The following is a 108,935-nucleotide window of genomic DNA, read 5'->3' as shown; positions in this document are numbered from 1 at the left end:
CCCGGGCCTCCCCCCGGCATCCCGCCCTCCCCCGCCCACCCCGCCGCCGCGCACGCGGTGGGGGGGCACCGAGTGTCAAACGGGCCGGCCCCCCCCCCGGGGGGGGGGGGGGGGGCCCCCGGACCTGCTGTTTTCGGACTACTCGCCGCCGGGGCGGGCGGTGACGATCCGGTGGATCAGGCGCGCCGCCGTGCGGGCCGTGCGGTTGTCGACGTCGAGGGACGGGTTCAGTTCCGCGACGTCGACGAGGGCAAGTTTGCCACTGCGCGAGACCTTTTCGGCGACCCGCTGGATCGTCTCCACCGGCACGCCGTAGGCGGCGGGGGCGCTGACCCCCGGTGCCACGGCGGCGGGCATTACGTCGAGATCGATGGTCAGGTAGAGCAGGTCGACCTCGGCGAGGAAGCCCTCGACGAAGGCCTCCACCCCCGCCGCGTTCGTCACCCCGCAGTCGTCGTCGAGCAGGTAGCGCACGCCGAGCGAATCCGCGGTGTCGAACAGCACACTGGTGTTGCTGGGCTGGCTGATTCCGATTACCGCATAACGGAATTCGGCGCCGCGGGCGCGTTCGGACTCGGCGATCTGGCGGAACGGAGTGCCCGAGCTGGGGACCGGGTCCGGCCGCAGATCGAAATGCGCGTCCAGGTTCAGCACGCCCAGCCGGGCGCCGTCCCGCGCGGCCCGCGAATGGGCAAGGCCGAGATAGCTTCCGAAGGCGATCTCGTGCCCGCCACCGAGCACGACCGGGAAGTGCCCACGGTCGAGCAACTCGCTCACCGCGCGCCCGAGACGCTCCTGCCCGGCCTCGAGCGCCTCGTCCACGACGGCCACATCCCCGGCGTCGTACGCGCTGAGCGGCGCCGCGAGCGCCATGGGCGCCAACGCCTTTCGCAGCGCACCGGGGCCCTCCGCGGCGCCCCGGCGGCCCTTGTTGCGCCGCACGCCCTCGTCGCTGCGGAACCCGAGGAACGCGCAGGCGCCGGGCTCGGCGTCCGCGGTCAGCGGCCGCACCACGTGATGCCAGCGCAGGTGCTGCGGCCCGGGCCCGTCGTCCCGGCCCGTCCACGATTCGGGTGTGGAGTCCACGAGTTCGGTCGTCGACATGTTTTCCTCACTTGTCGTAGCTGGTGGAGGGCCGGGACGCGATCAGCTCGCCCAGTCGGCCCGGTAGGCCGGGCGGCCGTCCCGCCACACCTGGCTCACCAGCGGCACACCGGGGCGGTAGGCGAGATGGATGTGCGAGGGCGCGTCGAGCACGATCGCATCGGCCCGGGAGCCGACCGCGAGACGGCCGATATCGTTGCGCCGCAACGCCGCCGCGCCGCCGGCCGTGGCCGCCCACACCGCCTCGTCCGGGCTCATGTGCATGTCCCGCACCGCGACCGCGATGCACCACGGGATGCTCGTGGTGTAGCTGGTGCCCGGGTTGCAGTCCGCGGCCAGCGCCACGGTCACGCCCGCATCGATCATGCGGCGCGCCTCGGGATACCTGTTGCGCGTGCTGAAGTCGGCGCCCGGCAGCACCGTGGCGACGGTCATGCCACCGGCCAGCGCCTCGATATCGGCGTCGGTGGTGTAGGTGACGTGGTCGACCGAGGCCGCGCCCAGCTCGACCGCCAGGCGCACACCATCCCCGTAGGTGAGCTGGTTGCCGTGCACCCGGGGCGTCAGCCCCGCCGCCATGCCCGCCTCGAGCACGGCCTTGGACTGGTCGCGATCGAAGGCGCCCTCCTCGCAGAACACATCGATCCACTTCGCCGACGACGCGCACTCCGGGATCATCCGCGAGAGCACCAGATCCACGTAATCGTCGGTGCGCCCGGCGAATTCGGGCGGCGTCACGTGTGCGGCCAGCAGCGTGGTCTCGGCGGTGAACCGCCCGGCGACGGCCAGGCTGCGGGACTCGTGGTCCACGGTCTGGCCGTATCCGGACTTGCACTCGATCGTGGTGGTGCCCGATCGCAATGCCTCGGCCACGAGCCTGCCCATGTTGGCGGCCAGGTCGTCGTCCGTCGCGCCGCGGGTGGCGGCGATGGTGGTGCGGATGCCGCCGGCCGAATACGGCCGGCCGGTCATCCGGGCCTCGAAGTCGGCGGCGCGGTCGCCGCCGAACACCAGGTGGGCGTGGCTGTCGACGAAGCCGGGCAGCACGGACCGGCCCGCGACGTCGACCCGCCGGTGCGCGGCGCCCTCGGGCACCCGGGACGACGGCCCGGCCCACGCGACCTTCCCCTCACGAAGGACGAGTGCGGCATCGCGCAACAGCCCGAGCGGGCCCTCGCCCACGGTCGGGTCGTTGGTGACCAGCGTGCCGATGCCGTCGATCAGGACCGAGCCGTCATCGGCCGGCGAGCTCACTTCACTTCTCCCACATGGGGATCCGCACGCCACGCTCGCGCGCGACGTCGGCGGCGTGCTGGTAGCCGGCGTCGACGTGCCGGACGACGCCCATGCCGGGGTCGTTGGTCAGCACGCGCTCGAGCTTCTGCGCGGCCAGCTCGGTGCCGTCGGCGATGCACACCTGGCCGGCGTGGATGGAGCGGCCCATGCCGACGCCGCCGCCGTGGTGGATCGACACCCACGACGCGCCCGAGGAGGTGTTGACCAGGGCGTTGAGCAGCGGCCAGTCGGCGATGGCATCCGAGCCGTCCGCCATCGCCTCGGTCTCGCGGTACGGCGAGGCGACCGAGCCCGAGTCCAGGTGGTCGCGGCCGATGGCCACGGGCGCGGAAAGCTCACCGCTGGCGACCATTTCGTTGAACTTCAGCCCGGCGCGGTGACGCTCGCCGTAGCCGAGCCAGCAGATGCGCGCGGGCAGGCCCTCGAAGGCGACCCTCTCCCCGGCCATCTTGATCCAGCGCGCGAGGTGCTCGTTCTCGGGGAACAGCTCGAGGATGGCGCGGTCGGTGGCCTCGATGTCCTTCGGGTCACCCGAGAGCGCGGCCCAGCGGAACGGGCCCAAACCCTCCTCGAACAGCGGGCGAATGTAGGCCGGGACGAAGCCGGGGAACTCGAAAGCCCTTGTGTAGCCGGCCTTGCGGGCCTCGTCGCGGATGGAGTTGCCGTAGTCGAAGACCTCGGCGCCCTTGTCCATGAACCCGACCATGGCCTCCACGTGCTTGGCCATCGAGAGGCGGGACTGCTCGGTGAAGTGGGCCGGATCCTTGTCCGCGGCCGCCTTCATGTCGGCGAACGCGATGCCCAGCGGCAGGTAGGACAGCGGGTCGTGCGCCGAGGTCTGGTCGGTGACGATGTCGATCGGGGCGTCCATCTCCAGCAGTGCCGGGAAGATCTCCGCGGCATTGCCCTCGACGCCGATCGACAACGGGCGCTTGGCATCTCGCGCCTCGACCGCAAGCTGCAGGGCGTGGTCGAGGTTGTCGGCCTTGACGTCGAGGTACTTGTGCGCGATGCGGCGGTCGATGCGGGTGACGTCGCAGTCGACACAAATCGCGACGCCGTCGTTCATGGTGACCGCGAGCGGCTGCGCGCCGCCCATGCCGCCCAGGCCCGCGGTCAGGGTGATGGTGCCGGCGAGGGTGCCGTTGAAGCGCTTGCGGGCCACCGCGCCGAAGGTCTCGTAGGTGCCCTGCAGGATGCCCTGGGTGCCGATGTAGATCCAGGAACCGGCCGTCATCTGGCCGTACATCATCAGGCCCTCGGCCTCGAGCTTGCGGAACTGCTCCCAGTTCGCCCAGTCGCCGACGAGGTTGGAGTTGGCCAGCAGCACGCGCGGCGCCCATTCGCTGGTCCGGAACACGCCGACCGGCTTGCCGGACTGCACCAGCAGGGTCTCGTCGTTCGCGAGGGTCTTGAGGGTGTCGACGATGGCGTCGAACGCGGCCCAGCTGCGGGCGGCGCGGCCGGTGCCGCCGTAGACGACCAGGTTGTCGGGGTGCTCGGCGACCTCGGGATCGAGATTGTTCATCAGCATCCGCAGCGCACCCTCCTGCTGCCACCCGAGGGTGTTCAGCTCGGTGCCGCGCGGGGCGCTGACCGGGCGGGCCTCATGGCCGGGGGAAGTGATGTCCATCTTGTTCTCCTCGTGATCGGACGGTGGGGGAGCACTGCTGCGTCATCCGGAAAGCGGCGCGAGCGGGTTGCCGTCCGCGTCCGGTCCCGCAGCTGTTGTGCGTGGGCTCACATTCTGTAAGTATGAGTTGTATAGTCCTGTATATACAAGTTGCTGTCAAGCTGTGCCCCCCGCACCACCCGGAAGCGGGGCTGATCGTCCGGCCTCATCCGGACGCGACGACCGGCCGAGGGCAGCTCGAGACCGACGGAAGGCCCGCGATGAACACCGTCCCGACCCAGACCGATCCGACGCCGAACTCCACCATGATCGACGACGCGCTCGCCGGAGTCTTCCGACGGTGGGAGGAGCAGTTGCTCGCCGACGCCGACTCCCGCACTCGTGACCACCTCGCCGAGTTCGCCTCGGGGCTGCCCTCGGGATACAAGCAGGATATCGGCCCGGAGCGGGCGCGGATCGATCTCGACATCCTCTCCGGACTCGCCGACGAGGCCATCGATGTGCGCCTGGAACCGGTGGCGGAAGCGGGCGCGGATGCCGCCGGGACCCCGGCCCGGCGCGGCGGAGCGGAGGCGCCGGCGCCCGGCCTGTCCGCGCGCGGCACCCACCGGCTCTCGCTCTATGTCGGCGGGCGCCCGGCCTCGCTCGGGGATCTCATGCCGCTGCTGCAGAGCCTCGGCGTCGAGGTCCTCGACGAGCGGCCGTACGCGCTCGTGTCCCCGACGGGGATGCCGTGCTGGATCTACGCGTTCACCGTCCGGTATCCGATCGCGCCCGTCGACGGCTTCGACGAGTTCGCCGCCCGCTTCGGCGCGGCGGTCGCGGCGCTGTGGCGCGGCGCCGCCGAGTCCGACCGGCTCAACGAGTTGATCGGGCGGGCTGGACTGCGCTGGCGGGCGGTCACCGTGCTGCGCGGCTATGCCGAGTACCTGCGCCAGGCCGGATTTCCTTACAGCAGTGCGTATGTCGCCGATGCGCTGTGCCGCTACCCCGAGATCGCCGCGGGCCTGGTCGAATGCTTCACCGCGCGTTTCGATCCCGCGGCGCCGGAGTCCGACGGGGGCGCCGCGGCCGCAGCGCGAGTGTCGGAGCTGATCGAGCGGGTGGTCGGGCTCGACGAGGACCGGATCTTCCGCGCGCTGCTGGGAGTCGTCCGGAACACCTTGCGCACCAACCACTTCGCGGCGACCGAGCGGGCGGCGCTGGCGATCAAGCTCGACCCGCGCGCCATCGGTGAGCTCCCCGAGCCCCGGCCGCGCCACGAAATCTTCGTCTACTCACCGAGTGTCGCGGGCGTGCACATGCGCTTCGGGGCGGTGGCGCGGGGCGGGCTGCGCTGGTCGGACCGCCGCGAGGACTTCCGCACCGAGGTGCTGGGTCTGGTGAAGGCCCAGGCGGTCAAGAACGCGGTCATCGTGCCGGTCGGCGCGAAGGGCGGTTTCGTGCTGCGCCGGCCCCCGGCCCCGACGGGCGACGCCGACCGCGATCGGGCGGCGCTGTGGGAGGCGGGCGTCGCGGGTTACCGCACGTTCATTCGCAGCCTGCTCGACCTGACGGACAACATCGAGCGCGGCACCGGGTCGGTGCTCCCCGCGCCCGGCGTCCGCTACGACGCCGACGACACCTATCTGGTAGTGGCCGCGGACAAGGGCACGGCGACCTTCTCCGATATCGCGAACGGCGTTGCGGCAGAATACGATTTCTGGCTCGGCGACGCGTTCGCCTCGGGCGGCTCGGTGGGTTACGACCACAAGGCGATCGGCATCACCGCGCGCGGAGCGTGGGTCAGCGTGCGGCGTCGGTTCGCCGAACTCGGCGTCGACTGCCAGCGCGAGGACATCACCGTCGCCGGGATCGGCGACATGAGCGGCGACGTCTTCGGCAACGGGATGTTGTGCAGCAAGCACATTCGCCTGGTGGCAGCCTTCGACCACCGGCACGTGTTCCTCGATCCCGAGCCCGACGCCCGGTCCTACGCCGAGCGCGAGCGGTTGTTCGCGCTCCCGCGCTCCTCGTGGGCCGACTACGACCGATCCGCGATCAGCGCCGGCGGCGGCGTGTGGGACCGCACCGCCAAGAGCGTGCCGATCGGTGATGCGGTCCGCCGCGCCCTCGGCTTGCCCGGCACCGTCACCGAACTCACTCCGCCGGAACTGATCCGGGCGATCCTGCGCGCGCCGGTCGACCTGCTGTGGAATGGCGGCATCGGAACCTACGTCAAGGCCGCCGCGCAATCGCATGCCGACGCCGGCGACAAGGCCAACGACGGTGTGCGCGTGGACGCGGGCGAGGTCCGGGCCCGAGTGATCGGCGAGGGCGGCAACCTCGGCCTGACCCAGCAGGCGCGGATCGAATTCGCCCGTGCCGGTGGGCGAGTCGGCACCGACGCCCTGGACAACTCGGCCGGGGTGGACTGCTCCGACCACGAGGTCAACATCAAGATCCTGCTCGACGACCTGGTCGGCGCGGGCGCCCTGGACGGCCCGGGGCGCACCCGGCTGCTGGCCGAGATGACCGACGATGTGGCCGCACTCGTGCTGGCGGACAACGGATCCCAGACCGACGCGGTCGGCGCGGCCCTGGCCGACGGTCCCGCGATGCTCGTCGCGCACGGGCGCCAGATCGCGGCGCTCGAGGGGGCCGGCGCCCTGGATCGCGCGCTCGAGGTGCTGCCCGGCGCGAAGGAGATCGCCACCCGGCGCCGCGCGGGCGAGGGACTCTCGGCTCCCGAGCTGGCCACCCTCATGGCGCACGTCAAACTGGAGCTGCAGCGTGTGCTGCTGGCCGGAGACCTCGTCGACAACGATGTGTTCCTGCCGACCCTGCGCGCCTACTTCCCCCCGGCGCTGCGCGACGCGCACGCCGACGCCATCCATCGGCACCCGCTGCGCCGCGAGATCGTGGCCACGGCCCTGACCAACCGCGTCGTCGACGGCGGCGGCATCAGCCATGTGTTCCGGCTGGGGGAGGAGGTGGGCGCGACCCCGGACGACGCGGTCCGGGCGTTCGCCGTCGTCACCGAGGTGTTCGGGCTGCCCGCGCTGTGGTCGCGGATCGCCGCGGCCCCGGTACCCAGCGCGGTCGCCGACGAACTGATCATCCTGACCCGCCGGCTGCTCGACCGGGCCTCGCGCTGGATGCTGCACCGGCGCCCGCAGCCGCTGGCGGTCGGGGCCGAGATCGCGCGCTTCCGGGACCGGATCGCGGGGGCCTCGGCGCGGCTGGACGAATGGCTCGTCGGCGCCGACCGGACCAACCTCAGCGAGCGCACTCGCGCGGTGGCGCAGCGCGGCGCGCCGGAGGAGCTGGTGCGCGAGGTCGAACTGGTCCTGGACCGATTCGCCCTGCTCGACGTCATCGAGATCGCGGACCTGGCCGAATGCGAGACGACGGTGGCCGGTGAGCTGTACTTCCGCCTGTGCGAGCGGCTCGGGCTGGTCCGGCTGCTGAACGCGGTCTCGGCGCTGGGCAAGGAGACCCGGTGGGACGCGCTGGCGCGGCTGTCGCTGCGTGACGAGCTGTACGACAGCGTGCGTGCGCTGACACTGGACGTGCTGGCGCATGCGGTCGCCGGCGAGGACACCGACCGGATGATCGCGGAATGGGAGCGGCGCAACGAGTCTCGGCTGGCGCGGGCGCGCGGTACCTTGGCGGAGATCTCCAAGTCCGGCCGCGACGACCTGGCCGCCCTGTCGGTGGCCTCGCGCCAGCTGCGGCGGCTGGCCGGATGAACCGATCGGTAGACTTCATGGGCCGACTCGGCGAACGTCGCGGCGGACACTCTCGAGGACAGGGGCAGCCGATGGCGGTGACGGACATGGATGCGGAACTCGCCGTGTTGTTCGCCGACACGGGGGACGAGTCCGTGCCGGCCTACGAGCGGGTGAAACAGCTTGTGGCCGAGCAGATTCGCGCGAGCCGCTGGTCCGAGGGCGACCGGTTGCCGTCCGAGAGCCAGTTCGTCAACGCGCTGGGCCTGTCCCGGATGACGATCAACCGCGCACTGCGCGAGCTGACCAGCGACGGGCTGATCGTGCGGATGATGGGCGTGGGCACCTTCGTCGCCCGGACGAAGGCGGCCTCGCCGCTGTTCGAGGTGAAGAACATCGCCGATGAGATCCAGCAGCGCGGGCACCGGCATCGCACCGAGGTGATCACCGTGCGCGAGGAGCAGGCGGACGAGGAGCACGCGTTCCTGCCCGAGACCTTCGGCGCCACCGTGTTCCACTCGGTGCTGGTGCACTTCGAGGACGACACGCCTATCCAGGTGGAGGACCGCTTCGTGAACCCCGCCGAGGCGCCCGACTACCTCGCGCAGGACTTCACGAAGCTCACCCCGAACGACTACCTGAGCCGCGTCGCACCCCTCACCCGGGGCGAGCACGTGGTCGAGGCGGTGCTGGCCGGCGCGCAGGAGTGCCGCCTGCTGCGCATCGACCGCGGCGAACCGTGCCTGCTCATCCGGCGCCGGACATGGTCCGAACGCGGACTGGTGAGCACCGCGCGGCTCATCCATCCGGGCTCGCGCAGCCGCCTCGAGGGCGCGTTCACTCGCTGAGTGCGACCAGCTCCGGATGGAACGTGGCCACCATCCGCCGCAGCCCCTCGCGCCAGTCGACCGTGGTGCCGCCGATGAGTTCGCGCATCCGCGTCGAGTCGGTCGGATTGCCGCGCAGGGCCTCGGCGCTGTCCTCGAAGACCGGTTCCTTGCCGATCAGCGAGCCGAGGTAGCCGCACCACTCCTGCAGGCTGACGATCTCCCCACCGCACCAGTTGACCGTCGTCGCCGGTGTCGAGGCCGCGGCCAGCAGCCTCGGGATCGAGGCGACGATGTCGTCCTCGTGGATCGGGTTGTAGCGGGCCGGTCCGCCGGCCGGGACCGGGATCGGGATGCCGGCCAGGATCATCTCCATGTGGTAAAACGGCCACCCGCCGTTGTTGCCGTACGGGACATTGAGCCGGGCGATGATGGTGGGCAGGCCCAGGGTGCGCGCCATCGTGCGGGCGACGACCTCGCCGGCGATCTTGGAGATGGAATAGGTCGGGAACAGGGGCTTGTGGTTGTCGCCGAGGGCGGCGTGCTCGGTGCGGGGTTCGTCGCCCGGCGGGTCGTACACGGCCGCCGACGAACAGTGCAGAAACGCCTTCGCGGTGCGGCAGTGGGCCATCAGCAGGCCGACGGACTCCGCGTTCGCGCCCAGATCCTTGTCCCAGTTCCCGCTCTTGGCCACGGCCAGGTTCAGTACGTAGTCGAAATCGGACGGAAGTGCGGTGAAGTCTCCGGCGGCGAGGTCGACGGTCTCGCATCGCACACCGGCACCCTCGAGTGCCGTACGGGCCGCGGGGTTGCTGAATCGGGCGATGCCCCAGACTTCGTTGTCGGCCGCGAGCGCGCGGGCTATGGGAGCAGCGACCTGCCCGGTCGGACCGGTGATCAAGATCTTGGAGCCATGCATGCGCCGATGGTAGGCGAATGCCGGTCGGCCCCAACCATATTTGCGCATCCTGTGCCGGTGGCCGAGACACCGGGCCTAGGGCCGACCCGGGTCCGTGCCCGCGAACAGTGCCTGGACATCGCGGGCGAACGCCGCGGTGTCCGTCAGATCGAAAGCAACCCGCTGCAGCAGGAATCCATGCAGCAGGCCCATCACCACCCGCGCGCCGTGCTCCGGCTCGACAGCGGGGGCAACCGTGCCCGCCGTGCGATGCTGGAGTCCGGCGAGATCGACGCGCTCGTCTCGGTCGACGTCCCCCGGGCCCTGCGCGACGGCTCGACGACGATCGCCCGGCTCTTCCCGGACTACGAGCGCGTCGAGCGCGACTACTACCGGCGCACGGGGATCTTCCCGCCGATGCACATTGTCGCGGTCCGCCGGGAACTGGTGGAGCACACCGAGATGCTGAGATCGGTGTACCGCGCGTTCGTCGAGGCCAAGGAACTCGTCCAGGAGGCGTATCGCCACGACGCCGGCAAGCAGCACATGAGCCTGCTCACCCCGTGGTCCAGCAGTCACTTCGACGAGAACGAGGCGCTGCTCGGCCACGACTGGTGGCCCTACGGGCTGCGGGCGAATCGCGCGGCGCTCGACACGTTCCTGCGCTACCACTACGAACAGGGCCTGTCCGGGCACCTGCTCACCAGCGAGGACATCGTCGTCCCCGCATTCCTGGACACCTGAGCGCGCCGTTCTCGGCACTCGGGTGTCCACGTCCGGTGCAGATCTACGCGCCCGGCTCCGGGTGGTTCGTCGGGGTGTGGATGATGTCGAAGTAGACGGACTTGTCGCCGGCGTTGGGGTACACGCGGTAGGTGAACTGCTTGTCGGTGAGCGTGACGATGTCGACCACGCGGCGGGATTGTTCCTGTCCCGCAGCATTTTTCGCGACGATCGTGCGAGTCTTGCCGTCGGGGGAGACCGTCCAGTCGCCGTGCATCTTGGGCGAGTTGTCGAGATTGAACATCGTGAAGGTTCCGTTGGGCTCGAAGTAGGCGAAGCCGACGTAGTTCTTGACGTTGCTGTCGGTCAGTGCGACGGACCCGCCGTGCGCGTCCTGCGCAGAGGTGGTCTCCCACGGGGTGGAGGCCAGCGCCGCCGACGGCGAACCCGGCGCTACCGCAACCGACGTCGCGGCGGCAGCGGAACTCGGGGCGGCGGTGGAGGTGCTGTTGCTGCTGCAGGCGGCGAGTGCGCCGACCGCGGCGAGGGCGACGAGCGCGGCGAGGGCGACGAGCGCGGAGACGAGTTTCTTCATGGGATTCTTCCTTTCGATCAGGACGCGGCGGGGACGCCGGCCACGCGCCGTTCGCCGTTGTTGCGCTCCTGCCAGCGGCGGTAGACCTCGACCGCATCGTCGCGGGACTCGTGGCGCATGGGCAGGCGGCGCTCGTCCCACGGCTTGGCGAACTCGCCGTAGAAGGTGTCGAACTCGAAGTACTTCCGGTCGTCGACGTAGTGCGGCTCGTACGCGTCACGGGTGGTCAGGAATACGACCTCGTCGGGCGAGCAGTAGTAGAGCGCGCCCAGGCACATCGGGCAGGGCAGGGCCAGGATGTAGATGGTGGCGCCGGTCAGATGCTCGGTCCCCAGCTTGGTGCAGGCCTCGCGGATGGCGAGGATCTCCGCGTGCGCGGTCGGATCGCTGGTCTGGGCGACCCGGTTCGGGCTCTCGGCGAGAATCTCGCCGTCCTTGACGATGACGGTGGCGAAAGGTCGCCCGCCCTCCTCGACGTTCCGGCACGCGATATCGATGGTGTGCGGTGCGAAATCCATTGTGATCCTTATGATTCGATGGTTCGGTCAGAAGGGCTTGGTGGGCAGGTACTTGCCGTCCAGGGTGATCACGGCGCGCTCACCGCCCTCGGGGTCGGCCACCTTGCGCACGTCGAGCTTGAAATTGATGGCGCTGATGATGCCGTCGCCGAACTGCTCGTGCACCAGGGCCTTGAGCGTGGTGCCGTAGACCTGCAGCATCTCGTAGAAGCGGTAAATGGTTGGGTCGGTGGGGATTCCGCCGGGAATCGAGCCGCGGGTCGGGATGGTCTGCAACAGGCTCGCGGCGTCGTCGCCGAGACCGAGCAGCTCGGCCACGGCCACGGCCGCCGATTCCGGCAGCGGATGCTGGCCGAGCACCGCGGCGGTGACGAACGCCGTCGAATAGCCTGCGGCGTCGGCGATCTGCTCCCAGGTCAGGTCCTTGGCGATCTTGGCCTCGACGGCGGTCACGGCCAGGGCCTGCCGCGCCGCGGGATCGAACTGTGCGTGCACCATGGTGTGCATTCCTTTCGTTGCACCGCCGTACCGTTCGGCGGCATCCGATGGGGGAGAGGGGATTTCAGTCGCCGGAGGAATCGACGGACGCGATCGAGCCGGAGCCGATGTCGAACACCCAGCCCTCGAGGGCGACGCGATCGTCGGCCAGGGCGCGGGCGACGGCGGGGTGTGTGGTCAGATTGGCAAGCTGCGCACGGACATTCGCCCGTACCATCGCGGCCACGGCGTCGGGGCCGGTGGAGCGGACCACCGCGGCATCGGCGTGGCGCAGCCATCCCGCCACCGTCGGCGTCGCGGTCAGGTCCTGGCGTTCGGCGAGCGCGGTCATCGCACCGCAGCTCGAATGCCCGCACACGACGATGCGGCGCACCCCCAGCACCTCGACCGCGTATTCGACACTGGCGGTGACGCCGTCGCAGTCGGCGCGATAGGCGGGAACGAGGTTGCCCGCGGTGCGGATGACGAACAGCTCGCCCGGTTCGCTACTGGTGATCAGCTCGGGCACCACCCGCGCGTCGGAGCAGCCGACGAACAGCGTGTGCGGGGCATGGGTGCTAGCCAGGCGAGTGAACAGTCCCGCCTTGGCGGGGAACACGGTGTCGCGGAAGGTGGTGACTCCGGTGGCGAGGTCGAGCATGGAACGCTCCCGTCGGTGTGTGCCGGCCTGACGGCCCTGACCCATCTAGAGTGGCCCACCTGGTGCTATAGCGTCCAATACTTGTATTCCATCGTAGCGATAGATGACATCAATACTCAGGCGTCGGGCGCGCTTTCGTAGACGATCGCCGCGAACGCGCGGGCCGCGGCCGAGTGGTACGCCGAACTCCGCCGCAACAGGCTCACGGTCCGGCTGGGCAGGCGCGGGGTCACCGGCACCGGACGCAGGTCGGCGTGGACGTGCGTGATCGCGTCGGGCAGCACGGTGGCCAGGGAACCGCGCCGGACGAACTCGAGCAGCGCGGCGATCGAGTTCGCCTCGACCGCGATCTGCGGGTCGACCCCACACTCGGCGAAATAGCGGTCGATGTGCGTCCGCGTCGCGAAGTCGGCGCTGAGCAGGCCCAGCGGCTCGCGGGCGAGGCGGTCGGCCGGCAGCGGACCGGCGGTCGCGGCGAGCGGATGGTCCGGGCCGACGACCAGGCTGAGCGTTTCGACGAACAGCGCGGTGGCCTCGATGCCCGCGGCGTGCGTGCCGGTGAACGCGATGCCCAGGTCGAGGCGGTTGGCGCTGAGCTCCGCCTCGATCCGATCCTGGGTCGTCTCCCGGACGGTGACCGTGATGCCCGGATACTCGGAGCGGAACCGGTGCACCAGCGGCCCGATGAAATAGGCGGTGAACGTCGGGGTCATGGCCACCCGCAGGTGCCCGCGGGTCAGGTCCTGCACATCGTGCACCGCGCGCTCACCGGCGTCCAGATCCCGCAGCGCCAGGCGCGCGTGCTGCGCGTACACCTCGCCCGCGTCGGTCAGCCGGACCATGCGGCCCGACCGGTCCAGCAGCGCCACCCCGAGCGCGCGCTCGAGCTGTTTGATCTGTTGCGAGAGCGTCGGCTGCGAAATATGCAGCGATTCGGCCGCCCGGGTGAAGTTGCGGTGGTCGGCCACGGCGAGCAGATATCGGATGTGGCGCAGTTCCATCGGACAACCATATGCTCGAGCGCCCGCGTCACCTCGGTGTCGTTGCCGTCGGCGGGCCGGTGGGTGCGGGCGTGCTGTTCGCGGCCGGGTCGGCGCCTGTGACGGCGTCGGGGCCGTAGAAGACCGGCAGCATTCCCTTCACAAGGACCAGCACCGACCTCTCGCCCGAGGGGACCGTCGCCAGATTCGTGCCGACCGTGATCGTGAGGCCCGAGTCCGGGTCGTGGCCCATGAACGTCATGAATCCCGGGAGCAGACCGTCGTGGCCGAACATGTGCGCGCCGAAGCGCACAATGCCGAGGCCGTACCCCCTCAGCTCGGGGTTTGCCGGATCGGTCGGCATGATGCTGTTCATTCGGATCCGCTGCCATTTCGGGTCGAGCAGATTGCCGGAAACGAGTGCCTTCACATAGGTCGTCATGTCGCCGACCGTCGAGATCGCCGCGCCGGCGGTCCAGGTCCAGGACGGGCTCGAGGTCGTATGATTCTCCGGTTTCAAGGCTCCGGCGAGGGCTTGCGCCTCCTGATCGGGCGGCAGCGCGAAGGTATCGGTCGTGGAGGTCATGGTGCCGAAGGCATAGCCCTGCGGATGCGGATTCGGCATCGAGGAGTCCGATGCCGCGGGGAAGGAGGTGTGCGACAGCCCGAGCGGAGTGAAGATGCGCCGCTGGAAGTTCTCGGCCACCGGCATATTCGTGACCTTCTCGATGACCAGACCGAGCAATATGGTGTTGGTATTGCAGTATTCGAATTTCGCACCGGGCTGGAAATTCACGGGGTGCGCGAACGTGATGGCCAGCAGCTGCTGGGGCGTCCAGACCTTCTGCGGATCGTTGTCGATAGCGGCGCTGAACTGCGGATCGAACGAGTAGCTGTAGAGCCCGCTGCGCATCTCCGCCAGTTGCGCGAGGGTGATCCGGTCACCGTTCGGCACGCCCGGCTCGTACTTGGCGATCGGATCGTCGAGGGAGAGCTTGCCCTCCTGCGCGAGTTGCATGATGACCGTGACCGTCATCGTCTTGGTATTGCTGCCGATCCGGAAATGGTCGTCTACCGAGAGCGCGGCGTTCTCGCCGATCGTCCCGGTGCCGAATGTCGCGGTCCAATTCCCCTGCTTCGGCGATTGGACCTCGACGACCGCGCCGGGAATGACGTTGTCCTTCATCAACTTTGTGATGATCGGGCGCAACGTCGCGGCGTACGCGGGTTCGTTCGGCCCGCCCGATCCGTGCGACGAACCGCACCCCGCCGCGAACCCCAGCCCCACGGCCAGCACGGCCGCCCCGATTTTCCGCCTGTATTTCATGGCAACCATCCGGATGTACTGACACATCGCTATCTGGGCGTTTGCCAGAATACCGCCGCACCGACCCGGTTACGCGACGGTCAAAGGTCCCGAATCATCGGCAAACGTTGGTGGCACGCCGATTTGGCACGTCGGGCCGCTCCACCGCGGCGGCGACATTTGCTGCGTCAGATCTCAAGGGTGTCAATTTAATTGACGCCGACCTTTCAAATGTCAACTGGGGGCGCGAAACCGCTGCATTGCACATGCGGCGAACGCGAGATGTCCGGGTTGGAGCGGTGCTGCTACCTGACATCCGGTAGGGGCGATGCAACCGGCCGGACGCTGGTTGCGCACTGCGTTGCGGGTGTGCGATGATCTTCGCGATCGTGATCCGGCAGTAGGAGGTGAGACCCATGTACGCAGCATTCGTATTGGGGGCTCCCCTCCCGTCACGGTCACACGACTGAGGTAGTCGCACTGGGAGCGCCCGAAACGCACATCGCGAAAGGCGACTCCCATGAACACAACACCTTCTTCGATTCCCGCCACTTCTGACGGCGCTGTCGCGCCGCGGTACGGGAATTGGCCGATGGCCGACCAACAGGTCGATGCCACGAAACAAGCGGACAACTCGGATAAGCGAGCCCTGGTGCTCGGCGGGGCCGGAGCGGCCGGCAATGCCTGGGCGCTCGGTCTCATCGCGGGCCTGGCCGAGGCCGGGGTCGATCTCACCGAGGCCGACCTCGTCATCGGGACCTCGGGCGGATCGACGGCGGCCGTGCAGATCACCAGCGGGACACGTCCCGCCGAACTGTATGCCGCCATCCTCGAGGCAGGGCCCCAGCCGCGGGCCCCGTACGCCGGATCGGACCGGGGCGGACGCGCTCCGGCATTCTCGGGGCAGACCTACATGGAATGGTCGGGCGGTATCATCGCCGCCGCGACCGACGCGTCCGACATGCGCCGCCGGATGGGTGCCGCAGCGCTGGAGATGGACACTTCCGACGGCTCCGGCCAGACGCGTTGGCGTGACATCGTCGCGTCCCGCCTCCCCGCCCGGGACTGGCCGCAGCGGCAGGACGTCCGCATCGCGGCCGTCGACGCGCACACCGGGGAACCGGTCGCGTTCGACCGCCACAGCGGTGTCGATCTGGTCGACGCGGTGGCCGCCAGCACGAGCAACGGCTTCGGTCCCTTCCCGCCCTATCGCATCGGCGAGCGCCGATACCTCAACGGCGGCTACCGACGCAGCGAAAACGCCGACCTGGCAGCCGGATACGGGCGGATCCTGGTGATGTCACCGTTCAGCGGCAAGTCGCGGACGCCGCGGGAGTGGGGCATGGACCTCGCCACCCAGGTCGACGAGCTGCGCGCCGCGGGCAGCAGGGTCGAGACCGTCTTTCCCGACAGCGGTGCGGGAAAGGTGTTCGACGCCAACGCATTGGATCCCTCGACGCGCCTGCAGGCCGCGCGCGGAGGATACGACCAGGGACGAGCCCTCGCGGTGACACTCGCCCAATTCTGGCGTTAGCGTCCGGGCGCTACGCAGCCCTGCGCCTGCTCGATCAGTAGCAGGCGCAGGGCTGCGGGCGTGCTCACGAACACTTCCACCATCGACGACAGGTGTGCGATCAGCTCCGTCACCGGGAGGACGAGCTTGCCGGATTCGGGCGGTGAGGCCGCAAGCTCGTCAGCCCGGCGGAGTCTGCAACCCGGGGACGGCGCAGGACGACGGAGGCGGGGACCGATCGTGCGGAACGACGGGCCCGTTCGCCGCGGACGGGCATGATGGTCCTTGCCTCCCGCGACGGGTTTCCCTCGACGGAGGCACGGAATCGGCCGCGCGGGTCAGGGCCGATTGTTCACCGGAGGCAGTCCGGGGCGGCAGGTGTGCCGGTCCCGGGAGGGAGCAACTCGATGTCGATCGCTATCACCGAAGACCATGTGGCGCTTGCCGATACGGCCGCCCAACTGTTGCGTAGGCGCGATGCGCGCGGGGCGGGGCGGGCGTTGCTGGAGGCGGAGGCCGAGACGCCACCGCCGTTCTGGGACGAGATCGCCGGGCTGGGCTGGCTGGGACTGCATCTCCCGGAGGAGTTCGGCGGGTCGGGGTACACGCTCGAGGAACTCGTGCTCGTCGTGGCGGAGTGGGGGAGTGCGGTCGCCCCGGGGCCGTTCGTGCCGACGGTGATCGCGAGCGCGTTCATCGCCGTTGCGGGCGAACAGGTTACGCGGGAGAAGCTGCTGCCGGGCCTGGCCGACGGCTCGACCGCGGCGGCCGTGGCCACGACGCCGGGGCTGAGCCTCGACGGCGACAGGGTGAGCGGTTCGGTCGTGGTGCTCGGGGGCGGGCTGGCCCGGCTGCTGGTGCTGACCGCCGGAGACGATGTTGCCATCGTCGAACCCGGTGACGGCGTGCGGATCACGATGCCGAAGAACCTCGATCCGACCCGCCGGGCCGCCCGCATCGCGCTCGACGCCGTGCCGGCGATCGTGGTGCCGGGCGCGGCGCGCACGCTGCTGGATCTGCAGCGGGTGATCCTGTCGGCCGAGGCTGCCGGTGTCGCCGCCGAGGCCACGCGGCTGGCCGCCGAATATGCCGGGAGCCGTATCCAATTCGGTCGTCCGATCGGCATGTACCAGGCGGTGAAGCATCATTGTGCCAACATGGCCGTGGTCACCGAGATGGCCGCTTCGGCGGTGTGGGACGCCGCACGGGCGGCGGGCACGGGCGGCGATCAGCTGTCCTACGCCGCGGCCGTGGCCGCCTCGATCGCCGGTCCCGCGGCGGACTTCTGTGCCAATCACATGACCCAGGTGCACGGCGGCATCGCCATCACCTGGGAGCACGACGCGCACCTGTTCATGCGGCGCGCGACGGCGCTGCGGCATCTCCTCGCGCCGGACCGCGCGGCCGCGGATCTGGTCGACCTGACCCGCCAGGGGATTTCGCGCGCCAAGGCGATCGAGTTGCCGCCCGAGGCCGCGGCCGTCCGTGCGGAGGTGCGGGAATTCGCCCGTGAGACAGCCGATCTCCCCGCCGCCGAACAGCGCACCAGGCTGATCGAGTCCGGATACGTGATGCCGCACTGGCCCGAGCCCTTCGGCCGCGGCGCGGGGGCAATCGAGCAGTTGGTGATCGAGCAGGAGTTCGAGGCGGCCGGGGTGGCGCGCCCGTCCTACGGCATCACCGCGTGGAATGTGCTCACCATCATCCAGCACGGCAACCCGGACCAGCTCGAGCGCTGGGTGCGGCCCGCGCTCGACCAGGAGGTCGTGTGGTGCCAGCTGTTCAGCGAGCCCGAGGCGGGGTCGGACGCCGCGGGCATCAAGACCCGCGCGACGCGCGTCGACGGCGGCTGGTTGGTGAACGGCCAGAAGGTATGGACCTCCGGTGCCCACGTGGCCGGGATGGGCTTCGCCACCGTGCGCACCGATCCCGATGTGCCCAAGCACCAGGGCATCACGATGATGGCGATCGATATGCACGCCAAGGGAGTCGAGGTGCGCCCGCTCCGAATGACCACGGGGAATTCGGAATTCAACGAGGTGTTCCTCACCGACGTCTTCGTGCCCGACGAGGACGTCGTGGGCCCGGTCGACGGCGGCTGGGCGGTCGCGCGCGCCACGCTCGGCAACGAGAGCGTGAGCATCGGCAGCGGCGGCGCCGGGGTGCTGACTTTTCCGGGCGCCGCGCTGGTTCCGCTGTTCGACGCGGCCCCCGAACGTCTCGCCGGCGGCGCGCCGCGCATCGGTCGCTACATCGCCGATCAGCAGGCAGTCGAACTCCTCAATCTGCGGGCGGCCGGGCGCGCCGTCGCGGGCGCCGGGCCCGGTCCCGAGGGCGCGATGGCCAAGCTCATCGTGTCGGAGCTGGGCCACGAATCGGCCGTCGTCGTCGGCGAACTCCTCGGCGAGGACGCATTGTTCATGGACGGATTTGCGGCCACGGGCAATCTGATGGTGCTGATGCATCGCGGCATGTCGATCGCCGGGGGCACCTCGGAGATCAAACGCAATCAGATCGGCGAGCGCATCCTCGGCCTGCCCCGGGACCCGCTGCTGCGATAGTGGGACGGCAGTCGCGCTGGTCGGCGGTCCGGGCCTGGGTTGGGAACGGTTATGCGCCAACGGCTCTCAGCGCCCGGCGAGCGCGGAGTGTGCGGCGGTCAAGCGATCTGCGTCACCGCGCTGTGTGTGATCGCCGGACACCTGATCGGCCCATTCGAGTAATCGGTTCGTGTGGGGGTCGGTGGCAGGGGTCCGGACGGAGGGGCTTCCCAAGGCGACCTCCCCGGTGGTTCCGTCGATGGCGATGAGGGTGCCTGCGGGGAACGCGCCCAACGGAGTACGGATCGAGGCGGCGTCGACGGTGAGATCGGCGACCCCCACTACCGCGGGTTTTCCGAGCGCTCGCGCGACAACGGCGGCGTGGCAGGTCGGCCCGCCGTGGGCGGTGAGAACTCCGGCGGCGGCGGCGAGACCGTGCATGTCGAGCGGTGAGGTATCCGGCCGCACCAGGATGACCGGACCGGACGCGGCCATGCGGACCGCCGAATCGGAGGTGGTCGCGATGGCGCCGACCGCGACGCCGGGGCAGGCGCCCTGCCCTCGCGCGAGCAGGTCGTGCGGGCCATCGAGCGCCATGCGCGGTGTGCGGGCCCGCTCGAGGTGCTGTGATGTGATGCGCAACAGCGCTTCTCGGGGCTCGATCATGCCCTCGTCGGCGAGGTCGACGGCGACACGGACCGCGGCGGAGGGGGCCATTTTGCCGCGGTGAACCTGCAGGATCCAGAGCTCGCCGGCCTCGAAAGTGAACTCGACGCAGCACGAGTCGCGATAGTGCGCTTCGATCCGGGCCAGGGCCGCGACCAGGCCGTCCCACACGACCGGCTCCCGAGCGGCCAGATCGTGCAGCGGCAGCGTGCGCGATCTACCGGACACGACATCGTCGCCCTGACCGCCGAACAGTATGTCGCCGAAGGGGATCGGTTCGCCGGTGTTGGGGTTGCGGCTGAAGGCGACCCCGGTGCCGCTGTGGTCGTCGCGATGCCCGTAGACCATCGCCTGGACGGTCACGGCCGTCCCGAGGTCGGGCGGGATATCGTGAATTGCGCGAAACGTGCGCGCACGCGGTGTATCCCAGGACGAGCAGATCGCGGTGATCGCGAGCTCCAACTGCTGGAAAGGGGCATTCAGAACTTGCGGCCCGGCCTGCCGTGAGATGAGGTCCTCGGTAGCTCGGATCGCGCGGTGAATGTCCTCCGGCTCATCGAGATTATCGACTTCGCCGGGATCGACCACAGCAGCCGAGAAACTCGACAGGAAACGCATCCGAGTGGCCAGGGCGAATTGCGGGTTGCCCGTCTCGGCCGCCAATCCCCGTGCGGTCGAGGGGGTGAGCCCGAGGTTGAGAACCGTGTCCATCATGCCGGGCATCGACACCGCTGCCCCGGAGCGAACGGACACCGTCAGCGGCTTCTCGGCGCCGCCGAAGCTGCGGTGTGTCACGGCCTCGAGGTCGCCGAGGGCGGAAAGCAGCTGGGGGACAAAGCCGTCGGGAAGTCGACCGTCACGCAGGAAGGCGCGGCAGACCTCGGTACCGATGACGAACCCGGCGGGCACGGGAAGACCGAGGCGGCACAGCTCGATGAGCCCGGATGCCTTGGCGCCCAGTACTTCCGGCGCCGGCTCGGTCACCGCCGACAGCGGCTGAATGTATCGCATCGTCAGAATCTCGGGATGCCGAGCGTGACCAGGAGATCTTCGTGCAACTGGAACCAGACCGTGTGATACGACGAGGTGCTGGTTGCCACGTACTCCAACTCGCCGGCCCGGGCCCGCGCGAGCGCGTCGGCGAGGCGCAGGCCGTATCGCTGGAATCTCGGCAGGGCCTCCGACAGCTGCGTGCAGATGGGCTGAACGCGAGCATCCAGGTTCGCGATCCGATCGAGAATCCGGGCGTCGTAACCCGGATCGGTGTGGTCGTTCGGGGCCATGACCCCGTGGGCGGATCGCATCTGCCACGCCGTGCACAGGTCGAGCATCTCCGGGTTGAGCGTCAGGAAACGCTGGTACGCCTGGGTAATTGCCGCCCCGGCGCCCGCCATCTCCAGCTCAGCCGCGATCTGCGCCGAATCCAGCACCCGCCCGGCGTCGGTGAGGCCCCACCCGCCGAAATCGCCGCGCGTATACGTGACATACCCGCTCGCGGCCAGGTCGATCAGATCGGACTCGACCACAGCCTCGGGCATCCCGGCCGCCGCCGCCATTCGAGCCGTATCGACGTATCCGATGCAGCGAAGGGTATGCAGCACAAGCGAACCGGTGCCGACCGGGCTTGGCGAAGGCACTTCATCCATTCGTCAATCTTAGGTTGACGTAATCGTCGACGTCAACTATTGGTTGACGACAGTGGCGGGGCTGACCCGCTTCGTGGACGACAGGAGAGTGCAATGACGGCTACCGGGAATACGTCGCATCATGGCAGCGGGGCACAACGGAAACGGGTGATCGTGGTGGGCGCCGGTATCGCCGGGCTGGCCGCCGCGCTGCGGATGCATCAGGCGGGCTGGGACGTCGTCGTCATCGAGCGCGCTCCGGCCCGGCGCAGCGGAGGCTACCTGGTCAACCTGCACGGCCCCGGCTACGACGCAGCCGAACGGCTCGGGCTGCTGCCCGCGCTGGCCCCGAAGGACATCGGATTCTTCACCTCGATCCTGGTCCACGCCGACGGCCGCGAGAAGTTCGCGATCCCCGCCGCCGTCGCGCAGGCGGCGGTCGGGAACCGGGCGCTGAGTCTGTTCCGGGGTGACCTGGAATCGGCGCTGTACGACGCGGTCGCCGACATTGCCGATATCCATTTCGGTACCACCGTGCAGGCGGTCACCCGCAACGACGGTGATGTCGGCGTCACCCTCAGCGACGGCGCCCACCTTCAGGCCGAGTTGCTCATCGGCGCCGACGGCGTGCACTCGCGAATCCGTGAACTTGTCTTCGGTCCCGAGGCGGACCATCTGGTGGACCTCGGACACATGGTGGGAGCCTTTCCGCTCGGGAAGGCGCCCGAGCACGTTCCGGAAGGGGCCGGCACCACCTTCCTCGGTCCCCGGCGCACGGCGGCGGTGATGAATCTGGGTGCGGATCGGTCCTCGGCGTTCTTCACCTATCGCTGCGTCGATCCCGGCGCCGAACTGACTCTCGGCGCCGCGCCCGCGCTCGCCCGGGCGTTCGGCGATCTCGGGGGAGGCGTCGCCGACGCCTTGGACCAACTTGCGGCCGACCCCGCCGCGGCGTATTTCGACACCGTCGGCCAGATCGTCATGGACCGCTGGAGCCGCGGCCGCGTGGTCCTGCTCGGCGACGCGGCGTGGTGCGTCACGGTATTCGCCGGCTACGGCGCCGCGCTCGCCCTCGACGGCGCGGACAGGCTCGGCGCCGCCCTCGCGGAAGAGTGTGATATTCCCGCGGCCCTGGAGGTCTGGGAGGCATCGCTGCGCCCGGAGGTTCGCAAGCGACAGGCCTTGGCCCGCAAGGGAATCAGCCGCTTCGCCCCGCCGTCGCGCATGCACGTCGTGGCCGGTGAACTCATGCTCCGCGCCATCCAGCTGCCCGGCATTCGCCACCTCGTGCACCGCGCCATCCAGCGCGCGAACAACTAGGCGCCGCAACGGATCCCGCTGCTCAGGAACAACGGTGAGGGCGGTCCTCGGAACCGCCCTCACCGTTTCGAGACCGAAACTAGCTCGGCGACTTGGTCAGATCGCCGTTCTCGTTCTCGGTGATATCCACGCCCTGGCCCTTGGAGCTGGTCTCGGTCTGGCCGATCAGGGTGTTCAGCCCGGTGATCCCGGAATCATCACCACCCTTGAGCTTGTCGAAGGCCGATTGCACGGTGTCGCCGAGTTTGCCCAGCGGAGCCGAGATCGTCTTGCACAGTGTGGGATTCGCCTTCGCGTCGGCCAGCGCGAGGCGAACCTCACGCTTGATGAACAACGCGGCCAGGCCGCCCTTCACGAATGCCGTGATCCGGCCCTTCGCTCCCTTCTTGAAGGTGCCGGCCTGCATCGGCTTGTACAGCCACCGATGGAAGGTGCCGAACGCCAGACCCGTGTGCGCGACGAACTTCGTCTTCGCGAACGAGGTGGTGTTCGTGGTCGGGCAGCTGGTGTCCTCCGCCTGCGCATCGGCGGCGGTCCCGGTCGGATCCGCCGGAATCGACTGATCCGCACCGCTGCTCGCGGTCGTCGACGAGCTCTTACAGCCGCCGACCAGCACTATTACCGGAATCATCAACAGAACCAGTATCCGCATAAGACGAGTCACGCCACACTCCAACTTTCGAGCCGATCAATTTCGGCCGTAGCGTACCCTGGCAACCGATCGGCAATCCACCTGTGCCGCAAAGATTTGCGCTCACCGCTCTCGGAAACCGGCGCTAGCGCTGCGGAACTCGCCGAGTCGCGCGCAGGATCGCGCCCCAGAACGGGAACCCTATGCGAATGCGGGGCCGCGCAGCGTTTGCTCGGGTGGCCGGCCGTAGTGGAGTTCGTAGACGACGGGGAAGAGGCGCGGCAGGAATCCCCACGCGCTGGCCACCGCCTCGATGGTGGTTTCCTCCGGGCGGTAGAACTCGAGATCGGCATGCGCCCCGGCCAATCGCACCCGGACGACGTCCGCGATCGGGGGCATCTCACGGTGCCGGATCCAGCACTCCTCCAACGCACGCACACTCAACCCGGCCTCGGCCGCCAGCCGGGTGACGGTCAGCGGCTCGCCGGGGTAGGCCTCGAGAAAATCCATGCACCGGCGGATCACGTGCGGGCCCCAGCTCGGCACCGCGGCATCCAGCGCCTCCCGGTCCGGATGGTCCAGCGACAAGAGCAGTTGTGCGAGTAGTTTCTGCTCGAGAGCAGGCCGTCCGATCGGAGTAACCTCGGGACCATCGCCGGCGACCCGCCGCACGGTCGACAGCCACACCCGATCCGGTACCTGGGGCGCCTCGGCCGGGCGGACGGGATGCCGGACCGGGTGGCCCAGCAGCGCCTCGAGCATGTCGGTCAATGCTCGTTGACCGACATCGACGGCTACCACCTGCCCGCGTTCCGGTGTGTCCACGTAGGCGTCCACCGACGGCCCGACGACGACCGCGTGACCGGGCGTCACCTCCACCTCGTGCAGGCGATCGACCACCCGCATCAGGTTGTGGATGGGGATTTCGACCAGATATCCGTGCTCGTCCGGCGTGTGCACGTGCATCCCGGTCACCGAGGATGTCAGCTCCACCCGAACGGGCCCCCGCGTGACCCGCCGCGTCCGTAAAATCGCTTGTTGTTTCATCAAGCACTCCGCAGCATGAGTTTCTTCGCGAAAAGAATTCTCCGTAAATAGGATAACTTGAAATTCGCTACAGCGCGCCCCCTCTCCGCGAATTCACGGATGGTCCACGGCCCGAGAATGATCTCAGTGTGCTCTCAGCGTCGGGCTGGCAAGCTCCGCTACGATCCACTCCGACACCTCGATCGAGAAGGGAAGTCTCCAGCATGGACTCGGCGCGCATCCGCACCGACTACAAGCTCCCCCAGGTCACCGTCCTGTTCTGGGTTTTGAAAATAGCCGCGACGACGCTCGGTGAGACAGGCGGCGACCTGCTGGCGCAAACCCTGCACCTCGGCTACGCCACCGCCTCGCTCCTGTTCCTGGCGATCTTCGCGGTCAGCCTGTTCGCTCAGCTCGGGGTTCGCCGCTTCCACCCCGCGCTCTACTGGACCGTCATCGCCGCCACCAGCACCGCCGGTACCACCATTTCCGACTTCCTCAACCGCGGGCCCGGCTCGGGCACCTCCACCGCCGGCGGACTGGGGTACGGGACCGGCGCCGCCATCCTCGTCACCGGACTGGCCGTCGTGTTCGTGATCTGGAAACTCAGCGGCCAGACCTACGACGTCACCAACATCACCAACCGTCGCGCCGAAATCCTCTATTGGACAGCCATTCTGCTGTCCAATACGCTCGGCACCTCCCTCGGCGACTATCTGTCCGACAGCTCCGGTCTCGGTTATGGGGGCAGCGCCGCGCTCATCGGCGCGGCTATGGCGGTCCTGCTGGCCGCCCATTACCTGACCCGCGTGTCCGGCGTGCTGTTGTTCTGGCTGGCATTCATTCTCACCCGCCCGCTCGGCGCCACGGTTGGCGATCTGCTGTCCAAACCCCACCACTCCGGCGGCCTTGCGCTCGGCACCTGGGGTACCTCCGCGGCCCTGCTCGCCCTCCTGGTCGCCGGAATCACCTACGGCCACAACAGGGTCCGCAACAAGGCGGCTGTCCCGGAAAAGACCGCCGTGAAACTGGGCAGCGCCGGATAGCCGGTCCTGCCGCCGCGATCGGGCTACCGGCCGACGCCCGGGCCGGTCTGAATCGAGGGCGCGTCGGTCGTGCGCCGGACAAGCAGGACTACCGCGAGGGCGAGGAACCAGACCATTCCGATATAGCGTCCCGCCGGGATGAAAATGGTGGCGGCCTCGAAAAGCAGTGACAACATCGACAGCAGTGACGCCGCGGCGATGACGAATCCGAACCAGCACAACCAACGCGGCAGCGCCCGGGTCTTCAGGCCGACACCCGCGACCGCTCCGACCAGCAGACCGAGCGTCGCGACATGCGGCGCGGCTCCGGTGACGAAGGTGATATCCGATATTGCCCGGAACACACGCAGATCGCCACCGGTACTGGGCCGGTTCGACACCCACTGCACAGAGGAGGAGACCAGTAGCAATGCCGCCGATACCGTGCCACCGGCGCGAATCACACCGGCATATCCGCCCTCGGGTGCGAGCCGTCGCGCGTAATCGGTTGCGTACGGGACGAATACCAGCAGCGCCAGTGCGCTCAATGCCTGGAAGAAGGCGCCGTAGGCAATGGCGCCGCGGGTGGTCTCCGCCAGGTACCGCGATACGGTCTCATCGGGCGAATAGGGTGTGAAAATCGGCGCATTGCCGTTCAGTCGGCCGGGTAGAACCAAGGAGACGACGAAGAACACCACATAGCAGATGGCGGCCATCGCGCCGATGCGCTGACGTCGTGGGTCGAGCGCGAACTCGGCACCGGACATGAGAATTCCTTATCGTCGAAGGGGATTGCGCTGTGCGGCTCGGAATGGTTCAGTCACAGGACGTTTCGATAACACGGGGCAACCGCACGGCGCACTCAGTGTGGCCGAATTCCGATCACCACCACATCCGCCGACGCGCGAACGCGGGACTACGTCGCAATGCGTATTCCCAGTCCAGGCAAGTCTCGATTGGGCCCGAGGTTACGGCTCCGGGCCCAGCTACCCACCTCTCGCGAAGGAGGCGAACTCGGGTCGTTACCGCTCCCGGACGGTGTAGTCAGGTGGGTGACCCGCTGTGCCGACTCCCACGGACCTGCTCCAGGGCAACGCGGCTCGCGTCCACGCTCTCGAACAGGCGGATTCCCTTGCCGAACAGCACGGGGTCTCGATGCCGTCGCTCCGGTCATGCTGGTCAGCACGAGAACCTCGAGTGCGGCAAGGCCGAGGGGCGCAAGGGGACCATGCTCGAAGCGCCGCCATATCGGAAAACGAGCTGGTCGAGCGGGTAAGCTGGATCTTTCGGCTGGGAACGGTCGAACGGTAGCGCGCCGCGGTTCGGGACGGCGTCGTGGTCAGTTCTCGGCCGCTCCCGGCGCGGCGGGGAGGGCGCTGTTGATGAGTATCGCGGCGATGGCGGCGGCGGTCGGGAGGGTCTCGATGCCGAGTGCTCGGGTGCGGGCCGAGGCGCCGTCGAGAAGCAGGGCCAGTTGTTCGCCGAGCTGCTGGGGGTCGGTGGCGCCGGCCTGGCGGGCAGTTTCGGTGAAGCGGGTGGCGACGGAGGTCTTGTAGTCGTGTGCGCGGCGGCGGGCCGGGTGGTGGGGGTCGGTGATCTCAACGGCGGCCGCGATGAAGGGGCACAGCGGTGTCACCTCCTGCGGTGGTACCGACTGTGGCTTGTCGAAGGCCGCGAGCAGCTTCTGCCGGGGGGTGAGATCGGTGCGGTCGAATACTTCGGGCATGGTGTCGGGATCGTGCCGGCGCAGGTATTCGGCTACGAGCTCGTCTTTGCCGCTGAAGTGCTGGTATGCGGTGCGCTTCGACACCTGGGCCACCGCGCAGAGCTGTTCCATGCCGGTATTGCTGATGCCCTGCTCACCGAACAGCTGCCGTGACGCCTCGAGGATCCGTTCGCGCGCGCCCCTGCCGCGACGTTGACCCCGGGGGCCCTTCTCCAACTCGGTCACGGTGTCATGCTACCGCGCGGGTAACGGTAGGTGTACTTAGCTTGCGCGTCGTCCTGTCGGCTGTTAGCTTAAGTACACCGAATCGTTCACATAACGCGATTCGTGCAGGTGGGAGCCGATTAAGTGACGCCTTCGGGTGGCCCGCCGGCGGACATTTCCGGCAATGCGAAAGAGGGAGTGATCATGGGAAAGCTCGATGGCAAGGTCGCGGTAATCACGGGCGGATCCAGCGGTATGGCGCTGGCGAGCGCCGAACTGTTTGTCCAGGAGGGCGCGTACGTCTACATCACCGGTCGGCGGAAAGCGGCGCTGGACGAGGCCGTCGAGCTTATCGGGCGCAATGTGACCGGTGTGCAGGGTGATGCTTCCGACCTGGCCGACTTGGACCGGCTGTTCGAGACGGTCGAACGGGAGCACGGCGCTATCGACGTGCTGTTCGCGAGTGCCGGGACGGCCGAGGCGGCCAAGCTCGGCGACATTACCGAAGCACAATTCGACAATACTTTCGGGCTGAACACCCGCGGCACGTTATTCACCGTGCAGAAAGCGCTGCGCTTGTTCAACGACGGTGGGTCGATCTTCATGACCGGGTCGATCGCCTCGGTCAAGGGTTGGCCGGATTACAGCGTCTACGCGGCGAGCAAGGCCGCGCTGCACGCATTGGCCCGCGTGTGGTTGTACGAGCTGAGGGAGCGGCGGATCCGGGTCAATGTGCTGAGCCCGGGCCAGATCGCGACGCCGATTCAGGAGCAGTTGTTCGACGCGGAGACCAAGGCGCAGTTCGAAGCCTTGATCCCGCGGGGGAAGATGGGCCGGCCCGAGGAGATCGCCACGGTCGCACTGTTCCTCGCCTCGAACGACTCGTCCTTCGTCAACGGTATGGAACTGGCCGTCGATGGCGGCACCTCCGCGATCTGATCTCACGAACGGATGCCGTCGGTCGGCTTTGATCCTGAATCCAGCTGTACACCAGTATATTTCACCTTGACCGGTGGCCTTCGATCGAGAGGGGCCCACCGGAAAACCGTGTTCTTTCCTCGTCACCGGCGGCTCGGAGGTTTCCTACCGGCCAGCCGTGTGGTCCGGGCTGAAAGATGGCGATCGACGCGATGAGAATGCCCTGCGCATCGGCCTGCTTCGGGTTGGTGATCGATCCGGACGGGCTGTGTACCGACCGGACGAGGTTCGGGTGCGGACCTATGCTCGCGAGAGAGTCCGAGGACGAGGCGGAGGTGGATTCATGGTGGGTGGTCGGCGGGTGGTGTTCGTGATGTTCGACGGCATGAAGATGCTGGATGTGACCGGGCCAGCGGAGGTCTTCGCGGAGGCGAATCTGCTCGGTGGTGCCTACAGCCTGGCCTATGTGTCCGTTTCGGCCGGTCCGGTGGTCGCGTCGAACGGGATGGAGCTCGCCGCCGGTCCGATCGCCGACTGTGGGGAGGCCGACAGCGTGGTGATCGCCGGCGGCGACTGTCTAGTCGGCCGTCCCGTTCCCGCCGGACTGATCGCCGCGATCGAGCAGCTGCGGCCCCGCACCCGTCGCATGGTGTCGATCTGTACCGGGTCGTTCGCGCTGGCCGCGGCGGGCGTGCTGTCGGGTCGCCGGGCGACCACGCACTGGCGGCACGCGGAGCTGCTGGCGCGCAGCTACCCGGATGTCCGGGTGCAGCCCGATGCGCTGTTCGTCGAGGACGACGGCGTGTTCACCTCGGCCGGCGTCACCGCTGGGATGGATCTCGCGCTCGCGCTGGTCGAACGCGATCACGGCGTCGACCTCGCGCGGGAGGTCGCGCGCGGTCTGGTCATGTTCATGCAGCGGCCCGGCGGGCAGTCCCAGTTCTCCGCGCCGCTGCGGGTGCGGCCGCCGCGGACCCCGGCGCTGCGGACCGTGGTCGATCTGATCGCCGCGCAGCCGGCGCTCGACCACAGCGTCGACGCGCTGGCCGACCGGGTGGGCGTCGGGCCCCGGCACCTGGCGCGACTGTTCGCCGGGGAGCTGGACACCACCCCGGCGAGGTATGTCGAGCAGGTGCGCCTCGACCATGCCAAGGTGCTGCTCGATGCCGGGCACACCGTGGCCGCGGCCGCCCGCTCGGCAGGATTCGGTAGCTCGGAGACGATGCGCCGAATCTTCGTGGCGCGCTTCGGAATTTCACCCAGCCAGTACCGGGCGCGGTTCGGCACGGCCGCCGGCGGGCGTCGCCGCGACGCCGACTGACAGTCCGGATCTGTGGGGTACCGGTCGCTCCGCGCGGTGTCCACCGCCGAATACGTCGGACTGGTGCGCGCTTACGCCGACAAGACCCGCCGATTCGAGCTCGACGGCGCGGAGGCGGCACGGAGTTTCCTGCTGCGCCACGGCCGTTCGGAGCGCGAGGCCCGCGATGTCTGGCTGGCCATCGCGCTGCACACCACACCCGAAGTGCCGCACCACCTTCCGCCCGAGGTGGCCGCGGTAACGCAGCGCGCCGAAGTCCTGGCGGCCCATCCGCGACCGGACTTCAAGAACAAGATTCTGCGGGCCTTCAACGAAGGAATGGCCGACCGCCCCGACACGACCTTCGGCACCATGAACGACGACGTGCTGGCGCACTTCGATCCGGCCTTCGTCCGCCGGGACTTCGTCGACATCATCCGCCACAGCGCCTGGCCGGAGTAGCGAGGGGCAGACAGGCGGGGCGCTACCAGTGTGCCGACCGGGGCGAACATGATGGCGGCATCGAGCGGTTCGGGCGGGAGATCGGTGGCGCCCCCGGCGCTGGCCGCACCGAGCGGGTGCGGGGTTCGAAGCGGTTACGCGTCGCGGCGCTGTTTCCTTTCGGCGGCGACGAGCTCGTCGATGCACACCACGGTGGCCAGGGCCAGCGGAACGTCGGGGTGGTAGACCTCCACGCCGTACGTGTCGCGGATCCGGAACCATTTGCGTGAGGTCTGCGCGACCACGCCGCCGGGGCCCTCGAGGGTGTAGTTCTTCTCGATGAGGTCGCCGCGCGCGGTCCAGTGTTCGCCGGAGGCGAGTGTGATGGCGAAGCTGTGCCGTACGGGGCTGAACAGCTTCTTGCGTACGGTGGCCGCATGCGAGCCACCGATCCGGACGGTCATGGTATCGCGAAGGGCCAGAGCCTTTTTGCGGGCGACGGCGTAGACCTCGCCGCCCGGCCCCTTCAGCTCGAAGGTCCGGCGCAACGCCAGCACCCGGCCGTCGATGAGGAAGGCCCGGTTCCCGGATTCGTCGGTCACCCAGTAGTCCTGGCCCAGGCTCAGTACGCGCTGCCGCATCACATATCGCACAGCCTCAGTCTGCCCGAAGCTCGAAACAGGTGGATTATCAATACCGTTCGGCACCATGGCGGTCCGGTGGGGGGTGGCTTTCGAACAGCAACTCATCCACCTCCGAGCACAATCTCCACCAGTTCGACACGAACCGGTCGTAAGCATTGGTGTCCGCGGGCTGTGCGGTGGGTGGCGGTAACGTGGCAGGACGATGTAATCGGTGAGAGAACTTGTTGGGGTCAATTCTTATGGCAACGTCGGCGACGCCGTATCACCATGGTGATCTGCCCAATGCGCTGGTGCGGGCGGCTGTGGAGCTGCTCGAGGAGGGCGGCGCGGCGGAGTTGTCGCTGCGTGGGGCGGCCCGGCGCGCCGGGGTGTCCACCGCGGCGCCCTACCGGCATTTCGCGGATCGCGATGCGTTGCTGTCCGCCGTCGCTGCGGTGGGGTACCGCGATTTGGCGCAGCAGCTGGCCGCGGTGCACCCCCAGCCGGTGACGCCCGCGGGGCTCGCCGATGTCGCGATCGAATACGTGCGGTTCGCGCTGCGGCGGCCCGGCATGTTCCGGGTGATGTTCACCGAGTCCTGCGACACGAGCAGCACGGAGCGGGTCGCGGCGGTGGAGGCGATCCACAAGTATCTGGAATCCCTGGTGCGGGAGGCCTTTCCGGCCGCGGACCCGGAGCCGACCGCGACGGCGATGTGGGCGCTGGTGCACGGGCTGGCCTTCCTGCACCTGGATGGAAAGCTCGACGCCTCCTCCGACAAGGTCGTCGCCGATCAGGTGCGCGCGGCGATTTCGGCTATCCTCGCCGTCTCGAGGTCCGGCGGGCGCTGAGGCCGCGCCGGACGGGTGGCGCCGTGTGGTGCGGACCACGCGGTGATCGGGTTCACCGAACGCGATCGACATCGGAATGTCAGCGGCCCTGATTCGGAGTAATGTTAGCGCTGTGTACATACTGTCGGTCGACGAGGAGATGACATGTTCGCGGTGACGCTCGACGGCTTCAGAGGACCCGAGGTCATGAAGTGGGAGAAGGTCGACGACCTGCCGGCGCCCGGTCCCGGGGAAGTGGCGGTGGACGTGGTCGCGGCCGGTGTCAATCGCGCCGACATCGCACAGCGGTGGGGCGTCTACCCGCCGCCGCCGGGCGCCAGTGAAATCCTGGGGCTCGAGGTTTCCGGCGTGATCGCCGAGGTCGGCGCAGGCGTGCAGGAGTGGCAGCCCGGCGACGCGGTCTGCGCGCTGCTGCCCGGCGGCGGCTACGCCGAGCGGGTGAATGTGCCGGTCACCCGCGTGCTGCCGGTGCCTGACGGGGTGAGCCTGACCGCCGCCGCGGCACTGCCCGAGGCCGCCGCGACGGTCTGGTCGAATGTGGTGATGGCCGGTGGGCTGCGCGCGGGGCAGACGCTGCTGGTGCACGGGGGCGGCAGCGGCATCGGCACGCACGCCATCCAGGTGGGCCGCGCGCTCAACGCACGCGTCGCGGTGACCGCCGGATCGCAGTTCAAGCTCGATCGCTGCCGCGACCTCGGGGCGGACACGCTGGTCAACTATCGAGAGCAGGATTTCGTATCGGTCGTGACCGCGGAATACGGTGGCGCAGACGTGATTCTGGACATCATGGGCGCCGGATACCTCGGCCGCAATGTGGATGCGCTGGCCGAGGGCGGCAACCTGACGATCATCGGAATGCAGGACGGCGCCCTCGCGGAGGTGAATCTCGGTGTGCTGCTGGGCAAGCGCGGCTCGATTCACGCGACGAACCTGCGCCGCCGCCCGGAGCAGGGGCCCGGTTCCAAGGCCGAGATCGTCGCCGCACTGCGCCGGGAACTGTGGCCGCTGATCGCCGCCGGTGCCGTGCGTCCCGTCGTTTCCGCGCAGGTGCCGATCACCGACGTCGCCGAGGCGCACCTGTTGCTCGATTCGGCCGAGACGGTCGGCAAAGTGCTGCTCACTGTTCGTGAACCGTGAGCAGCGGTGAGTGGGGGCAGTAGTCGGCCGTGCCATCCGCACCAGGTCACCTCCACACTGCAACTGGGCCGAGCCATGATCCGGACGCAACCGCGGGGGCGGGGCGCCGAATCCTGTCGACCGCCGAGATCAACCAACTCGCGACCGCGCATCAGGAGCGGTGACGCGGGATTACAGAAGGGCGGCAACCTTCTTCGCGGTCTCCTTGGCCGATCCGGGGTTCTGCCCGGTGACGAGGTTGCCGTCGACGACCGCGTAGGAGACGAACGGCAGCAGCGCCTTCTCGTAGCGCGCGCCGCGGTTCTTCACCTCGGCTTCGGCGTTGTAGGGCACGAGCTTGGACACGCCGGCAAGTACTTCCTCCTGCCAGGCGAACCCGGTGAGCTTGCGGTCGGCGACCAGGTAGGAGCCGTCGGACAGCGTCGTGTTCAGCAGGCCGCAGTACCCGTGGCAGACCGAGGCGACGATGCCGCCGCGCTCGAAGATCTCCCGTGTGATGCGCTGCAGGCCGGCGCTGTCCGGGAAGTCGTACATCACCGCGTGGCCGCCGGTGAAATAGATCGCGTCGTAGTCCGCCGAGTCGATGTCATCGGGACTGGCCGTCTTCTCGAGCAGGTCCATGCGTGCCGGGTCGGCCCGCCACTCCTTGGCGGTCTTGTCGTAGTTGGGGAACTTCAGCGATCTCGGCTCGAGCGGCGATGGACCGCCCGCGGGGCTGACGAGGGTCTGCTCGAATCCGTGGTCCTGGAACACCTTCCAGGTGTGGGTGAGCTCGGACAACCACAGGCCGGTGGGATGCGACGGGTCGTCGTAATGGCCGACGTTGGTGACGACGTTCAGGATTCGCTTGGTCATGTCTGAAACTCCTTACTGTGTGGGATGATTCGCGGGTCGTGGGTGCGGCTCAATGGGCGCCCACTCGGCGCAGCGTCTCGAGCGCGACGGTGAGGATCCGGGACCACCGGTCGTGGCCGAGCCGCGCTCCGGGGTGAAGCCCTGCAGTCGCTGCTGCGCGATGGTCTGGGGCTCGGTGTATTTCAGTAGCCAGTATTGCGCGCATAGTAGCGCGCGGTGATCGCGATGTCGGTGATCTCGAGGAAGGCGGCGCGGCGCGCCACCGTTACGGCGACGCGGCCGGCATTGCTTGGGTGATCAGATCCGCGACCGCCTGCGGAGCCTCCCACGGTGGGGTGTGCCCGACGCCGCGCGTCGAGTTCGCCGAAGGCCAGTGCGATCGGTCGTGTCAGCCGGGCCAGCCGGTCGGGGAGGGTGCGGACGGCGAGGTAGGTGTCGATGGCGCGGGTGCCGGCGGCGAAGTTGCGGCGCCCGCGGGTGCGCAGGTCGGCGACGAACTGGTCCGGCACCGGGGTGCCCGGGGCGAAGGCGCTGCGTTGTGCGGCCCGCTGGCGTTCCCCGGAAGCCAAGGTCCACAACAGATCTCCGAGGCCGGGCTGGGTGAGGGCGCGCTCGATCGGCCCGCGGGCGGTCGCGCGGCTCGCCAGGGACCAGGGCGGGCAGAGCATGACCAACGCCGTGACGAGGTCGGGGCGGCGCTCGGCGAGGGCGGTCGCGACCAGCGCGCCGCGCGAGTGGCCCACCACGATCGCGGGGGAGTCGATCGTGCGCAGGGTGTCGGCGGCGTCGTCCTCGATGGTCCCCGCGGATTCCAGGTGCACCGCGACGATATCGGCGCGGTCCTCGAGCAGCGGCACGACTCGATCCCATACCCGGTACGAGCTCGCCAGGCCGTGGATCAGGACCACCTTCGGTGCGCCGGGCGTTCCAGTCACCATTGCGCCGGCGCTCATGCGATCACCTGCCGGGTGCGGCGATGGAGGGTATGGCGCGTGGGATCGAATCGCAGTGTGCGACGGCGGAAGTCGAACGTCGAGCCGGGCCAGATGTTGGTGTTGCGGCCGTTCTCGTTCAGGTACCAGCTGGTGCACCCACCGGCGGTCCACACGGTCCCCGCGCCGAGCCGTTCGACGTCTGCGATGAACGCCTGCTGGGCCGCGGAGGTCGGTTCGACGGCTGCCAGATCGTGGTCGCGGGCGTAGCCGATCGCGCCGGCGATGTAGTTGGCCTGCGATTCGAACATGTGGATGACCGAGGTGTGGCCGAGGCCGATGTTCGGGCCGTGGATGAGGTAGATGTTCGGGAATCCGAATACCGACGTGCCGAGGTACGCGGTCGGGTTGCCGTCCCAGACCTCGGCCATGGTGCGGCCGTCGGGCCCGTAGGTCCGGTCGGTCAGCGGCAGGCGCGAGGTCTGGAATCCGGTGCCGAAGATGATCGCATCCACGTGATGCGCGGCGCCGGCGTTGTCGACCAGGCCGGTCTCGGTGATCGAACGGATCCCGTCGGTGTTCACCGTGACGTTCGGCTGGTCGAGTGTGCGCAGATACTCGTCGGAGATCAGGACGCGCTTGCAGCCCAATCGGAAGTCGGGCAACAGCTTTGCCCGCAGCTGCGGGTGCTGGACGTGTGTCTCGAGGTGGCGCCGGGCGCCGCGTTCGGGAAATGCCATCAGCGCGGGATGGCGGAACGCGACGACCTGCCATTCGCGGCGCAGGTACACCCGCAGGCGCTCCAGTCGCTGCAGTGCCGGGACGCTGCGGTAGACCGCGCGGGTCCGCGCGGTGATCGTGCGGTCGTGACGGGGGACCACCCAGGCCGGGGTGCGCTGGAAGACGGTCACGTGCGCCACATCGGGCTGAATGGCGGGAACGAACTGGACGGCCGAGGGACCGGTACCGATGACCGCGACGCGTTTCCCGGTCAGGTCGTAGTCGTGGTTCCAGCGCGCGGAGTGGAAGCTCACGCCCTCGAATCGGTCGATGCCGGGGATCGCGGGGATCACTGGATCCGCGAGCGCGCCGGTCGCCAGCACGACGTGGGTGGCGGTCCGGGAGCCGAGGGTGGTGTCGATGCGCCACAGGTGTGCGGCCGGATCCCATTCCAGGCGCTCGACCGCGCATTCGAGGGTGAGGTGTGGCCGTAACCCCTGCGAATCGGCAACCTTTCTCAGGTAGTCCAACAGCTCCGGCTGCTTGGCAAAGGTGTTGAGCCAGTTAGGGTTCGGCGCGAAGGAGAACGAGTACAGATTGCTCTGCACATCGACCGCGGCGCCGGGGTAGTCGTTGTCGCGCCACACCCCGCCGACTTCGTCGGCGCGTTCGAGGATCACGAAGTCGGAGAATCCGGCCCGGCGCAACCGCACCGCGGTGGCGATGCCGCCGAAACCGCTGCCGATGATCGCGATGTGGTTGTGCTGGGTCGTCCCGGCCGCAACCTCATGCGGCGCTGTCGTACTCGTGGTCATGGTTCCTTCGAACGCCAGCCATCGGGAGTATCGGCGCAGTGCGCGGCTCTTGGCGCGTTGGTCGGCGATGAGGGCGAGTGCGGGCCGGATGCCGAGGGCGGGTTCCTTCCCGACCGCCATCCGGCGCATCTGGTAACGCACCTGTGCCATCTGGGCCAGCGAGGCGAGGGGTTTGTCCGACCAGGTCACCGGCCGCAAAGTGCCTGCGGCGCCGAGCCCTTCGCGCCACCGGTTGGGCAGATCGGGGGTGACCGCAAGGGCGGTGCCCATGCCGACGACCGCGACATTCTCGGCGAGCACGGCCTCGGCGGTCTCGCTGCGGGTGATGCCGCCGGTCAGCATGAGCGGGATCGGGCTGGTCCTGGCCAGGTCCGCGGCCAGCTCCAGGAAGTAGGCCTCGCGCGCGGCGGTGCGTCCGTCGGTGGGCCGGCCGGACATGGCGGGACTCTCATAGCTGCCGCCCGACACTTCGACGAGATCCACGCCCAGAGCGGCGAGCATGCCGATGACCTTGTGCGCGTCGTCGGCGTCGAAGCCGCCGCGCTGGAAGTCGGCGGAGTTCAGCTTCACCGCGACGGCGAATTCCGGGGACACCGCCGCACGCGTGGCCCGCACGATCTTCAGCAGGATCCGCGCGCGGTTCTCGAGGGATCCGCCCCATTCGTCGGTGCGGTTGTTCACCAGCGGGGACAGGAACTGAGACAGCAGATAGCCGTGTGCCGCATGGATTTCCACGCCGTCGAAGCCGGCGAGTTCGGCTCGCGCGGCGGTGGTGGCGAAGCGCGTGATGGTGTCGCGGATCTGTTCGCCGGTCATCGCGGCGGGCCGGCCGAATCGCTTGGAGTGGCGGCCCAGGTCGACGGCGATGTCGGAGGGACCCCACACGACTCCGGGCATATTCGCCTGCATCTGGCGTCCGGGGTGACTGATCTGCATCCACATCGCCGCCCCGGCGGCCTTTCCGGCCCGCGTCCAGGCCTCGAACTGTTCGAGCGGGGACTCGGAGTTCAGCACGATGCCACCGGGCCCGGTGAGTGCCTCGGCGTGCACCATCACATTGCCGGTGATCAGCAGTCCCGCACCGCCGGCGCCCCACCGCCGGTACAGCGCGATCAGCCGCTCGTCGGGCAGCTGGGCCTGGCCGGCCATCCCCTCCTCCATGGCGGCCTTCGCGATGCGATTGCGCAGTACCTGCCCGGACCGCAGTTCGACCGGTGAAAACAACGTGTCTCGTGTTGAGGCGCTGGGCACGGAAGCCTCCCTTCGCTCGTAATGTTATTGGTGTACACATTGTGTGTGCAGCGCTAACATTAATGGCGGATGTAAGCGGCGTCAACACCGACCTGTCGCTGCGTGCGGCCGCGCGCCGGGCGGGGGTATCCCCCGCGGCGCCCTATCGCCACTTCGCCGACCGGGATGCGCTGCTATCGGCGGTCGCGACGGGCGGATACCGGGAACTTGCGCAGCGGCTGGTCGCCGCGCACCCCGCCCCGGCCACGCTCGAGGGGTTGGCGGCGGTGGCCAACGCCTATGTCGGATTTCGCCCTGGCTCGACCGGGGTTGTTCCGGGTGATGTTCGCCGAGCCCTGTGGCCCCGGCGCTCCTGAGCGGGCCGCGACCGCGGTGTGGGCACTGGGGTGAGGGTTGGGCATCCAAGGCGTCGCTGGGGCGTCGGCGATCACATGTTGACGCCGATCACATTTCTGCTAATGTGTGCGCCGTTGACTTGCGATGGCGGTCGGCCGACCGACCACGACGCGGCGAAGAAGATCCGGACAAGGGGTGCGCGGTGAACAAGAACACGGTGAAAGACGGCGGGGCCAAACTCATGAACCTCGCCCACCGGCTGGTCCTCACGGTGAGCGGAAACCGATTGCTGGCCAACCCGTTCGGCATGCCGGTGGTCGAACTGCACACCACCGGACGCAAGTCGGGGCAGCCGCGATCCTGCTATCTGACCTCTCCGGTTCACGACGCGGATCGGGTCGTGCTGGTCGCGTCGAAGGGCGGCGACGACCGCCATCCCGACTGGTACCGCAACGTTCAGGCGCATCCCGACGTCGAACTGGTGATCGCCGGCCGCCGGCGACAGGCGCACGCCCGCACCGCGAGTCCGCAGGAGCGTGCGCAGCTGTGGCCGCAGATCACCAAGGCCTACCAGGGCTACGCGAACTATCAAACGCGAACCACCCGCGAGATCCCGGTGGTGATCTGCGACCTGAATCCCCAGCGGTGAGCGCGCAGCCGTATCCGGAGAGTAAGCGAGCAACGAGCGTAATGCGCGTACCCCAGACTAGGGAGAACACAGTGACCGATAGCGAAGCGCCGTCGAAGCACCGGCGCACGATTGTGATCACCGGCGCCAGCGACGGTATCGGGGCGGTGGCCGCGCGGGCGCTGGCCGCGCCCGACGTCGACCTTGCGATTGTCGGCCGGTCGGCGCGCAAACTCGATGCCGTCGCCGCGGCCACGGGCGCCACCGCCTTCACCGCCGACTTCGCCGAGCTCGATACGGTGCGGGAGCTGGCCTCACGGATCGGTGAGCGGTTCGGCGCCATCGATGTGCTGCTCAACAACGCCGGCGGCCTGTTCGATCCGCGACTGCGGACCGTGGACGGGCACGAGCCCAACTTCCAGATCAATCATCTCGCGCCGTTTCTGCTCACCAATCTGCTGCACGATCGGCTCGAGGCCGGCAGCGGCGTGCTGGTGCTGAACACCGCGAGCGTCGGCAATCTGTTCGGCCGGGTCGACATCTCCGACCTGGACTACCGGCGGCGACGCGTGTCCGGCGGGCGCGCCTATGGGACCAGCAAGTTGATGAACATCATGTTCACCCGGGCCATTGCGCGGCGCTGGGCGGTGGACGGAATCGTTTCCGCGGCAGTGCATCCCGGACCCGTGGCCTCGGGTTTCGGCCGGGACTCGCGGGCGATCGGACTGCTCTACCGGACCCCGCTGCGCCACATCGGGGCCATTACTCCCCAGCGCGGCGCGGAGCCGCTGATCGAGCTGGCCGGACGCGGCGCCGACCCCGAGATCAACGGCGTCTACTTCCACCGACACCGGGCGCGTGGTCCCGAGTCGCCGCAGGCGCACGATCAGCGCCTCATTGATGAACTGTGGGCCGCATCGGCCGAACTCGTCGGCCTCGAATGAGGGTGCGGCAGCTGTCCGCCGTGGCGCAGCGCGAGCCGCTCCGTTGATCTAGGGCCGAGCTGCTGTGCCGGCTGGTCCCGGAAGCCGGGCAGTGGGGCGGGCGCGAGCAAGAGGGCCCGGGCAGTGCGGTGGGCGCGAGCAGCGGAGCACGGGCAGTGCGGCGGGCGCGAGCAGCGGAGCCCGGCAGCGCGGCGGGCGCGAGTAGCAGGGCCCTAGCTATGGCGCGGGTGCGACAATGGGATCGAACGTCCGGCGTGCGAGGAGTCGCGGGCATGGGATGGTTCGACGCACCCGAATACTGGTTGGGCCGGCAGGTACTCGAGCGGGGTACCGCGGCCGTCTACGTGCTTGCCTTCGTGGCGGCCGCCAGGCAGTTCCGGGCGCTGATCGGCTCGGAGGGGATGCTGCCGGTGCCGCGATTCGTGGCTCGGCGCTCGTTCGGGCAGGTTCCGAGCATTTTTCAGCTGCACTATTCGGACCGGTTCTTCGCCGTCGTGGCCTGGTGCGGGGCGGCGCTGGCGGCGGCAGTGTGCGGCGGCCTCGCCGATCTGCTGCCGTTGGGGGCGGCGATGGCGATCTGGTTGGCGCTGTGGGTGCTGTATTTGTCGATCGTCAATGTCGGACAGGTGTGGTACTCGTTCGGGTGGGAGTCCTTGCTGCTCGAGACCGGCTTTCTGGCGATCTTCCTGGGCAACGATCGGGTGGCGCCGCCGGTGCTGGTGCTGTGGCTGGCGCGGTGGCTGCTGTTCCGGGTCGAGTTCGGCGCCGGACTCATCAAGCTGCGCGGCGATCCCTGCTGGCGCGATCTGACCTGCTTGTACTACCACCACGAAACCCAGCCGATGCCGGGGCCGCTGAGCTGGTTCTTCCATCACCTGCCCAAACCGTTGCATCGCGTCGAGGTGGCGGCGAATCACGTTGCGCAGCTGGTCGTTCCGTTCGGATTGTTCGCACCGCAGCCGGTCGCCGAGGTCGCCGGCGCGATCGTCGTCGCGACCCAGCTGTGGTTGGTGCTGTCGGGTAATTTCGCCTGGCTGAATTGGCTGACCATCGTGCTGGCCGCCAGCGCGATCACCGACTCCGGCGCGGGCACGGTGCTGCCGATCCCGCACGCGCCGGCGCTACCGGCGGCACCGCCGTGGTTCGTGGTCCTGGTTATCGCATTCACCGCGCTGGTGGCGGTGCTGAGCTATTGGCCGGCGCGCAATCTGCTGTCCCACCGGCAGCGCATGAACATGTCGTTCAATCCGTATCGCCTGGTCAATACCTACGGGGCCTTCGGCCGCATCGGACGCACCCGCTTCGAGCTCGTCATCGAGGGCGCCGACGGGCCGCCCATCACGGACGAGACGGTCTGGAAGGAATACGGGTTCAAGGGCAAGCCCGGCGATCCGCGCCGGTTGCCCAGACAGTGGGCGCCGTACCATCTGCGCCTGGATTGGCTCCTGTGGTTCGCGGCTCTCTCGCCGGACTATGCGCGGCCGTGGTTGGGGCCCTTGCTGATTCGGCTGTTGCGGAACGATCGGGCGACGTTGCGATTGCTGCGCCGCAATCCGTTCCCCGATTCCCAGCCGGGCTGTCTACGAGTACAGCTCTACCTCTACCGCTTCACTACTCCGGGCGAACTGGTGCGCGAGCGAGCGTGGTGGCACCGCACCCTCGTGGGGGAGTATCTTCCGCCCATCACACTCGAGAATCTTCGGTCCGCGTCGTGACCGCTGCGCCGGGACGAGGGCTCCGGCGCACCCGACGTGGGTACACCGGAGCGGGTCGTTGACGGCCCGCTGGCCGAGGTCGAGGCGGCCGAGCGCGAGTCCGCCATCTCGCATGCGATCGCGACGGTGTTGCGTGGGTTCGCCCGCGGCAGGGATATCAGGGCTATGTGGGTCTAGCGCTGCCCTTTCAGCTGCTCGGCGAGTCGAGTGAGGTAGGCGCGCGCCTCGTCGGCGGTCGTGTCCGGGATGGAGAACACCACCTCGGCCACCCCGATGTCGCGCCAGTGCCGCAGGGCGTCGGGGTCGGGTTCGGCGGCGAGCACGCTGACGTGCGGGCTGCCGGTGCGTCCGGCGTCGGTCCACATCTTCTGGAGCAGTTGGACTCCGGAGTCGATCTGCTGCTCGATTGGTGTGGTGATCCAGCCGTCGGCCGAGCGCACGATCCAGGCGAAGGTCTTCTCCGAGCCGCCCGCGCCGACCAGGATCGGCGGGCGCGGGCGCTGCACCGGCTTTGGCCACGCCCAGCTCGCGGCGAATCGGACGTACTCGCCCTCGTAGGCGGCCTCGTCCTGGGTCCACAGTGCACCCATGGCCTCGAGGTACTCGCGCTTTCGTTCTCCCGGTGACATACACCTTCGCCCCGGTCGCCCCCAATGCCAGGGCGATTCCCTTCCCCGCACCGCGACTCGCGCCGGTAACCACCACGACCCGATCCGAACTCAGACCCACCGCACACTCCGTTCGTCATCCGCCGACCCGCATCGGCTGTGACCCACGTCTGATTGGACTGTGTCGGCCGGGGGATCATGCTCGGCATCCCGATCACCCAATTCGCTACCGCTTTCGAACGTGCCAGGGCCATAGGTACTTTCGTGGGGGCGGTCGTCGGGCAACCGAATGGGTGTTCTCGTACAGTCCAATGGCACGGGCGGTGGCTCATGGTGGGGTGATGGCGAGGTAGGCCGTGCTCCACAGCTGGGCGGCGTCGGATTCGGTCGCGTCGGTGGTTGCCGCGCCGAAGGCCACCGGTAGGTAGGCGCCGCCGCGGTAGGCCCAGCTCCACAGTTCGGAATTCCGCATGGGTGCTACGGCATCGATGGTGTGCCACAGGGCTTTTCGTGCGGTGGTCAGCTGATCGCGGACGGTGGCGGGCAGGTCGGTGCGGGCGAGCTGGCGGTTCAGGCCCGCGGCGAAGGCGGCCTGCACCCAGGACCAGGCGACGGTCCCATGGTAGTCGTGTGCGGTGATCCCCTGCCGCACAGCGAGATCGGCGAACGCCGGGTTCGCCACGAGCAGGCCCGCGCCGGTCGTCAGACCCAGCGGAAACGGCGCGGCCAGGATCGCGACATCGCGCGCGAGCACCTCGGGGGTGGGGGAGCCGAACAGCAGGTCGAAGACTTCGTCCGAATGGACGACCGGTATTGCCCCGCCGCCGGCGTCCAGGGCGATGGCGTTGAAGGAGAAGGGATTCGAGCCGAGTGCCCGGAGCGCGTCATCGGGCCGGACCCCGATCTCGGCGGCATAGTCCTGGATGGCACGAGCGGCGTCGGCGTTGCCGACCGTCACCGAGAACAACCGGGCGGCCACGGCGCGCCAGATCGTCGCGTCGGCGGCGGCCGGGGCCAAGGCCGCTCGGTCCGCGGCCCCGAGTGCGGGATCGAGCAGCCCGCTCGCGGTCAAGCGTGCGGCGGCCTCGAGCGCGGCCGGTACGAGCACGCAGTTCACGTCGTACGGGTACCGCCCGCCCGCGAGACCGTCGGCACTGTCGCGCCACTGTCCCGCCGCCTGTCCAGGCGGTAGCCCGATCAGATTGGCATACCGCGGATCCCGCGCGAACGCGTTCGCCGTGGCCACGACGCGTCGCAGGTTCGAGACCAGCTCGCTCGCGCGACGGGGATCGGCTCGGAAGTAGTCGCGGGCATGCGTCGAACCGGCACGGTCGTCGAGCAGGTAGGCGGCGATCACCGGCGCCAGCAGATAGGTCTCGTCGATCATCGTGTAGTCGTAGATCGGTGCGGCGCTGGATGTTCCGTCCTGGCGCCGGTGCTCGAGGACGGCATATTCCGCTATCGACTCCTCGTGGGCGACCCGGCCGTCCGGGCTCAGCCGGGTCAGGACCGAATCCAGTCCGGCGTCCACCGCGGCAGGTGCGAGCGCGGGCATGAGCAGCATCAGCGAGATGAGCGTGTCCCGTCCGAAGTAGGTGTCGAAATGCCATGAGCCGGCGAGGAATTTCTCCCGGTAGCTCAGGTAGGCGAGCGTGTTCTCCGCCGGGCCGAGACGGCGCTGTGTGCCGTTGAGCAGATCGTTCCCCGACAAGGGCGTCAGCGGTGTGTCACCGGTCGAGGAGGTGATTCGCAGGCCGATGCGCCCGTCGGCGCCCGCCGCGAGGGCCGTGCCGTCCGGTCGCACGCTGCCGTCGGTCACGGTGATGGTGAGGCGGTAGCCGGGCGCACCGTCGAGACGGTCCCGCGCCCAGCTGAGCGTGCGGCCCGAAACAGTAGGCGCGACAAGGACTTCTGGCGGAACAGTGCTGTTCTGATCGAAATCGCGCAGGACCCGGACGCTGGACAGGATCGCCTGCCGCGGTACCAGCTCCGGCGTCGCGATCGTGGCATCGAACGCGATGCCGTACTGCGGCCGCCCGCGAGAATCGTTCTCCCGGTGGGGCTGCGGAGTATCGGTGACGGTCCAGGCGGCCGGGGCGGACAGCGGCGCGAACCACACTCCGACGCCGCTGTCGCCGGCCGGGAAGGCCACCACCAGCCGCGGTTCGCGGCCCGAGCGCAGCACCAGATGCGCCGCAACCGGCCCCTGCTGCACAAAGTCGTTGGTGTTCAACCCCTCGGCAACCGCGAACCGCAGCCCCACGGTCCCTGATTCCCGTGCGCATCCCGCCGTGATCGCCAGCACCAATGCGATCCCCGCGGCCAGCACACCCGTGCGGAGGTTCGTCATGGTCCCATCCTGGCCGGACGGCACCTCGTTTCCCGGACATCTCCGGCCGCGCGTCGCCGGCCGCGCTCCTATCCTCTGGCCTCTGGCCCGGACCGCCCGGCATCCGGGCGCACCCGGCGTCCTGCAGTGCCGTCGCGGCCGGGCGCACTGGCGAGCCGGTCGCGGCAGGGGGGCCCGGGCGGCCTGGCGGGTAGCGCCGGTCGGCCGGTGGCCGGTTACTGTGCCGACCGCACGGCGGTCGCGAGCTGATAGGCGGTGATCCGCAGCGCGCCGCGGCCTAATACCGCTGCGCATACCAGGTCGGCGGCTCGCCGAACATGCTCTTGAAGTCGCGGATGAAGTGGGCTTGGTCGGCGTAGCCGAGATCCGCCGCCAGCGCGGCCCAGTCGATCGCCCCGCCGGTGGCCATGCGGTCGGTCACCTCGTGCAGGCGGTAGCGGCGGATCACCCACTTGGGCCCGATGCCGACGTACTCCGCGAACAGCCGTTGCAGCCCCCGCATGCTCAGCCCCAGCTCGCCGGAGAGGTGTTCGACTCTGGTCACGGCCGTGTCCTCGGCGATCAGCTCGACCGCGGCCACCGCCTGGCGCACCCGGGGGTCGTCGTCCGGCAGGTGTTCGAGCAGGAACGCATCCACGGTCGGCACGTCGAGCGTCGTGGGCAGGTCCGGGCCGAACACCTCGGTCGCCGGGACGACGCGGTCGGTGATCGTCGAGACGGAGGCACCGAGGAACGGGCGGAAGCCGCCCGGCCGGAACGTGACGCCGAAGACGTGGTCGCGGCCCTCGAGGACCTTGATCTGGTAACCGCTGCTCACGCCGTTGACGTCCGCGCGGCCGCCGCCGAACGACAGGTGCACGTTCGGGTACGGCACGATCTTCTGGCGGTAGGGCTCGGCGTAGTCCCAGCGAGCCTCCCAGTACTGCTCCACCCATGGCGCGAGCACCGGCGACGGGCGGTGGAACGCGTGGCGCTGATACCTGGTCCACGCACCCCCCAGCTCACGAACGTCCCGTCCCACCCAGCAGAGTGTATGTCGCCTTTGTTCAATACCCCTCCGGTCCGCGCCGCCTAGCGTCACTGCCATGTCACACCTGTCCAACGCGGCCGAGGCCATGGCCGCGGTCGCCCGCAACATCACCGACGACCAACTCGCCAACAAGACTCCGTGCACGGAGTACGACGTGCGGGCACTGGTCAACCACCTCCTGTTCTGGGGCCCGTCGCTCGCCGGCGCCGGCCGCAAGGAATCCGTTCCGCAGCCCGCGGGCTCCGAGTCCGATGTGGACCTGGCGGCCGGTGACTGGCGCGGCCGCCTGCTCGCCCTGCTGGACGACATCACGTCGTCGTGGGCGCCGCCGAGCGCATGGGAGGGCGAGACGACCATGGGCACGCCCCAAATGCTGCCCGCGCCCGTCATGGCCGACATGATCATCGGCGAACTGGCCGTGCACGGCTGGGACCTGGCGGTCGCGACGGGGCAGCGGCTGGAACTGCCCGCCGACCTGCTGGAGTATCTGCACGACACGGTGTTCGCCGGCGCTGAACAGGGGCGGCAAATGGGCATGTACGGACCGGAGGTCGCGGTGCCGGCCGATGCACCCACCTTGGCCCGTGTCCTCGGTCTGACCGGCCGTGATCCCGCCTGGGCGTAGTCTCCGACGTGGACGGACGAGTACTGGATCCGGCACGGCGTGAAAGGCATGACGCGATGAGCACGAACGAACCCCAGCGGCCCGACTCGGCCGCCGTGAGCGCGGGAACGCCCAGCGGCGGCGAAGACATTGAGCGAATTGAGGTTTCGCGACTCGTCCCGGCGTCCGCCGAGGCCATCTTCGCGGTGCTGACCGACCCGCAGGGCCACGTGGACATCGACGCGTCGGGCATGCTCATGGATGCCGAGGGGAAGCCGGTCGAGCAGGTCGGTGATCGCTTCGTGGTTCATATGGATCGGGAGGCCCTCGGTGATTTTCCGCTGGGCAAGTACGACGTCGAGGTCGTCATCACCAAGCTGGTGCCCGGCCGGGAGATCGCGTGGACGGTCGAGGGGCAGATCCGCCCGCCCGTCCGGCACATCTACGGCTATCGGCTCGAGCCGGCCGCGGACGGTACCCGTGTCACCTCCTACTACGACTGGTCCGAGCTCGACGAGACCTGGAAGGAGCGGCTCACCTTCCCGGTCGTCCCCGAGTCCGCGCTCAAGGCGACCCTCGGCATCCTCGAGCGCACCGTCCGCCGCCGCGCCACAGCCTGAGCGGGCCTGCGAGAATCCGGCTGCGGGAGAAGGGGTTTCCGAGCCAGCGGACGTCGTTGTCGTGCGGTGACATCGACGACGCTCACCGATGCGTGTCGGCGTGCACATGCGACCGCAGACCCTGCGGGCCGAACAGGATGAGCAGCTCGACCGCGCCGCCGTCGGCGCTGCCCAGCCAGTGCGGCACGGAGGTGTCGAATTCCGCGGCCTCGCCGGGCGGCAGGGTCATATCGCGCTCGCCGACCACTAGCCGCAGGCGGCCGTTGAGCACGTAGAGCCATTCGGAGCCGTCGTGGGTCTGCGGCGTCGGCTCCGGCGGTTCGGGCCGGGCGGGAATGATCATCTTGAACGCGTGCACCCCGCCCGGCCGCCGGGACAGCGGCACGAAGATCATCCCGAACCGCTGTATCGGTTTCAGATGGATCCGGGGATCGCCGGTGCGGGGCGCCCCGACGAGTTCGTCCAACGGCACGTCGTAGGTGCGAGCGAGCGGCAGCAGCAACTCGAGGGTGGCCCGGCGCTGCCCGCTTTCCAACCGGGACAGTGTGCTTTCGGAGACGCCGGTCGTCGTCGCGAGGTCGGCGAGGGTGATGCGGCGCGCTCGTCGTAACGCTCGCAGCCGCGGGCCCACCGCGTCGAGTATGTCGTCCGTTTCGGGATCCATGGGCCCATCTTGCCGGAACCGCAAGTCTGCGTGCCATGTCGTGCTGCATCGAATGAAACTGGGTCGTGCCCACCCGCCGCAAGCCCCGACGGCCCCGCATCCCCGAAGCACGTTCCCCCGGAAGGAGTCTCGATGACCACCGCCGATGCCGTTACGTGCGGCCGCAATGCCGTCGGACCACTCCGACGTCCTCGGCGAACCGACCGACGGCCCGCTGACTTCCTCCAGGACAGGACCACATGATCACCCCAACCCGCCCACCCGGCCTGCTCCGCCGCACGCGCGCGGCCGCCGTCGTCGCACTGGCGATTCTGCTCGCGATCGGGACCGGAGCCTGTGCCACGACCACACCCATCCCCGCCTACGCCGTCGCCACCCACGGGGATCCCAAGTTCGAGAACACTTTTCAGCACCGATTCACCGACGTCGACGGCGTCCGCATGCACTATGTGACCGGCGGCCACGGCACCCCGGTGGTGCTGATCCACGGCTGGCCCCAGGCCTGGTACGGCTGGTGGCCGATCATGCCCGCCCTGGCCGAGCATCACACCGTCTACGCCGTCGATCTCCCCGGACTGGGTGACAGCACCGGAACACCGACCGGCTACGACAAGGCCGCCCTCGCGCGGTACGTGCACACGCTGATCGCCGACCGGCTCGGCGTGCGGAACGCCCGGGTCGTCGGGCACGACTGGGGCGCCGCCGTCGCGTTCGAGTACGCCGACCAATTCCCGTCCGACACGGCACGCCTGGGCTACCTGGACCTGCCGCTCCCCGGACCCGCGATCGATGCACGCACCTATCGCACCTTGAGCTGGCACATCGCCTTCCAGTCCCAGCCGCGGATTCCGGAAACGATAGCCGGTGACCACGTCCGGCAGTACCTGGCGATGTTCTACCCCCAGGTTTCCTTCGGCGGCACCGCATTCGGCGGCACCTCGGACCGGTCCCCGTTCACCGACGCCGAGATCGACGAATTCGCCCGCACCTACAGCCGGCCCGCGGCGCTGTCGGGCGGCTTCGAGCTCTACCGCGCCATCGACAAGGACGTCCACGACACCGTGGCGGACCCACCGACCTCCGTCCCGACTCTGCTCATGACCGCCCAGGGCCAACTCGACGCAATCCGGGCCACCGTCTCCGCGCGCCTGACCAATATCGTTCGAGCCGTGGATGTTCCGCACGCCGGGCACTGGCTCGTCGAGGAAAACCCTCGGTTCGTCAGCGCGGAGCTCGAGCATTTTCTCGACTGACGATCGACGACAAAGCTGCCTGGCTGGATCGGTTCGCCGTGGACGCCATCGTCGAAGACCCGGTCGGCCCTTCGGCTTTCGATCCGGAGGGCGCGGGGCACCGCGGCCGGCAAGATAGTGGCCCTGCGCGCCTTCTGGAAGACCGGGCGGACCATGCGCACCATGAGACCCGCCTGACCTCAGGCGGTTTTCTCGGCGCGCAGCCAGTCCTCGAAGGTCATCATCTCGGGATGGAGCGCGTGCAGGCGCGCGAGGTTCCGGTCGAGGGTGAGGATGTCGCGTGCCTGGAAGAACCGGAACATTGCCGCGTAGTCGTGGCCGATGCCCGGCATCATCGTCCGCAACGTGTCCGGGGGCATCGCGTGGTATCGGCACGGTGTCCCCGTCACCCGCTCGACCGTGGCGGCTATCTCGTCGCCGGTCAGGCTCTCGGCGGTGACGGCGAGATCGCGGGCGCCCCAACTCTGCCAGTTCCGGAAGATGAAGTCGGCGAACCAGGCGATGTCGTCCAGGCCGATCAGCGGATATCTGCCCGTTCCCAGTGGAAGGGAGAACATCAGCCCGGAGCGTCCGTCGGGGAGCGGGCCGCGCCGGGGCGCGAGCCGTTCTCGCAGGTTCTCGAAGTAGGGCGAGGTCGTCAGGATCGACACGTGCGTGCTGTACCAGCCGTCGTCGGCCTCGCGCATCGTCTCGTCGGATCGGAGCATGTTGATGTGCGCCGCGACCGCGGCCTTCGCGTCGAAGTGCGGTACCGGGATGCATCCGCTGGTGAGGGTCACGGCGCTGTCGAGACTGGACCAGACGAATCGTTCGACCCGTGCCGATCGGGCGGCCTCCAGTGCGGTGATCCCCTTGCGGTACTCACCGAGAACGCTTGCGCCGGACCAGAAGTCGGTATTGCAGAACACCTGTTCGGAATCGGCGACGGCCGCGCCGATACTCTCGGGATTGTCCAGATCGCCCTGGCGAACGCGAACCCGGCCACCGCCGCGCGCCAGCAGCTCGGCGGCCTTGTCCGAGTGGGGATTCCGGGTGAGTACCGTGACGGTGGCGTCGGCCGACCGGAGCAGGCGGTGGACGACTCTGCTGCCCATCGCGCCCGTGCCACCGATGACGAGCGTCTCAACCATGCGAACTCCCTTGCGAATACTGGTGGGTAAGAACGTGTTCGGTGACCTGCCGATGCGTGGCGATCCACACGTCGGCGCGCGCCGCCTCGATGCGCTCGAGGATCCGGTCGAACATGCCGGACAGCAGCGGCCTGGCGCCGACGTGCGCGTGCACGGTCAGGTTGAATACCCCCGGGCCCGGTGCGTCGAGCACCTGCCCGAGCAGGTCGAGATGACTGTCCAGATACTCCCGAGGCCCGGCGGCGCCGCGGATATCGGACAGTTCGCTGTGCATGATCGTGACGAGCGGACCCGCCGGGGTCGCCAGCACCCGGGGCAGCTCGTAGTCGTTGTAATCACCCGACCACCGGTAACCGGCCTCGGTCAGCAGTTCGGGGGTGCGCGCCGTGCCCGAGGCCCGGGGACTCATCCACCCGATCGGCCGCACGCCGGTGAGATCCTCGAGGAGCGCGGTGCATCGGCGGATGTTCTCGCGTTCCGCGCCGGGGTCCAGCAGCGCCGGAATGACATCCTGCGCGTAGGAGTGCGCCGCGATCTCGTGCCCGGCATCGTGTACAGCGCGCACCGCCTGCGGAAATCGTTCGGCGACAAGGCCGTTGATGCCGAAGGTGGCGAGCAGACCGTGAGATCGCAGGATATCGAGCAACCGCCACACCCCGGTGGTGGCGCCGTATTCGGACCAGGAGACGCTGTGCGTATCGGGCACTCCCGGCAGCGGCCACGCCCGGGCCATCGGGGCATAGACCGGCCAGTGGCCCGGTGACCACAGCTCCACGGCCACAGTGATCATGACCGCGGCCTTCTTACCGCCCGGCCACCGCATCGGCGCATCGGGCATCTCGAACGCATCCTCGTTCACGCGTTGCCGCCGGCCGCCACGTCGTTCCGGGCCCGGACGAAAGCGTCGACACAGTAGGCGATCTCCGCATCCGTGTGCGCGGCCGACAACTGGACCCTGATGCGCGCCGCACCCCGCGCCACGACCGGGTGGGCGAAGGCGACCGCGTGGACGCCGTGCGCGGACAGGGCCGCGGACATCCGATCGGCGAGGGCGGAATCGCCGAACATGACCGGGACGATCGGATGATCGCCGGGCAACAGCTCGAAACCGGCCTCGATCATCGAGCGGCGGAACGACTCCGTATTCTCCCGGAGCCGATGCTGGTCGGCCGCACCGGTTTTCACCAATTCGATCGCGGCGAGTGACCCGGCCGCAACGACCGGTGGCACAGCATTGGAGAAGACGTACGGTCGGGAGCGGCGGCGGAGCAATTCGACGATTTCCGACCTGCCGGCGACAAATCCGCCGGACGCACCGCCCAGGGCCTTCCCGAGCGTGCCGGTGACGATATCGACTCGATCCTGCACTCCGGCCGCCTCGGCGGTGCCGGCCCCCGTGACGCCCAGGACTCCCACCCCGTGCGAGTCGTCGACCATCACCATCGCGTCGTGACGCTCGGCGAGATCGCAGATCGCGGCCAGGGGTGCCCGGGAGCCGTCCATGGAGAACACCCCGTCGGTGACGATGAGGCGGCGGCGGTATCCGGCGGCCCGTCGCAGCTGCGCCTCGAGGTCATCGATATCCCTTGTGCGATACCGAAACCGGGCCGCCTGGCAGAGACGGATGCCGTCGATGATGGAGGCGTGATTGAGCGCATCGCTGATCACCGCGTCCCGCTTGTCGAGCAGTGCCTGGAAAATCCCGCCGTTGGCGTCGAAACACGAACCCTGCAGCAAGGCCGCCTCGGTGCGCAGCAGACCGGAGATCGCGCGCTCGAGTTCGATGTGCAGCGGCTGGGTCCCGCAGACGAAACGCACACTGGCCATACCGAATCCGTGGGTGTCCAGCGCCGACTTCGCCGCCGCGAGCACCCGTGGGTGGTTGGCCAGCCCGAGATAGTCGTTGGCGCAGAAGTTCAGCAGCTCGTGCCCGGCCACCGAAATCCGTGTCGACTGCGGCGTTTCGATCGGCCGCTCGGGGGCGACATCCCGCAGCACGGTGCGGAGTTGGTCGCGGATCGTGAACACTTCGGTGGACTCCTTCACTCGATCCCGTCGTCGCCGGCGCGGCGATGTTTTTCAGCCTGTGACCGATCCGCGCGGGCGTCCAATGCCCAGGCCGGAATCGGACATGCCCGGTAGGCATCGTCCGACGGTGCGGCTACCGTGGAGCGATGACCGATGCCGTGCCGCCGCTGGATCTGGACCTGCGGGTGGTCCGCTATTTCCTGGCCGTCGCGGACCATGCGAATTTCGGCCGGGCCGCGGCCGCTGTGCACGTGGGACAGCCGTCGCTCAGTCGTCAGATCCGCGGCCTGGAACGGCAATTGGGGGTGCGGCTGTTCCATCGGACACCCCAGGGCGCCCGTCTGAGCGAAGCGGGGGAGGCCTTCGCGCCCAAGGCCAGGATATTGCTGCGCGCCGCTGCGGAGGCCGCCGCCGCGGCGCGGAAAACCGCCGGTCCCGGCGGCATTTCGATCGGATACACCGCAGGCTTGACGGTCACCGGGGCGACCCGGGAACTACGCCGCCGGCATCGGGACGCCACCGTGCGGACGATGTATCTGGGGTGGCGTCGCCCCGCCGAGGCGCTACTGGACCACCAGGTGGATGCGGTCGTCGCCCGCCTGCCATTTCCAGCCGATGGGCTGCGCGTCACCCGGCTCTACGAGGAAGAGCGCGTCGTCATCGTCCCCCGCAATCATCGCCTGGCCGGGCGGCCATTCGCCCACCTCGCGGACATTGCCGACGAACCCCTGCAGTGGGTTCCGGGTCTCGATCCCGATTGCAATGCCTTCTGGCGCCTGGAACCGAGGCCCGACGGCCGTCCCGCACCCACCGGCCCCGTCATGAACACGCTGGACGACACCTGGGAGTTCGTGGCCTCCGGCGACACACTCGCGGTCGCCACGCGCAGCCACGTCAACGCCACCCGAACGGACCTGGCGCTGATCCCGCTGCGCGGTGTCGCGCCGAGCCGGGTCGTCCTGGCAACGCGGGCCGAGGATTCCGCCCTCGTCGCAGACTTCCGGCGGTGTGCCAGAGCACATCTCACGGCCTGAGCGGCCCGTGACGATTACCTCCGGCGGCGTCGCACGGGCCGGGGAGTTGTGCACCGTCGGTCTCCGGGGATCGGGGCGGTGCTGCGGTCCAGCCTGCGATATCAGCTGTACCCCGTCATGCCGCCCGCGATCGAGGTACAGCGAGCCGACCGCGGCGAGGTCCCGGGCCGAGAGCGCGAAGGCGTGGTTCGGGTGGTTTTACCCAGCCCGCTGCTGCCGGGGCGGGCTCAGTATCGACGGTTCACCAGGACGGGGAGAGTCTGCCGTAGCGGGGCGACGGTCTCCGGGTCGATGTCGGTGATGAGCAGGTCCGGGTCGGGGCCGAGAGCGGCGAGTACCTTGCCGTCGGGGGCGACGACGCAGCTGTGGCCCACTCCCAGTGGGGCCGTGCTGTTTTCGCCGACGCGGTCGGCCGGGCGCGCCTGGCCGCAGGCGGCGATGTAGCTGGTGGCGTCCAGGGCGCGGGCGCGGGTGAGCAGCTGCCACTGCTCGACCTTGCCGGGGCCGTCGCCCCACGATGCCGCGACGACCACGCAGGTGGCGCCCGCGGCGGCCATGGTCTGGAACAGGCCGGGGAAGCGCAGGTCGTAGCAAGTGGCGAAACCTATTGTGGTGCCGGCGATCTCGGCCGTCAGCGGCTTCTCGCCGGGGGCCACGGTCGCGGACTCGGCGTATCCGAATGCGTCGTAGAGGTGAATCTTGTCGTAGTGCGCGGTGATCTCGCCCGCGACCAGTAGGGTGTTGTGGACGCGACCGTCGTCGCACGGGGTGAACATCCCGGCGACCACGGTGATTCCGGCCCGTTCGGCGATTTCACGAACGCCCTGGGCCCATGGTCCGTCCAGCGGCTGGGCGATCGGGTGCAGCGGCGCGCCGAAGGGGTGCATCGCTGCCTCGGGGAACGCGACGAGTCGCGCGCCGGCCGCCGCGGCGCGGGCGGTCAGGGTGTCGATGATCGCGAGGTTCTCGCCGAGGTCTGTGGTGCTGTTCACCTGAGCCAACGCGATTCTGATGGGCATGATCGGATTCCTCCTGGTGTATACATTGTGTATGCAGAACGGGGCCATATCGGGTCGGGACCGCGCCTACCGGTACGTCAGGGAGCAGGTGCTCACCTCGCTGCCGGCGACCGGCGTGTTCCTCAACGAGCAGGAGCTGGCGACCCGGATCGGGGTGTCGCGCACCCCGGTGCGGGAGGCGCTGTTGATGTTGCAGGCCGAGGGGCTGGTCGAGATGGTCCCCAAGCGCGGCGCCCACGTGCCGGCACTGAGCGGGCGCCAGATCGCCGAGCTCATGGACCTGCGCGGCGTCCTGGAGAAGCACGCGGCCTCGCGCACGGTGGCCGCCGGCGCCGTGCCGCTGGCCGCGATGCGGGAGGCGCTGGCCGAGCAGGAGCGGCTCGCCGATGCCACCGATCCGGAGCGGGCGCGCGAATTCATCGACTGGGACAGCCGATTTCATCAGATCCTGATCGACGCGGCCGGCAGCGAGCTGCTCTCGCACACCTATTCGGGCCTGCGGGCGCGCCAGCTGCGGGTGGGCCTGGCGGCGCTGTTCGCGACCACCGATAGGCAGCGGCACGTGTGCGGGGAGCATCTGGCCATCGTCGAGGCGCTCGAACGCGGCGACGAGGCGCAGGCACATCGCAAGATCGACGAGCATCTCGAGATCACACTAGGGATTCTGTTGCGGGCGTGAGTGTTTCGTCGGCCGGGTCGGGGTCGCGGCCGAGCGCCAGCCCCAGCAGAGTGAGCGCGGTGACGACGGCGATGTAGAGCGCCAGCGGGATCCAGCTGCCGAACCGGCTCAGCAGGGTGGTGAACAGCAGCGGCGCCAGGGCTCCGCCGAAGACGCCGGCGATGGTGTAGGCCAGCGAGCAGCCCGTCGAACGCAGGTGCACGGGAAACTGATCGGTGATGAAGGCCGCCTGCGGGCCGTACATGAACGAGTGGAATCCCAGCCCGATCGCTACGCCGGCGATCAGCCACAGCCCGCCGCCGCCGTCGACGAGCGGAAAGAACACCACGGTCCACACCAGTCCGCCGGCCGCGGCGACGGCATAGACCAGGCGGCGATTGATCCGGTCGGAGACCGCCCCGGCCAGCGGGATCGTCGCGAGCTGCAGCGCCGATCCGATCAGGATGGCCACGAGCACCGCGCCGCGCGCGACGTGCAACCGCTGCGTGCAATAGGTGATGGTGAAGACCGTGAACAGCGAATAGACCACATCGGGCGCCAACCGGGACAGGATCGCCGCCAGCAGGCGGCGGGGCTGAGTGCGCAGCACCTCGGTGATCGGCGCGGCGGCGCGCTCGCCCAACTCCTGCATCGCCTGGAACACCGGGGTGTCCTCGAGCCGCAGCCGGATCCACAACCCGAACCCGACCAGGATCGCCGAGGCCAGGAAGGCCAGACGCCAACCCCAGCTGTCGAATTGGGATTTGCTCAGGGCTGCGGTGAGCAGCGAGAGGACGCCGTTGGCGAGCAGATTGCCTGCGGGCGGCCCGATCTGGGCGGCCGAGGCCCAAAACCCACGATGGCGCGGATCGCCGTATTCGCTCGACAGCAGCACCGCCCCACCCCATTCGCCGCCGACCGCGACGCCCTGCGCGAATCGCAGCAGGACCAGCACGATTCCCGCCGTGATGCCCAGTGTGGCGTAGCCGGGAACCAGGCCGATGGCGCACGTGGTGACGCCGATCAGCAGCAGTGTGATCACCAGTAGCTGCTTGCGGCCCAGCGTGTCGCCCAGGCGGCCGAAGACGAACCCACCGACCGGTCGCGCCAGATAGCCGACCGCATAGGTGGAGAAGGCCAGCAGCGTGCCGGTGAGCGGATCCTCGCTCGGGAAGAACACCTGCGGAAACACCAGCGCCGAGGCGGCGGAGTAGATCGCGAAGTCGTACCACTCGAGCGCGGTGCCCGTCAGGCTGGCCGCGAACGCGCGCGCGAGTGCGCTGGGCCCGGGCGCAGCGGGTATCCGGTCCGCCGCCGGGGGTGAATCTGCCGTCATGACGCTCCTTACGGATGTGCACCGCGCCGGGTGTGCCCCGGGTCGCGGCCGTTGTACGCGGAATATACTTGCTGTATACAAGACATATGCGCAAGCCCCGAGTCAAAACTCGCTGCTCGAGGGCTCGCGCCGCACCCCGGAAGGAGCACCGCCCGAATGTCCCAGCTCGCCTTCGCCCTGCCCGACGGCACCACCGACCACGTCACGGTCACCTCGCTCTACAACGCGGGATACGCCGGCCGCCGGCAGGATGAGGTCGCCGCGCACATCGCGGAACTGGCCGAACTAGGCGTCCCGGCGCCGCAGACCACCCCGACGCTCTATCCGATCGCCCCCTACCTGGCGCAGCAGACCGGCGAGGTGTTTGTGCAGCACGGCCGCACCTCCGGCGAGGCCGAATGGGCGCTGGTCGTCACCGAGCGCGACACCCTGCTCACCGTCGCCTGCGACCACACCGACCGCGCCCTGGAGGCCCACGGCGTGGCCTGGAGCAAGAACGCCGCGCCCGACGTGCTCGGAGCCCGCGCCTGGCGCCTGTCGGACGTGGTCGACCGCCTCGACGAGCTCACCCTGCGCGCCTGGGTCGGCCACGGGGGCACGGAGGAGCTGATCCAGACCGGCACCCTCGCCGACCTGCTCTCGCCCACGCACTGGCTGTCGTTTCTGGCCGACCGCGGCGCGAACACCCCTGGCACGGTGCTGATTTCGGGCACCATCTCGATGCTGCCCGGTGTCGACCAGTTCGGTGACTCCTGGCGCGTCGAATTGGCCGATCCCATCACCTCCGACGTACTCACCTGCGGCTACCGGACCGTGCCGATGCCGCCTCCGGTCGAGTAGAACTCGTTGGTGCACTGCGGGTCTCACGTTCAGCCGGCGGAGCCATTCGCATTGCGCCCCGGCGCCGCAGCGTTGAACAGGGTGGCTGCCGCGTCCGCTGCCGATTCGATCAGACGGGCTCATCGTAGAAATCGATCCGGCCCGCCCCGCGCCACCGCCGGGATCGTCCCGACGACGCCCGTCGCGAGGCGTCTCGGTGATGTCGGGTATACGTCGACGCAGATCCGCCGATCGATGCGGGCCATCCAGCAGCGCCAGCACCGCAACCCCACCCTAGCCGGCGAAAGCACCCCGCACGTTGTGACGGCGGCACGTGGTCAGCCGGTTCGTACCACTCTGCTGTCGCCGCGGAATTCGGCGATGGCGCCGTCCGGGCCGGTGACCGTCACGTCGTAGATTCCGTTGCGGCCGTGGCGATTGCGCATCTGTGCGACGGCGGTGAGGGTGTCGCCGGCGCGGGTGGGGCGCAGGAATCGGATGTCGGCGTGGGCGGCGACCGCGGTCTGCCCGAAGCTGTTGCAGGCCAGGGCGAAGGTGGTGTCCGCGAGTAGGAATACGTAGCCGCCGTGGGTGATTGCGTAGCCGTTGACCATGTGGTCCGTGACGGTCATGGTGGTGGCGGCGTAGCCCGGGCGCATTTCGGTGATCTCGATCCCCAGTGCCCGGGATGCGTTGTCGGCGGCGAACATTCGCCGGGCGTGCTCGCAGGCCGGATCGTCCACCGTCGTCATCGTGCCCTCCGGGCCGCGTTCGCCCGCGTGCCCCTGCAGGGCATCATCGGGTGGTCTCCAGTTCCTGCAGATACATGGTGGCTCCGCCGGTGGCGAAGTTGCGGACATCCTTGCCGGTGGCCCGCATCTCCGGCGAGGCGAGCGCCCGCTGCAGGTCTTCCTCGGTGTCGAAGACGATGTGGGCGACGGCGTAGTACTCGGTGCTCGAGCCGTCCAGGGATCGGCAGCGGCCGTAGGTCGCCGCGGCGACCGCGGGCACCTTCGCCAGCAGGGGGAGATGGATCGAGCGGTAGTGCTCGTCGAATGCGGCGGGATCGTCGGGGTGTCCGTAGCAGGCCGAAATCTGGTATGTCACTGGGCATCTCCTTCGTGCTTGGCGACGAGGGTGAGGACGTCATAGGTGGCCACGGGCTGGTCGTGCTGGTTGGTGACGGTGGCGTCCCAGCGCACCTCGCCGTAGTTCGCGCCCGCGCGCGGGGTGATCTGCTTGGCGGTCAGGGTGACCGTGAGCGCGTCCTCGGCCTTGACGGGAGTCAGGAAGCGCAGGTTGTCGACGCCGAAGTTGGCCAGCACGGGACCGGGCGCGGGGTCGACGAACAGTCCCGCGGCCAGGGAGACGACGAGGTAGCCGTGTGCGACGATGCCGCCGAAGAGCGGATTGGCCGCCGCGGCAACGGGATCGGTGTGCGCGTAGAAGGTGTCGCCGGTGAATTCGGCGAAGTGTTCGATATCGGCCAGGGTGACCGGGCGGGGCCCGTTGACGATGGTGTCGCCCAGGCGCAGTTCGGCCAGGTTCTTGCGGAACGGATGCACCTGGCCCGACACCCGCTCGGCGCCGGTGACCCAGCGGCGGCCGACCGCGGTGAGCACGGCGGGGGTGCCCTGGATCGCGGTGCGCTGCATGTGATGCAGCACGCCCCGGATGCCGCCGAGTTCCTCCCCGCCCCCGGCGCGGCCCGGTCCGCCGTGCACGAGCACCGGCAGCGGCGAGCCGTGCCCGGTGGACTCCTTGGCATCCTCGGTGTCCAGTACCAGGATTCGGCCGTGGTAGGGCGCGAGCCCGAGGACGATCTCGCGGGCCAGGCCGGTGTCGGCGGTGACGATCGATGCGACGAGGCTGCCCTTGCCGCGGGCGGCCAGCTCGATGACGTCGGCGGTGTCGCAGTAGCCGATGATCGTGCTGACGGGGCCGAAGGCCTCGACCTCGTGGGGTTCGATCGCGTCGTGGTCGGTGCAGCGCAACAGGATCGGCGAGATGAACGCGCCGGTGTTCTGGTCGGCGCCGGTGACCGCCACGGCGTCCGGGTCGCCGAAGACGATCTGCGAGGTCTTGGCCAGGGCGCGCACGGACTTGCGGACCTCCTCGCGTTGGTCGAGGCTCGCCAGCGCGCCCATCGTCACGCCGTCGGCGTCGGGTGCGCCGACGACCACCTTGGCGAGCCGCTCGGAGGCGGCCGCGATGACGGCGTCGACGAGCGCCTCGGGGACCAGGGCGCGGCGGATGGCGGTGCACTTCTGACCGGCCTTGACGGTCATCTCGGTCACGAGTTGCTTGACGAACAAGGCGAATTCGGGGCTCTCGGGGGTCACGTCGGCGCCCAGAATCGAGGCGTTGAGCGAGTCGGCCTCGGCGTTGAAGGACACCCCGTTGTGCAGTACCGCGGGGTGGGCGCGCAGCAGGGCGGCGGTGTCGGCGGAGCCGGTGAACGCGACCGAGTCCTGGCCGCCCAGGTGGTCCAGCAGGTCCCCGGTGCCGCCGCACACCAGCTGCAGCGAGCCCTCGGGCAGCAGGCCGGATTCGATGATCCGCCGCACGACGAGCTCGGTGAGATACGCGGTCTGGCTGGCGGGCTTGACGATCGAGGGCACCCCGGCGATGAACGCCGGGGCCAGCTTCTCCAGGAATCCCCACACCGGGAAGTTGAACGCGTTGATCTGCACCGCGACTCCGCGCCGCGAGGTGTAGATGTGCTGTCCGGCAAAGGTTCCCCGCTTGCCCAGCTGCTCGGCCGGGCCGTCCAGGTAGACGGTGTCGTTGGGCAGCTCGCGGCGCGCCTTGCTCGCGTAGCTGAGCAGGGTGCCGATGCCGCCGTCGATGTCGACGGCCGAATCGCGCGACGTCGCGCCGGTCGCGGTGGACAGCGCGTAGAACTCGTCCTTGTGCTCCAGCAGCCGCAGGGCCAGGGCCTTGAGCACCGCGGCCCGCTCGTGGAAGGTCAGCGCGGCCAGCGCCGGACCGCCGACGGCGCGCGCGTGCTCGACCATGCCCGCGACATCCAGGCCGGTGGCGGAGATGCGGGCCACGACGCTGCCGTCCACGGCGCTGTGCAGCGGCGTGCCCTCGTCGGGCGCGGTGTACCAGCGGCCGGCCGCATAGCTGTGCAGCAATGGGGTCATCACATCTCCGATCAACTGAACATTCGGTCGGTAATTACGATCGGTGAGGAGGCCGTCCCCTGTCAAGGGTAGCGGGAATCAGCAGGCGCCGGTCGCGGGGCGCCGCAGGCCGTGGAACACCATCGTCACGATGGTGTCGGCGATTTCGTCCGCGGAGTTGTCGCCGCGGGGGCGATACCACTCGACCAGGGAATTGATCATGCCCCAGACGAGCCGGCTGACCAGGGCGGGATCGAGGTCCTGCGCCAGATCGCCCTCCGCGGCGGCGGCCTCGACCAGGCCCGCGACGAACGCGTCGAACTCCCTGCGGCGGGCCAGCGCCCGCTTCTCGACCGCGGTATTGCCCCGCACTCGCAGCAGCAGCGTGACGTAGGGCAGTTCGGCGACCAGGATTTCCACGCTGCGCCGCACCACGTACTCCAGCCGGTCGATGGAGCGGCCGGTGACCGCGCGCTCCTCGACCGTGGCCGCGAACAGGCCGTTCAGCGCTCGCGACAGCGCCAGCTCCAGCAGCTCCGCCTTGCCCGAAACATGGTGGTAGATCGCGGATTTGGCGATGCCCAGGCGCCCGGCGAGCGTCTCCATGCTGGTGGCGTCGTAGCCCTTGTCGTTGAACACCTTCACGGCCACCGACAGCAGGGAGTCCAGGTCGTATCCGGGCCGGCCGGGACGTCCAGTGCGGTTGACCGCGCGCGCCGTTGTCATGGGTCCATCTTGACCCATCGGCGTGCGATCGATGTGCATTGGGCTTGATACCGACCGAATGTTCGGTTAATAATTCGAAGAGTACGCGGAGCGGGCGATCGGCCCGGACCCATCGTTAGGAGGACCGCGGTGACGTCGAATACCGGCACCATCGGGCTGCACATCGACAGTGGACTGGCCAGGATCACCCTCGCCCGCGCCGAGGCATCGAACGCCCTGGATGTCCCGGCCAAGCAGGCGCTGCTGGCGGCCCTGCGGGACGTGGCCGCGGACGAGGGCGTACGGGCCGTGCTGCTCAGCGCGGCGGGCCGGAACTTCTGCGTCGGCCAGGACCTGGCCGAGCACGTCGAGGGGCTGCGGGCGGACCCCGCGACGGCCATGCGCACCGTGGGCGAGCACTACAACCCGGTGATCGCGGCGCTGAGCGCGCTCACCGTCCCGGTCGTGGTGGCCATTCGCGGCGCCTGTGTAGGTGCGGGACTCGGCCTGGCGCTGGCGGGGGATATCCGGGTCGCCGGCGCCGGAGCGAAGTTCGCCACCGCCTTCACCGGGATCGGCCTGGCCAGCGATTCCGGGCTCAGCCACGCGCTGGTCCAGGCGCTGGGCGTCAGCCGCGCCACCGGGCTGATGCTGCTCGGCGACCGGTTCACCGCCGCGGAGGCGGCGGCGTGGGGTCTGGTCCACCGCGTGGTCGACGACACCGAGGTCGAGACCGCCGCCGAGCAGCTCGCGAGCACCCTGGCCACCGGCCCCACCGCGGCATACCGGCAGGTGAAGCGGCTGGTGCGGGCCGCCGCGCCGGGCCTCGACGAGGCGCTGGAACGCGAACGCCTGGCGCAGGAGGCGCTGGGGGCCACCCGCGATCACGTCGCGGCAGTCGAGGCGTTCCTGTCCAAGACGCGACCGGTCTTCGAAGGCCGGTGAGCAGGATGTCGGCAGTCCCCGCCTGCTCCGAGACCGACCTGGAACACGAGTTCGACGCCACGATCGCCCGCGAGCAGCGCATCGAACCGCGCGACTGGATGCCCGAGGGCTACCGCGCGACGCTGATCCGCCAGATCGCTCAGCACGCCCACTCGGAGATCATCGGCATGCAGCCGGAGGGCAACTGGCTCACCCGCGCGCCGTCGTTGCGGCGCAAGGCCATTCTGATGGCCAAGGTGCAGGACGAGGCCGGGCACGGTCTGTACCTGTATTCGGCGGCGGAGACCCTCGGCGCGGATCGGGCGGAGCTGACCCGGCGGCTGATCGAGGGCACGCAGAAGTACTCCTCGATCTTCAACTACCCGACCCTGAGCTACGCCGATGTCGGCGTGATCGGCTGGCTCGTCGACGGCGCCGCGATCTGCAATCAGGTTCCGTTGTGCCGCAGCAGTTTCGGACCGTACGCGCGGGCCATGATCCGGATCTGCAAGGAGGAGTCGTTCCATCAGCGCCAGGGCTACGAGCTGCTGATGACGATGATGCGCGGCACCGACGAGCAGCGGGCGATGGTGCAGGAGTCGGTGGACCGCTGGTGGTGGCCGTCGCTGATGATGTTCGGCCCACCCGATGCCGACTCGCCCAACACCGCGCGATCCATGGCCTGGCGCGTCAAGCGCAACACCAATGACGAACTGCGCCAGCGATTCGTCGACATGACCGTCCCGCAGGCGCAGGCGCTGGGCGTCACACTGCCCGACCCGGACCTGGCCTGGAACGCCGAACGCGAGGCCTACGACTTCGGTGCGCCGGACTGGGCCGAATTCGGGGCCGTGCTGAAGGGCAACGGTCCCTGCAACGTGGAACGAATCACCAACCGCCGCACCGCCCATGAGGAGGGCGCCTGGGTGCGGGAGGCTGCCGTGGCCTTCGCGGCGCGGGAGCGAAAGGAACCCACACAATGACCGAGCACCCCGTCGAGGCGCGGTGGCCGCTGTACGAGGTGTTCGTGCGCGGCAAGCGCGGCCTGAACCACGTGCACGTGGGTTCGCTGCACGCCACGGACGACGAGATGGCGCTGCGGCACGCCCGCGACGTCTACACCCGCCGCAACGAGGGCGTGAGCATCTGGGTGGTGCCGTCGAATTCGATCGTGGCCACCAGCCCGTCGGAGAAGGATCCGTACTTCGCGCCCAGCGGCGACAAGGTCTACCGGCACCCGACCTTCTACGACATTCCCGACCACGTCCCCCACATGTGAAGGGCGCCAGCATGATCGACCACGACAACGCCTACGGCGGCCTCGTCGACGCTGACGAGCACGGCCGCTGGGCGTTCGGGACCGACTTCGAGGACCCCCTGGCCGGTGTGGACACCACCGTCCCCGCCGATGCCGACCCGGCGGCCCTGGCACGGTACTGCCTGATGCTCGGCGACGACGCCCTGATCGCGGCGCAGCGATTCGCCCAGTGGGCCGCGCGCGCACCGGAATTGGAGCAGGAGGTGGCCCTGCTGAACATCGGGCTCGACCTGCTCGGTCAGGCCCGCCTGCTGCTGGCCCGCGCGGCCGCCGCCGACCCCGGATGCGTCCCGGCACTTCCCGCGTCCTCGCCCGTGCCCGCCGAGGACGCGCTGGCCTTCTTCCGTGACGAGCGCGAATTCCGGTGCGTGCGGGTGGTGGAGATCGGCAACGGCGATTTTGCCCGCACCATCGTCCGGTCGCTGATCTTCTCGACATGGCGGCTGGCCGTCCTGGAGCGCCTGCGTGATTCGCGCGATCCGGTGCTCGCCGCGGTCGCGGACAAGGGCGCGAAGGAGCTCACGTATCACCGTGACCACGCGGCCCGATGGACGGTGACCCTCGGTTGCGGGACAACCGAATCGCGGCGACGCATGCGCGAGGCGCTCGAATTCGTCTGGCCCTACGTGTCCGAGTTGTTCGTCCCGGCCGCCGCCGAGCGGACCCTCGCCGCGGCCGGCATCGCGGTCGATCCGAGCGCGGTCCGCACCGAATTCGACGATGTCCTGCGGCAGGTCCTGCACGCGGCCGAACTCGATGCCCCCGAAGGCGCGGCCGCCGGGACCCTGGCCGGCCGGGCGGGCCGGGACGGGGTGCACACCGAGGCGCTGGGCCTGCTGCTGGCCGAGATGCAATGTGTGGCACGGGCGCATCCCGAGGGGAGGTGGTGAGCATGGCCGCCGCGGCCAGGGCCCGCGAGCTGGTCGAGTCGGTCCTCGATCCGGAGATGCCGATGCTGACCCTCGCCGATCTGGGGATCGTGCGCGGCGTCGAGATCGCTGGCGGGGGAGCGGTTCTCGTGACGATCACGCCCACGTATTCGGGCTGCCCGGCGATCGCCGCGATGCGTGCGGACATCGCCGCGGCGCTGCGCCGCAACGGTTTCGGCGACGTCCGCGTCGACACGGCGCTGTCTCCGGCCTGGAGCAGCGACTGGATCACCGCCGACGGGCGGCGCAAACTCCGCGAGTACGGCTACTCCGCGCCGGGACCCGCGCCGCGCCGCGGTTCGGGCCCCGTGCCGCTGACCCTGACCTCCCTGCCGCGAGAGCTGGTCTGCCCGCAGTGCGGCGCCCGGGACACCCACCTGGTCTCCGAATTCGGGTCCACCCTGTGCAAGGCCCACTATCGCTGCCGGGCCTGCGGGGAGCCCTTCGATCACATCAAGGAAATCTGAGATGACCGCACCAGCCCGCATCACGCCGTCCCCGGGCCCGGCCCGCGACCGGCGGTTCCACTCGTTGTGCGTTGCCGATGTGGAACGGCTGTGCGACGACGCGGTGGCGGTCACCTTCGACATTCCCCCGAAACTGGCCCGGGAGTTCAGCTTTCGCGCAGGGCAGTCGCTGACCCTGCGCCGCACCGTGGACGGCGTCGAACACCGCCGCTCGTATTCGATCTGCGCGCCGGTCGGTGCGGCGCCGCGGGTCGGGGTCCGGGAGGTGCCGGGCGGATTGTTCTCGACCTGGCTGGTGCGCGAGGTCGCGGCCGGCGACCGCATCGATGTGCAGCCGCCCGGTGGCGCCTTCGCCGCCGATCCCGCCGCGGGCGGGCGCCACCTGCTGATCGCCGCCGGATCGGGCATCACCCCCATGCTATCGATCGCAAGCTCGATGCTGGAGAATCCGGACACCGAAGTCACTCTCCTGTACGGCAATCGGCGCGTGCGCTCGGTCATGTTCGCCGAGGAGATCGCCGACCTCAAGGATCGTCACCACGCCCGGTTCGAGGTCGTGCACGTGCTGTCGCGCGAGCCGCGGGATGTCGAATTGTTCAGCGGCCGACTGGATGCCGACCGGCTGCGCGCCATCGTGAACGCCGTCGTGCCGATCGCCGATATCGACCACGTGTGGCTGTGCGGGCCGCACGGGATGGTCACCGACGCCCGGGATGTGCTGGCCGAGTTCGAGATCGGCCGCGATCGCGTGCACAGCGAACTGTTCTACGTCGAGGACGCGCCGCCCCCGCAGCACGAACACCGCGAGACCGGCGCCGCGGGCCCCGTCAGCACGGTGACGCTCGTGCTGGACGGCCGCAGCACCACCGGGCAGCTGCCCCGCGACGCTACCATCCTGGACGCGGCCGAGCGGATCCGCTCCGATCTGCCCTTCGCCTGCAAGGGCGGGGTCTGCGGCACCTGCCGCGCCCGGGTCACCGCGGGCGAGGTGGACCTGCGCCGTAACTACGCCCTCGAGGACGACGAGGTGGCGGCCGGATTCGTCCTGACCTGCCAGACCTATCCCGTCGGCGAGTCGATCACCGTCGACTTCGATGCCTGACCCCGGAGCCATATCATGACCAGCACCCTTGCTTCCTCGTCCGAATCGGGCATCGAATTCGCCTCTCGCGACCGCATTTCGACGCTGCAGCTCGAACGATTGCGATGGTCGCTGCGCCACGCCTACGACAATGTCCCGCACTATCGCGCGGCGTTCGACGCCGCAGGCGTGCATCCCACCGACCTGAGGGACCTGCCGGATCTGGCGAAGTTCCCCTTCACCACCAAGGCCGACCTGCGCGCGAACTATCCGTTCGGCATGTTCGCCGTTCCCCGCCACCAGGTTTCGCGCGTCCACGCCTCCTCGGGCACGACCGGGCAGCCGACCGTGGTCGGCTACACCGCGAACGACCTGAGCAACTGGGCGGACCTGATCGCCCGCAGCCTGCGCGCGGGCGGCGTACGGCCGTCGGACACCGTGCACATCGCCTACGGCTACGGCCTGTTCACCGGCGGCCTGGGCGCCCACTACGGGGCGGAACGACTGGGCTGCACCGTGATTCCGATGTCCGGCGGCATGACCGAACGCCAGGTTCGGCTCATCGAGGACTTCCGGCCCGACGCCATCATGGTGACACCGTCCTACATGCTCACCATCCTCGACGCGATGACCGCGCAGGGCATCGACCCGCGCGCCACCTCGCTGCGCGTCGGGGTGTTCGGGGCCGAGCCGTGGACCGAGCAGATGCGCACCGAGCTCGAAAACCGGCTGAATATCGACGCCGTGGACATCTACGGCCTGTCCGAGGTCATCGGTCCCGGAGTGGCGATGGAATGCGCGGAAACCAAAGACGGCCTGCACGTCTGGGAGGACCACTTCTATCCCGAGATCATCGATCCGGCCACCGGCGAGGTGCTGCCCGACGGCGCGGACGGCGAGCTGGTCTTCACCTCGCTGACCAAGGAGGCGATGCCGGTGATCCGTTATCGCACCAGGGATCTGACCGGACTGCTGCCCGGCACCGCGCGCACCATGCGCCGGATGAAGAAGATCACCGGCCGTAGCGACGACATGATCATCCTGCGCGGGGTCAACCTCTTTCCCACCCAGATCGAGGAGATCATCCTGACCGTCCCCGCCCTGGCCCCGCAGTTCGAATGCGTCCTACACCGCCGCGAGCGCATGGACGCGCTGACGGTCAGAGTCGAGGCGGCCCAGGGCGCCCACCCGGACCAACGCGCCGCCGCCGCAACCGATCTGGCCCGGCAGATCAAGGCCCGCATCGGCGTCACTGTCGAGATCGACCTGGTCGAACCCGGTGCGCTGGAAAGGTCGACGGGAAAGGCGCGCCGCCTGATCGACCACCGCGGCGCCTGAAGAGCCCGCTCGCCCATTCGCTCAATGCCGGGAGCTGTGGGACACCCATAATTCTTCCCGCCAATCGAATACATTTCCGGAGCCCGCGTCCGGGCCTTCCGGCGCGCCGTTCGAATGGTGCGACGCCGTGCGCTCGGTCGGTCTTTCGTGTGCTCCGGCAACCGCCCGGTTCGCTCGATGCGGGCGGTATTACTTGTGCGTATTTGCTATTGATCTCCGGCGCGAATCACGGGCAGCGGGATATTCGAGGCGGAGGGAGTCCGCCGTCGTTGCCGGTGACACGGTGTCTCGGACGAGCCCGGCGAATGTGGTCGCCGCACTGTTCACACCCACGCCGGGCCGGGCCCGTTGTCCTCCTCGTAGATCAGCCAGGTCTTCGTCGACCGCACGCCCTCCAGTGTGTGCAGCGTGTCGAGCACCAGGTCTCGCAGGATGTGGTTGTTCGGGGCGCGCACCAGCACCAGAACGTCGAAATCGCCGCCCAGCAGCGAGAAATGCTCGACGAAGGGCAGCGTGCGCAGCCGCGCCGAGATGCGCTTCCAGGCGCCCTGATCGATCGACAGCCCGACGTAGGCCGACGCGCCCAGCCCCGCCCGCTCGTGCGCGATCCGGATGGTGAAGCCGCCCAGGATCCCCTCGTGCTGTAGCCGGTCCAGCCTCGTATAGGCGTGTGCCCGCGATATATGCACGCGCTCGGCCAGCTCTCGAACCGAAATCCGACCGTCGCTCACCAACTCGTGGATGATGCGCCGATCGATGACGTCGAGGTCATGACCGGCTTCCGGTTCGTGTGCCATGTGACCGTCCAGGGGGTACCGATGTGACCATTCGTGGTCATTATGTTCAGACGAGAGTGATTGTATGGCAAATCGTCTGCTCCTTCAATCAATCGCTTGGCACATCGCCGCCGCAGTCGCGAACATCTATACAAATTGATGTGGAGGTAGAGGTGACGGTCGTCGATCCGCCGAATATCCGGCGATATGAGCGGTTGCTGCCCGGCGAGCGTCCGGTGCGATTTCTGGAACCGGACGGCAAGCCAAGCGAGAGTTGCGATGGCGCGGACCGATATTCGCTGCCGGACAGTGACCGGCTCGTCGACATGTATCGCGGGATGGTGCTGGGCAGAAGGTTCGATCGGCAGGCGACCGCGCTGACCAAGCAGGGCCGGTTGGCGGTGTATCCGTCCTCCCGCGGTCAGGAGGCGTGTCAGATCGCGGCGGCGCAATGCCTGCGGTCGTCGGACTGGTTGTTCCCGACGTATCGCGATGCCGTCGCGCTCACCGCTCGTGGTGTCGATCCGGTGGAGGTGCTGACGTTGCTGGCCGGCGACTGGCACTGCGGATACGATCCGGTCGCCACCCGGTGTGCGCCGCAGTGCACGCCGCTGGCCACCCAGCTGCTGCACGCGGCGGGCCTGGCTTACGGGGAGGCGCGGCAGGGCCGGGACACCGTCGCGCTGGCGCTGTGTGGTGACGGCGCCACCAGCGAGGGCGATTTCCACGAGGCGCTGAATTTCGCGGCGGTCTTCGGCGCTCCGGTGGTGTTTCTGGTGCAGAACAACGGTTTTGCCATCAGCGTTCCGCTCGCCCGGCAGTCGGTCGCGCCGTCGCTGGCGCACAAGGGGATCGGATACGGCATCGCCGGCGAGCAGGTCGACGGCAATGATCCGATTGCGATGCTGGCGGTGCTGGACGAGGCGGTCCGGTACGCGCGCGCGGGCCGCGGGCCGTATCTGATCGAGGCCCACACCTATCGGATCGACGCGCACACCAACGCCGATGACGCGTCGCGGTACCGCGCCGAGGACGAGGTGCGGGAGTGGCTGGCCCGGGATCCGTTGTCGAGGTTGGAAACCTACCTGCGCGATCTCGGTGCGATCGATGACGACTTCGTCAGCGCGGTGGCCGCCACGGCGGAGGAAGAGGCCGCCACGTTGCGGCGGCGGATGAACGTGGACCGGCCCGCCGACCCCGACGAGCTGTTCCGGCACGTATTCGCCGAACCGACTCCACAACTGCGCGAGCAGCTCACCCAGATGCGGGCCGAACAGGCCGCGCAAACCCCGGAGGACTGACCGATGCCCCAGATCAGCATGGCTCAGGCGCTGAACGCCGCGCTGCGGGATGCGCTGGCCGCCGACGACCGCGTGGTCGTCTTCGGCGAGGACGTCGGCGCCCTGGGCGGCGTCTTCCGCGTCACGGACGGACTGACCCGGGAATTCGGCGAGAATCGGTGCTACGACACACCGTTGGCCGAGTCCGGCATCGTCGGATTCGCCCTGGGCATGGCGATGTCCGGGTTCCGGCCGGTGGTGGAGATGCAGTTCGACGCCTTCGCCTATCCGGCGTTCGAACAGGTCGTCTCGCACGTCGCCAAGATCCGCAACCGGACCCGCGGGACGTTGTCTGCGCCGATGGTGATCCGCGTCCCGTTCGCTGGCGGCATCGGAGGCGTTGAGCACCACTGTGATTCGAGCGAGGGCTACTACGCCCACACTCCAGGACTGAAGGTGGTGACTCCGGCCACCGTCGGCGACGCCTACACCCTGCTGCGGCACGCGATCGACGATCCGGACCCGGTGATCTTCCTGGAGCCCAAGCGCCTGTACTTCTCCCGAGCGGAGGTCGACCTGTCGACGGGACGGCCTCTCGGCGAGGCCGCGGTGCGGCGCACCGGTAGTGACGTGACGGTCGTCGCCTACGGCCCCTCGGTCGCGGTCGCGCTGGAGGCGGCCGAGGCCGCCGCGGGGGAGGGGCATGAGGTCGAGGTGATCGACCTGCGGTCGATCGTGCCGTTCGACGACGCGACGGTCGCGGCGTCGGTGCGAAAGACGGGCCGCTGCCTGGTGGTTCAGGAGGCGCAGGGTTTCGCGGGGGTCGGGGCCGAGATCGCCGCCCGCGTGCAGGAGCGCTGCTTCCATTCGCTACACGCGCCGGTGTTGCGGGTCAGCGGCTTCGACGTTCCCTACCCGGCGCCGAAGCTGGAACATCTGCATCTGCCCGATGTCGACCGCATCCTGGACGCGATCGATCGCCTGCAGTGGCGGGGCGACATCGATACCCGGTGGGCGGTGAGCGCATGAGCGGCCGCATATTCCGGCTTCCCGACCTCGGCGAGGGACTCCAGGAGGCCGAGATCCTGGAGTGGAAGGTGAAAGTCGGCGACATCGTCGCGGTCGATCAGGCGATCGTCGAGGTCGAGACCGCCAAGGCCGCGGTGGAGGTGCCCTCCCCGATCGGTGGTGTCGTCGTCGAATTGCACGGAGCGCCAGGGGAAATCCGGCAGGTGGGCACGCCGCTGATCACCGTCGAGGACACGACCGCGGGCCTGGACGGAGGGGACGACGTGACGCACGAACGGCATCGCGTCGAGGAGCAGGCCGGGTCGGGAAACGTGCTCATCGGATATGGGACCGGCCACAGTCCTCGACGCCGCCGGCGCGTGACACCGGCCGTAGCGGGGGGTGGATCCGGCGCACCGTCCGCTTCGTCGCCCACATCGCTGCCCGCACCGACACCGACCCGGATCGCATCGAATGACACTGCGCCACGGGTTGTTTCACCCATCGTGCGCAATCTGGCCAGGTGCAACGGGATCGAGATCGCCCGCCTGCACGGTTCCGGCCCGGGCGGGGTGATCACTCGCGCCGACATCGATGCGGCCATCTCACAACGAGATACCGTGCCGCCGCGACCGAGCGACGACCACCGCGAGGACGCCCGGATTCCGTTGCGGGGGCTGCGCAAGACGGTCGCCGACAAACTCACGGCCAGCCGCCGCGAAATCCCGGACGCCACCACCTGGGTGGACGTGGACGCCACCGAATTCTTCACCGCCCGCCGCGCGATCAACGCGGCGCTTCCCGCCGACGAGCAGGTGAGCGTGTTCGCGCTCCTCGCGCGGCTGGCCCTGGCCGCCCTCGCGCAATTCCCCGAGCTGAACGCGACCGTGGACCTCGGGCGCGAAGAGATCGTCCGCTTCGGGCACGTCCACCTGGGCATCGCGGCGCAAACCCCCAGGGGCCTGGTGGTGCCGGTGATCGAGTACGCCGACCGCCTCTCCACGGCCGAACTCGCGCGGCAGCTCGCCGAGACGACCACGCTGGCGCGCGAGGGCAAACTACCTCCCGCCCGGCTGAGCGGAAGTACGTTCACCCTCAACAACTACGGCGTCTTCGGGGTGGACGGGTCGACACCGATCATCAACTACCCCGAGGCCGCGATCCTGGGCGTTGGACGTTTCATCGACAAACCCTGGGTCGTGGACGGGCAGCTCACGATCCGCACGGTCGGCCAGGTGTCGCTCAGTTTCGATCACCGGGTGTGCGACGGCGGCAGTGCCGGCGGATTCCTGCGCCTGTTCGCGGACTATCTCGAGCACCCGATCGCTGCGCTGGGGAGGCTGTGATGCCGGGCTCGCACAGCGACGTGCTGATTCTGGGCGGCGGACCCGGCGGGTACGCGTGCGCGCTGCGCGCGGCGCAACTGGGTCTGTCGGTCACGATCGTGGAGGCCGAGAAGCTCGGCGGCACCTGCCTGCACCGGGGCTGCGTGCCGGCCAAGGCGATCCTGCACACCGCGGAGATAGTCGAAAATGTCCGCGCCGGTGCGGCATTCGGTGTTCTCTCACAGTTCTCCGGCGTCGATGTCGCCGCATTGCACGAGTACAAGAACTCCGTGATCGACCGCCTGTACACGGGGCTGACCGGCCTGGTCGGCGGCCACGGCATCGAGGTCGTCTCCGGACACGGACGTCTGGTCGACGCGCACACTATCGAAGTCGCCGGTACTCATCTGACAGGCACAGCGGTGGTGCTGGCAACCGGATCCCGCGCGCGATCGATCCCGGGAATTCCCTTGGGGTCCAGAGTCATTACCAGCGACGAAGCATTGAACCTCGACTTCGTACCCGGCACGGCCGTTGTCCTCGGCGGCGGCGTCATCGGCATCGAATTCGCCAGCGCCTGGGCCTCGATGGGCGCTCAGGTAACTGTGGTCGAGGCACTCCCACGCATCCTGGCCACGGAAGACCCCTGGTGCTCCGAACAACTCACGCGGGCTTTCCGCCGCCGCGGGATCACCATACTGACCGCCGCCGAACTCGCCGAGGCCAAACCCGCCGATACCGGTGTGACGGTGGACCTCGCCGACGGCCGGAGCATCGCCGCCGATCTGCTGCTGGTGGCCGTCGGCCGCGCCCCGCGCACCGACGGAATCGGACTGGAAGACAACGGCATCGAGCTCGATCGCGGCTTCGTCGTCACCGATCCGCACCAGCGGACATCGGTCGACGGCGTATACGCGGTCGGGGATATCGTGCCCGGACCGCAGCTGGCGCACCGGGGTTTTCAGCACGGCATCGTCACCGCCGAAACAATCGCGGGCCTGACTCCCACCCCCACGGCCGATCACCTCGTCCCCCGGGTGACATATTCGCATCCGGAGGTCGCTTCGGTGGGCCTGACCGAGGCCGCCGCACACGAACGGTACGGTGCCGCAACAACAGTCACCTACGACCTGGCCGGCAACGCCAAGAGTCAGATCCTGAGGACCACCGGCGGAATCAAGGTGGTCCGCGCCGGCGGCCCGGATCAGGACGGTCCGGTCGTGGGGGTACACATGGTCGGCGACCGCGTCGGCGAACTCATCGGCGAGGCCCAGCTCACCGTCGGCTGGGAAGCGCTGGCATCCGACGTCGCTCCGTTCTTGCACGCCCACCCCAGCCAGCACGAGGCGTTGGGCGAGGCAATGCTCGCGCTGGCCGGCACACCGCTGCACACCCATTGATGACTCCCGGTCCGGTGGGGACCGGTCCACACACATCGAAAGGTTCCAAGATGGATCTCCACAACGCCCTGCGATGGGACGGCGAACTCACGCTCACCCGGCACGACGCGGAAACCGGCGCGTTCTTCATCATCCGGCTCGACTCGACCCGCCTGGGACCCGCGACGGGCGGCACCCGGGCCGTGCAGTACGCGGACCTGGCCGACGCCTTCGCCGACGTCGGCAGGCTCGCCGGTGCGATGACGCTCAAGATGGCGGTCAGCGGCCTGCCGATGGGCGGCGGGAAATCGGTGATCGCGCTGCCCGCACCGCGCCGGGATCTCGACGAAGCTACCTGGCAGCGGATCCTGCGCCTGCACGCGGAGAACATCCAGAAGTTGGACGGCAACTACTGGACCGGCCCCGATATGAACACCAACTCCGCCGATATGGACATCCTCAGCGACACAACGAAATTCGCTTTCGGCCGCTCCGTCGAACGCGGTGGCGCCGGCTCCAGCGCCGACAACACCGCGCTGGGCGTCTTCGAGGCGATGAAGGCCACGGCCCGGCACGCAGGGCTGGGCGAGCTGTCCGGGCGCGCGGTGCTCGTGCAGGGCATCGGGGCCGTGGGATCCGGCGTCGCCGCCCACGCCCGGCAGGCGGGTGCGCACGTACTCGTCGCCGACACCGATCCGGATCGCCTCGACAGGGCCCGGGCCCAGGGATACACGATCGTCGAGACCGACGCGGTCCTGTCGACCGCCTCGGACATCTTCGCGCCCTGTGCGATGGGCGGAATCATCGACGCCCGGGTCGCACGGCAACTGAACACCCGGGCCGTGGCAGGCGCCGCCAACAACATCCTCGCCGACGACGAGGCCGGCGCGGTCCTGCAGCAACGCGGAATCCTCTACGCACCCGACTTCGTGGCCAACGCCGGCGGCGCCTTCCATCTGATCGGACACGAGGTACTCGGCTGGAGCTCGGACGCGGTCACCGAACACACCCGCGGCATCGGCGACACCCTGGGCGAGGTCTTCGCGATCAGCCGGACGGAAAACATCACCCCCGACGCAGCCGCCAAACTGCTGGCCCACCGCAGCCTCGAAGCCGTTCCCGCCATGAGCAGCTGAGATTCGGGCACCCGACCAGCCCGTAACCTCGGCCCCCTTCGACAGCCATTTTCGGGTCCGCCTCGAGACCGAGGCCGACGAAGAACGCCGTCACCGTGGCCGACCCTACCCGCGCGGAGTGTGCACCCGACCCATCCCTACGGCACGTACAGATACCACTCCGCGAAGGAACCCTGAATCGGCCAGCTGTCGGCCATGACCTTGGCGACGCCGCTGCCTACCCACAGATCCGTGGTGACGGTGTGACCAGGCCTTGTATCGGAGTGGACATACACGTCCGTGGAACGCAGCCCCTGCGAACCGAGCCAGCCGAGCGCCACGTGATTTCCACAGGGGCCGTGCAGATATCCGGTCGGCGTCACGTGTGCGAGCACGTGGCCGGGCGCGTGGGGTGCGGCCTCCAGCCCGACACTGATCGCTCCGCCACAGAAATTCGCGTCACCGAAGGTGAACAGCGTGGTGCCGAACGGCGTCACCTGCGGCAGCGGAGCGGCCTGCGCCGGTTCCGTGCTACATACTGCCGCGGCGATTCCCGCCGCTGTCGCAACCATCGCTGCCATGCGCCGCGCCGTCATCAGTCGATATCCTTCCCGCGTAACGACATTCGTTGCCGTACGACTATGCCGGAGAGTATCGGATGCGGTCCACTCCGGGGAATCCGGCTTCCCATCGGGGGATGGACACCGCGGTCGGTTCTGCGTCCCCGCCACTGGCAACAGCGCGACTGTCGAACTCTCGGCAGAAGAGGGAACATCAGAACTATCCCGGTGACCGGGATTACAGCTACAGTGCTCTCCCATGAAGCGATATAGACCTCTCTATACAGGGGCCGCGTCGGCGCTGCTGTTGGTCTCAGGACTGCTGGCGGGATGCTCCTCCAGCCATTCCGACGCGTCCAACGGCGGCTGTGCGATCACGCCGAACGGCACGCACGTCAGCGTGGCCGCGCCGCCTGCCTCGGGCGATATCGCGAATAATCCCGAGATCGGCACCGGGTACCGCACCGACATGACCTCGGTGCGCACCCACAGCTACGGGGTGTCGACCGCCAATCCGCTGTCCACCCAGGCGGCCTGCCGGGTGCTCGCGTCCGGTGGGACCGCCGCCGATGCGCTGGTCGCCGCGCAGATGGTGCTCGGGCTGGTCGAACCGCAGGCCACGGGCATCGGCGGCGGCGCGTTCATGCTGTACTACAACGCCGCGAACAAGACCGTCGACGCGTACGACGGGCGCGAGACTGCACCGGCCTCGGCAACCGAGAACTACCTGCGCTGGGTCAGCGACACCGATCAAACCACCCCGCACCCGAGCACCCGCGCCAGCGGCCGCTCCATCGGCGTGCCCGGCGTGCTGCGCCTGCTCGAGGCTGCGCACAATGATCACGGCAAGCAGCCATGGCATGACCTGTTCACCCCGGCGATCGACATGGCCGACCACGGATTCGCGATCAGTCCCCGCATGGGTGCCGAAATCGCCGCAACGGCAAAAGATCTCGCGGGCGACGACAATGCCAAGGCCTATTTTCTGCATCCCGACGGCTCACCCAAGCCCATCGGCACCACGATCACCGACCCGGCGTTCGGCAAGGCCCTGAGCACCATCGCGGCCGGCGGCGCGAACGCCTTCTACACCGGCCCCCTCGCCCACGACATCGTCGACGCCGCGGGCACCGCCTCCAATGGGCGCACCCCCAGCCAGATCACCCTCGCGGACCTGGCCGCCTACCAGGCCAAGAAGCGCACCGCGGTCTGCACCGACTATCGCACCCACACCATCTGCGGCATGCCCGGGCCGTCCTCGGGCGGCATCACCGTAGCCTCGGCCCTCGGCATCCTGGAGAACTTCGACCTGTCGCAGCTGGGGCCCGACCGTCTCGATCGCAACGGCGGCGTGCCCAAAGCCCAAGCGGTGCACCTGATCTCCGAGGCCGAACGGCTCGCCTACGCGGACCGCGACAAGTACATCGCCGACCCGGACTTCGTCCCGCTGCCCGGCGGCACCCCCGACACCCTGCTGAACAAGCCCTACCTGAAACAGCGTGCGGCCCTGATCAATCCGGCACACACTATGGGCACCGCCCAGCCCGGTAACTTCGCCGCGGTGCCCGTCGCCGCCGGACCCCAGCAGCCCGAGCACGGCACCAGCCACATCTCCGTCGTCGACAAGTACGGCAACGCCGCCACCATGACCACGACCGTCGAATCGTCGTTCGGCTCGTTCCACATGGTCGACGGATTCATCCTGAACAACCAGCTCACCGACTTCAGCGCCACCCCGACCGCGCCCGACGGCACCCCGGTCGCCAACCGGGTCCAGGCCGGCAAACGTCCGCGCAGCTCGATGAGCCCGACCCTGGTCTTCGACCACAACCCCGACGGCACCCGCGGCCCGCTCGCCTACGTCACCGGCTCTCCGGGCGGTGGGATGATCCCCGAGTTCGTCGTCAAAACCCTTGTCGCGCTGCTGGACTGGAACCTGGACCCGCAGCAGGCGGTCTCACTGGCCGACTTCGGCGCCCAGAACACGCCGGTCACCGGCATCGGAGGCGAGGACCCGGACATCGACACCGCCGACAACGGTGATCACAACGCCCTCGTCCAGCAGCTGCGCGCGATGGGACACCAGGTCTCGGTCGTGCAGCAGTCCAGCGGGCTCAGCGCACTGAAACGCGAACCCGGCGGCTGGATCGGCGGTGCGGACCCGCGCCGCGAAGGTGTAGTCATGGGCGACACCTACTGACACGATTTCCCTGCTCACCGCGACCGGGTGGGCAGGGAATTCCCGTCCACACCCTGGTCGAGCCGACCCCAGAATCACCAGGGGAGTGGCGGCGGCGAGGCCGTCGCCGATCTCCACCGGGATCACCGCGGTCATCGTGGCCAGCGGCGACGTCGATTCCCTTCGTAGGTCGTCGTCCGCGTCGACGTGAGGTTCGCGACCCTATACGCCTGTGAAATCGCTCACGGCGGTACCCATTCGGGGGATCCGGGCGGTTCGGACCACTGCATGTGTCGACTTCACGACGTGAGGCTGCCGTTTACATGTTCGGTGCTGAGTGTTGTGGCGAGTTCGGTGAATTCGTCGATCAGCGGGCTGGTTCGCTCCGCGGCCCGGGCGAGACTCACCTGGTTGGGTGCGATGTCGGGCACCTCGAGGTAGGTGATGTCCGGGCGGGTGTAGAAGGTCGCCACCGACAGTGGCAAGAAGATGATGCCGCGACCGGCGGCGACGTGTTCGAGTTTTTCCTCGACGCTGCGGAAGGCCGGGATCGGGGGACGTGTGGCGCGCAGCTCGGTGGCGATGTCGCGCCACTCAGGGGCGAGGTCGGGATCCTGTAGCAGGTGTTCGTCGGCGAGGTCGGCGACGAACACCGAATGTTTTTCCGCGAGAGGGTGGTTGGTGGCCAGCACCACGACCCGCGGTTCGGTGTACAGGTGCTGCAGGTGCAGGCCGTGCGGGTCGACGGGGAGGCGGACGAAGCTGACATCGACCCGGCCGTCGCGCACGACTGCTGTCTGGTCGTCCCAGGTGGTGCGCACCAACTCGAGGGTGAGTTCCGGGTACCGCTCGGCCAGGGCACGCACCGGGGCGGTCACGATCAGGCCGGGCATGAAACCGACGGTGAACGCATCGGTGCCGTGCGCCGCGCGAATCACCCGTCGGCGCAACGCTTGTGCGCCGGCGAGCAGTGGGCGGGCATCGGCCAGTAGCTGTTCGCCGGCGGGTGTGAGTGCCGTCGAGCGCCGGTTGCGCATGAACAGTTGCGCGCCGAGTTCGTCTTCCAACGCTCGGATCTGCCGCGACAGCACTGGCTGCGCGATATACAGCCGCTGCGCGGCCCGGCCGTAATGCAGTTCTTCGGCCACGGCGACGAAGTAACGCAGCTTGCGGAGATCGACATCGGACATGATGCCTTCAGGGTATTACAGCGGCGGCGATAGGTCTTGGACGGCAACGGTCACCGGAACCGAAAGTGGAAGGGCAGATTCCCGAACAAGGAGGAAAGAGCCGATGGGATTGTCCGGACAACACGTCGCCGTACTGGGTGGCACTTCAGGTATCGGGTTGGCCGTCGCCACGGCCGCGGCGAAGCGGGGGGCAACCGTCACCGTCGTGTCCAGCCGGCGCAGCAACGTCGATCAGGCGCTAGCCACCCTGCCCGCTGGTACCACCGGCCTCGTCGCCGACCTCGCCGACAGCAACCGAGTACGCGAACTGTTCGATGAGATCGCCGTCCTCGACCATGTGATCTACACCGCCGGTGACGCGCTGCTGCTGTCCCCGCTGGCTGAGCTGAACCCTGCGGATGCGCGAAAGTTCTTCGAACTCCGCTACTTCGGTGCGCTCACCGCGGTCCAGGCCGCCGCGCCCCGGTTGCGGTCGGGCGGCTCCATCACCCTGACCACTGGCACTGCGGGTCCGCGCCCCATGCCGGGATCCGCGATCGCCTCCAGTGTCTGCGGCGCCATCGAGGCGCTGACACGGGCCCTGGCCATCGAGCTCGCACCGATCAGGGTCAACGCGGTCATGCCCGGCGTCGTCCGCTCACCCCTGTGGGATTCCCTTCCCGCCGAGGCACGCCAGCAGCTCTACGACGGCACCGCCGCCACCACCCCGCTGCACCGCGTCGGCGAGGTCGACGACATCGCTGAGGCGTACCTGTTCCTGCTCACCCAGGCCCACGCCACCGGCAGTGTGCTGACCCTCGACGGCGGCGCAATACTCACCTGAACAACAGGCATCTCGTCGGGACGTGGCCGCCCATCGCCTGGAGCAGGGCCACCGGCCCGGGACCCCGTTCCCGTCCGAATAGGCAGCGCCCCAGTGTCTTCCAGGGGCGGTGCCCGTCCAACGAGACTTGTTGTGCCGGAAGTCGGTCGGCTGGGGAGGCCCTCAGGCGCATTAGGGGCGCTTTTGGCGGGATCGTTATCGGTTATTTCGTAGCTATTGCTTGGGCCGTGGCGCCGGAGCAGTGTGGGGAGCATCGGTGGCGCCACCGAGGCGCTGCCCCGAGCACAGAGGGAGTGGATCGTGTACGCACGTTCTACGACAATTCAAGCGAAGCCCTCCGCGATAGACGCCGGGATCGCGCATATGCGCGACAAGGTGATGCCGGCCCTGGAGGACATGTCCGGCTGTATCGGGATGTCGTTGCTGGTCGACCGGGCGTCCGGTCGCTGCATCGCGACGACATCGTGGGAGTCCGAAGAGGCGATGCGCAAGAGCGCCGATCAGGTGCACTCGCTCCGTGACCGCGCCGTCCAGCTGTTCGGTGCCGATTCGGCGCGGGTCGAGCAGTGGGAGGTCGGGGCCATGCACCGCGACCATCGCATACGCGAGGGTGCATGTGCCCAGGTCACTTGGGCCAAGGCCGACGATCTGGGCCGGTTCGACGCAGCGGTCGAGACCTACAAGTCCATGGCGGCGTCGCAGCTGGAACAGATGCCGGGGTTCTGCAGCACGAGCCTGCTGATCGACCGGGCAACCGGACGCGGCGTCGCATGCGAGACGTTCGACAGCTCCGACGCGATCGAACGCAACCGCGAACAACTCGAGGCCCTACGCCGCGAAGATACCCGCCAAACTGGTGTCAACGTGCTCGAAGTCGGCGATTTCGAGATCGCGCTCGCCCATCTGCGCGTCCCCGAACTGGTCTGAGGGGCGGATGGCGCCGCGACCAACGGCTTGTTCAGAGAAGGGTCGGCCGCCAGAGTCCTCGGGTCTTGTCTGGCGGCCACGAGGAGGATGACACGGAGTGCGCAGGTCGTTGCTTCTCTGGGGGAGCCACCATCAGGAGCGTCCGATTGCAGGGAGTTATTGCAGCTCAGCGGCTTTCGTTCCGGCGATAGCAGATCACGACAGGTGTTGTTGCTGGCCGGGGTCGTTCGGGTGCGGTTCGAGTGGGGTGACTTTCACTGTCATCCACTCTCGAAGCGGGAGCGTTGCCAGTACCTTCTCGTCCAGCTCGGTGCGGTCGGCGGCGCGCCAGATGCCGATGCTGCGCAGCTCACCGACTGGCCGCCACAGCCGTGCGAGGTGGCCGGTTGCGGCCAGCTCTCGTGCGCGAACGGCCTCGGCCGCACGCCGACGATCAACCTCGGCTGAGGCGGTGCGGGCGGGCACGGTGGTGATGATCTCGACCAGAAACTCTTGCATGGCTCATCTCCATTCACGGGCGGGTGCGTTCATCATGTCCCCTCGACCGGCACCTACACCACGACCAGCTACCTCCGCTGTGTTAGGTGCAGCCTCCGACCGACGTACCATCGGCGGGTGGAATTACGTCAGCTCAGGTATTTCGTCGCGGTCGCAGAGGAGCTGAACTTCGGCCGGGCCGCCGCACAGCTGCTGATCGCGGGTCCGTCGCTGTCGCAGCAGATCAAAGCGCTCGAGCGTGATCTGGGGGTGCGGCTGTTCGACCGCAACCGCCGATCGGTGACGCTCACACCGGCCGCCGCGGCCCTGCTGCCCGAGGTGCACGCCCTGCTTACCCGCGCGCAGGACTTGCAGCTGAATGCACGGCGGTTGGCCGGAGCCGAGAAGGTCCGATTGGGATATGTCAGCTGGCTGCCACCGGATCTGACCGCGCGCACCACCGCGGTGGCACAGATACATCTCGACGCCTGGGTGGCGCCCTCGCACACCCAGGCAGCGCGGGTCGCCGACGGCAGCCTCGACCTCGCCGTGTGCTGGGTGCGGTCCCAAGACCTGGCGGGGTGGGGTCTAGCTGCGCGGCTGATCGGTGCTGATCGGTTGCACGCGGTCGCGTCCGGGCACCGGAGCGACGCGGTGCCCGCAGCGGAAGCCATTGTGCTGCTCGACGATGACACCACATCCTGGTTGTCCTGGAACGTCTACGCCGAGCAGTTGGCTCGTGACACCGGCGGACGGACGGTGCGGATCAGCGACGGTGGCATCACCGGACCCGCGTTCTTCGATCACGTCCGGCGCAGCGCGCGGCCCATTGTGCGATCCCCGAAAGATATGGCCGCACCCATTCCGGCGGATCTGGTCCGACGCGAGATCGTCTCACCGGCGGTGTATTGGACGTGGTCGCTGGTTCGCCGCGCGAACGAGGATCGGGCCGCCGTGCTGGCGGTGGTCGAGGCGCTGTGTGACGGCGTCGGGGATCTCGGTATTCATGGGCCCGATGCTTGGTTGCCCGGCGACGACCCGCACCGCCGACCCCCAGACTGAGAGGCTGCGTCTATCACAGGGAAGGAAGCTGGTCGTGGCGGCCGCATCGCTCACGGGCACATCATGAGTGCATCACCAAGCGGTGTGTCCGAAAGAAAGGTTCGCGATGAACTCCCACGACCAGAAGGTCGCTGTTGTTACTGGTGCGTCGCAGGGCATTGGCGAAGGTCTCGTCGATGCCTACCGCAAGCTAGGCTACGCAGTCGTTGCGACATCCCGGTCGATCACCACCTCCGATGAGCCCGATCTGCTCACCGTCCGTGGGGATATCGCCGAAGCCGACACCGCAGGCCGCGTCATCGACGCCGCGCTGAAGCGGTTCGGCCGGGTCGACACCCTCGTCAATAACGCGGGCGTCTTCGTCGCCAAAGCGTTCACCGACTACACCCCCGCCGACTACACCGACGTGACGGGCGTGAATCTGGCCGGGTTCTTCCACATCACCCAACAGGCGATCGAATCCATGCTGCCCCGCGGCGGTGGTCACATCGTGAATGTCACCACCAGCCTGGTCGACAACGCCAACGCCAATGTCCCATCGGTATTGGCATCACTCACCAAGGGCGGCCTGCAATCGGCCACCAAATCCCTGGCCATCGAGTACGCCACCAGAGGTATCCGCGTCAACGCCGTCTCGCCCGGCACGATCAACACCCCCATGCACGACGAGTCGACGCACGAATTCCTCGCCGCCCTGCATCCGATGGGCCGTATGGGCGAGATCCGAGACATCACCGACGCCGTCGTCTACCTGGAGAACGCCCCGTTCGTCACCGGCGAAATCCTGCACGTCGACGGCGGTATGAGCGCCGGACACTAACCCGATCCCGCTTATCCGCCAATCGAATTCAGGAGACCAGCCATGCCCATCGCACCGGAAACCGACTCGATTCTGCGGACCGTTCTCGATGAATGGAAATCCGCCGTTGACGATCACGACTCGAGTCGAGTGGCGGCGACCTTCACCGAGGACGCCATCTTCCAGGGCCTACACCCCTACACCGTCGGCCGCGCCGGCATCGCCGCCTACTACCAATCTCAACCCGAAGGCCTGAAAGCCGACTACCGAATCCTGGAATCGCGCCGCCAAGCCGACAACCTCATCTACGCCTACCTCGCCGTCGTCTTTTCCTTCGCCGACCGCCCAGCCCTCGACGTCAACCTCGGCATCACCCTCGGCCACCTCGACACCGGCTGGTACATCACCACATACCAGGTATCGCGCCTGAATTGACCGGACGGCAAGGCGCGTCGTCAACAGCGTCAGCGCCACCGCAAAGCCTCCACGGTGATCACCAGCAACCGGGAACCCTCGGAGATCCTGACCATGATGGCCGACCCGCTCCTGGCCCAATCGGCGATGGACCGGCTGCAATCAGCGGCCTACGAGCTCGAATTGACCAACGGCCCGATCATCAGCCACGATCAGCACACGGCCCGCGATCGGACACACCCCGGCAGCCCTTGGTTCGACATTCCATGTATCGCAACAGGAATCATCGACCAAGGGCTGCCCGCAAGATCATCCGGGGTTGACGCTGCAACCGGCCAGGATAAATCTCGAGCTCGGATTGACAGTCCCGATTCGGCCACCATTCCCGCTCCATCGACCTCTCGTGGTCACGTGCCGTCGACGCCCTGGACGCCCTGCTGCGCAACTGCCCGGCGGGCGGCACCCGCTGTTCTTCGAGACTGCTGATTTGCCGGGGGTGGTTTTCAGGACCAGGTGATCTCGCCGTGGCGGGAGACGAATCGTCCGGTGCCGGCCCCGGGGCCCTCGGTGGCGAGTGCCACGATGGCGTCGGTGCCTTCGGTGAGGGTTTGGGTTCCGGTGTGACCGTTTATGTCGGTGGCGGTGTAGCCGGGGTCGGCGGCGTTGATGCGGATGCCGTCGAGTCCTTTGGCGTACTGGGTGGTCAGCATCGTCAGTGCTGCTTTCGAGCAGGCGTACAGCGGCGCGATGACCTGTGACTCGGAACGGTGGGGGTCGTGGGTGATGGCGAGGGAGCCCATGCCGCTGCTGACATTGATGATGACGGGATCGTCGGAGCGGCGCAGCAGTGGCAGGAATGCGGTGGTGGTACGGATCACACCGAGGAGGTTGACGTCGAGGACGGCGAGGGCGTCCCCAGCGGTGAGATGGCTGGGATCTCCGAAGGGACCTTGCACACCGGCGTTGTTGATCAGGACGTCGATTCTGCCCTCGTGCTCGGCAATGTTCGCTGCCGCAGCGGCTACCGAGATGCCGTCGGTCACGTCGATGGGGACATAGCGTGCGCCGAGTGTCGCGGCTGCGGATTCGCCCTGTTCGCGGTTGCGCGCTCCCAGGAGAACGGTGTGGCCGCAGGCGATCAGGCGGCGGGCGGTCTCGCCGCCGATGCCTCTATTGGCTCCGGTGATAAGGGTGATGGTCATGGGTTCGATGGTTGCCTCGCCCGGGGGAGTCGGGCCAGGGACGCTTCGACGGTAGGAAGACCAATACCACCCTCGCGGCCCAGCACCTGATCGGAGATGCAGGAGAATGAACAACATGTCGACGACACCCCCCAGCGCTGGACTGGGCGCGACCATTCGCGCGTGGCGGGATCGGCTGCCCCCGTCGGCAGCCGGGTTGCCGGTCGTCCGCGGGCGCCGGGCGACCGGACTGCGGCGGGAAGAACTCGCTGACTTGGCCGGAGTTTCGGTCGATTACATTGTGCGCCTGGAGCAGGGGCGGGCGACGACACCCTCGGCGTCGGTGGTGGCGTCTTTGGCGCGTTCTCTGCAATTGTCCACGATCGAGCGGGACCATCTGTTCCGCCTGGCACGGCTCGTGCCGCCGGCGGACGAGATGATTTCCGACCATGTTCCGCCTGGCGTGCAGCGGGTGCTTGTCCGTCTCGGGGACGTGCCGGTGGCGGTGTTCGCGGCTGACTGGCAAATGGTGTGGTGGAACCGTGGGTGGGCCGCTCTGCTGGGCGACCCCTCCGAGATTCCGCCGCCCTTGCGCAATTTTGCCCGCGACCGGTTCCCAGTGAACGACGATCACACCTATCTGGCGCTGTGGCCGGTGACCGAAACCGACCCGGACACCACCGACCTCGCTCTCGTTTCCGATCTGCGCCGCGCCACCGCCCGATTCCCTCAGGACCGCCGCCTTGCCGCGCTGATCGCAGATCTGAATGCGGGCAACGCCAGGTTCGCAGAACAATGGGCGACAGGAGAGGTGGCTGCCAATCGCGAGGTTCGCAAGACCGTCCGGCATCCGTCGGTGGGTCCGGTCACGGTGGACTGTGACGTGCTGACCGACGGCGATTCCGAGCTCAAGATCGTGATCATGACCGCCGTACCCGGCAGTGACGACGAGACCAATCTCCAGCTCACCACCGTCCTCGGAACGCACCCGCCGAGACAGGGTGAATTCCCCCGGTGAGTCCGGAGCTCGTTTCGAGCCGCGGCCCCGTGTGATCACCGAGTGCCGTCGGTGTGCAGATAGACGATGGGTCCGGCATCGAATCCCCGCCGCGGATCCAGGATCGCGGCCATCGCTTTGGCGGTGTAGACGGGTTCGAGGTGTAGTCCGGCGTTCTCGCGGGCTGATATCTGTGCGGCTCGGCCGGAGTCGGTCGCATGGCCGTAGCCGGGACCGAGCTGGTCACGCACCAGCAACAGCCGATCTGCGGTCAGTGTCACGTTCGGTAGATGCGCGCCGCGGGCCCGCAGCAGCCGTTCGGTACGCCCTGCCGTACGCAGCAGGCCGTGCAGGTTGAGCCGGAGCTTGTCGTTGACCACGACGCCCACCACCCGGGTGCGCAGTCCGGCGAGGGTGAGCCCCAGCGCCAGCCCGGCGGCCGTGCCGCCGGAGCCGACGGCGGTGACGACATGTGTCGGTTCGGGCATGACACCGGCTGCTACCTGGGCCGCGAGTTCCAGCCCGACCTCGACGTAGCCGAGCAGGCCCAGCGGCGACGACCCACCGGCAGGCAGCAGATACGGCGGGATCGACCCGGTGCGGTGCCGGGCCAGCAGCCACGGCACGGTGAGTGCGGTGCGCGCCACGGTGTGCGTGAAGTACACGGTGGCGCCGGAGTTCCGGATGCGCTCGAGCTGGGCGCGCACATGCTCGTCCACCGGTTGGTCGACCAGGGCCAGCACGGTGGCGAGCCCCTGCTCGCGCGCGTAGAGCGCGGTGGCCAGCCCCCAGTTGGTACCCAGCCCGCCGACCGTGAGGATGGTGCGCCGGCCTCGGCGGACGACGTCGGGCAGTAACCACTCCAGTTTGCGGACCTTGTTGCCACCCCAGCCACCGTCACCGAAGGAGCCCTCGTCCGCGAGCCAGATCTCGGTCTCGGTGCCGGGAAAACGGTGGCAGCGGGCGCAGAGGGGTCGGTGCCGCGCCCAGCGACAGGTGCGGCACGGTATCGCGGAGCTCGGGGAAACGGTCGTACAGCAGAGGCATGCTCAATCCCCCAGTACACGCGCGACGTAGGCGTTGGTGAAGCGGCGGCCCGGATCCAGCCGGTCCCGGACCGCGGCGAACCGATCCCAGTCAGGGTACTCCGGGGCCAGGTCGGCGGCGGAGCGGAAGTGCCGTTTGCCCCAGTGCGGCCGCCCGCCGACCCCGCGCAGGATCTGTTCCACGGCACGGAAATACGGCTCCCAAGCCATCCGCTCGAACTCGGGGGATGCTGGCACTCAGGCCGTCGAGCTCGACCAGTCAATATTTACACAGTGACCCCGTGGCGGAATCCGCGCCGACGGCTATGAAGTTCGCCGATGTAGCCAGCTAGCTCCAGTTTGCAGCGAGGGTGAGGCAGAACGGGTGGCCGCTCGGATCGAGCAGCACCCGCCAGCTCTCACCGGGCTGAAACTCCGGCACCGTAGCGCCCAGTTCGACCAGTTGCTCACTGGCCATCTCGAGGTCTTCGACCGCCAAATCCAGATGGAACTGCTTGGTGCCATTCTCGTTCGGCCAGGCCGGCGCCTGATAGTCCGGGATCGTGCCGAACCCGAGTGCGTGATCCGGACCGGTGAGCATGGCGTACTCGTCCTGCGCGTGTGCGATCTTCCAACCGAGCGCCGCCGCCCAGAACTCCGCGTCTCGCCGCGCGTCGGCACTGTCCAGAGTGAGCATCTTCAACGTGGCAACCGCCATGGTGTTTCCTCTCCGCAACAAAATTACTGTCCGCCAGCCTGCAACACCGACACCGCACGCGATTGCAAAAACGCGACATCGGCCCGCGCCCGAGATCGGCGACGGCCGCAAGCGGTTCGCCGATGCAGCCGGGTTTCGGCTTGGGCTCCGCTCATTGTCCAGCTGGGGGAGTGGGTTTCGTTTGTACGAATCAGGTGTTCGAAGCAGCCCTGAGCCCGACCCGCCCGGCCTCGCCTCGCGCCGTGACCACAGATTCTCGCTGATCGGCGGGGTCTACCCGCGCGTTGGGTATCGGCCGTCGGCGGCCGCGGTAAGTCGGCGAGCCAGGGCGCGGACGCCGTCGTTGAGGATGTCGGGGTGCTCGATGACGAACGGGCGGTTCAGGCCGGCGAGAAGGGGCGGAATCCAGTCGAGTTGTACGGCCCGGATTCGGACGCGGACCCACGGGCCGGTGTCAGCGTGCGACGGGTCGATCTCGTGCACGGTCGCGATCGCGGCGGGCAGCAGCGGGCGGATCTCGGTGAGCGTTCCCTGAACTCGGACCGACACATCGTGCCGATAGGGTGCCGTGGCAAGTGCGGACAGCAGATGTGCGGCCGGCTCGAATCCGGCGGGCGGAGTGAATGTTCCGGGCCGTGTGGTCACCGCGGTGATGCGGTCGAGCCGGAACTGGCGTAGTTCGTGACTGGTGCTGTCCTGTCCCGTCAGGTACCAGCGGCCGGAGTGCTCGACGAGCCCGTACGGGTGCACGATGCGCTCACTGGGCCGCCCGTTGCGGTCGGTGTAATCGATTGCGACCGGTCGGTGTTCGCGGGTCGCTTCGGCGAGCAGGAGCAGGACGGAGCTCTCGACAGCGACGTCCGGGCGGGCGTCGGCGGTGAATTCGGCGGTGTTGATCAGTGCGTCCAGGCGGGCGGTCAGACGTGCGGGCAGGACGCGGCGGAGTTTGGCCGTCGCGCTGTCGGCCGCGAAGGTGGCAGTTGTCGACCGGCTGGTGAGGAGTCCGAGCAATACGGCCACCGCTTCGTCGTCGGTCAGCATCAGCGGTGGCATGCGGTATCCGGGGGCGAGCCGGTAGCCGCCGTAGCGGCCCCGCACCGATCGGATCGGGATATCCAGGTCGGTGAGGTGGGTGACGTATCGCCTGACGGTGCGTTCATCGACGCCGAGCCGCCGGGCGAGTTCGCCGACGGTATGGGTGCCGCCGGCCTGCAACAGCTCGAGCAGGGCCAGCACTCGGGCAGTGGGGCGCGTCATCTCGGAAATTCTCGCATCTATACCGGGCGGAAACTGTCCGGTATCGACTCTACCGTGGTCTGCGATGGCGGAACCTCCGCCTCATCCGAGAAGTAGGAGCACGCTATGAAACTCGTCTCGATCCGTCTGATCACCGACGACATTCAACGGCTGGCCGGTTTCTATCAGCACGTGACCGGCATCGAAGCAACCTGGGCTACACCGGATTTCGCCGAAATCGTCACACCTGCCGGCACCCTCGCGATCGGCAGCACCCGCACCGTGGCGCTGTTCGCGGAAGGCAGCGCACGCCCGGCCGACAACCACACCGCGATCATCGAATTCCTGGTCCCCGACGTCGACGCCGATTACCGGCGGTTGCGGGATACGGTCACCGATTTCGTCAACGAGCCCACGACGATGCCGTGGGGGAACCGGTCGTTGCTGTTCCGCGATCCGGACGGCAACCTGATCAACCTCTTCACCCCGGTCACCGCGCAAGCCGTCGCAAAATTCGCCGTTTGACGCCACCGCCCACCCGGCACGGTCAGTCGATAGTTACACAGTGACCGATACCCTGGGAATCCGTTCCCGTGTTCACAGTGCCCCCCGCCGGGGCGCTATTGGGGTGGGGCCTGTGCGGGTCAGCGATTTCGCCGGGAACGCTGATTGACGGTTGATGCGACTATCAGAAGCTGATTGATGCCCGTTTGTCTGCATCCGTCGCCCCTGTTGGTGGCTGCCTGTCGTTCGGCGGGCACCCGATGTCTCAGAAGCCCTGGCTGGAATCTGCTGCGAAGGCTGTGAACGGCCGAAAACCGCTCGATAGGCGGCATTTCAGTGCGTCCGGCAGACGTGGCGGAAACGCTGTCGGCCAGCGGACGGACGCGATGGCTGTGGACAGTCCGCCGGCCGTCCTGTGGAGTTTCGTTCTACGCGGAGACCGGCGGGATGCTGCTGTGTTCTTTGTCCAGTAGGGCGCTGATGTGGCGGTGCAGGCCGCGGACGCTTTCGGCGCTGGCTTCGGCGACGATGGCGCGCTGGGCGGGGGTGAAGGGGGAGTCGGGGCTGTAGAGGGTGCGGCGGGTGAAGGTGGTGGTGCCGTCGTCCTCGGTGAGCAGGTACTGCAGGCCAGCGCCGAGGTCGCGGTCGACGATGAGGGAGGACTTGGCGTACTCCTGGTCGACGACGCGCCAGTAGAGGTGCTGTTCGCTGCCGTCCTCGAGGCGGCCGTGTTCGTAGATCACATCGCCGACGCGGTAGGGGCGTTCGGTGACGCCGCCGACGTCGTGGCTGGCGACGTGCCATTCGGGCCAGAAGCGGGCCTGGGTGACGAGATCGAAGACGAAGCCGGCGGGGGCGTTGAAGGTGACGGTGTTGTTGTCGCCCACGGTCCAGTCGTTGAACTCGGTTGTCATGTCGGAACCTCCTCGGAAGGGAATTGTGCTCTCAAAACGAGAGTACATACGTTATGAGTGTACAGGCAAGATGTATGGTTGGCCGATGGGAGAAGCCACAGGTGACCAGCAACGGCCGGGATACCGGGTGTCGGTCAACGAGGTACTCGAGCGGGCGGGCGAGGTGCGGGAGGCATTCGACACCATCGCCAACACCTGGTCGCTGCTGATCCTGATCGCGCTGCGCGATGACACGCTGCGATACAACGAACTCAAACGCGCCGTGGGCGGGGTCAGCGAGCGCAGGTTGTCGCAGACACTGAAGATGCTCGAGCGTGACGGGGTGGTGGATCGGAACCTGGTGCGCTCCATTCCATCTCACGTGGAATACAGCCTCACCCCGACAGGCGTGGCGGTCCTCGACTCACTCGGCGAGTTGTTGTCCACGATTATCGAATTCTCGCCACAGGTCGCGGCCGCACGGCAGCGTTACGACCAGACGCAGGCGCAGTCCCGGGACAGCCCGGTGCGGAAAGCCTGAGTCGCCCTGCGAAGTTCCGGGTCATGCAGGACCACGATCTTGCGGGTGACGTCAAGCGGTCGAAGCATCTGCACCTGCGGGGCTGGCAACTCCTCCGGCCAGCGGCGCAGAGGACCAGCACAGTATCCGATCCTCGGCAAAGTAGTGCGTGGTGGAAATGTCATGTGCCCGAGGCCATGTAGGCGGCGACTTTTTCGTTCAGCCGGCGAAGCTCGTCTTCGGCATCCAGCAGTTCGTTGCGTGCGCGCCAGTATTCGCCCGACTCACCGGGAAACGTGATGTCCGAGTGGCGCAGTGTTGCCCACCGATCGGTTGCTCCGCGCCGCACGTCAGGTGTCGAATGTCGCGAAGAGGGTGTTGAGGCCTTCGGCCAGGAGCGGGTGGGTGAAGATCGCGTGGGCCATGGCGGTGTGCGTGAGTTTGCCCAGCATGGCGACCTGGATCGCGGTCATGACCTCGCCTCCCTCGCTGCCGAGGATTGCGCAGCCCAGGATCTGTCCGTCGTCCGCGTCGACGAGGACCTTCATGAAGCCGCGGGTCTCTCCGGTCTCGATGGCTCGGATGACGGCGTTCATCGGGAGCTTCGCGACGCGGATCGCGCGCCCATGTGTTCTGGCTTCGCGTTCGGTCATGCCGACGCGGCCGAGCTGGGGGTCGATGAACACCGTGTACGGGACGAGACGGTCTCGCGTGCTTGCCTTTTCGTTCTCGATGAGGTTGGCGTGCAGGATGCGGTAGTCGTCGTAGGACGAGTGGGTGAAGGCCGGGGGGCCGGTGACATCGCCCATCGCGTAGATGCCGGGAGCACTGGTCTGCAGGTACTCGTCTACCTCGATGAAGCCGCGATCGTCGAGCCGGATGCCGGCTGCTTCAGCGGCGAGCGCTTCGGTGTTCGGTATTCGGCCGATTGCCGCGAGCAGGTGTGAGCCGTCGATCTGTCGTTGACCGTCCGCTGTGCGAACGGTCAGTCGAACGCCCCGGGAGGTCTGCTCGACCTGTACCGGTGTCGAGGAGGTCGAGACGGTGATGCCGTCTTCGCGCAGGATTGTGGCGACTTCGTCGGAGACGTCCTCGTCCTCGATCGTCAGCAGTCGATCCGCCCGCTGGACGATGGTGACCTCGCTGCCGAATCGCCGGAACATCTGCCCGAATTCCAGTCCGATATAGCCTCCGCCGAGGATGATCAGATGTTCCGGGAGCTCGTCCAGCTCCATGATCGATGTGGAGTCGAGCACGGGCACCTCGTTCGCGCCGGGGATGGTGAGCGGTCGGGGCCGGGTGCCGGTGTCCACCACGACGACCGGCGCGCGGAGTTGCCGTGTTCCGCCGTCGGACAGGGCGATCTCGATTGTCCCGGGTGCGGTGAAATGCGCCTCGCCCATGATCACCTCGGGTCCTTGCGGTGTCAGGCGGCTCGCATAGTTCTGCCGCGCGCCGGCGACCATGGCTCGTTTGCGTTCGCGCACCGCGGCCAGATCCACCGACACCGCGTCGATGTGCACGCCGTACTCGCCGGCGCGCCGAGCCTGGTAGGCCACGCGCGCGCTGGCGACCATCGTCTTGGTCGGGGTGCAACCGGAATTGACGCAGACGCCGCCGAATTGACCGCGCTCGACGAGCGCCACTTTCCGGTTCGCCGCGGCCAGCTCGACGGGAAGGAACCGGCCGCCCTGGCTAGTTCCGATCACGATCGCGTCGTATTCCTCGTCGGCCATTGCGTTTTCTCCTCGTTCCGTCTTCGGCATGTGGCACCGGCAGTCGGCTTCACCTGGCTGCGACCGGGCGATCACCTGGGACGCGGTGGATCGCACCGAAATCCGGTAGGGAAAGGAAATGTGTATGGCGACAATCGGTTTCGTCGGTCTGGGGCTATAGGGACAGCTGAGCCGCATCTCGATACCGAAGGCGGTGGGTTCGCGATCCGCCCGGTGCTCACACGGCGGTTCGTCCGCCATCCACCGGTAGTACGGCGCCATGTATGAAGCCGGCGCGGTCGCCTGCCAGAAAAGCGATGGCTTCGGCGATCTCTTCAGGGGTTCCGGTACGTCCCGCCGGCCCCTGTGCGGCCAGTTGGTCGAGGGCCTCACCCCATTCTGCGGTGCCTTCGGTGCGGGTCGGTCCAGGGCTGACGGCGTTGACCCGCACCCCACGCGGACCGTATTCGGCTGCCCAGGACTTGGTCAGCAACACCAGGGCCGCCTTGCTGGCACCATAGAGGCCTTCGTCGACGGTCCCGAGTTCGGCGACCATCGTGGTGATATTGATGATCGCGCCACCGCCGCGTTCGGCCATTCTCGGCGCCAGCTCGGCGACCAAGAAGTACGGCACCTTGACATTGAGCCCGAACACCGCGTCGAAATCTGCTTCCGTGGTCTGCTCGGTGGGGCCGTAGGGGAAGATCCCGGCGTTGTTGACCAGGACGTCGACCCGGCCGAGCTGTTCGACGGCGCGTCCGGCGAGCGTGCGCGCCGACGCCGCATCGCGCAGGTCCGCAGCGATGAACTCCGCGCTCCCGCCCGCGGCGCCGATCGCCTCGACCACGTCGTTGCCGCGTTGCTGATCACGGCCGGACACGGCCACACGCGCGCCGAGCCGAGCTAGTTCCATCGCTGCTGCCCGACCGATCCCACTTGTGCCGCCGGTCACCAACGCAGAGACACCGGACAATTCACTCGGCATTCCTCGCCTCCCTGTCGCGAATGCGCATCTAGTGCATGTGATAGAGCCGTGTGAGCTCTTCGGCGGGCACTGGTGGCGGGATGTCGCCTGCACCCAGGGCCACCTCGATGTAGCTGGCATCGTTGTGTGCTGCAGCCCTTTTCAGGGCGTTGTCCAGGTCGCCGACCGTGGCGACTCGGGCGGTGTACCACGTGTCACAGCCGAACGCGGCGGGGAGTTGGTGGTAGTTCCACGCGGCAAGATCGTTGAATTCGTGGCCGGGTTGGGCGGAGAGGACTTCCTCGACGCCGAACTTGGTGTTGTTCAGCACGATGATGATGGGCTGGGCGCCGTAGCGGCCCATTGATCCAATATCGTTGGCGGTGAGCTGGTGGGAGCCGTCGCCGGTGATGAGGATGGTTCGTCGGTCGGGGGCAGCGAGGGCGGCGCCGAACGCGGCGGGTGTAGCCCAGCCGATCGACCCCCACAGCGTCTGGTTGTGGTAGACGGCGCCGTCGGGGAAGCGCAGCGCCGCGACGCCGGGGACGCATAGGCCTGTTTCGGCGATCACGATGTCGTCTTCGCGCAGGAACTGTTGCAGGCGTGGGTACAGCGTCTCGGACGAGATGTGGTCGGAGACGGCGCCGCGCACCTCGACAGGGCGCGGCGGGGGGACGGGACCGAGGTCCCGGTGCGGGAGGGCCGTGGTGAGTCGGGTGATGACGTCGGCCAGGCTGACCGGGCCGTAGGTTTGAGTGCCGATCCGGACGTGGTCGGTGTCGACGATGACAACCTTTGCCGGGTCGAGTTCGTCGGTCCACCCTCCGGTGTTGAAGTCGGACAAGACAGTCCCGCCGAGGTCGAGCACGAGGTCGGCGCCTTCGACGGCCTCGCGTACTCCGGGCCCGGAGGTGACGCCACTGTAGATACCGAGGAATCCGGGCGTCGACTCGGAGATGACAGCCTTGTCCATCACGGTGGTGGCATACCGCAGTCCCGTCTCGGCCAGCATCGCCGACAATCGGGCCTGCAGGCCGTATCGGGCGATCGTGTATGCGGGCAGCACAACCTGCGAGCCCGCAGCGGAGAAACGCTTGAGGATCGCGTTCATCGCCGCGTCGAGCACACTCGGGTCGCTGGCCGGCTGCGGCACCTGCGCCAGCGGCACCCCGGCCACCGGGGCGCCGCTCACCGGAAGTAGGCCGAGGTCCTGGGCGAGGCAGATGTAGGCGGGCCTGCGCTGTGCGAGGGCCGCATCGATGACGCGCTCCATCTCTGCGACGGCGTTCTGCGGAGTCAGGTTTGTCGAGGCGCATGCAGCGAACGCCGACAGCTGTTCGAACTGACCGAATACGCCGTCGCCGAAGGTGTGATGGGTGATCGCGCCGGCGCGTTGGAGTTTGGTGCTGGGCAGGCCGACGAGATGGAAAACCGGCACTCGTTCGGCCTTGGAGCCCATCACCCCGTTGAGGGCGCTCAGCTCGCCGACCGCGTAGGTGGTGGACAAGATAGCCGCGCCGCGCACCCGCGCGTAGCCGTCCGCGGCATAGGCGGCGTTGAGTTCGTTTGCGTTGCCGATCCACCTGACGTCGGGGCTGGCCTCGATCGCGTCGTCGAAGGAGAATGCGTAGTCGCCTGGCACCCCGAACGCGTGCTCGATCCCCAGGGCCGCGAGTCGGCGGACCACGTATTCGGCGACCGTGGGCGTCTGTGCGGAGCGAGATCGTGTCTGTACTGCCATATGCTCTCCTCGGTTGGGTACTCCTCCACGACCGACAATGGCGAATGTGGCAATTGCCACCTACTAGGATCACCCGCCAGCAACAACAAGGCAACCAACTGTTCGCAGCTGATGCAATGCCGCAGTGGCTGCGAGCCGTCGATCCATGGCGTCGACAGCCGCAAACTCGACCTGGCAGCCTCGGCCCAGCGGCTCGACCTGCTCACGCCGTACTTCGAAAACGGACAGTTCCGGCCCCTGCCCATCGGACGCACTTTCGGCCTCGACGACGGACGCGACGCCTACCGCGCGGTGGCCGAACGTGTGCGCTTCGAAAATGCCACCCGGCAAGACCGAGTAATATCCAACACAAGGTGAGTTCGATGACATGCCGATCGAGGAGGTCCGTATGTCGACAGCTTTTCCGAACGAGTCGTTGGAATATCGCGAAGCGCGTGACGCGCTGCTGCAACGGGAGTTCGATCTGCAGCGGCTGATGGAGGCCGTCGCGGCGCAACGGACAACACTACCGCCCGGCGGCGAGGTCCCCGAAGATTATGTGTTCGACCGAATCGGCGACGACGGCAATGCCACGACGGTGCGTATGTCCGAGCTGTTCGGCGACAGCGACACATTGATGCTTTATCACTACATGTTCCCGCGCCATTCGAGCGATGATCGGCCGAAACCGACAATGGGTATCTTCTCGGAATTACCCGCCGACGAAGGTCCGTGTCCATCGTGCACTGCGCTGATCGACATGTGGGACGGGACGACACCCCATTTCGACGGTTCGGGTGGCAATTTGGCCATCGTCGCGAAGGCCCCGATCGAGCGGGTAACGGCGTATGCGCAGGACAGGGGATGGCGACACATCAGGGTGCTGTCCGCAGCGAACTGCGATTTTCGCCGTGACTACGGCGGCGACGGCGCCGACGGCCAGCCTGTGCCGTTGCTGACCGTCTTCAAACGCTCGCCCGACGGCCCGATACGGCTGCACTGGGCAAGCGAACTTCTTTTCGCGCCAACGGATGCTCCGGGGCAGGACTCGGGGCACCTCGACATAGTCGAGCCGCTCTGGACACTGTTCGATTTGGCCACAATGCCGCGGTTCCGGCGATGGCGGATCGGACACCTGCCGGCGAACTGGTGACGACGCCAAGCGGCCCGTACAGCACAGGAAACCTCTGGTGAGGAGGCAACGCGTGAGAACCTACACGGTTGGCTACATCGTCGGCAGTCTGTCCAAGGAATCCATCAACCGGACCCTGTCCAAGGCCCTGATCCGGCTGGCGCCACCGCAATTGACGTTCACCGAGATTCCGATCAAGGATCTGCCGCTGTACAACCGGGACTACGATGTCGACTACCCGCCGCAGGGCCGGGCACTCAAGGCGGCCATCACCGCCGTCGACGCCGTGCTTTTCGTGACGCCGGAATCCAACCGCTCGATCCCGGGGGTGCTCAAGAACGCCATCGACTGGGGCAGCCGCCCGTGGGGCGACAACTCGTTCACGCTCAAGCCGTCCGCGGTCATTGGTGCCTCACCGGGCAAGCTCGGCACCGCGATTGCTCAGCTCAGTCTGCGCAGCGTCCTCGGTTACTGCAACTCCCCGCAGATGACTTCGCCGGAGGCCTACATCCAGTTCCACCCCGACGTCTTCACCCCGGACGGCGATGTCCTCGACGACTCGACGAAGCGGTTCCTCACCGGGTTCATGGCCGATTTCGCCACCTTTATCGCCCGCGTCCACAGCACGGTCCCCTCGCCCGACTGACCGGCCCTCTGCTCGCACCTGGCCGGTCCGGCTGCCGGTCGGTCAGCCTGCACACCTGCCCGGTGTACAGGCTAGGACAACTGACGGATCTCGGTGACGATGGTGTAGGTGACCGTCATCGAGCTCCGACGCCGGGCCTGCGGGCCGGAAGACCGAGTCCGGCTTCTCGGCACGTACGGATCCGGCGGCGTTTTCTTCTGTCCTACACGTTGTTTCGCGCCATGAAACTCCGGGCGTCACCGGATTCGGGATCGGCGAACACGATGTCGTCGGGGCGACGCCGGGGCACGTCGACGGACAACACGACGAAGGGATGTGTGGTGATTCTCGGGAATCCGTGGATCTGCGTGCGTGCGAAGCGAAGAAACATCCCGGGACCGGCGCGGCTTTCCGTACCGGCGAGATGAAATATCCCTTCGCCGCTGACCACGTACAGGTGTTCATCGCAGTCGTTGTGGTAATGCAACGGAAGGGTGCGGTAGATCCGGAAGATCCGGCTGCTGGCCTCGGGAAAGTCGCTGAAATAAACGTCGGTCAGCATCGACTCGGACGTCTCGGGCAGCTTGCCGATCTCAGCGAATACATCGAAGATCTGCCGAGAATTGTCCGTTTGAGGCACAAAATCACCGCTCATTGCAATCCTTTCCTGCCCCGCCCGGTCCTTCATCTACCTCGTGTGGCCGGCTTTCGGTCGCTCTGCGACGAGTTGGTGTTGGGCCTGCCGGACGCGTACTCGTTGTTCGACTCGGTCGCCGAGATCCTTGTCGATGTTGCCGACCAGTCGTGTCCTGGCGGCGTCGTCGAGAACCGTCCGGACCAGTCGACGTGGTCACCATGCGGTATGGCAACGTGCCCGCAACCTTCGCAGTGGGTGTGCTCACGGCCAAATGGGCGCTGCATGCGGAGCTTGGGTCACCGCTGTTCTTCTCTCTTCGCTCATGTGCCCTCTCTGTGGTTGTCACATCATTATGTGCGCATTCATCCCGTTACGGGAGTTGTGTGGACGGCGAGGGCCACAGTGTGGCCCAGTTGCGAAAAAATGCAGTCTGCCTGCATGTTTTCCGGTGCTGAGCTTGGTGAATGCGTGCGGTGCGGGGCTGTTCGGAGGGTGCATTCCGGATCGGCGTGGTCGTTGCGGGGCGCGCGCAATGATGGGTGCCTGAGCGACTTTTTTCGTCGCCCGCCTAGACTGAGGCAAATCCATCGACCGATTACCCGGGAAGCCCGAGGCATGCGGAGCATTGGTTTCGGTGAGTTTGCTGGACACGCTGTATCGGTAGTGTCGCGGGTTGCGCGCACGGGAGCCGAGACGGCGGTGGCTGCGCAGGCGCTGGTGGGTCCGGTGTCCGGTCCGATTCGTACGGCGGCGCGCATCGTGTTCGGCGGTTCGCCAGGTGGCGGGGAGGTCGAGGCGAGCTCGTCGGTGGCGTGGCTGGCGGGACGTAGGCTGCATGTCGATCTCGATCCGGTATTGCCGTTTCCGGCGTGGGTGCAGTGGTCCGCGGAGTTGGAGCGTGCGGTCGAGGCTGTTCCGGGGGTGGTCTCGGCCCATGTGGAAGGGGTTCTCGGTCGGTTGGTGATCGAGCGGGAGGAGACCACCGGCATCGATGAGATCCACCGGGCGATCCGCCGTGTCGCCGCGGCCTTACCCGAGACCGTTGCGGGCGCGGGCAATCGGCCGATGAGGGCGGTGGTGCCGGCGGCTGATCCAGGGGATCCGCTGGCGTTGATCGTTCCGGCGGTGGCGGCGGTGATGGACGTGATGGCGGTGACGGGGGCGGTTGCCGGATGGCTGGGCAGGGTTCCTCGTGCGCCGCGTGCCGCGCAGGCCGCTGCGGCGGTGATCAAGCATCAGCCCCGGGTGGTTGCTGTGCTCGAGGCTCGGCTCGGGCGCGTGGGTACCGATCTGCTGTTGAACGCGATCTCGGCGGCAACTCATGGGCTCGCTCAGGCACCGGGCAGCCCATTGTTGGATCTGATGCAGCGCACAGGGCAGATTTCCGAGGCGCTGGCTCATCGGCAGACCTGGCGAACGCGTGAGCCGGGCCTTGCCGATGCCGAGCGGCCGCAGTGCCCGGCGATGGCGGTGATCTCGGCGGCGCAGGACTCTGCCGGCCCGCGACACAGTTGGGCGGTCGCTGCGGCCGGAGAGGCCTCGCATGTGGTCGTCGACTCGAGCGTTGACGTGTCGGTCGATGCCGCCGCCTCGGCAGTGGTCGGCGTCGTCGAGGACTACGCCGACCAGTCCGCCAACGGTTCGCTCGTGGCGGCTGCGGGGGCTCTCCTGGCGGGTGGCACGGTCGACGATATCGCTGATGCGGTGCTGGCCGGGGTTCCCAAGGCGGCGTATATGGGCAGGGAAGCGTTCGCGGCGGCCCTGGGCCGGGGGCTGGCCAAGGCGGGGCTCCTGGTCCTCGACCCGGGCGCATTACGGCGCCTCGATCGTGTTCGGGTGGTCGTCATCGATGGTGCCGCGTTGCGTGGCGACACCCGCACGGTGCTCGATGTCCAGGTCCGCGTACCAGGGTGGGACGCCGAGCGGGTGTACGAGGTTGCCGATGCGCTGCTGCACGGTGAGAAGGCTCCACCGCCGGACCCTGACGAGTTGCCCGCCGAGGGTGCCAGTTTGAACTGGCATCAGCCACCGGACATCACGACACCGGCTCCGGGAGTCGAGCATGCCGACCTGCTGGTCGACGGGCAGGTGGTGGCCACCCTCGCGGTCGGCTGGGAACCGGATCCCTATTCGATTCCGTTGGTGGAGACGGCTCGTCGCAGCGGCGCGCGAGTGGTGTTGCGGCATGTAGGCGGCACCGAAGAATTGGCCGCATCGGTCGCGGCGGCATACGAGCCGGGCACTCCTCTGCTGGACATCGTGCGGGATTTGCGAGACGACCGCGGCCCGGTCATGTTGATCTCCGCGCTGCACCCGGACTTCATATCCATCGACACGCTGGCCGCGCTCGCTGTCGCCGATATCGGGCTGGCGTTGGACGATCCCGCGGCGGCGACGCCCTGGACCGCGGACATCATTGCCGGCATCGATCTGGTCGCGGCGGTGCGGGTACTCATGGCTCTGTCGGCTGCGCACCGAGCCACCGAATCCGCGGTGCGGTTGGCCAAGGCGGGTAGCACCCTGGCGGGATTGCTGCTGGTCACGGGAGAAACCGGTCGACGCGGTCGGCTCGGTCTGGGGCAATGGCTCAGCCCGGTCAACGCTGCGGGCGCGAGCGCCTGGATTTCCGGCGTGTGGGCCGCTCATCGGGTCATGAGGCTGCCGGACCCGCCACCCCAACCACTGACCGCGTGGCATGCCCTCGACCCCGAGATCGTGTATTCGCGAGTTTCCGGCGCCATGCCCTCGTCGCGGCCGTCGGTGAGCTCGCAGTGGTACCGGGTGCTGTCCGAACTGTCGAAAACCGGTGCCGGAGAGTCTCTTCGACGTCCTGCCGCACTGTTGGTCAGGCTGGCCGATGCCACCCGTCGTGAATTGAGCGACCCGTTGACTCCGATCCTGGCCGTCGGTGCGGCGGCGGCCGCGATCTTGGGCAGCAATATCGATGCGGTGCTGGTTGCCGGGGTGATGAGCGTGAACGCGACGGTGGGGGGTCTCCAGCGTCTGCGCGCCGAGAAGGCCACCGAGGCGCTGTTCGCCGAACAGGAACAGGCCGTTCGGCGGGTGGTGGTCCCCACGGTGGCGACCAAGGCACGTCGGCTGCAGGCGGCGCGTAACTCGGGTCGTGTCGCGGTTGTTTCGGCTACCCGATTGCACCCCGGCGACGTCCTCGATCTGCGTGCACCGGAAGTGATCCCGGCCGATGCTCGGTTGCTGGTCGCCGACGATCTGGAAGTCGACGAGTCGTCGCTGACCGGGGAGTCGGTTCCGGTGATCAAACAGGTCGAAGCGGTGGCCAACGACGCTACCGACCGAGCCAGCATGCTTTTCGAAGGCAGCACGATCATTGCCGGGCACGCTCGCGCCATTGTCGTGGCTACCGGGCCGGCCACCGCCGCGCACCGCGCCATCTCCGCGGTCTCCGATGCGGCTGTGGCCGTGGGGGTGCAGAACCGGCTGCGCGAGCTCACCGCCAAGGTCCTGCCGCTGACTTTGGCGGGGGGTGCCGCGGTGAGTGGTTTGTCGCTCGCGCGTCGGGGGACGCTGCGTCAGGCAGTGGCCGACGGGGTCGCGATCGCGGTGGCGGCGGTACCGGAGGGGCTGCCGCTGGTGGCCACCCTCGCGCAGCTGGCCGCCGCCCGTCGCCTGTCCCGCCTCGGTGTGCTCGTCCGCACTCCACGCACACTCGAAGCCGTCGGACGAGTCGACACGGTCTGCTTCGACAAGACCGGAACATTGACACTGAATCGGCTCGCGGTCGTGACCGCGGTCTCACCCGGCTTCACCGCTGATCGCCCCTACCTGGAGATCACCGACCCGCGAGCCGCCGCGGTGGTGCGCTGTGCGGCACGGGCGTGTCCACGTCCGGAGCACGGTGAGGGGCACGCCCATGCCACTGACGAGGCGATCCTCACCGCGGCCGCACGCGTCGGCGAAGAAGGTCCCGAACCGATCACCGTCGCGGAGGTTCCCTTCGAATCCAGCCGCGGTTACTCCGCCTCGATCATCGCTTCTGCCGGCACCGAGTCGGCTTCGCATGCGCAGCTGGTCCTCAAAGGCGCGCCCGAGGTGGTGTTGCCGCGCTGCAAGTTCCACATCGGCGGCCCCGACCGTGCCGCAGCCGAAGACCTTGTGCATTACTTGGCCGATCAGGGCCTGCGAGTGCTTGCCGTCGCACAGCGCACGACCGATGTTGTTCACGACGAGGAGGTGGACGATCCGGATCTGATCGATTCACTGGCTACCGACCTGACCCTCGTCGGCTATGTCGGACTTGCCGACACCATCCGCGATTCGGCGCGCCCTCTCCTGGAACAGTTGGTGGCCGCGCGCCGCGCCACTGCGCTGATCACCGGCGACCATCCGGTCACCGCTCGGGCAATCGCTCGCCAGCTCGGCTTTCCCGCCGACGCGCGCGTGGTCACCGGCGCCGAACTCGCGGATGCCGACGAGGAGGCACGCTCGACACTCGCCGGCTCGGCCCAGGTTTTCGCTCGGGTCAGCCCTGAACAGAAGGTGCAGGTGGTCTCGGCGCTGCAACGGTCCGGCCGCGTCGTCGCCATGGTCGGCGACGGAGCCAACGATGCTGCGGCCATCCGCATGGCCGATGTCGGGGTCGGAGTGACCGGGCGCGGGTCCTCGCCCGCACGGGAGGCCGCCGATCTCGTGGTGACCGGCGAAAACCTCACTGTCCTGTTGGATGCCCTCGTCGAAGGCCGGAACATGTGGGCCAGCGTCCGTGATGCCCTCACACTGCTGCTCGGCGGGAATGCGGGCGAGGTCGCGTTCACCATTGTCGGCACCGCACTCGGTCGCGGTGGTGCTCCGATCAGCACCCGCCAACTCCTGCTGGTCAACCTGCTCACCGACATGTTTCCCGCGCTCGCCATCGCGGTCTCGCCACCGGGGCGAGTCGATGACTCGAACCCGACCGCAGCCGACTGCGCCTCCACCGCTGCGGTGTCGGTGCTGTCTGCCCCGGCTCCCTCACTCGAACGACCACTGATCCAGGCCATCGCCCGTCGAGGAGCCGCCACCGCGGCCGCGGCCACCGCAGCCTGGGCGATCGGGCAGTGGACCCCGGGCACCCGGCGGCGCTCTGCCACAATGGGATTGACCGCACTGGTCGGCGCTCAACTTGCCCAGACCCTGGTCTTGCGCCAGGAAAACCTGCTCGTGATGGCCACCGCCGTCGGCAGCGCCGCGGTGCTCGTGGCGATCGTCGAGACTCCCGGAGTCAGCCATTTCTTCGGCTGCACCCCGCTGGGACCATTGGCCTGGGGCGGAGTGCTCGCCGCCGTCACCGCCACCACCGCTGTAGTGGTCTTCGCACCGTCCTGGTTCACTCGACGAACCGACGCGTTGATCGAACGAGCCGAACGCTTGCCGACCATCTCACCCGTGCGCGACCATGAACAAACCACTCGTTTCGCACCACCGGATCCGGTTCATGCCGGTGGTGACATTACCCGGTAGTTCTCACGGACAGGACCACGACCATGCCTTCCCGCAGTAGAACGACCAGCAACGACCGGCCCGCCTCGGCGCCTGAACCCGAATCCGTTCCTGCATCGGCCGATCGTCCCGCCGCGCCCGCCGCGACGATCAACCTGCCATACCTCAGCGCCGAGGTAGCGATTCCCGGCCCTGGCATCCGGGTCAAGGCAGGCCCAGTCAACCTCGCCATCCCCACCCGCTACCTCTACTACGGCGGATTGGGCGCACTCACCATCGCCGGTGCCGTCGACTGGCCTATCACCGGTGCACTCGCCGCGACAGGGCTCATCATCAGCCGCATACGCAAACCCGCCACCGCCGCCGAACCACCCGACACCGCCCGAGCCGGAGCGCAGAAGAAGCCATCCCACCGATAGAACAGCAGCTGCTGTCCGCCGCGCCGCACCAACTGCATCCGGACGCACCCGGCCAAGGTATTCGAGTCTGCTGCCAAAATGTGCGACACAGTCGCGCTTGACCGCGCCCAGCGACGGATTGCGTGGGACTGCGGATCGAGGCGAGTGTCACGGCAACGGTTGGAAGACCGATAGCATGTCGGACGGATGGAAGGTGGCGGTTTGCAGGTCGCCTCGGGTGACCTTGTAGGTCGCCTCATCGCCGGATGATTTCGCAGTGGTGGCTTCGGCGATGAAGATCTCGACAGCGGCGCTGGTGACGTTGACTTGAATGTGATTCAGTTCGAGGCGGAGGTTCCAGGTGGCGTCGAGCAGACCTGTCTGAAACTGAGGCGTCCAGGTATAGATCATGTAGGTGCTTGCGTCGTTCATCTGTGCCTGGGGCAGCCAACCGCCGCCATGCCGGGGCTCGAGTCCACCCGCCTGGTTCATCTTTATGGTTTCGGGGTGATCGGTGAGATCGTGCTCACTGGTCCCGATGGGAACGGCGATCATGATCGCCTCGCAGGCGATCTGCTGCTCAGCGCTGGATTTGCCGGGTTCGACGGTCAGGGCCAGCTTCTTCGGCCCGCCGGTTCCGGATCCCGTAAGGGGGGAGGCGACGAGGGAGTAGATGAGCATTGGATCGTTCATGATCTTCACTCGGATTCTGGTGGCGAGCTGGTTGCCTCGTGCGCTGCCTTGCGTCGGTAGGAGGCCTCTAGTGTCGTTCCGTGTGCAGGTGCACCGTGAGGGCCGAAAGTCCTGGTCGTTGGGACTGGTGCGCCCGGCACAACGCTGCGGAACGCCGGGCACCTGCCGGTGATCACAGGCCCACAGCGAAGATCAGGTAGAGGTGGATTCCACGTGGTCCCGGTTGCGCCGCATGAGGGCGGCACCGCCACTGGCCAAGATCCAAGACCTGATGATCAGCAATCGTTTCCGAGCCGTTGGCTGGCCAACTCTGCAACGACTCCCAACGACTCTGTGATCCTAGAACACGATCATGTCCGGCTGATCATGGCTGAGGAAGTCGTGGTGCGAGATCTCCCAGGCATATGCGCCTGCGCGTGGGAAGACGAGAATGTCACCCACTCGCAGTCGGCGAACGTAGGCGTCGCGAGCCAGAATGTCTCTGGGCGTGCATAATTCGCCCGCGACGGTGATGATGTCGTCGATGACGCCCGGCCTGGCGAACGGGTACGGCCACTCCTGGACCGGAAGCACAGTGAACGGATGGCTGTATCCCCAGGCTGCGGGGAGCCGGAAATGGTGTGTTCCGCCGCGCAGTATCGCGTACCAGTGACCGCGGGTGCGTTTGAGGTCGAGTACCTCGGCGGCATACCAGCCCGCATCGGCGGCGATCATGCGTCCGAGTTCGAACAGCACACGGATACCGGGGGGCAACGGTGGCACCAGGGCGGCGAACTCGGACAGGTCCAGGTCGGTGCCGCCGGGATAGTCGATACCCATGCCGCCGCCGACGTTCACCACCCCCAGATCGATCCCGAGGCGGGTGGCAGTGGCGTTCGACCAACCCAGCGCCGCGGCGACGAATTCCGCGTGCGCTGCGGCGTCGAGGTTGTTGCTGACGGCATGCAGATGAAATCCGACGAGTCGGATGCCGGGCAGTTGCCGCACGGTGGCAACCACCTGCGGCAGCAACTCCTCGTCGATCCCGAAAGCCGTAGGGGCACCGGTCATGTGATGAGTACCCGGTGGTGGCGGGCCGGCGCGATTGACGCGCAGCGTGATCGGTACCGGGTCCCCGGCGTTCGGGTTCGTTCGTTCGGCGAGGCGCAGCAGTTCGAGTCGGCTCTCGACGTTTATCATCGCCCCGGCCGCGACCGCGGCGGCGAGTTCGGCATCGGTCTTTCCGGGACCGGAGAACACCAGCCGATGGGCCCCGGCTGCAGCGGCCTTGCGAATTTCACCCCCGGAAGCGATGTCCATGCCGTCGGTCACCGGCGCCAGCGTCTGGAGCACGGCCGGGTGACTGTTGGCCTTGACGGCGTAGTACAGCTCGGCACCGGCGGGCAGGGCGGCACGGATCTCGGCGACCCGCTGCCGCAGCCGTGCGGTGTCATAGACATACGCGCACACCGGGTGGTCAAGTGAGCGCAGTGCCCGCACGACGTGGGAGGGAAGAGCGCTCATATATCCGCGAGCGGGTTTCGTACGCTGCACCACAGGAATTCGTCCGGATCCGCCGCCAGTCGCATGGCCGTGGTCGCCTTCATCGGGAGCCTGTCGGCGAAAAGCGCCTGGTGTTCTGGGCCTGCGGGCCAGGTGTTGCGCAGCACCTCGGCTGCCGCGGCCCATAGCTGATCCGATGCGAACCCGCAGTCCTCGCAGGCTGTGATGAGCGTGGCCAGTGTGCCGCCGACGAACGCCGACAGCAACGTCGCACGCGTTTCATCCGGATCGGAAGATCGCACGGACCCCTGCGTTCGGGGTACGCCGCTGCGGGCGGCCACTGCCGTATCGACCCGGATGCCGCCGATATCGCGGTAGATAAGGCGCACGGGCCGTCCGTCCCGAAGTACGACCAGCAGGTTCTGGCCGTGTGCTTCCAGCGCGATGCCGTAGCGGGCGAGCACCGCCCCCAGGCAACGAGCGGCCAGGGCTGCCACCGTAGTGACAAATTGCGCTGCCGCGGTGGGGTTGTCGGCGTATCCGAGGGTAAGCGCTTCGGCCAGCACGGGCATACCGGTGCGCGGATCGACCGCCGCGAGCGCGCCGACCGGGATAGCCAGCTCACCCGGCCCGGTGCGCGGCGGCCGTCGCAACAGCACAGCGATATCCGCACTGAGTCCGGTATCCGATCGCAGTGCGCCCGCGGCGGGCTCGGCGAGCACTGTCATCCCGGGCAGATCCAGGCACGACAACCACCGGCTCAGGGTCGGCCCGTTGTGGACGTTCTCGGCCGTGATATTCCTTATGGCACTGGTCAATTGGGCGGTGAGCGCCGTCTTGACGTGGAGCTCGCCGCCAATCGGCGCGAGCGTGCGCACCGACATCAGCGGCCGTGCGGGCATGCCGACGGCACGAGCACGCAGCCCGTAATCGGTGAGATCGAGCCGGGCGACCTGCCACGGGTGCATGGGCACCAGGATCCGATCGCCTGCACGGAGGTGGCGGGGCCACTCACCCACCGTATGCCAACGCGGCGCAGGGACTTCGACCACGACCAGATCGACGATCGGACGGTGCTCCGGGGCGTAGGCACGTACCTCCGAGGCAGAGAATCCGCTCCGGCTACGACAGCACGGGTGAGTCGGGTGTCCCTCCACCACAGTCTGTTCCAGATAGGCGGAACCGTCGAACCCGGGATCGGCAGCACGCCGTGCAGACACCCACGACAGCGCGCCCCCGCGATGCGGTGACGCCCTCGAAACGGCCCGCGCGGACGCCAGGTTGGCCGCACTGTTCTCCAATTCGGAAGCCAATCGCGTGATTCGGTCCAATGGAACCGGTAATCGCAACTCTCGCAGCAGGTCAGCGGCGCGGTCGATACGTTCTTCCCCCACGAACACCGCGAGACCCGCGATCCCCTTCGCATGCGGTGCGGCGGCCCCCGCCGGCCCACGAAGCCACCGTCCGTCGTCGAGTCGCACCCGGGTCATCCCGCCAACCTGGTGACGGCGGCCGATCCCTGGAATGGGCTCACGGGTCACAGCACCCCACAAACGCGCCAAGACGGCGGCCTCAGCGCCTCGAACCTCCGATTCGATCACCTGGATTTCTACCGGTGCAACGGAATTCGATGCCACGAATCGTTGGGACGCATCCGTCGGCCCGTTCATCAGGCTAGGTTCCCACAACCCGTGCACGGCCACCCGAAAATGACGAACCTCGAAGTGCCGCGGAGTTACGTGCGAACAGGTCATCGGATTCGGGATTCGGCACCGGATGGCCGTCCGCGATCTCGCTCTCTTCCCGGGAGAATGCGATCGCGGGAACTCCGGCCCACCCCGCCCGCACCGCACCGGCAAGCTCGAGCGGCTCACCGTCAGGTGTGCCACGCAACGTACCGCGCTGTCCCCGAACCGAGGTCGAACGCCCGCATCCCCACACCCCTCCCTCGGCCGCACGGGTACGCGCGACCTCCGAATGTCCTTGCCGAGGTTAGCAGTAGACCGAGTGGTGTTCAGCGGAAGAGATTGTCGGCCAAGGGTTCTGGGCGGTGGACCTCCGTGCGGCTGGAGATCGGTTACCGGACGTCCGGCTCGGCGTCGATCCGGTCGGCGTGGCGGGTGTTCGCGGCACGCCATTCCTGGACCATTGCCGTGCCGCCGTGGCCGTCGCCCTCATCGATGACGAGTTCGCTGCCCGGCCAGGCGCGGTGCAGCCGCCAGGCGACGACCGCGGGGGAGCTGACGTCGCGGCGGCCATGGATCAGGGTGGCGGGGATGCCATCGGCGCCGATGGAGATGTGGTGGTCCTCCCAGTCCACCCAGGCGCGTGCTGCCCGCTCGCGGACCGCCGGGTTCGTGTGCGTCATCAGCTGCGCACAGGCCTCGATGATGCGGCCGTCGCCGCGGCGGTAGCCGATGCCCGCTTGCTCGGCGTGGGAGGCGAGGCGATCCCAGGCCTCGGGGTAGATGGCGCCCACTGTTTCCGTTATCCAATCCACTTCGAAACGACTGGTCGTGGTGACCGCTGTCAGCACAATGCCGCGAACCCGCGCGGGGTGAGCCTGTGCGTAGGCCAGCGCCAGTGTTGAGCCCCAGGAGGCGCCGTTGACCAGCCACCGGTCGACGTGGAGGTGTTCGCGAATCCGCTCGATATCGTCGATGAGGTCCGGCGTCGTGTTTTGGCCCAGGTCATAGCCCGGTGCAGTGACGTGCGGAATCGATCGCCCGCAGCCGCGCTGGTCGAAGCCGATGATGCGGAATCTCGCGGGATCGAACTTGGTTCGGTAGGCACCGGTGCCGAGGCCGCCACCGGGACCGCCGTGCAGGTACACCGCGGGGATGCCGTCAGGGTTTCCCGACTCCTCCCAGTAGATCTCGTGACCGTCTCCGACTGCCAACAGTCCTGAGGCACGCACTTCTACACCCTCGACCACGGTTCGTGACGTTACCGAACACGATTCGTTCATATCCGCCTTCACACAACGGCGCAGCGACCCGGCAGGCTGACAGCCGCCTCGATGCGGATGCACGCCTCTCGGCAATACCGCGCATCGTCGGCGTCGAGCACTCCGTCTACATCCATCCGCAGGACCTGCAGCCGGGTGTCGACCTAACTCCGCTCATCGCCCAGCTGGAGGAGTGGGTTTCGGGCACTCACACCTGTCCGACGATCCGGCAACCCTCGCCCGACTCTTCCGACAAGGCCGGAAGGGGCGTCTTGGGCGCCGTGACAGGCCCAGGGCACCAGGCCGGGGCTGTCAGCCGAAGCCAGGGGGGCCACCCCCAGGGGCAGGCCGCACGAAAGTGCGAAAACAGCGAGACCGCGATGCGGGGAAAACATGACGAACCTCCATGGAAAGATCCGCATGCGGCGGGCTTACCGCATGCCGAGAATTCTCTCCCACCTCACGGGGATCGGGCGGCATCGAGTACCCGGCGTCACAACTGGGTGCCGCCGCCGTCCACCGCGAGCTCGGCGCCGGTGGTGTAGGTCGCCTCGAAGGCGAGGAAAACGGCGGCGCGCGCGACCTCCTCCGGGGTTCCTATGCGCTGCATCGGAATCCGGGCGGCGAAACCCGCCACCATGTCGTCAGCCACCTCGGCGGGAAGTTTCTTGTGGAGAATGCCCGTGTCTATCGGCCCCGGGCTGACCGCATTGACCCGGACGCCGCGCGGCAGTAGTTCGCGGGCCCAGGTTCGTGTCATCGACCGCAGGGCCGCTTTGCTCGCCGGGTAGACGCTGTGGTTCAGCTGCCCCAGCACGTTCGAGACCGAGGTGGTCAGCACCACGCCGCTACCCTCGGCAAGCAGCGGAAGCAGCCGCTGCATGGTGAAGTAGGGCCCTTTGGTGTTGGCCGCGAAAATGGCGTCGTACAGCTGCTCGGTCATCGCCTCGAACGGCTCCATTTCGGTGATGCCCGCATTCAGGAATACCGCGTCCAGGTGACCGAACGTCTGCTCGACCTTGTCCGCCAGGGCGTCGATGTCTGCTCGTGCGGTGGCGTCGCTGCGAACTGCGATCAGTCCCTGTTTGCTCGCCGATTCGAGCGCGGCTTCCGTGCGCCCGGTGACCATCACCTGAGTGCCCTGCGCGGCCAGCAGGCGTGCGATCGACAGGCCGATTCCGTTGCTGCCGCCGGTGACCAGGGCGCGCTTTCCGTCATATTTTCCCATGTCTCGATTCAAATCCCGGACAGTGGACGGCGTCCAAGACCTGATCGGCAACCCGTCATGCACGCACTGCATGCCGGTACGCTCGAAACGTGCGCGTTCCCGGCTCGAACCTCGATCTCCGGCTTGTCGGCTATTTCACGGTCGTTGCGCAGCACGCCAACTTCGGCCGCGCCGCCGCGGTACTGCATGTCGCGCAGCCATCCCTGAGCCGGCAGATCCAGCGCCTCGAGCAGCATCTGGGCGTGCGCCTGTTCGACCGCACACCACAGGGCAGCAGGCTCACGCAAGCCGGTCGCGCCTTTCTGCCGCAGGCTCAGGCGCTGCTCGACGCCGCCCATCAGGCCGAGCTCACCGCCCGCGACGCCGCAACCCCACGCGAGTTCACCATCGGGTACGTCGAGGACTTGGTGATCACTCATGCCGTACGCCAACTGCGCCACCGGCACCCCACGGCCCGCATTCGCACCCGCCATCTGGCCTGGAATGACGCCCACGCGCTCCCCGATCGCCGCGTGGACGCCCTGGTCGCCCGCGCGCCACTGCCTTTCCCCATCGATCGCTTGCACCTCACCGAGCTGTGGGCCGAGCCACGGGTCCTTGTCGTCCCGACGACTCACCGCCTGGCCGGGAAGGAGTCGGTGACCGTCGACGACCTCGGCGACGAAGTTCTCCCGCAATGCCCGAGCGCGGTCCCGCAGTGGAGCGAGTTCGCCCGCCTGGAGCCGCGCCCGGATGGCGTTCCGGCTCGCAACGCGCCGATCGACTACGAATCGTTCGAGGACAAGCTCGACCTCGTCGCCGAGGAACGGATGGTATTGGTTCTGGCCGCAGGCGACCGGCGCCCCCAACTGCGCCCCGGCTTGACCACCGTGCCCATCGAGGGCATCGACTCGGTCCGCGTCGTCCTGGCAACTCGCGCGACCGATGCCAACCCTCTCATCGACGACCTCCGCAACGCCTTGCCATCCGACGCCCCGTCCCCGGCGTCATCGAGCAGGGTGCGCAACCGCTAGGTGTCGGACCGAACAGGTTGGTGCCGAACAGCTTTCAACAAGAGTGAGCTCGAGTAGTTGCCCGAAGGCGCTGCACGCGCGACCCGTCAGTTCTATACCGACAACTTCCGGGATATCTGGGGAATCGTCTGCCACCACACCGGTGGCTCCCGTACCCCGGCGACCGAAATCATGTACGGCACACCGGCACTGTGGGCGGCGGCCAGCTCGTCGGCCTCGACGCTGGGTGTTCCGTCGCGAACTCCCGCATCGATCAGCGCCTGGGCCTTCCACTGGAACAGTGTGGCCGGCGAAATGCCTGTCTCCGAGGCGATCTCGGTGACCGGTTTCCCGCCACGCAACCGCGCAGACACCCGACGAAGAACGGACGACGAATACGACTTCGGCCCAGTGACCTCCTGATGATCACTCTGCCTCAGCTCTCACAATCGGCCAGTTTCAGGGGGCCACATCAAGTGGACCGAATCCCGGGGTCCCGTCACTGGTGAGTGATTTCGCTGGGGAGGCCGAAATCCGGATTTCGTTCATGTCCTCGGTTTGTCGGCCCACCCTGAGGCGTCCAGTATGTCGTGCCAGGTGAGCTTGGGGGCGTGGTCGGGGTATTGCAGCTGGTACACGTGCGCGGGAAAGCTCATCGGAGAGGCCATCTTCGCGGGGTTCGCGTGGATCTGGTCGGCGATCGTCTCGGAGAGGGCGTATCCCAGGTTGTAGCGGGGATATGCCGCGTGCACACGATCGGCGTATTCCGGTGAGAGCTTGTCGCGGAAGCGGCCGATGATGTCGGTTCCGATACCAATCTGGGTCACTGCTTCGGTGGGCCCGAAGCGGTGGCATAGACCGTCGCTGGTGTGCAGCGCGATGGCATTCCATACGGGCTTTACACGGTCTGGGTCCAGTCCTCGGCTGGTGAGGAACTCCGCGGCGGCGTCGGCGCCGTCCACTTCGAAGCGCTGGTCGCCGTTGGCATGCTCGGTCGCGCCCAGGTCGTGCAGGATGGAGGCGAGGAAGACGAGTTCGTCGTCGTAG

Annotated in this window: 101 protein-coding genes and 8 pseudogenes (1 of these 109 only partly in view); 52 read left to right on the top strand and 57 right to left on the bottom strand. The window is 68.1% G+C overall.

Annotated elements, in window-relative coordinates:
- Nucleotides 1-138 precede the first annotated feature (138 nt).
- From hutG to hutU, 3 genes are read right to left on the bottom strand one after another with little or no spacing between them, the layout of a single operon-like run.
- Nucleotides 139-1,104 carry a formimidoylglutamase gene (gene hutG / locus ABH933_RS23910; RefSeq protein WP_429419553.1) on the bottom strand — a complete coding sequence of 322 codons (966 nt, stop codon included), beginning with the start codon at nt 1,102-1,104 and terminating at the stop codon, nt 139-141.
- Nucleotides 1,105-1,146: 42 nt separating this feature from the next.
- A complete protein-coding gene (gene hutI, locus ABH933_RS23905; protein WP_429419555.1) occupies nt 1,147-2,358 on the bottom strand; it encodes an imidazolonepropionase in 1,212 nt (403 codons plus the stop codon).
- A gap of 1 nt (nt 2,359) precedes the next feature.
- Entirely contained in the window at nt 2,360-4,033 is a 1,674-nt protein-coding gene (hutU, locus tag ABH933_RS23900; protein WP_429419557.1) for a urocanate hydratase, read from the bottom strand.
- A gap of 260 nt (nt 4,034-4,293) precedes the next feature.
- Between hutU and ABH933_RS23895 the strand changes: the two genes are divergently transcribed.
- Together ABH933_RS23895 and hutC are read left to right on the top strand one after the other, a co-directional pair.
- On the top strand, nt 4,294-7,764 hold the full coding sequence (locus tag ABH933_RS23895) for an NAD-glutamate dehydrogenase domain-containing protein (RefSeq protein WP_429419559.1): 3,471 nt from the start codon (nt 4,294-4,296) through the stop codon (nt 7,762-7,764).
- A gap of 71 nt (nt 7,765-7,835) precedes the next feature.
- Nucleotides 7,836-8,591: a histidine utilization repressor gene (gene hutC / locus ABH933_RS23890; RefSeq protein WP_429419561.1), complete on the top strand. Its 756-nt coding sequence runs from the start codon at nt 7,836-7,838 to the stop codon at nt 8,589-8,591.
- On the opposite strand, the gene ABH933_RS23885 is transcribed toward hutC, so the two are convergent.
- On the bottom strand, nt 8,581-9,489 hold the full coding sequence (locus ABH933_RS23885) for an NAD-dependent epimerase/dehydratase family protein (protein WP_429419564.1): 909 nt from the start codon (nt 9,487-9,489) through the stop codon (nt 8,581-8,583). The two genes, hutC and ABH933_RS23885, sit on opposite strands and share 11 nt — an antisense overlap.
- Nucleotides 9,490-9,546: 57 nt before the next feature.
- Here ABH933_RS23885 and ABH933_RS23880 point away from each other — a divergent pair, with 57 nt between their 5' ends.
- Nucleotides 9,547-10,212 (top strand): hypothetical protein, encoded by a 666-nt coding sequence (locus ABH933_RS23880; protein ID WP_429419566.1) that lies wholly within the window; start codon nt 9,547-9,549, stop codon nt 10,210-10,212.
- A gap of 43 nt (nt 10,213-10,255) precedes the next feature.
- Here the strand turns inward: ABH933_RS23880 and ABH933_RS23875 are convergent, their stop codons facing one another.
- From ABH933_RS23875 to ABH933_RS23850, 6 genes are all read right to left on the bottom strand, one after another.
- Nucleotides 10,256-10,786 (bottom strand): DUF4822 domain-containing protein, encoded by a 531-nt coding sequence (locus tag ABH933_RS23875; protein WP_429419568.1) that lies wholly within the window; start codon nt 10,784-10,786, stop codon nt 10,256-10,258.
- 17 nt (nt 10,787-10,803) lie between these two features.
- Nucleotides 10,804-11,304 (bottom strand): nucleoside deaminase, encoded by a 501-nt coding sequence (locus ABH933_RS23870; protein ID WP_429419569.1) that lies wholly within the window; start codon nt 11,302-11,304, stop codon nt 10,804-10,806.
- 27 nt (nt 11,305-11,331) lie between these two features.
- Nucleotides 11,332-11,802: a cyanase gene (gene cynS, locus ABH933_RS23865; protein ID WP_429419571.1), complete on the bottom strand. Its 471-nt coding sequence runs from the start codon at nt 11,800-11,802 to the stop codon at nt 11,332-11,334.
- Nucleotides 11,803-11,866: 64 nt separating this feature from the next.
- Complete coding sequence (locus ABH933_RS23860; protein ID WP_429419573.1) at nt 11,867-12,442, bottom strand: carbonic anhydrase; 576 nt, start codon at nt 12,440-12,442, stop codon at nt 11,867-11,869.
- Between the two features lie 116 nt (nt 12,443-12,558).
- Entirely contained in the window at nt 12,559-13,443 is an 885-nt protein-coding gene (gene cynR / locus ABH933_RS23855; RefSeq protein WP_429419575.1) for a transcriptional regulator CynR, read from the bottom strand.
- 28 nt (nt 13,444-13,471) lie between these two features.
- Entirely contained in the window at nt 13,472-14,749 is a 1,278-nt protein-coding gene (locus ABH933_RS23850) for a serine hydrolase domain-containing protein (RefSeq protein WP_429419577.1), read from the bottom strand.
- A 571-nt stretch (nt 14,750-15,320) separates the two neighbouring features.
- Here ABH933_RS23850 and ABH933_RS23845 point away from each other — a divergent pair.
- Nucleotides 15,321-16,262 (top strand): patatin-like phospholipase family protein, encoded by a 942-nt coding sequence (locus tag ABH933_RS23845; protein ID WP_429419579.1) that lies wholly within the window; start codon nt 15,321-15,323, stop codon nt 16,260-16,262.
- A 386-nt stretch (nt 16,263-16,648) separates the two neighbouring features.
- Nucleotides 16,649-18,802, top strand: a complete 2,154-nt coding sequence (locus ABH933_RS23840; protein WP_429419581.1) for an acyl-CoA dehydrogenase — start codon at nt 16,649-16,651, stop codon at nt 18,800-18,802.
- A gap of 66 nt (nt 18,803-18,868) precedes the next feature.
- Here the strand turns inward: ABH933_RS23840 and ABH933_RS23835 are convergent, their stop codons facing one another.
- Nucleotides 18,869-20,458 carry a pyruvate, phosphate dikinase gene (locus ABH933_RS23835; RefSeq protein ID WP_429419583.1) on the bottom strand — a complete coding sequence of 530 codons (1,590 nt, stop codon included), beginning with the start codon at nt 20,456-20,458 and terminating at the stop codon, nt 18,869-18,871.
- A 2-nt stretch (nt 20,459-20,460) separates the two neighbouring features.
- The gene (locus ABH933_RS23830) at nt 20,461-21,093 is read right to left on the bottom strand and encodes a hypothetical protein (protein WP_429455088.1); all 633 of its coding nucleotides are present in this window, start codon (nt 21,091-21,093) and stop codon (nt 20,461-20,463) included.
- Between the two features lie 93 nt (nt 21,094-21,186).
- Here ABH933_RS23830 and ABH933_RS23825 point away from each other — a divergent pair, with 93 nt between their 5' ends.
- Entirely contained in the window at nt 21,187-22,392 is a 1,206-nt protein-coding gene (locus ABH933_RS23825; RefSeq protein WP_429419586.1) for an FAD-dependent oxidoreductase, read from the top strand.
- 79 nt (nt 22,393-22,471) lie between these two features.
- Here ABH933_RS23825 and ABH933_RS23820 read toward each other — a convergent pair whose 3' ends face one another.
- Both ABH933_RS23820 and ABH933_RS23815 read right to left on the bottom strand, forming a co-directional pair.
- Nucleotides 22,472-23,056: a hypothetical protein gene (locus ABH933_RS23820; protein ID WP_308166536.1), complete on the bottom strand. Its 585-nt coding sequence runs from the start codon at nt 23,054-23,056 to the stop codon at nt 22,472-22,474.
- A 168-nt stretch (nt 23,057-23,224) separates the two neighbouring features.
- Nucleotides 23,225-24,070, bottom strand: coding sequence for a hypothetical protein (locus ABH933_RS23815; RefSeq protein ID WP_429419588.1), 846 nt, complete (start codon nt 24,068-24,070; stop codon nt 23,225-23,227).
- Nucleotides 24,071-24,273: 203 nt separating this feature from the next.
- Here ABH933_RS23815 and ABH933_RS23810 point away from each other — a divergent pair, with 203 nt between their 5' ends.
- Nucleotides 24,274-25,095, top strand: coding sequence for a COG4705 family protein (locus ABH933_RS23810; protein ID WP_429419590.1), 822 nt, complete (start codon nt 24,274-24,276; stop codon nt 25,093-25,095).
- Nucleotides 25,096-25,118: 23 nt separating this feature from the next.
- Here ABH933_RS23810 and ABH933_RS23805 read toward each other — a convergent pair whose 3' ends face one another.
- Both ABH933_RS23805 and ABH933_RS23800 read right to left on the bottom strand, forming a co-directional pair.
- Nucleotides 25,119-25,841, bottom strand: coding sequence for a hypothetical protein (locus tag ABH933_RS23805; RefSeq protein ID WP_429419592.1), 723 nt, complete (start codon nt 25,839-25,841; stop codon nt 25,119-25,121).
- Between the two features lie 572 nt (nt 25,842-26,413).
- The gene (locus ABH933_RS23800) at nt 26,414-27,025 is read right to left on the bottom strand and encodes a TetR/AcrR family transcriptional regulator (RefSeq protein ID WP_429419594.1); all 612 of its coding nucleotides are present in this window, start codon (nt 27,023-27,025) and stop codon (nt 26,414-26,416) included.
- A gap of 183 nt (nt 27,026-27,208) precedes the next feature.
- Here ABH933_RS23800 and ABH933_RS23795 point away from each other — a divergent pair, with 183 nt between their 5' ends.
- The 3 genes and pseudogenes from ABH933_RS23795 to ABH933_RS23785 all read left to right on the top strand — a co-directional run.
- On the top strand, nt 27,209-27,943 hold the full coding sequence (locus tag ABH933_RS23795) for an SDR family NAD(P)-dependent oxidoreductase (RefSeq protein WP_429419596.1): 735 nt from the start codon (nt 27,209-27,211) through the stop codon (nt 27,941-27,943).
- 322 nt (nt 27,944-28,265) lie between these two features.
- Nucleotides 28,266-29,243, top strand: coding sequence for a GlxA family transcriptional regulator (locus ABH933_RS23790; protein ID WP_429419598.1), 978 nt, complete (start codon nt 28,266-28,268; stop codon nt 29,241-29,243).
- A 54-nt stretch (nt 29,244-29,297) separates the two neighbouring features.
- Nucleotides 29,298-29,684: pseudogene (locus ABH933_RS23785) on the top strand (diguanylate cyclase); the annotation flags it as partial.
- A 5-nt stretch (nt 29,685-29,689) separates the two neighbouring features.
- Here ABH933_RS23785 and ABH933_RS23780 read toward each other — a convergent pair.
- Together ABH933_RS23780 and ABH933_RS23775 are read right to left on the bottom strand one after the other, a co-directional pair.
- A pseudogene (locus ABH933_RS23780) lies at nt 29,690-29,797 on the bottom strand (alcohol dehydrogenase); the annotation flags it as partial.
- Between the two features lie 21 nt (nt 29,798-29,818).
- Entirely contained in the window at nt 29,819-30,316 is a 498-nt protein-coding gene (locus ABH933_RS23775) for an LURP-one-related/scramblase family protein (RefSeq protein ID WP_429419600.1), read from the bottom strand.
- 230 nt (nt 30,317-30,546) lie between these two features.
- On the opposite strand from ABH933_RS23775, the gene ABH933_RS23770 reads away from it, so the two are divergent.
- Nucleotides 30,547-31,137: a TetR/AcrR family transcriptional regulator gene (locus ABH933_RS23770; protein WP_429419602.1), complete on the top strand. Its 591-nt coding sequence runs from the start codon at nt 30,547-30,549 to the stop codon at nt 31,135-31,137.
- Nucleotides 31,138-31,281: 144 nt separating this feature from the next.
- On the top strand, nt 31,282-32,274 hold the full coding sequence (locus ABH933_RS23765; protein ID WP_429419604.1) for an NAD(P)H-quinone oxidoreductase: 993 nt from the start codon (nt 31,282-31,284) through the stop codon (nt 32,272-32,274).
- Between the two features lie 171 nt (nt 32,275-32,445).
- Here the strand turns inward: ABH933_RS23765 and ABH933_RS23760 are convergent, their stop codons facing one another.
- The 3 genes from ABH933_RS23760 to ABH933_RS23750 all read right to left on the bottom strand — a co-directional run bounded on the left by ABH933_RS23760 (nt 32,446) and on the right by ABH933_RS23750 (nt 36,847).
- Nucleotides 32,446-33,129: a type 1 glutamine amidotransferase domain-containing protein gene (locus ABH933_RS23760; RefSeq protein WP_429419606.1), complete on the bottom strand. Its 684-nt coding sequence runs from the start codon at nt 33,127-33,129 to the stop codon at nt 32,446-32,448.
- A 182-nt stretch (nt 33,130-33,311) separates the two neighbouring features.
- Nucleotides 33,312-34,082, bottom strand: a complete 771-nt coding sequence (locus ABH933_RS23755) for an alpha/beta fold hydrolase (protein ID WP_429419608.1) — start codon at nt 34,080-34,082, stop codon at nt 33,312-33,314.
- The gene (locus tag ABH933_RS23750; protein ID WP_429419610.1) at nt 34,079-36,847 is read right to left on the bottom strand and encodes an NAD(P)-binding domain-containing protein; all 2,769 of its coding nucleotides are present in this window, start codon (nt 36,845-36,847) and stop codon (nt 34,079-34,081) included. Before ABH933_RS23750 ends, ABH933_RS23755 begins: the two co-directional genes overlap by 4 nt.
- Nucleotides 36,848-36,909: 62 nt before the next feature.
- Here ABH933_RS23750 and ABH933_RS23745 point away from each other — a divergent pair.
- The 5 genes and pseudogenes from ABH933_RS23745 to ABH933_RS23725 form a co-directional block, all read left to right on the top strand.
- Nucleotides 36,910-37,213 (top strand): annotated as a pseudogene (locus ABH933_RS23745) (TetR/AcrR family transcriptional regulator); the annotation flags it as partial.
- 172 nt (nt 37,214-37,385) lie between these two features.
- On the top strand, nt 37,386-37,832 hold the full coding sequence (locus tag ABH933_RS23740; RefSeq protein WP_429419612.1) for a nitroreductase family deazaflavin-dependent oxidoreductase: 447 nt from the start codon (nt 37,386-37,388) through the stop codon (nt 37,830-37,832).
- A 71-nt stretch (nt 37,833-37,903) separates the two neighbouring features.
- Nucleotides 37,904-38,755 (top strand): SDR family NAD(P)-dependent oxidoreductase, encoded by an 852-nt coding sequence (locus ABH933_RS23735; RefSeq protein ID WP_429419614.1) that lies wholly within the window; start codon nt 37,904-37,906, stop codon nt 38,753-38,755.
- 272 nt (nt 38,756-39,027) lie between these two features.
- Nucleotides 39,028-40,470: a lipase maturation factor family protein gene (locus ABH933_RS23730; protein ID WP_429419616.1), complete on the top strand. Its 1,443-nt coding sequence runs from the start codon at nt 39,028-39,030 to the stop codon at nt 40,468-40,470.
- 36 nt (nt 40,471-40,506) lie between these two features.
- The gene (locus ABH933_RS23725) at nt 40,507-40,647 is read left to right on the top strand and encodes a hypothetical protein (protein ID WP_429419618.1); all 141 of its coding nucleotides are present in this window, start codon (nt 40,507-40,509) and stop codon (nt 40,645-40,647) included.
- Here the strand turns inward: ABH933_RS23725 and ABH933_RS23720 are convergent.
- The 4 genes and pseudogenes from ABH933_RS23720 to ABH933_RS23705 form a co-directional block, all read right to left on the bottom strand.
- On the bottom strand, nt 40,644-41,060 hold the full coding sequence (locus ABH933_RS23720; protein WP_429455094.1) for an LLM class flavin-dependent oxidoreductase: 417 nt from the start codon (nt 41,058-41,060) through the stop codon (nt 40,644-40,646). The genes ABH933_RS23725 and ABH933_RS23720 overlap by 4 nt on opposite strands.
- 19 nt (nt 41,061-41,079) lie before the next feature.
- Nucleotides 41,080-41,199, bottom strand: a pseudogene (locus ABH933_RS23715) (SDR family NAD(P)-dependent oxidoreductase); the annotation flags it as partial.
- Nucleotides 41,200-41,406: 207 nt separating this feature from the next.
- A complete protein-coding gene (locus tag ABH933_RS23710; protein ID WP_429419621.1) occupies nt 41,407-43,428 on the bottom strand; it encodes a hypothetical protein in 2,022 nt (673 codons plus the stop codon).
- A gap of 277 nt (nt 43,429-43,705) precedes the next feature.
- Nucleotides 43,706-44,449: an AraC family transcriptional regulator gene (locus ABH933_RS23705; protein WP_429419624.1), complete on the bottom strand. Its 744-nt coding sequence runs from the start codon at nt 44,447-44,449 to the stop codon at nt 43,706-43,708.
- 64 nt (nt 44,450-44,513) lie between these two features.
- On the opposite strand from ABH933_RS23705, the gene ABH933_RS23700 reads away from it, so the two are divergent.
- Together ABH933_RS23700 and ABH933_RS23695 are read left to right on the top strand one after the other, a co-directional pair.
- Nucleotides 44,514-45,083 carry a TIGR03086 family metal-binding protein gene (locus tag ABH933_RS23700; protein WP_429419626.1) on the top strand — a complete coding sequence of 190 codons (570 nt, stop codon included), beginning with the start codon at nt 44,514-44,516 and terminating at the stop codon, nt 45,081-45,083.
- A gap of 56 nt (nt 45,084-45,139) precedes the next feature.
- Nucleotides 45,140-45,682 (top strand): SRPBCC family protein, encoded by a 543-nt coding sequence (locus ABH933_RS23695; protein WP_429419628.1) that lies wholly within the window; start codon nt 45,140-45,142, stop codon nt 45,680-45,682.
- Between the two features lie 82 nt (nt 45,683-45,764).
- Here the strand turns inward: ABH933_RS23695 and ABH933_RS23690 are convergent, their stop codons facing one another.
- A complete protein-coding gene (locus tag ABH933_RS23690) occupies nt 45,765-46,346 on the bottom strand; it encodes a helix-turn-helix domain-containing protein (protein WP_429419630.1) in 582 nt (193 codons plus the stop codon).
- A 239-nt stretch (nt 46,347-46,585) separates the two neighbouring features.
- Here ABH933_RS23690 and ABH933_RS23685 point away from each other — a divergent pair, with 239 nt between their 5' ends.
- Complete coding sequence (locus tag ABH933_RS23685) at nt 46,586-47,599, top strand: alpha/beta fold hydrolase (protein WP_429419632.1); 1,014 nt, start codon at nt 46,586-46,588, stop codon at nt 47,597-47,599.
- Nucleotides 47,596-47,709 (top strand): annotated as a pseudogene (locus tag ABH933_RS23680) (nuclear transport factor 2 family protein); the annotation flags it as partial. The gene ABH933_RS23685 and the pseudogene ABH933_RS23680, both read left to right, overlap by 4 nt.
- 69 nt (nt 47,710-47,778) lie before the next feature.
- On the opposite strand, the gene ABH933_RS23675 reads toward ABH933_RS23680, so the two are convergent.
- Genes ABH933_RS23675 through ABH933_RS23665 form a run of 3 tightly spaced genes read right to left on the bottom strand, consistent with a single transcriptional unit; the run spans nt 47,779 to nt 50,757 of the window.
- Nucleotides 47,779-48,729, bottom strand: coding sequence for an NmrA family NAD(P)-binding protein (locus ABH933_RS23675; protein WP_429419634.1), 951 nt, complete (start codon nt 48,727-48,729; stop codon nt 47,779-47,781).
- Nucleotides 48,722-49,588 carry a polysaccharide deacetylase family protein gene (locus tag ABH933_RS23670; RefSeq protein WP_429419636.1) on the bottom strand — a complete coding sequence of 289 codons (867 nt, stop codon included), beginning with the start codon at nt 49,586-49,588 and terminating at the stop codon, nt 48,722-48,724. The genes ABH933_RS23675 and ABH933_RS23670 overlap by 8 nt, the downstream gene beginning before the upstream one ends.
- Nucleotides 49,585-50,757, bottom strand: a complete 1,173-nt coding sequence (locus tag ABH933_RS23665; RefSeq protein ID WP_429419637.1) for a glycine C-acetyltransferase — start codon at nt 50,755-50,757, stop codon at nt 49,585-49,587. Before ABH933_RS23665 ends, ABH933_RS23670 begins: the two co-directional genes overlap by 4 nt.
- A 146-nt stretch (nt 50,758-50,903) precedes the next feature.
- On the opposite strand from ABH933_RS23665, the gene ABH933_RS23660 reads away from it, so the two are divergent.
- Complete coding sequence (locus ABH933_RS23660; protein WP_429419639.1) at nt 50,904-51,791, top strand: LysR family transcriptional regulator; 888 nt, start codon at nt 50,904-50,906, stop codon at nt 51,789-51,791.
- 227 nt (nt 51,792-52,018) lie between these two features.
- On the opposite strand, the gene ABH933_RS23655 is transcribed toward ABH933_RS23660, so the two are convergent.
- The gene (locus ABH933_RS23655; protein WP_429419641.1) at nt 52,019-52,810 is read right to left on the bottom strand and encodes a carbon-nitrogen hydrolase family protein; all 792 of its coding nucleotides are present in this window, start codon (nt 52,808-52,810) and stop codon (nt 52,019-52,021) included.
- Here ABH933_RS23655 and ABH933_RS23650 point away from each other — a divergent pair.
- Nucleotides 52,809-53,489, top strand: a complete 681-nt coding sequence (locus tag ABH933_RS23650; protein ID WP_429419643.1) for a GntR family transcriptional regulator — start codon at nt 52,809-52,811, stop codon at nt 53,487-53,489. The two genes, ABH933_RS23655 and ABH933_RS23650, sit on opposite strands and share 2 nt — an antisense overlap.
- On the opposite strand, the gene ABH933_RS23645 is transcribed toward ABH933_RS23650, so the two are convergent.
- A complete protein-coding gene (locus ABH933_RS23645) occupies nt 53,461-54,804 on the bottom strand; it encodes an MFS transporter (RefSeq protein ID WP_429419645.1) in 1,344 nt (447 codons plus the stop codon). The genes ABH933_RS23650 and ABH933_RS23645 overlap by 29 nt on opposite strands.
- 156 nt (nt 54,805-54,960) lie before the next feature.
- On the opposite strand from ABH933_RS23645, the gene ABH933_RS23640 reads away from it, so the two are divergent.
- Entirely contained in the window at nt 54,961-55,644 is a 684-nt protein-coding gene (locus ABH933_RS23640) for a DUF2848 domain-containing protein (protein ID WP_429419647.1), read from the top strand.
- 317 nt (nt 55,645-55,961) lie between these two features.
- On the opposite strand, the gene paaI is transcribed toward ABH933_RS23640, so the two are convergent.
- The 4 genes from paaI to ABH933_RS23620 all read right to left on the bottom strand — a co-directional run bounded on the left by paaI (nt 55,962) and on the right by ABH933_RS23620 (nt 59,477).
- Nucleotides 55,962-56,375: a hydroxyphenylacetyl-CoA thioesterase PaaI gene (gene paaI, locus ABH933_RS23635; protein ID WP_429419649.1), complete on the bottom strand. Its 414-nt coding sequence runs from the start codon at nt 56,373-56,375 to the stop codon at nt 55,962-55,964.
- A 43-nt stretch (nt 56,376-56,418) separates the two neighbouring features.
- Nucleotides 56,419-56,730 (bottom strand): EthD family reductase, encoded by a 312-nt coding sequence (locus ABH933_RS23630; RefSeq protein ID WP_429419651.1) that lies wholly within the window; start codon nt 56,728-56,730, stop codon nt 56,419-56,421.
- Entirely contained in the window at nt 56,727-58,772 is a 2,046-nt protein-coding gene (gene paaZ, locus ABH933_RS23625; protein ID WP_429419653.1) for a phenylacetic acid degradation bifunctional protein PaaZ, read from the bottom strand. Before paaZ ends, ABH933_RS23630 begins: the two co-directional genes overlap by 4 nt.
- A gap of 78 nt (nt 58,773-58,850) precedes the next feature.
- Entirely contained in the window at nt 58,851-59,477 is a 627-nt protein-coding gene (locus tag ABH933_RS23620) for a TetR/AcrR family transcriptional regulator (RefSeq protein ID WP_429419656.1), read from the bottom strand.
- A 129-nt stretch (nt 59,478-59,606) separates the two neighbouring features.
- Here ABH933_RS23620 and ABH933_RS23615 point away from each other — a divergent pair, with 129 nt between their 5' ends.
- Genes ABH933_RS23615 through paaK form a run of 7 tightly spaced genes read left to right on the top strand, consistent with a single transcriptional unit; the run spans nt 59,607 to nt 65,513 of the window.
- Nucleotides 59,607-60,401, top strand: a complete 795-nt coding sequence (locus tag ABH933_RS23615; protein WP_429419657.1) for an enoyl-CoA hydratase/isomerase family protein — start codon at nt 59,607-59,609, stop codon at nt 60,399-60,401.
- Between the two features lie 5 nt (nt 60,402-60,406).
- Entirely contained in the window at nt 60,407-61,363 is a 957-nt protein-coding gene (gene paaA / locus ABH933_RS23610; protein ID WP_429419659.1) for a 1,2-phenylacetyl-CoA epoxidase subunit PaaA, read from the top strand.
- A complete protein-coding gene (paaB, locus tag ABH933_RS23605) occupies nt 61,360-61,659 on the top strand; it encodes a 1,2-phenylacetyl-CoA epoxidase subunit PaaB (protein ID WP_429419661.1) in 300 nt (99 codons plus the stop codon). Before paaA ends, paaB begins: the two co-directional genes overlap by 4 nt.
- Nucleotides 61,660-61,670: 11 nt before the next feature.
- The gene (gene paaC / locus ABH933_RS23600) at nt 61,671-62,588 is read left to right on the top strand and encodes a 1,2-phenylacetyl-CoA epoxidase subunit PaaC (protein WP_429419663.1); all 918 of its coding nucleotides are present in this window, start codon (nt 61,671-61,673) and stop codon (nt 62,586-62,588) included.
- Nucleotides 62,585-63,094, top strand: coding sequence for a 1,2-phenylacetyl-CoA epoxidase subunit PaaD (paaD, locus tag ABH933_RS23595; RefSeq protein WP_429419665.1), 510 nt, complete (start codon nt 62,585-62,587; stop codon nt 63,092-63,094). Before paaC ends, paaD begins: the two co-directional genes overlap by 4 nt.
- A 1-nt stretch (nt 63,095) precedes the next feature.
- Nucleotides 63,096-64,196, top strand: coding sequence for a 1,2-phenylacetyl-CoA epoxidase subunit PaaE (gene paaE / locus ABH933_RS23590; protein ID WP_429419667.1), 1,101 nt, complete (start codon nt 63,096-63,098; stop codon nt 64,194-64,196).
- A gap of 15 nt (nt 64,197-64,211) precedes the next feature.
- Nucleotides 64,212-65,513 carry a phenylacetate--CoA ligase PaaK gene (paaK, locus tag ABH933_RS23585; protein WP_429419669.1) on the top strand — a complete coding sequence of 434 codons (1,302 nt, stop codon included), beginning with the start codon at nt 64,212-64,214 and terminating at the stop codon, nt 65,511-65,513.
- A gap of 323 nt (nt 65,514-65,836) precedes the next feature.
- Here paaK and ABH933_RS23580 read toward each other — a convergent pair whose 3' ends face one another.
- Nucleotides 65,837-66,310, bottom strand: a complete 474-nt coding sequence (locus ABH933_RS23580; protein ID WP_429419672.1) for an Lrp/AsnC family transcriptional regulator — start codon at nt 66,308-66,310, stop codon at nt 65,837-65,839.
- 152 nt (nt 66,311-66,462) lie between these two features.
- Between ABH933_RS23580 and pdhA the strand changes: the two genes are divergently transcribed.
- From pdhA to ABH933_RS23555, 5 genes are read left to right on the top strand one after another with little or no spacing between them, the layout of a single operon-like run.
- Complete coding sequence (gene pdhA, locus ABH933_RS23575; RefSeq protein WP_429420187.1) at nt 66,463-67,590, top strand: pyruvate dehydrogenase (acetyl-transferring) E1 component subunit alpha; 1,128 nt, start codon at nt 66,463-66,465, stop codon at nt 67,588-67,590.
- A gap of 3 nt (nt 67,591-67,593) precedes the next feature.
- Complete coding sequence (locus tag ABH933_RS23570; RefSeq protein ID WP_429419675.1) at nt 67,594-68,598, top strand: alpha-ketoacid dehydrogenase subunit beta; 1,005 nt, start codon at nt 67,594-67,596, stop codon at nt 68,596-68,598.
- Complete coding sequence (locus ABH933_RS23565) at nt 68,595-69,923, top strand: dihydrolipoamide acetyltransferase family protein (RefSeq protein ID WP_429419677.1); 1,329 nt, start codon at nt 68,595-68,597, stop codon at nt 69,921-69,923. Before ABH933_RS23570 ends, ABH933_RS23565 begins: the two co-directional genes overlap by 4 nt.
- Nucleotides 69,923-71,302 carry a dihydrolipoyl dehydrogenase gene (gene lpdA, locus ABH933_RS23560; protein WP_429419678.1) on the top strand — a complete coding sequence of 460 codons (1,380 nt, stop codon included), beginning with the start codon at nt 69,923-69,925 and terminating at the stop codon, nt 71,300-71,302. Before ABH933_RS23565 ends, lpdA begins: the two co-directional genes overlap by 1 nt.
- A 50-nt stretch (nt 71,303-71,352) precedes the next feature.
- On the top strand, nt 71,353-72,417 hold the full coding sequence (locus tag ABH933_RS23555) for a Glu/Leu/Phe/Val dehydrogenase dimerization domain-containing protein (RefSeq protein ID WP_429419680.1): 1,065 nt from the start codon (nt 71,353-71,355) through the stop codon (nt 72,415-72,417).
- Nucleotides 72,418-72,554: 137 nt separating this feature from the next.
- On the opposite strand, the gene ABH933_RS23550 is transcribed toward ABH933_RS23555, so the two are convergent.
- Nucleotides 72,555-72,992: a hypothetical protein gene (locus ABH933_RS23550; RefSeq protein WP_215917154.1), complete on the bottom strand. Its 438-nt coding sequence runs from the start codon at nt 72,990-72,992 to the stop codon at nt 72,555-72,557.
- A 223-nt stretch (nt 72,993-73,215) separates the two neighbouring features.
- Here ABH933_RS23550 and ggt point away from each other — a divergent pair, with 223 nt between their 5' ends.
- Complete coding sequence (gene ggt, locus ABH933_RS23545) at nt 73,216-75,156, top strand: gamma-glutamyltransferase (RefSeq protein ID WP_429419681.1); 1,941 nt, start codon at nt 73,216-73,218, stop codon at nt 75,154-75,156.
- Between the two features lie 278 nt (nt 75,157-75,434).
- On the opposite strand, the gene ABH933_RS23540 is transcribed toward ggt, so the two are convergent.
- Nucleotides 75,435-76,325 carry a LysR family transcriptional regulator gene (locus ABH933_RS23540; RefSeq protein WP_429419683.1) on the bottom strand — a complete coding sequence of 297 codons (891 nt, stop codon included), beginning with the start codon at nt 76,323-76,325 and terminating at the stop codon, nt 75,435-75,437.
- Between the two features lie 103 nt (nt 76,326-76,428).
- On the opposite strand from ABH933_RS23540, the gene ABH933_RS23535 reads away from it, so the two are divergent.
- Both ABH933_RS23535 and ABH933_RS23530 read left to right on the top strand, forming a co-directional pair.
- Nucleotides 76,429-77,148, top strand: coding sequence for an SDR family oxidoreductase (locus tag ABH933_RS23535; protein ID WP_429419684.1), 720 nt, complete (start codon nt 76,429-76,431; stop codon nt 77,146-77,148).
- Nucleotides 77,149-77,448: 300 nt separating this feature from the next.
- Nucleotides 77,449-78,075: an antibiotic biosynthesis monooxygenase gene (locus ABH933_RS23530; protein WP_429419686.1), complete on the top strand. Its 627-nt coding sequence runs from the start codon at nt 77,449-77,451 to the stop codon at nt 78,073-78,075.
- A gap of 195 nt (nt 78,076-78,270) precedes the next feature.
- On the opposite strand, the gene ABH933_RS23525 is transcribed toward ABH933_RS23530, so the two are convergent.
- Nucleotides 78,271-78,573: a muconolactone Delta-isomerase family protein gene (locus ABH933_RS23525; RefSeq protein ID WP_429419688.1), complete on the bottom strand. Its 303-nt coding sequence runs from the start codon at nt 78,571-78,573 to the stop codon at nt 78,271-78,273.
- A 117-nt stretch (nt 78,574-78,690) separates the two neighbouring features.
- On the opposite strand from ABH933_RS23525, the gene ABH933_RS23520 reads away from it, so the two are divergent.
- From ABH933_RS23520 to ABH933_RS23505, 4 genes and pseudogenes are all read left to right on the top strand, one after another.
- Entirely contained in the window at nt 78,691-79,614 is a 924-nt protein-coding gene (locus tag ABH933_RS23520) for a LysR family transcriptional regulator (RefSeq protein WP_429419690.1), read from the top strand.
- Nucleotides 79,615-79,720: 106 nt separating this feature from the next.
- On the top strand, nt 79,721-80,434 hold the full coding sequence (locus ABH933_RS23515; RefSeq protein ID WP_429419692.1) for an SDR family NAD(P)-dependent oxidoreductase: 714 nt from the start codon (nt 79,721-79,723) through the stop codon (nt 80,432-80,434).
- 42 nt (nt 80,435-80,476) lie between these two features.
- Nucleotides 80,477-80,848 carry a hypothetical protein gene (locus tag ABH933_RS23510; protein ID WP_429419694.1) on the top strand — a complete coding sequence of 124 codons (372 nt, stop codon included), beginning with the start codon at nt 80,477-80,479 and terminating at the stop codon, nt 80,846-80,848.
- A gap of 30 nt (nt 80,849-80,878) precedes the next feature.
- A pseudogene (locus ABH933_RS23505) lies at nt 80,879-81,007 on the top strand (ATP-binding protein); the annotation flags it as partial.
- A gap of 323 nt (nt 81,008-81,330) precedes the next feature.
- Here the strand turns inward: ABH933_RS23505 and ABH933_RS23500 are convergent.
- Nucleotides 81,331-82,029 (bottom strand): SDR family NAD(P)-dependent oxidoreductase, encoded by a 699-nt coding sequence (locus tag ABH933_RS23500; protein ID WP_040829730.1) that lies wholly within the window; start codon nt 82,027-82,029, stop codon nt 81,331-81,333.
- Between the two features lie 115 nt (nt 82,030-82,144).
- On the opposite strand from ABH933_RS23500, the gene ABH933_RS23495 reads away from it, so the two are divergent.
- Entirely contained in the window at nt 82,145-83,026 is an 882-nt protein-coding gene (locus ABH933_RS23495) for a helix-turn-helix transcriptional regulator (RefSeq protein ID WP_085997859.1), read from the top strand.
- 35 nt (nt 83,027-83,061) lie between these two features.
- On the opposite strand, the gene ABH933_RS23490 is transcribed toward ABH933_RS23495, so the two are convergent.
- The 4 genes and pseudogenes from ABH933_RS23490 to ABH933_RS23475 all read right to left on the bottom strand — a co-directional run bounded on the left by ABH933_RS23490 (nt 83,062) and on the right by ABH933_RS23475 (nt 86,005).
- The gene (locus tag ABH933_RS23490) at nt 83,062-83,934 is read right to left on the bottom strand and encodes a 1-aminocyclopropane-1-carboxylate deaminase/D-cysteine desulfhydrase (protein ID WP_429455093.1); all 873 of its coding nucleotides are present in this window, start codon (nt 83,932-83,934) and stop codon (nt 83,062-83,064) included.
- Between the two features lie 120 nt (nt 83,935-84,054).
- Nucleotides 84,055-84,255 (bottom strand): annotated as a pseudogene (locus tag ABH933_RS23485) (D-arabinono-1,4-lactone oxidase); the annotation flags it as partial.
- 124 nt (nt 84,256-84,379) lie between these two features.
- Nucleotides 84,380-84,748: a VOC family protein gene (locus ABH933_RS23480; RefSeq protein WP_215917171.1), complete on the bottom strand. Its 369-nt coding sequence runs from the start codon at nt 84,746-84,748 to the stop codon at nt 84,380-84,382.
- Between the two features lie 273 nt (nt 84,749-85,021).
- Nucleotides 85,022-86,005, bottom strand: a complete 984-nt coding sequence (locus ABH933_RS23475; protein ID WP_429419696.1) for a helix-turn-helix transcriptional regulator — start codon at nt 86,003-86,005, stop codon at nt 85,022-85,024.
- Nucleotides 86,006-86,110: 105 nt separating this feature from the next.
- On the opposite strand from ABH933_RS23475, the gene ABH933_RS23470 reads away from it, so the two are divergent.
- Nucleotides 86,111-86,509 (top strand): VOC family protein, encoded by a 399-nt coding sequence (locus ABH933_RS23470; protein ID WP_429419698.1) that lies wholly within the window; start codon nt 86,111-86,113, stop codon nt 86,507-86,509.
- A 407-nt stretch (nt 86,510-86,916) separates the two neighbouring features.
- Here the strand turns inward: ABH933_RS23470 and ABH933_RS23465 are convergent, their stop codons facing one another.
- On the bottom strand, nt 86,917-87,402 hold the full coding sequence (locus ABH933_RS23465) for an SRPBCC family protein (protein WP_429419700.1): 486 nt from the start codon (nt 87,400-87,402) through the stop codon (nt 86,917-86,919).
- Nucleotides 87,403-87,487: 85 nt separating this feature from the next.
- Between ABH933_RS23465 and ABH933_RS23460 the strand changes: the two genes are divergently transcribed.
- On the top strand, nt 87,488-87,922 hold the full coding sequence (locus ABH933_RS23460) for a winged helix-turn-helix transcriptional regulator (protein WP_429419702.1): 435 nt from the start codon (nt 87,488-87,490) through the stop codon (nt 87,920-87,922).
- 160 nt (nt 87,923-88,082) lie between these two features.
- Here ABH933_RS23460 and ABH933_RS23455 read toward each other — a convergent pair whose 3' ends face one another.
- From ABH933_RS23455 to ABH933_RS23440, 4 genes are all read right to left on the bottom strand, one after another.
- Entirely contained in the window at nt 88,083-88,250 is a 168-nt protein-coding gene (locus ABH933_RS23455; RefSeq protein ID WP_429419704.1) for a hypothetical protein, read from the bottom strand.
- Nucleotide 88,251: 1 nt separating this feature from the next.
- Nucleotides 88,252-89,637, bottom strand: a complete 1,386-nt coding sequence (locus ABH933_RS23450) for a mercuric reductase (protein ID WP_429419706.1) — start codon at nt 89,635-89,637, stop codon at nt 88,252-88,254.
- Between the two features lie 217 nt (nt 89,638-89,854).
- Entirely contained in the window at nt 89,855-90,601 is a 747-nt protein-coding gene (locus ABH933_RS23445) for an SDR family NAD(P)-dependent oxidoreductase (protein WP_429419708.1), read from the bottom strand.
- A 28-nt stretch (nt 90,602-90,629) separates the two neighbouring features.
- The gene (locus ABH933_RS23440; protein WP_429419709.1) at nt 90,630-92,321 is read right to left on the bottom strand and encodes an alpha-keto acid decarboxylase family protein; all 1,692 of its coding nucleotides are present in this window, start codon (nt 92,319-92,321) and stop codon (nt 90,630-90,632) included.
- Here ABH933_RS23440 and ABH933_RS23435 point away from each other — a divergent pair, their 5' ends adjacent.
- From ABH933_RS23435 to ABH933_RS23425, 3 genes are read left to right on the top strand one after another with little or no spacing between them, the layout of a single operon-like run.
- On the top strand, nt 92,322-92,678 hold the full coding sequence (locus ABH933_RS23435) for a hypothetical protein (protein ID WP_429419711.1): 357 nt from the start codon (nt 92,322-92,324) through the stop codon (nt 92,676-92,678). It begins immediately after the preceding gene.
- Nucleotides 92,679-92,688: 10 nt separating this feature from the next.
- Nucleotides 92,689-93,453 carry a DUF899 family protein gene (locus tag ABH933_RS23430; RefSeq protein WP_429419713.1) on the top strand — a complete coding sequence of 255 codons (765 nt, stop codon included), beginning with the start codon at nt 92,689-92,691 and terminating at the stop codon, nt 93,451-93,453.
- Nucleotides 93,454-93,505: 52 nt separating this feature from the next.
- A complete protein-coding gene (locus ABH933_RS23425; RefSeq protein ID WP_429419714.1) occupies nt 93,506-94,078 on the top strand; it encodes an NADPH-dependent FMN reductase in 573 nt (190 codons plus the stop codon).
- A 202-nt stretch (nt 94,079-94,280) separates the two neighbouring features.
- Here the strand turns inward: ABH933_RS23425 and ABH933_RS23420 are convergent, their stop codons facing one another.
- Nucleotides 94,281-94,745 (bottom strand): cupin domain-containing protein, encoded by a 465-nt coding sequence (locus ABH933_RS23420; protein WP_429419716.1) that lies wholly within the window; start codon nt 94,743-94,745, stop codon nt 94,281-94,283.
- Nucleotides 94,746-95,309: 564 nt separating this feature from the next.
- Between ABH933_RS23420 and ABH933_RS23415 the strand changes: the two are divergent.
- Together ABH933_RS23415 and ABH933_RS23410 are read left to right on the top strand one after the other, a co-directional pair.
- Nucleotides 95,310-100,043, top strand: a pseudogene (locus ABH933_RS23415) (cation-translocating P-type ATPase); the annotation flags it as partial.
- A 149-nt stretch (nt 100,044-100,192) separates the two neighbouring features.
- Nucleotides 100,193-100,567: a hypothetical protein gene (locus ABH933_RS23410; RefSeq protein ID WP_429419718.1), complete on the top strand. Its 375-nt coding sequence runs from the start codon at nt 100,193-100,195 to the stop codon at nt 100,565-100,567.
- Between the two features lie 147 nt (nt 100,568-100,714).
- Here the strand turns inward: ABH933_RS23410 and ABH933_RS23405 are convergent, their stop codons facing one another.
- The 5 genes from ABH933_RS23405 to ABH933_RS23385 form a co-directional block, all read right to left on the bottom strand.
- The gene (locus ABH933_RS23405; RefSeq protein WP_429419719.1) at nt 100,715-101,248 is read right to left on the bottom strand and encodes a hypothetical protein; all 534 of its coding nucleotides are present in this window, start codon (nt 101,246-101,248) and stop codon (nt 100,715-100,717) included.
- A gap of 330 nt (nt 101,249-101,578) precedes the next feature.
- Nucleotides 101,579-102,742, bottom strand: a complete 1,164-nt coding sequence (locus ABH933_RS23400) for an alanine racemase (RefSeq protein WP_429419721.1) — start codon at nt 102,740-102,742, stop codon at nt 101,579-101,581.
- On the bottom strand, nt 102,739-104,211 hold the full coding sequence (locus ABH933_RS23395) for an IucA/IucC family protein (RefSeq protein ID WP_429455087.1): 1,473 nt from the start codon (nt 104,209-104,211) through the stop codon (nt 102,739-102,741). Before ABH933_RS23395 ends, ABH933_RS23400 begins: the two co-directional genes overlap by 4 nt.
- Before the next feature lie 587 nt (nt 104,212-104,798).
- A complete protein-coding gene (locus ABH933_RS23390; protein ID WP_429455086.1) occupies nt 104,799-105,620 on the bottom strand; it encodes an alpha/beta fold hydrolase in 822 nt (273 codons plus the stop codon).
- 541 nt (nt 105,621-106,161) lie between these two features.
- The gene (locus tag ABH933_RS23385) at nt 106,162-106,896 is read right to left on the bottom strand and encodes an SDR family oxidoreductase (protein ID WP_429419729.1); all 735 of its coding nucleotides are present in this window, start codon (nt 106,894-106,896) and stop codon (nt 106,162-106,164) included.
- Between the two features lie 89 nt (nt 106,897-106,985).
- Between ABH933_RS23385 and ABH933_RS23380 the strand changes: the two genes are divergently transcribed.
- Nucleotides 106,986-107,909, top strand: coding sequence for a LysR family transcriptional regulator (locus ABH933_RS23380; RefSeq protein ID WP_429419732.1), 924 nt, complete (start codon nt 106,986-106,988; stop codon nt 107,907-107,909).
- Nucleotides 107,910-108,001: 92 nt separating this feature from the next.
- Here ABH933_RS23380 and ABH933_RS23375 read toward each other — a convergent pair whose 3' ends face one another.
- Together ABH933_RS23375 and ABH933_RS23370 are read right to left on the bottom strand one after the other, a co-directional pair.
- Nucleotides 108,002-108,328, bottom strand: coding sequence for a transposase (locus ABH933_RS23375; protein WP_429420191.1), 327 nt, complete (start codon nt 108,326-108,328; stop codon nt 108,002-108,004).
- Between the two features lie 105 nt (nt 108,329-108,433).
- A protein-coding gene (locus tag ABH933_RS23370) for an HD domain-containing protein (RefSeq protein WP_429419735.1) crosses the window boundary here: on the bottom strand, nt 108,434-108,935 show its 3' portion. It continues 176 nt past the right edge of the window; the window shows 502 of its 678 coding nt (coding positions 177-678); the start codon falls outside the window, past its right edge; its stop codon occupies nt 108,434-108,436.

Origin of the sequence: Nocardia sp. GP40 (assembly GCF_050434125.1) — a bacterium.
Classification (GTDB): domain Bacteria; phylum Actinomycetota; class Actinomycetes; order Mycobacteriales; family Mycobacteriaceae; genus Nocardia; species Nocardia albiluteola.
The sequence above is the reverse complement of the archived record's forward strand: the minus strand, read 5'-3'. Positions and strand labels throughout refer to the sequence as shown.

Bases quoted from the DNA above. Each gene is read 5' to 3' on its own strand.
- ABH933_RS23400 (WP_429419721.1), bottom strand. From the start codon at position 102,742: ATGAGCGCTCTTCCCTCCCACGTCGTGCGGGCACTGCGCTCACTTGAC.
- ABH933_RS23465 (WP_429419700.1), bottom strand. From the start codon at position 87,402: ATGACAACCGAGTTCAACGACTGGACCGTGGGCGACAACAACACCGTC.
- ABH933_RS23825 (WP_429419586.1), top strand. From the start codon at position 21,187: ATGACGGCTACCGGGAATACGTCGCATCATGGCAGCGGGGCACAACGG.
- ABH933_RS23695 (WP_429419628.1), top strand. From the start codon at position 45,140: ATGAGCACGAACGAACCCCAGCGGCCCGACTCGGCCGCCGTGAGCGCG.
- ABH933_RS23790 (WP_429419598.1), top strand. From the start codon at position 28,266: ATGGTGGGTGGTCGGCGGGTGGTGTTCGTGATGTTCGACGGCATGAAG.
- ABH933_RS23655 (WP_429419641.1), bottom strand. From the start codon at position 52,810: ATGCCCATCAGAATCGCGTTGGCTCAGGTGAACAGCACCACAGACCTC.
- ABH933_RS23870 (WP_429419569.1), bottom strand. From the start codon at position 11,304: ATGGATTTCGCACCGCACACCATCGATATCGCGTGCCGGAACGTCGAG.
- ABH933_RS23875 (WP_429419568.1), bottom strand. From the start codon at position 10,786: ATGAAGAAACTCGTCTCCGCGCTCGTCGCCCTCGCCGCGCTCGTCGCC.
- ABH933_RS23535 (WP_429419684.1), top strand. From the start codon at position 76,429: ATGGGATTGTCCGGACAACACGTCGCCGTACTGGGTGGCACTTCAGGT.
- ABH933_RS23700 (WP_429419626.1), top strand. From the start codon at position 44,514: ATGTCACACCTGTCCAACGCGGCCGAGGCCATGGCCGCGGTCGCCCGC.
- ABH933_RS23640 (WP_429419647.1), top strand. From the start codon at position 54,961: ATGTCCCAGCTCGCCTTCGCCCTGCCCGACGGCACCACCGACCACGTC.
- ABH933_RS23435 (WP_429419711.1), top strand. From the start codon at position 92,322: ATGCTCTCCTCGGTTGGGTACTCCTCCACGACCGACAATGGCGAATGT.
- ABH933_RS23830 (WP_429455088.1), bottom strand. From the start codon at position 21,093: ATGGATGAAGTGCCTTCGCCAAGCCCGGTCGGCACCGGTTCGCTTGTG.
- ABH933_RS23540 (WP_429419683.1), bottom strand. From the start codon at position 76,325: ATGTCCGATGTCGATCTCCGCAAGCTGCGTTACTTCGTCGCCGTGGCC.
- paaK (WP_429419669.1), top strand. From the start codon at position 64,212: ATGACCAGCACCCTTGCTTCCTCGTCCGAATCGGGCATCGAATTCGCC.
- ABH933_RS23550 (WP_215917154.1), bottom strand. From the start codon at position 72,992: ATGACGGCGCGGCGCATGGCAGCGATGGTTGCGACAGCGGCGGGAATC.
- ABH933_RS23475 (WP_429419696.1), bottom strand. From the start codon at position 86,005: ATGACGCGCCCCACTGCCCGAGTGCTGGCCCTGCTCGAGCTGTTGCAG.
- ABH933_RS23565 (WP_429419677.1), top strand. From the start codon at position 68,595: ATGAGCGGCCGCATATTCCGGCTTCCCGACCTCGGCGAGGGACTCCAG.
- paaE (WP_429419667.1), top strand. From the start codon at position 63,096: ATGACCGCACCAGCCCGCATCACGCCGTCCCCGGGCCCGGCCCGCGAC.
- ABH933_RS23420 (WP_429419716.1), bottom strand. From the start codon at position 94,745: ATGAAGGACCGGGCGGGGCAGGAAAGGATTGCAATGAGCGGTGATTTT.
- ABH933_RS23895 (WP_429419559.1), top strand. From the start codon at position 4,294: ATGAACACCGTCCCGACCCAGACCGATCCGACGCCGAACTCCACCATG.
- ABH933_RS23720 (WP_429455094.1), bottom strand. From the start codon at position 41,060: ATGGGTGCACTGTGGACCCAGGACGAGGCCGCCTACGAGGGCGAGTAC.
- ABH933_RS23675 (WP_429419634.1), bottom strand. From the start codon at position 48,729: ATGGTTGAGACGCTCGTCATCGGTGGCACGGGCGCGATGGGCAGCAGA.
- ggt (WP_429419681.1), top strand. From the start codon at position 73,216: ATGAAGCGATATAGACCTCTCTATACAGGGGCCGCGTCGGCGCTGCTG.
- paaI (WP_429419649.1), bottom strand. From the start codon at position 56,375: ATGACGACGGTGGACGATCCGGCCTGCGAGCACGCCCGGCGAATGTTC.
- ABH933_RS23580 (WP_429419672.1), bottom strand. From the start codon at position 66,310: ATGGCACACGAACCGGAAGCCGGTCATGACCTCGACGTCATCGATCGG.
- ABH933_RS23650 (WP_429419643.1), top strand. From the start codon at position 52,809: ATGATCGGATTCCTCCTGGTGTATACATTGTGTATGCAGAACGGGGCC.
- ABH933_RS23480 (WP_215917171.1), bottom strand. From the start codon at position 84,748: ATGGCGGTTGCCACGTTGAAGATGCTCACTCTGGACAGTGCCGACGCG.
- paaC (WP_429419663.1), top strand. From the start codon at position 61,671: ATGATCGACCACGACAACGCCTACGGCGGCCTCGTCGACGCTGACGAG.
- ABH933_RS23810 (WP_429419590.1), top strand. From the start codon at position 24,274: ATGGACTCGGCGCGCATCCGCACCGACTACAAGCTCCCCCAGGTCACC.
- ABH933_RS23845 (WP_429419579.1), top strand. From the start codon at position 15,321: ATGGCCGACCAACAGGTCGATGCCACGAAACAAGCGGACAACTCGGAT.
- ABH933_RS23770 (WP_429419602.1), top strand. From the start codon at position 30,547: ATGGCAACGTCGGCGACGCCGTATCACCATGGTGATCTGCCCAATGCG.
- ABH933_RS23885 (WP_429419564.1), bottom strand. From the start codon at position 9,489: ATGCATGGCTCCAAGATCTTGATCACCGGTCCGACCGGGCAGGTCGCT.
- ABH933_RS23570 (WP_429419675.1), top strand. From the start codon at position 67,594: ATGCCCCAGATCAGCATGGCTCAGGCGCTGAACGCCGCGCTGCGGGAT.
- ABH933_RS23755 (WP_429419608.1), bottom strand. From the start codon at position 34,082: ATGAGCGCCGGCGCAATGGTGACTGGAACGCCCGGCGCACCGAAGGTG.
- paaZ (WP_429419653.1), bottom strand. From the start codon at position 58,772: ATGACCCCATTGCTGCACAGCTATGCGGCCGGCCGCTGGTACACCGCG.
- hutC (WP_429419561.1), top strand. From the start codon at position 7,836: ATGGCGGTGACGGACATGGATGCGGAACTCGCCGTGTTGTTCGCCGAC.
- ABH933_RS23395 (WP_429455087.1), bottom strand. From the start codon at position 104,211: ATGACCCGGGTGCGACTCGACGACGGACGGTGGCTTCGTGGGCCGGCG.
- ABH933_RS23765 (WP_429419604.1), top strand. From the start codon at position 31,282: ATGTTCGCGGTGACGCTCGACGGCTTCAGAGGACCCGAGGTCATGAAG.
- ABH933_RS23805 (WP_429419592.1), bottom strand. From the start codon at position 25,841: ATGTCCGGTGCCGAGTTCGCGCTCGACCCACGACGTCAGCGCATCGGC.
- ABH933_RS23515 (WP_429419692.1), top strand. From the start codon at position 79,721: ATGAACTCCCACGACCAGAAGGTCGCTGTTGTTACTGGTGCGTCGCAG.
- ABH933_RS23555 (WP_429419680.1), top strand. From the start codon at position 71,353: ATGGATCTCCACAACGCCCTGCGATGGGACGGCGAACTCACGCTCACC.
- ABH933_RS23795 (WP_429419596.1), top strand. From the start codon at position 27,209: ATGGGAAAGCTCGATGGCAAGGTCGCGGTAATCACGGGCGGATCCAGC.
- cynR (WP_429419575.1), bottom strand. From the start codon at position 13,443: ATGGAACTGCGCCACATCCGATATCTGCTCGCCGTGGCCGACCACCGC.
- hutU (WP_429419557.1), bottom strand. From the start codon at position 4,033: ATGGACATCACTTCCCCCGGCCATGAGGCCCGCCCGGTCAGCGCCCCG.
- ABH933_RS23730 (WP_429419616.1), top strand. From the start codon at position 39,028: ATGGGATGGTTCGACGCACCCGAATACTGGTTGGGCCGGCAGGTACTC.
- ABH933_RS23690 (WP_429419630.1), bottom strand. From the start codon at position 46,346: ATGGATCCCGAAACGGACGACATACTCGACGCGGTGGGCCCGCGGCTG.
- ABH933_RS23850 (WP_429419577.1), bottom strand. From the start codon at position 14,749: ATGAAATACAGGCGGAAAATCGGGGCGGCCGTGCTGGCCGTGGGGCTG.
- paaB (WP_429419661.1), top strand. From the start codon at position 61,360: ATGACCGAGCACCCCGTCGAGGCGCGGTGGCCGCTGTACGAGGTGTTC.
- ABH933_RS23510 (WP_429419694.1), top strand. From the start codon at position 80,477: ATGCCCATCGCACCGGAAACCGACTCGATTCTGCGGACCGTTCTCGAT.
- ABH933_RS23410 (WP_429419718.1), top strand. From the start codon at position 100,193: ATGCCTTCCCGCAGTAGAACGACCAGCAACGACCGGCCCGCCTCGGCG.
- ABH933_RS23430 (WP_429419713.1), top strand. From the start codon at position 92,689: ATGCCGATCGAGGAGGTCCGTATGTCGACAGCTTTTCCGAACGAGTCG.
- ABH933_RS23440 (WP_429419709.1), bottom strand. From the start codon at position 92,321: ATGGCAGTACAGACACGATCTCGCTCCGCACAGACGCCCACGGTCGCC.
- ABH933_RS23835 (WP_429419583.1), bottom strand. From the start codon at position 20,458: ATGCGATACATTCAGCCGCTGTCGGCGGTGACCGAGCCGGCGCCGGAA.
- ABH933_RS23645 (WP_429419645.1), bottom strand. From the start codon at position 54,804: ATGACGGCAGATTCACCCCCGGCGGCGGACCGGATACCCGCTGCGCCC.
- ABH933_RS23495 (WP_085997859.1), top strand. From the start codon at position 82,145: ATGTCGACGACACCCCCCAGCGCTGGACTGGGCGCGACCATTCGCGCG.
- lpdA (WP_429419678.1), top strand. From the start codon at position 69,923: ATGCCGGGCTCGCACAGCGACGTGCTGATTCTGGGCGGCGGACCCGGC.
- hutG (WP_429419553.1), bottom strand. From the start codon at position 1,104: ATGTCGACGACCGAACTCGTGGACTCCACACCCGAATCGTGGACGGGC.
- ABH933_RS23500 (WP_040829730.1), bottom strand. From the start codon at position 82,029: ATGACCATCACCCTTATCACCGGAGCCAATAGAGGCATCGGCGGCGAG.
- ABH933_RS23760 (WP_429419606.1), bottom strand. From the start codon at position 33,129: ATGACCAAGCGAATCCTGAACGTCGTCACCAACGTCGGCCATTACGAC.
- ABH933_RS23525 (WP_429419688.1), bottom strand. From the start codon at position 78,573: ATGCAAGAGTTTCTGGTCGAGATCATCACCACCGTGCCCGCCCGCACC.
- ABH933_RS23445 (WP_429419708.1), bottom strand. From the start codon at position 90,601: ATGCCGAGTGAATTGTCCGGTGTCTCTGCGTTGGTGACCGGCGGCACA.
- ABH933_RS23685 (WP_429419632.1), top strand. From the start codon at position 46,586: ATGATCACCCCAACCCGCCCACCCGGCCTGCTCCGCCGCACGCGCGCG.
- paaA (WP_429419659.1), top strand. From the start codon at position 60,407: ATGTCGGCAGTCCCCGCCTGCTCCGAGACCGACCTGGAACACGAGTTC.
- cynS (WP_429419571.1), bottom strand. From the start codon at position 11,802: ATGGTGCACGCACAGTTCGATCCCGCGGCGCGGCAGGCCCTGGCCGTG.
- ABH933_RS23660 (WP_429419639.1), top strand. From the start codon at position 50,904: ATGACCGATGCCGTGCCGCCGCTGGATCTGGACCTGCGGGTGGTCCGC.
- ABH933_RS23815 (WP_429419588.1), bottom strand. From the start codon at position 24,070: ATGAAACAACAAGCGATTTTACGGACGCGGCGGGTCACGCGGGGGCCC.
- ABH933_RS23470 (WP_429419698.1), top strand. From the start codon at position 86,111: ATGAAACTCGTCTCGATCCGTCTGATCACCGACGACATTCAACGGCTG.
- ABH933_RS23620 (WP_429419656.1), bottom strand. From the start codon at position 59,477: ATGACAACGGCGCGCGCGGTCAACCGCACTGGACGTCCCGGCCGGCCC.
- ABH933_RS23710 (WP_429419621.1), bottom strand. From the start codon at position 43,428: ATGACGAACCTCCGCACGGGTGTGCTGGCCGCGGGGATCGCATTGGTG.
- ABH933_RS23385 (WP_429419729.1), bottom strand. From the start codon at position 106,896: ATGGGAAAATATGACGGAAAGCGCGCCCTGGTCACCGGCGGCAGCAAC.
- ABH933_RS23860 (WP_429419573.1), bottom strand. From the start codon at position 12,442: ATGCTCGACCTCGCCACCGGAGTCACCACCTTCCGCGACACCGTGTTC.
- ABH933_RS23460 (WP_429419702.1), top strand. From the start codon at position 87,488: ATGGGAGAAGCCACAGGTGACCAGCAACGGCCGGGATACCGGGTGTCG.
- ABH933_RS23840 (WP_429419581.1), top strand. From the start codon at position 16,649: ATGTCGATCGCTATCACCGAAGACCATGTGGCGCTTGCCGATACGGCC.
- ABH933_RS23450 (WP_429419706.1), bottom strand. From the start codon at position 89,637: ATGGCCGACGAGGAATACGACGCGATCGTGATCGGAACTAGCCAGGGC.